Source organism: Candidatus Binatia bacterium (genome assembly GCA_029248525.1).
GTDB lineage: Bacteria > Desulfobacterota > Binatia > UBA12015 > UBA12015 > UBA12015.
In genome coordinates, this window is record JAQWJE010000049.1 from 575519 (window position 1) to 690861 (window position 115343).

The 115343-nt window shown below is 59.7% G+C and carries 108 protein-coding genes (2 of these 108 running past the window's edge); 73 read left to right on the forward strand and 35 right to left on the reverse strand.

Annotated features, from left to right (window positions below; translation table 11 throughout):
- Together P8K07_15045 and P8K07_15050 are read right to left on the reverse strand one after the other, a co-directional pair.
- Positions 1–737: the 5' portion of a UDP-N-acetylmuramate dehydrogenase gene (locus tag P8K07_15045; GenBank protein ID MDG1959838.1), read on the reverse strand. The gene continues 376 nt to the left of window position 1, outside the view; only the first 737 of its 1113 coding nucleotides appear in the window; its start codon is at positions 735–737; its stop codon lies off the left edge, out of view.
- Positions 734–1945: an acyltransferase gene (locus P8K07_15050; protein MDG1959839.1), complete on the reverse strand. Its 1212-nt coding sequence runs from the start codon at positions 1943–1945 to the stop codon at positions 734–736. Before P8K07_15050 ends, P8K07_15045 begins: the two co-directional genes overlap by 4 nt.
- 233 nt (positions 1946–2178) lie before the next feature.
- Between P8K07_15050 and ppdK the strand changes: the two genes are divergently transcribed.
- From ppdK to P8K07_15120, 14 genes are all read left to right on the forward strand, one after another.
- Entirely contained in the window at positions 2179–5022 is a 2844-nt protein-coding gene (gene ppdK / locus P8K07_15055) for a pyruvate, phosphate dikinase (protein ID MDG1959840.1), read from the forward strand.
- Positions 5023–5181: 159 nt separating this feature from the next.
- Positions 5182–6057 carry a shikimate dehydrogenase gene (gene aroE, locus P8K07_15060; protein MDG1959841.1) on the forward strand — a complete coding sequence of 292 codons (876 nt, stop codon included), beginning with the start codon at positions 5182–5184 and terminating at the stop codon, positions 6055–6057.
- The gene (locus tag P8K07_15065) at positions 6054–7814 is read left to right on the forward strand and encodes an ABC-ATPase domain-containing protein (protein ID MDG1959842.1); all 1761 of its coding nucleotides are present in this window, start codon (positions 6054–6056) and stop codon (positions 7812–7814) included. The genes aroE and P8K07_15065 overlap by 4 nt, the downstream gene beginning before the upstream one ends.
- A gap of 165 nt (positions 7815–7979) precedes the next feature.
- Positions 7980–9716: a type IV-A pilus assembly ATPase PilB gene (gene pilB / locus P8K07_15070; GenBank protein ID MDG1959843.1), complete on the forward strand. Its 1737-nt coding sequence runs from the start codon at positions 7980–7982 to the stop codon at positions 9714–9716.
- Positions 9717–9854: 138 nt separating this feature from the next.
- Positions 9855–10970, forward strand: coding sequence for a type IV pilus twitching motility protein PilT (locus P8K07_15075; protein MDG1959844.1), 1116 nt, complete (start codon positions 9855–9857; stop codon positions 10968–10970).
- Positions 10971–10978: 8 nt separating this feature from the next.
- Positions 10979–12202: a type II secretion system F family protein gene (locus P8K07_15080; GenBank protein ID MDG1959845.1), complete on the forward strand. Its 1224-nt coding sequence runs from the start codon at positions 10979–10981 to the stop codon at positions 12200–12202.
- Positions 12203–12216: 14 nt separating this feature from the next.
- On the forward strand, positions 12217–13917 hold the full coding sequence (locus P8K07_15085) for a sigma 54-interacting transcriptional regulator (GenBank protein ID MDG1959846.1): 1701 nt from the start codon (positions 12217–12219) through the stop codon (positions 13915–13917).
- Positions 13918–14244: 327 nt separating this feature from the next.
- Entirely contained in the window at positions 14245–14631 is a 387-nt protein-coding gene (locus P8K07_15090; GenBank protein MDG1959847.1) for a prepilin-type N-terminal cleavage/methylation domain-containing protein, read from the forward strand.
- 126 nt (positions 14632–14757) lie between these two features.
- The gene (locus P8K07_15095) at positions 14758–15558 is read left to right on the forward strand and encodes a prepilin peptidase (GenBank protein ID MDG1959848.1); all 801 of its coding nucleotides are present in this window, start codon (positions 14758–14760) and stop codon (positions 15556–15558) included.
- An 80-nt stretch (positions 15559–15638) separates the two neighbouring features.
- Positions 15639–16286 carry a tetratricopeptide repeat protein gene (locus P8K07_15100; GenBank protein MDG1959849.1) on the forward strand — a complete coding sequence of 216 codons (648 nt, stop codon included), beginning with the start codon at positions 15639–15641 and terminating at the stop codon, positions 16284–16286.
- An 86-nt stretch (positions 16287–16372) separates the two neighbouring features.
- On the forward strand, positions 16373–16810 hold the full coding sequence (locus tag P8K07_15105) for a hypothetical protein (protein ID MDG1959850.1): 438 nt from the start codon (positions 16373–16375) through the stop codon (positions 16808–16810).
- Entirely contained in the window at positions 16807–17199 is a 393-nt protein-coding gene (locus P8K07_15110) for a hypothetical protein (GenBank protein MDG1959851.1), read from the forward strand. The genes P8K07_15105 and P8K07_15110 overlap by 4 nt, the downstream gene beginning before the upstream one ends.
- The gene (locus P8K07_15115; protein ID MDG1959852.1) at positions 17196–17825 is read left to right on the forward strand and encodes a type II secretion system protein; all 630 of its coding nucleotides are present in this window, start codon (positions 17196–17198) and stop codon (positions 17823–17825) included. Before P8K07_15110 ends, P8K07_15115 begins: the two co-directional genes overlap by 4 nt.
- The gene (locus tag P8K07_15120; protein MDG1959853.1) at positions 17822–18835 is read left to right on the forward strand and encodes a hypothetical protein; all 1014 of its coding nucleotides are present in this window, start codon (positions 17822–17824) and stop codon (positions 18833–18835) included. Before P8K07_15115 ends, P8K07_15120 begins: the two co-directional genes overlap by 4 nt.
- 2 nt (positions 18836–18837) lie before the next feature.
- Here the strand turns inward: P8K07_15120 and P8K07_15125 are convergent, their stop codons facing one another.
- Entirely contained in the window at positions 18838–19602 is a 765-nt protein-coding gene (locus P8K07_15125; GenBank protein ID MDG1959854.1) for a phytanoyl-CoA dioxygenase family protein, read from the reverse strand.
- Between the two features lie 254 nt (positions 19603–19856).
- Between P8K07_15125 and P8K07_15130 the strand changes: the two genes are divergently transcribed.
- From P8K07_15130 to P8K07_15155, 6 genes are read left to right on the forward strand one after another with little or no spacing between them, the layout of a single operon-like run.
- Complete coding sequence (locus P8K07_15130; GenBank protein MDG1959855.1) at positions 19857–20438, forward strand: GspH/FimT family pseudopilin; 582 nt, start codon at positions 19857–19859, stop codon at positions 20436–20438.
- Entirely contained in the window at positions 20435–20809 is a 375-nt protein-coding gene (locus P8K07_15135) for a prepilin-type N-terminal cleavage/methylation domain-containing protein (protein ID MDG1959856.1), read from the forward strand. Before P8K07_15130 ends, P8K07_15135 begins: the two co-directional genes overlap by 4 nt.
- Complete coding sequence (locus P8K07_15140; protein ID MDG1959857.1) at positions 20806–21603, forward strand: prepilin-type N-terminal cleavage/methylation domain-containing protein; 798 nt, start codon at positions 20806–20808, stop codon at positions 21601–21603. The genes P8K07_15135 and P8K07_15140 overlap by 4 nt, the downstream gene beginning before the upstream one ends.
- 5 nt (positions 21604–21608) lie before the next feature.
- Positions 21609–22097, forward strand: a complete 489-nt coding sequence (locus tag P8K07_15145) for a hypothetical protein (GenBank protein ID MDG1959858.1) — start codon at positions 21609–21611, stop codon at positions 22095–22097.
- A gap of 7 nt (positions 22098–22104) precedes the next feature.
- Positions 22105–25410: a PilC/PilY family type IV pilus protein gene (locus P8K07_15150; protein MDG1959859.1), complete on the forward strand. Its 3306-nt coding sequence runs from the start codon at positions 22105–22107 to the stop codon at positions 25408–25410.
- Between the two features lie 4 nt (positions 25411–25414).
- The gene (locus P8K07_15155; protein MDG1959860.1) at positions 25415–25720 is read left to right on the forward strand and encodes a hypothetical protein; all 306 of its coding nucleotides are present in this window, start codon (positions 25415–25417) and stop codon (positions 25718–25720) included.
- A 196-nt stretch (positions 25721–25916) separates the two neighbouring features.
- Here the strand turns inward: P8K07_15155 and P8K07_15160 are convergent, their stop codons facing one another.
- Genes P8K07_15160 through P8K07_15170 form a run of 3 tightly spaced genes read right to left on the reverse strand, consistent with a single transcriptional unit; the run spans position 25917 to position 27902 of the window.
- Positions 25917–26951: an MBL fold metallo-hydrolase gene (locus P8K07_15160; protein ID MDG1959861.1), complete on the reverse strand. Its 1035-nt coding sequence runs from the start codon at positions 26949–26951 to the stop codon at positions 25917–25919.
- A complete protein-coding gene (locus P8K07_15165; protein MDG1959862.1) occupies positions 26948–27160 on the reverse strand; it encodes a dodecin family protein in 213 nt (70 codons plus the stop codon). The genes P8K07_15160 and P8K07_15165 overlap by 4 nt, the downstream gene beginning before the upstream one ends.
- Before the next feature lie 22 nt (positions 27161–27182).
- Positions 27183–27902 carry a hypothetical protein gene (locus tag P8K07_15170; protein MDG1959863.1) on the reverse strand — a complete coding sequence of 240 codons (720 nt, stop codon included), beginning with the start codon at positions 27900–27902 and terminating at the stop codon, positions 27183–27185.
- Positions 27903–27993: 91 nt separating this feature from the next.
- Here P8K07_15170 and P8K07_15175 point away from each other — a divergent pair, with 91 nt between their 5' ends.
- From P8K07_15175 to P8K07_15195, 5 genes are all read left to right on the forward strand, one after another.
- A complete protein-coding gene (locus P8K07_15175; protein MDG1959864.1) occupies positions 27994–28806 on the forward strand; it encodes an IclR family transcriptional regulator in 813 nt (270 codons plus the stop codon).
- A 68-nt stretch (positions 28807–28874) separates the two neighbouring features.
- Positions 28875–29243, forward strand: coding sequence for a nuclear transport factor 2 family protein (locus P8K07_15180; protein MDG1959865.1), 369 nt, complete (start codon positions 28875–28877; stop codon positions 29241–29243).
- 73 nt (positions 29244–29316) lie between these two features.
- On the forward strand, positions 29317–30246 hold the full coding sequence (locus P8K07_15185; protein ID MDG1959866.1) for a cyclase family protein: 930 nt from the start codon (positions 29317–29319) through the stop codon (positions 30244–30246).
- A gap of 15 nt (positions 30247–30261) precedes the next feature.
- Positions 30262–31425, forward strand: coding sequence for an acyl-CoA dehydrogenase family protein (locus P8K07_15190; GenBank protein MDG1959867.1), 1164 nt, complete (start codon positions 30262–30264; stop codon positions 31423–31425).
- A 13-nt stretch (positions 31426–31438) separates the two neighbouring features.
- Positions 31439–32488, forward strand: coding sequence for a MaoC family dehydratase (locus P8K07_15195; GenBank protein MDG1959868.1), 1050 nt, complete (start codon positions 31439–31441; stop codon positions 32486–32488).
- Positions 32489–32525: 37 nt separating this feature from the next.
- On the opposite strand, the gene P8K07_15200 is transcribed toward P8K07_15195, so the two are convergent.
- Positions 32526–33026: a hypothetical protein gene (locus P8K07_15200; GenBank protein MDG1959869.1), complete on the reverse strand. Its 501-nt coding sequence runs from the start codon at positions 33024–33026 to the stop codon at positions 32526–32528.
- A 57-nt stretch (positions 33027–33083) separates the two neighbouring features.
- Here P8K07_15200 and metF point away from each other — a divergent pair, with 57 nt between their 5' ends.
- Positions 33084–34019 (forward strand): methylenetetrahydrofolate reductase [NAD(P)H], encoded by a 936-nt coding sequence (metF, locus tag P8K07_15205; GenBank protein MDG1959870.1) that lies wholly within the window; start codon positions 33084–33086, stop codon positions 34017–34019.
- Positions 34020–34025: 6 nt separating this feature from the next.
- Here metF and P8K07_15210 read toward each other — a convergent pair whose 3' ends face one another.
- Positions 34026–36122, reverse strand: coding sequence for a hydantoinase/oxoprolinase family protein (locus tag P8K07_15210; protein ID MDG1959871.1), 2097 nt, complete (start codon positions 36120–36122; stop codon positions 34026–34028).
- Positions 36119–37906 carry a hydantoinase B/oxoprolinase family protein gene (locus P8K07_15215; GenBank protein MDG1959872.1) on the reverse strand — a complete coding sequence of 596 codons (1788 nt, stop codon included), beginning with the start codon at positions 37904–37906 and terminating at the stop codon, positions 36119–36121. Before P8K07_15215 ends, P8K07_15210 begins: the two co-directional genes overlap by 4 nt.
- Before the next feature lie 126 nt (positions 37907–38032).
- Between P8K07_15215 and P8K07_15220 the strand changes: the two genes are divergently transcribed.
- Complete coding sequence (locus P8K07_15220) at positions 38033–38794, forward strand: SDR family NAD(P)-dependent oxidoreductase (protein MDG1959873.1); 762 nt, start codon at positions 38033–38035, stop codon at positions 38792–38794.
- 1 nt (position 38795) lies between these two features.
- Positions 38796–39920, forward strand: a complete 1125-nt coding sequence (locus P8K07_15225) for an LLM class flavin-dependent oxidoreductase (protein MDG1959874.1) — start codon at positions 38796–38798, stop codon at positions 39918–39920.
- A gap of 22 nt (positions 39921–39942) precedes the next feature.
- On the opposite strand, the gene P8K07_15230 is transcribed toward P8K07_15225, so the two are convergent.
- The gene (locus P8K07_15230; protein MDG1959875.1) at positions 39943–41349 is read right to left on the reverse strand and encodes an amidase; all 1407 of its coding nucleotides are present in this window, start codon (positions 41347–41349) and stop codon (positions 39943–39945) included.
- A gap of 143 nt (positions 41350–41492) precedes the next feature.
- Between P8K07_15230 and P8K07_15235 the strand changes: the two genes are divergently transcribed.
- From P8K07_15235 to P8K07_15245, 3 genes are read left to right on the forward strand one after another with little or no spacing between them, the layout of a single operon-like run.
- Positions 41493–42329, forward strand: a complete 837-nt coding sequence (locus tag P8K07_15235; protein MDG1959876.1) for a cytochrome c — start codon at positions 41493–41495, stop codon at positions 42327–42329.
- Positions 42329–43420: a GTP cyclohydrolase II gene (locus P8K07_15240; protein ID MDG1959877.1), complete on the forward strand. Its 1092-nt coding sequence runs from the start codon at positions 42329–42331 to the stop codon at positions 43418–43420. The genes P8K07_15235 and P8K07_15240 overlap by 1 nt, the downstream gene beginning before the upstream one ends.
- Positions 43417–45246: a creatininase family protein gene (locus P8K07_15245; GenBank protein MDG1959878.1), complete on the forward strand. Its 1830-nt coding sequence runs from the start codon at positions 43417–43419 to the stop codon at positions 45244–45246. Before P8K07_15240 ends, P8K07_15245 begins: the two co-directional genes overlap by 4 nt.
- Here P8K07_15245 and P8K07_15250 read toward each other — a convergent pair.
- Complete coding sequence (locus P8K07_15250) at positions 45195–45917, reverse strand: hypothetical protein (protein ID MDG1959879.1); 723 nt, start codon at positions 45915–45917, stop codon at positions 45195–45197. The two genes, P8K07_15245 and P8K07_15250, sit on opposite strands and share 52 nt — an antisense overlap.
- A 24-nt stretch (positions 45918–45941) precedes the next feature.
- Here P8K07_15250 and P8K07_15255 point away from each other — a divergent pair, with 24 nt between their 5' ends.
- On the forward strand, positions 45942–46910 hold the full coding sequence (locus tag P8K07_15255) for a cytochrome c (protein MDG1959880.1): 969 nt from the start codon (positions 45942–45944) through the stop codon (positions 46908–46910).
- 10 nt (positions 46911–46920) lie between these two features.
- Positions 46921–48123 carry an MFS transporter gene (locus P8K07_15260; GenBank protein ID MDG1959881.1) on the forward strand — a complete coding sequence of 401 codons (1203 nt, stop codon included), beginning with the start codon at positions 46921–46923 and terminating at the stop codon, positions 48121–48123.
- Positions 48124–48224: 101 nt separating this feature from the next.
- Here the strand turns inward: P8K07_15260 and mug are convergent, their stop codons facing one another.
- Both mug and P8K07_15270 read right to left on the reverse strand, forming a co-directional pair.
- A complete protein-coding gene (gene mug / locus P8K07_15265; GenBank protein ID MDG1959882.1) occupies positions 48225–48899 on the reverse strand; it encodes a G/U mismatch-specific DNA glycosylase in 675 nt (224 codons plus the stop codon).
- 9 nt (positions 48900–48908) lie between these two features.
- The gene (locus P8K07_15270; GenBank protein MDG1959883.1) at positions 48909–50123 is read right to left on the reverse strand and encodes an amidohydrolase family protein; all 1215 of its coding nucleotides are present in this window, start codon (positions 50121–50123) and stop codon (positions 48909–48911) included.
- Between the two features lie 78 nt (positions 50124–50201).
- On the opposite strand from P8K07_15270, the gene P8K07_15275 reads away from it, so the two are divergent.
- A complete protein-coding gene (locus P8K07_15275; protein ID MDG1959884.1) occupies positions 50202–51005 on the forward strand; it encodes a TatD family hydrolase in 804 nt (267 codons plus the stop codon).
- Between the two features lie 29 nt (positions 51006–51034).
- Here P8K07_15275 and P8K07_15280 read toward each other — a convergent pair whose 3' ends face one another.
- Positions 51035–51514: a nuclear transport factor 2 family protein gene (locus tag P8K07_15280; protein MDG1959885.1), complete on the reverse strand. Its 480-nt coding sequence runs from the start codon at positions 51512–51514 to the stop codon at positions 51035–51037.
- 118 nt (positions 51515–51632) lie between these two features.
- Here P8K07_15280 and P8K07_15285 point away from each other — a divergent pair, with 118 nt between their 5' ends.
- Together P8K07_15285 and P8K07_15290 are read left to right on the forward strand one after the other, a co-directional pair.
- Complete coding sequence (locus P8K07_15285; protein MDG1959886.1) at positions 51633–52385, forward strand: hotdog domain-containing protein; 753 nt, start codon at positions 51633–51635, stop codon at positions 52383–52385.
- 203 nt (positions 52386–52588) lie between these two features.
- Positions 52589–53563 carry a transglycosylase SLT domain-containing protein gene (locus P8K07_15290; GenBank protein ID MDG1959887.1) on the forward strand — a complete coding sequence of 325 codons (975 nt, stop codon included), beginning with the start codon at positions 52589–52591 and terminating at the stop codon, positions 53561–53563.
- On the opposite strand, the gene P8K07_15295 is transcribed toward P8K07_15290, so the two are convergent.
- Together P8K07_15295 and P8K07_15300 are read right to left on the reverse strand one after the other, a co-directional pair.
- Positions 53488–54345, reverse strand: a complete 858-nt coding sequence (locus P8K07_15295; protein MDG1959888.1) for a prolipoprotein diacylglyceryl transferase — start codon at positions 54343–54345, stop codon at positions 53488–53490. The two genes, P8K07_15290 and P8K07_15295, sit on opposite strands and share 76 nt — an antisense overlap.
- Positions 54345–55562: a hypothetical protein gene (locus tag P8K07_15300; protein ID MDG1959889.1), complete on the reverse strand. Its 1218-nt coding sequence runs from the start codon at positions 55560–55562 to the stop codon at positions 54345–54347. Before P8K07_15300 ends, P8K07_15295 begins: the two co-directional genes overlap by 1 nt.
- Positions 55563–56200: 638 nt before the next feature.
- Here P8K07_15300 and kdsB point away from each other — a divergent pair.
- From kdsB to P8K07_15370, 14 genes are all read left to right on the forward strand, one after another.
- Positions 56201–56938, forward strand: coding sequence for a 3-deoxy-manno-octulosonate cytidylyltransferase (gene kdsB, locus P8K07_15305; protein ID MDG1959890.1), 738 nt, complete (start codon positions 56201–56203; stop codon positions 56936–56938).
- 28 nt (positions 56939–56966) lie between these two features.
- Positions 56967–58643 carry a CTP synthase gene (locus P8K07_15310; GenBank protein MDG1959891.1) on the forward strand — a complete coding sequence of 559 codons (1677 nt, stop codon included), beginning with the start codon at positions 56967–56969 and terminating at the stop codon, positions 58641–58643.
- A 62-nt stretch (positions 58644–58705) separates the two neighbouring features.
- The gene (kdsA, locus tag P8K07_15315; protein ID MDG1959892.1) at positions 58706–59518 is read left to right on the forward strand and encodes a 3-deoxy-8-phosphooctulonate synthase; all 813 of its coding nucleotides are present in this window, start codon (positions 58706–58708) and stop codon (positions 59516–59518) included.
- Positions 59515–60501, forward strand: a complete 987-nt coding sequence (locus P8K07_15320; protein ID MDG1959893.1) for a KpsF/GutQ family sugar-phosphate isomerase — start codon at positions 59515–59517, stop codon at positions 60499–60501. The genes kdsA and P8K07_15320 overlap by 4 nt, the downstream gene beginning before the upstream one ends.
- A complete protein-coding gene (locus P8K07_15325; protein MDG1959894.1) occupies positions 60501–61448 on the forward strand; it encodes a lysophospholipid acyltransferase family protein in 948 nt (315 codons plus the stop codon). Before P8K07_15320 ends, P8K07_15325 begins: the two co-directional genes overlap by 1 nt.
- A 13-nt stretch (positions 61449–61461) precedes the next feature.
- Positions 61462–62601 (forward strand): LptA/OstA family protein, encoded by a 1140-nt coding sequence (locus tag P8K07_15330; GenBank protein ID MDG1959895.1) that lies wholly within the window; start codon positions 61462–61464, stop codon positions 62599–62601.
- Positions 62598–63356, forward strand: a complete 759-nt coding sequence (lptB, locus tag P8K07_15335; protein ID MDG1959896.1) for an LPS export ABC transporter ATP-binding protein — start codon at positions 62598–62600, stop codon at positions 63354–63356. The genes P8K07_15330 and lptB overlap by 4 nt, the downstream gene beginning before the upstream one ends.
- A gap of 6 nt (positions 63357–63362) precedes the next feature.
- A complete protein-coding gene (rpoN, locus tag P8K07_15340) occupies positions 63363–64877 on the forward strand; it encodes an RNA polymerase factor sigma-54 (GenBank protein MDG1959897.1) in 1515 nt (504 codons plus the stop codon).
- Complete coding sequence (gene raiA, locus P8K07_15345) at positions 64874–65215, forward strand: ribosome-associated translation inhibitor RaiA (GenBank protein ID MDG1959898.1); 342 nt, start codon at positions 64874–64876, stop codon at positions 65213–65215. The genes rpoN and raiA overlap by 4 nt, the downstream gene beginning before the upstream one ends.
- Before the next feature lie 24 nt (positions 65216–65239).
- Positions 65240–65698, forward strand: a complete 459-nt coding sequence (locus P8K07_15350; GenBank protein MDG1959899.1) for a PTS sugar transporter subunit IIA — start codon at positions 65240–65242, stop codon at positions 65696–65698.
- A 4-nt stretch (positions 65699–65702) separates the two neighbouring features.
- Positions 65703–66647 (forward strand): HPr(Ser) kinase/phosphatase, encoded by a 945-nt coding sequence (gene hprK, locus P8K07_15355; GenBank protein MDG1959900.1) that lies wholly within the window; start codon positions 65703–65705, stop codon positions 66645–66647.
- Positions 66644–67510 (forward strand): RNase adapter RapZ, encoded by an 867-nt coding sequence (rapZ, locus tag P8K07_15360; protein ID MDG1959901.1) that lies wholly within the window; start codon positions 66644–66646, stop codon positions 67508–67510. Before hprK ends, rapZ begins: the two co-directional genes overlap by 4 nt.
- Before the next feature lie 16 nt (positions 67511–67526).
- A complete protein-coding gene (locus P8K07_15365) occupies positions 67527–67982 on the forward strand; it encodes a PTS sugar transporter subunit IIA (protein MDG1959902.1) in 456 nt (151 codons plus the stop codon).
- Positions 67976–68245 (forward strand): HPr family phosphocarrier protein, encoded by a 270-nt coding sequence (locus tag P8K07_15370; protein MDG1959903.1) that lies wholly within the window; start codon positions 67976–67978, stop codon positions 68243–68245. The genes P8K07_15365 and P8K07_15370 overlap by 7 nt, the downstream gene beginning before the upstream one ends.
- 70 nt (positions 68246–68315) lie before the next feature.
- Here the strand turns inward: P8K07_15370 and hemW are convergent, their stop codons facing one another.
- From hemW to mltG, 3 genes are read right to left on the reverse strand one after another with little or no spacing between them, the layout of a single operon-like run.
- Complete coding sequence (gene hemW / locus P8K07_15375) at positions 68316–69470, reverse strand: radical SAM family heme chaperone HemW (GenBank protein ID MDG1959904.1); 1155 nt, start codon at positions 69468–69470, stop codon at positions 68316–68318.
- 2 nt (positions 69471–69472) lie between these two features.
- Positions 69473–70096, reverse strand: coding sequence for a transcriptional repressor LexA (lexA, locus tag P8K07_15380; protein ID MDG1959905.1), 624 nt, complete (start codon positions 70094–70096; stop codon positions 69473–69475).
- 54 nt (positions 70097–70150) lie between these two features.
- Positions 70151–71152: an endolytic transglycosylase MltG gene (gene mltG, locus P8K07_15385; GenBank protein MDG1959906.1), complete on the reverse strand. Its 1002-nt coding sequence runs from the start codon at positions 71150–71152 to the stop codon at positions 70151–70153.
- 214 nt (positions 71153–71366) lie between these two features.
- Between mltG and P8K07_15390 the strand changes: the two genes are divergently transcribed.
- The gene (locus P8K07_15390) at positions 71367–72725 is read left to right on the forward strand and encodes a peptidoglycan DD-metalloendopeptidase family protein (protein MDG1959907.1); all 1359 of its coding nucleotides are present in this window, start codon (positions 71367–71369) and stop codon (positions 72723–72725) included.
- Between the two features lie 27 nt (positions 72726–72752).
- Here P8K07_15390 and P8K07_15395 read toward each other — a convergent pair whose 3' ends face one another.
- The 6 genes from P8K07_15395 to alr form a co-directional block, all read right to left on the reverse strand.
- On the reverse strand, positions 72753–74195 hold the full coding sequence (locus P8K07_15395) for a carotenoid oxygenase family protein (protein ID MDG1959908.1): 1443 nt from the start codon (positions 74193–74195) through the stop codon (positions 72753–72755).
- A 17-nt stretch (positions 74196–74212) separates the two neighbouring features.
- Complete coding sequence (locus tag P8K07_15400; protein ID MDG1959909.1) at positions 74213–75442, reverse strand: DUF1015 domain-containing protein; 1230 nt, start codon at positions 75440–75442, stop codon at positions 74213–74215.
- A gap of 114 nt (positions 75443–75556) precedes the next feature.
- Positions 75557–76153, reverse strand: coding sequence for an L-threonylcarbamoyladenylate synthase (locus tag P8K07_15405; GenBank protein ID MDG1959910.1), 597 nt, complete (start codon positions 76151–76153; stop codon positions 75557–75559).
- 12 nt (positions 76154–76165) lie between these two features.
- On the reverse strand, positions 76166–77422 hold the full coding sequence (gene purD, locus P8K07_15410) for a phosphoribosylamine--glycine ligase (GenBank protein MDG1959911.1): 1257 nt from the start codon (positions 77420–77422) through the stop codon (positions 76166–76168).
- 1 nt (position 77423) lies between these two features.
- Positions 77424–78983, reverse strand: coding sequence for a bifunctional phosphoribosylaminoimidazolecarboxamide formyltransferase/IMP cyclohydrolase (purH, locus tag P8K07_15415; GenBank protein ID MDG1959912.1), 1560 nt, complete (start codon positions 78981–78983; stop codon positions 77424–77426).
- Between the two features lie 15 nt (positions 78984–78998).
- The gene (gene alr, locus P8K07_15420) at positions 78999–80144 is read right to left on the reverse strand and encodes an alanine racemase (GenBank protein ID MDG1959913.1); all 1146 of its coding nucleotides are present in this window, start codon (positions 80142–80144) and stop codon (positions 78999–79001) included.
- A 138-nt stretch (positions 80145–80282) separates the two neighbouring features.
- On the opposite strand from alr, the gene thiS reads away from it, so the two are divergent.
- From thiS to thiE, 3 genes are read left to right on the forward strand one after another with little or no spacing between them, the layout of a single operon-like run.
- Entirely contained in the window at positions 80283–80483 is a 201-nt protein-coding gene (gene thiS / locus P8K07_15425) for a sulfur carrier protein ThiS (protein MDG1959914.1), read from the forward strand.
- Entirely contained in the window at positions 80480–81271 is a 792-nt protein-coding gene (locus tag P8K07_15430; protein MDG1959915.1) for a thiazole synthase, read from the forward strand. Before thiS ends, P8K07_15430 begins: the two co-directional genes overlap by 4 nt.
- A 26-nt stretch (positions 81272–81297) precedes the next feature.
- Positions 81298–81930 carry a thiamine phosphate synthase gene (gene thiE, locus P8K07_15435; protein MDG1959916.1) on the forward strand — a complete coding sequence of 211 codons (633 nt, stop codon included), beginning with the start codon at positions 81298–81300 and terminating at the stop codon, positions 81928–81930.
- Here the strand turns inward: thiE and P8K07_15440 are convergent.
- Entirely contained in the window at positions 81914–82513 is a 600-nt protein-coding gene (locus tag P8K07_15440) for a carbonic anhydrase (GenBank protein MDG1959917.1), read from the reverse strand. The two genes, thiE and P8K07_15440, sit on opposite strands and share 17 nt — an antisense overlap.
- A gap of 84 nt (positions 82514–82597) precedes the next feature.
- On the opposite strand from P8K07_15440, the gene P8K07_15445 reads away from it, so the two are divergent.
- From P8K07_15445 to P8K07_15455, 3 genes are all read left to right on the forward strand, one after another.
- Entirely contained in the window at positions 82598–83104 is a 507-nt protein-coding gene (locus tag P8K07_15445; GenBank protein ID MDG1959918.1) for a histidine phosphatase family protein, read from the forward strand.
- Between the two features lie 169 nt (positions 83105–83273).
- Positions 83274–83645, forward strand: coding sequence for a Zn-ribbon domain-containing OB-fold protein (locus P8K07_15450; GenBank protein ID MDG1959919.1), 372 nt, complete (start codon positions 83274–83276; stop codon positions 83643–83645).
- 13 nt (positions 83646–83658) lie between these two features.
- Positions 83659–84798, forward strand: a complete 1140-nt coding sequence (locus P8K07_15455; GenBank protein ID MDG1959920.1) for a thiolase family protein — start codon at positions 83659–83661, stop codon at positions 84796–84798.
- 96 nt (positions 84799–84894) lie between these two features.
- Here P8K07_15455 and P8K07_15460 read toward each other — a convergent pair whose 3' ends face one another.
- Positions 84895–87021: an exonuclease domain-containing protein gene (locus P8K07_15460; protein ID MDG1959921.1), complete on the reverse strand. Its 2127-nt coding sequence runs from the start codon at positions 87019–87021 to the stop codon at positions 84895–84897.
- A 68-nt stretch (positions 87022–87089) separates the two neighbouring features.
- Here P8K07_15460 and P8K07_15465 point away from each other — a divergent pair, with 68 nt between their 5' ends.
- The 9 genes from P8K07_15465 (at position 87090) to P8K07_15505 (ending at position 97318) form a co-directional block, all read left to right on the forward strand.
- The gene (locus tag P8K07_15465; protein MDG1959922.1) at positions 87090–87749 is read left to right on the forward strand and encodes a hypothetical protein; all 660 of its coding nucleotides are present in this window, start codon (positions 87090–87092) and stop codon (positions 87747–87749) included.
- 165 nt (positions 87750–87914) lie between these two features.
- Positions 87915–88265 carry an OB-fold domain-containing protein gene (locus tag P8K07_15470; GenBank protein ID MDG1959923.1) on the forward strand — a complete coding sequence of 117 codons (351 nt, stop codon included), beginning with the start codon at positions 87915–87917 and terminating at the stop codon, positions 88263–88265.
- Positions 88265–89464 carry a thiolase family protein gene (locus tag P8K07_15475; protein ID MDG1959924.1) on the forward strand — a complete coding sequence of 400 codons (1200 nt, stop codon included), beginning with the start codon at positions 88265–88267 and terminating at the stop codon, positions 89462–89464. Before P8K07_15470 ends, P8K07_15475 begins: the two co-directional genes overlap by 1 nt.
- A 44-nt stretch (positions 89465–89508) precedes the next feature.
- On the forward strand, positions 89509–91788 hold the full coding sequence (locus P8K07_15480; protein ID MDG1959925.1) for a CoA transferase: 2280 nt from the start codon (positions 89509–89511) through the stop codon (positions 91786–91788).
- Entirely contained in the window at positions 91785–92888 is a 1104-nt protein-coding gene (purM, locus tag P8K07_15485; GenBank protein ID MDG1959926.1) for a phosphoribosylformylglycinamidine cyclo-ligase, read from the forward strand. Before P8K07_15480 ends, purM begins: the two co-directional genes overlap by 4 nt.
- A 40-nt stretch (positions 92889–92928) precedes the next feature.
- Positions 92929–94293 carry a glutamine synthetase family protein gene (locus tag P8K07_15490; GenBank protein MDG1959927.1) on the forward strand — a complete coding sequence of 455 codons (1365 nt, stop codon included), beginning with the start codon at positions 92929–92931 and terminating at the stop codon, positions 94291–94293.
- 4 nt (positions 94294–94297) lie between these two features.
- Positions 94298–95107, forward strand: a complete 810-nt coding sequence (locus P8K07_15495; protein MDG1959928.1) for a Stf0 family sulfotransferase — start codon at positions 94298–94300, stop codon at positions 95105–95107.
- A 58-nt stretch (positions 95108–95165) separates the two neighbouring features.
- Complete coding sequence (locus tag P8K07_15500; GenBank protein MDG1959929.1) at positions 95166–95939, forward strand: glucose 1-dehydrogenase; 774 nt, start codon at positions 95166–95168, stop codon at positions 95937–95939.
- A 5-nt stretch (positions 95940–95944) separates the two neighbouring features.
- A complete protein-coding gene (locus P8K07_15505; protein MDG1959930.1) occupies positions 95945–97318 on the forward strand; it encodes an aldehyde dehydrogenase family protein in 1374 nt (457 codons plus the stop codon).
- Positions 97319–97356: 38 nt separating this feature from the next.
- On the opposite strand, the gene P8K07_15510 is transcribed toward P8K07_15505, so the two are convergent.
- On the reverse strand, positions 97357–99078 hold the full coding sequence (locus P8K07_15510) for an amidohydrolase family protein (protein ID MDG1959931.1): 1722 nt from the start codon (positions 99076–99078) through the stop codon (positions 97357–97359).
- Positions 99079–99248: 170 nt separating this feature from the next.
- Positions 99249–101168 (reverse strand): sulfatase-like hydrolase/transferase, encoded by a 1920-nt coding sequence (locus P8K07_15515; protein MDG1959932.1) that lies wholly within the window; start codon positions 101166–101168, stop codon positions 99249–99251.
- Between the two features lie 179 nt (positions 101169–101347).
- Here P8K07_15515 and P8K07_15520 point away from each other — a divergent pair, with 179 nt between their 5' ends.
- Positions 101348–102442 (forward strand): Zn-dependent alcohol dehydrogenase, encoded by a 1095-nt coding sequence (locus P8K07_15520; protein MDG1959933.1) that lies wholly within the window; start codon positions 101348–101350, stop codon positions 102440–102442.
- A 26-nt stretch (positions 102443–102468) separates the two neighbouring features.
- Positions 102469–103179: a hypothetical protein gene (locus P8K07_15525; GenBank protein MDG1959934.1), complete on the forward strand. Its 711-nt coding sequence runs from the start codon at positions 102469–102471 to the stop codon at positions 103177–103179.
- 3 nt (positions 103180–103182) lie between these two features.
- On the opposite strand, the gene P8K07_15530 is transcribed toward P8K07_15525, so the two are convergent.
- From P8K07_15530 to P8K07_15550, 5 genes are all read right to left on the reverse strand, one after another.
- A complete protein-coding gene (locus P8K07_15530; protein MDG1959935.1) occupies positions 103183–104823 on the reverse strand; it encodes a hypothetical protein in 1641 nt (546 codons plus the stop codon).
- Positions 104820–106589 carry a glycosyltransferase family 39 protein gene (locus P8K07_15535; protein ID MDG1959936.1) on the reverse strand — a complete coding sequence of 590 codons (1770 nt, stop codon included), beginning with the start codon at positions 106587–106589 and terminating at the stop codon, positions 104820–104822. The genes P8K07_15530 and P8K07_15535 overlap by 4 nt, the downstream gene beginning before the upstream one ends.
- Positions 106590–108686 carry a sulfatase gene (locus P8K07_15540; GenBank protein ID MDG1959937.1) on the reverse strand — a complete coding sequence of 699 codons (2097 nt, stop codon included), beginning with the start codon at positions 108684–108686 and terminating at the stop codon, positions 106590–106592.
- Positions 108687–108725: 39 nt separating this feature from the next.
- Positions 108726–110423 carry a glycosyltransferase family 39 protein gene (locus tag P8K07_15545; protein MDG1959938.1) on the reverse strand — a complete coding sequence of 566 codons (1698 nt, stop codon included), beginning with the start codon at positions 110421–110423 and terminating at the stop codon, positions 108726–108728.
- Between the two features lie 88 nt (positions 110424–110511).
- Entirely contained in the window at positions 110512–111072 is a 561-nt protein-coding gene (locus tag P8K07_15550; GenBank protein ID MDG1959939.1) for an HAD family hydrolase, read from the reverse strand.
- Positions 111073–111129: 57 nt separating this feature from the next.
- Between P8K07_15550 and P8K07_15555 the strand changes: the two genes are divergently transcribed.
- Entirely contained in the window at positions 111130–111747 is a 618-nt protein-coding gene (locus P8K07_15555; GenBank protein ID MDG1959940.1) for a TIGR00730 family Rossman fold protein, read from the forward strand.
- Between the two features lie 53 nt (positions 111748–111800).
- Complete coding sequence (locus tag P8K07_15560; protein MDG1959941.1) at positions 111801–112697, forward strand: isocitrate lyase/PEP mutase family protein; 897 nt, start codon at positions 111801–111803, stop codon at positions 112695–112697.
- Between the two features lie 104 nt (positions 112698–112801).
- Here the strand turns inward: P8K07_15560 and P8K07_15565 are convergent, their stop codons facing one another.
- Positions 112802–114001 (reverse strand): acetyl-CoA C-acyltransferase, encoded by a 1200-nt coding sequence (locus P8K07_15565; protein ID MDG1959942.1) that lies wholly within the window; start codon positions 113999–114001, stop codon positions 112802–112804.
- 144 nt (positions 114002–114145) lie between these two features.
- Between P8K07_15565 and dtd the strand changes: the two genes are divergently transcribed.
- The 3 genes in view from dtd to P8K07_15580 are tightly spaced (at most 30 nt apart) and all read left to right on the forward strand, a layout consistent with a single transcriptional unit that may run on beyond the window.
- Positions 114146–114586: a D-aminoacyl-tRNA deacylase gene (gene dtd / locus P8K07_15570; GenBank protein ID MDG1959943.1), complete on the forward strand. Its 441-nt coding sequence runs from the start codon at positions 114146–114148 to the stop codon at positions 114584–114586.
- Between the two features lie 30 nt (positions 114587–114616).
- The gene (locus tag P8K07_15575) at positions 114617–115105 is read left to right on the forward strand and encodes a dual specificity protein phosphatase family protein (GenBank protein ID MDG1959944.1); all 489 of its coding nucleotides are present in this window, start codon (positions 114617–114619) and stop codon (positions 115103–115105) included.
- Positions 115106–115343 carry the 5' end (the start) of a tRNA-dihydrouridine synthase family protein gene (locus P8K07_15580; GenBank protein ID MDG1959945.1) on the forward strand. The gene runs 833 nt beyond the window's last position, so 238 of the gene's 1071 nt are visible here — the first part of the coding sequence; its start codon is at positions 115106–115108; its stop codon lies beyond the right edge, outside the window.

A 115343-nucleotide genomic window follows, 5' to 3' on the forward strand; every position in this document is an offset into this window, starting at 1 on the left:
GATCCCGCGCTTCGGTGGTTCGGGTCTGTGGGGTCGTAGACCATGGATTTGCTGCGACGCAATTCGAGCACGGCCTCACGGCAGGAGGCCAGCGTGATGGGTCCGCGTGCGCGTACCGCTTGCTCGAGCCCGGGGTAGCGGAGCGCGGGCGCCTGCCGGGATCGCAGGTGTAGAGTGATTCCCGTCACAATCCAACGCTCCGACTCGCGCTTGAGACGGCTGTCGCGGTAGGCGAAGGCGAGTTCGTCGGCAGCGAGAGTGGCGGCATGATGGGTGGTCCGGTCGATCACTTGCACCTGGACCAGAGTCTCGGAAATCTCCTGACCGTAGGCACCGATATTTTGCAGGGGTGCGGCGCCACAGCGTCCCGGTATGCCCGAGAGGCATTCGATTCCGGAGAGTTCCGCGGTCACGGCGGCCGCGACGATATCATCCCAGTTTTCGCCGGCAGCGATGCTCCAGACCTCGCCGTCGGCGACCGGCTCTCGTCGAATCCCCCGAGTGCCGATACGCAAGACCAGGCCTGCAAGACCGGCATCGGCGACCACGATATTCGAGCCGCCACCGACCGTTGTCAACCGTTGCTTGTTCTGGTCAGCCCAGGCGAGAGCCGCCGGAATTTCTTCGTCGCGCATCGCCTCGAAAAAATAAGTGGCGGGTCCGCCCAGTTCCAAAGTGGTGCAGTCGCGCAAGGGGATCCCCCGGCGCACGGAAATCGGTTGCGGGTGCAAGCTCATGACTCCTGCCGACGTCGAGCCCAGGCGATCGCGGGGAGCTCGACGTATCGCCGCGACAGCGCCCCTAGTAAAGCCGATCCGGGTATCACGAGAAGGACCATCTTCAGAAACGAAGCATCTCCCTGGCCACCCGCCCAGCCAAGCGTCTCTCCAAAGAGCAGGATCAGCGGGAAATGCCAGAGAAAGATTCCGTAGCTCACGTCGCCGAGCCATCGCGCGAGCGGGTTGGCCATCAACCATTGCCCGCGCGGGCTGGCCACGGCACTGAGGGTCATCAGGGTCGCAAATGCGGCTGCGGGGATAATATCGTCGAGGTATCTTGCGTAGAAAGTCTCGGGGTTTCCGTTCTCCGAGCTTCCGTAGGCCACGATCGACAAGATCAGAGCGGTGACACTGACGATCTGTGCCAAGCCGACAGGCGGCAGGCTCTCCGCGCTGCGGCGGCGCCATAGATAGGCAAAGACCAGTGCGCCGGTCATGCCGAAGGCGAAGTGTGCGGCATACCCGGGGAACTGAGCAGCGAGGCGAGCGCCGCCGCCCGAGCCGATCTGAAATCCCAGCAGCGCTCCGAGGGACGGGAGGAGATGGCCGCTCATGCGTGTGGCGAGGGCTATCGCGATGCCGAGGACGAGCCCGAGCCGCGGTCGGCGATAATAGAAGCCCGCGATAAGAGGGAGTGCGGCGTAGAACAGAACCTCGATGGAAAGCGACCACAGGGCCCCATTGACCCCAAAGCCCATGATGGCGTGGCGAAAGCCCAGCTGGCGGATCAGCCAGCTCGGGGTTTCGTGCTGGAGAAACAAGAAGTGAGATAGCAGAACGGCGAGGCCACCGGTCGCCGTCCAGGGCGAAGGGAAGCGCGTCAGAACCGGCGTGAGGAAGGATTGGAAGAGCAGGGCGACGTAGTAGGCGGGCGCGATCCGCGCGAAACGTCGCCGGGCATAGTCACCAAGGCGCCCCATCTGTCCGCTGCGGCGGACTGCGGGTAGAAAAAGGACGAATCCACTGAGAACGAAGAAGAAATCGACGCCGAGCCCCGTTCCGATCAGGAAATCCCGGAAAGCACCGGCGTCGAGTTTTGGGTCGGTCATCAGCCAACAATGGAAAATCGTGACCATCAGGGCTGCCAGCCCGCGAAATCCGTCCAGAACAGGAATATGCCCGGGGATTTCCTCATCCGAGAGCGTATGGGGGTTTTTCGAGGTCATGGACTTTGCCGCCAATTCGCAGGAACCAGAGCTGAAGTCCAGCCAGAAAGATTCCTCTCTGCGCCCGCGACCCCTGCAGGTGGGGACTTCGGGAGCCCGTCTAAATCCGCTCGAGGCCCGGTTTTCCTGCCAGATACCGTGGCGGGTTCGCGGGCGGCTTGGTAGGGAAATGCGCTTACGGTCTGCGCGAAGCGCGCGATCAGGACCGCATCCGAGAAGGGAATCCAGCGAAAATGGCACGTGGCAAAAAAAGCGCTCCGACAGCGGGGCGGGCAAAGCAGAAGAAAGTTACCCGGAAAACGGCACCCAAGCGTGTGGCCAAGAAGGCCTCGGCAAAGAAAGCCTCTGCGAAATCAAGCGCGGCCAAGCCCGTAAAATACGCATATTCCTTCGGCGGTGGGCGAGCCGACGGGAATGCAAAACAAAAGAATCTGCTCGGCGGCAAAGGTGCCAACCTCGCCGAGATGGCTTCCCTCGGGCTGCCGGTGCCTCCCGGCTTTTCGATTTCGACAGAACTCTGCACTTACTATTATGACCACGGCCGGCAGTATCCCGATACTCTAGACGGACAGGTTCGGCGTGCCGTAGCAAAGGTCGAGAAAATCATGGACCAGAAATTCGGGGATGCCTCGAATCCTCTGCTGGTCTCGGTGCGCTCGGGCGCACGCGTCTCGATGCCGGGCATGATGGATACGGTCCTGAACCTCGGGATGAATGATGCCACGGTAGCTGGTCTGGCCGCCGCTTCGGGCAACGAGCGCTTCGCCTGGGACTCCTACCGTCGTTTTGTGCAGATGTATGGCGATGTCGTCCTGGGCATGAAGCCGGAGAATAAATCCGAAACGGATCCGTTCGAGGATCTCATCGAGGCAAAAAAAGAAGCTCGTGGGGTCGAGGGCGATCTCGATCTGACGACCGACGACCTGCGCCAACTCGTGGACGAGTTCAAGGCCATGGTAAAGAGAAGTACCGGCAAGACCTTCCCCGAAGATCCCTGGGAGCAGTTGTGGGGTGCCGTCGGCGCTGTTTTTGGCAGCTGGATGAACGATCGCGCGATTACCTATCGTCGCCTCTATAATATTCCCGCCGATTGGGGAACTGCTGTGAACGTGCAGGCGATGGTTTATGGAAACCTAGGCGACGATTGCGCAACTGGCGTCGCCTTCACCCGCGATCCAGGCAACGGCGAGAAGGCGTTTTACGGAGAATTCCTCGTGAACGCGCAGGGCGAAGATGTCGTCGCGGGAACGCGGACGCCGCAAAAGGCGACCATCGTGGCCTCGCGTATTGTGGCCAAGGCCAGCGGCATGACCGAAGCGAAGCGAAAAAAGACCATGCCTTCGCTCGAAGAAGTGATGCCGAAGGCCTACCGCGAACTGCGCAAGATCTCGACGACCCTGGAGAAGCATTACCGGGATATGCAGGACATCGAGTTCACGATCGAGCGCAATCGCCTCTTCATGCTGCAGACGCGTAACGGAAAGCGGACGGCTGCGGCTGCTCTCAAGATCGCCTGCGATATGGTCAAGGAGAAGCTGATCGACACCAACACCGCCGTGATGCGAGTCGATCCTTCGGCACTGGACTCCCTGCTCCATCCTCAGGTCGACCCCAAGGCGGCCAAGGATGTGCTCGCCAAGGGACTTCCGGCGTCGCCCGGTGCGGCCGCCGGAGAAATCGTCTTCAATGCGGACGATGCGGCCAATGCTGGCAAGGACGGTCGAAAGACCATTCTGGTTCGGGTCGAGACATCCCCCGAAGATATTCATGGCATGCACGCGGCCGAAGGCATTCTCACGGCTCGTGGTGGCGCGACTTCGCACGCTGCTGTCGTGGGCCGGGGCATGGGCAAGCCGTGCGTGGTCGGATGTGCTGCTCTGCGGATCGACTATAATGCGCAGACGGTCACCGTCGGTGACCGGGTGCTGCGCGCAGGCGATGCGATGAGTCTCGATGGCGCGACCGGGGAAATTTTCGTTGGCTTGGTGCCGACGGTGGAGCCGGAACTGTCCGGAGATTTCGGCAAGTTGATGAAGTGGGCGGACAAGGCTCGCACCATGAAGGTGCGCGCGAACGCAGACTCGCCACATGACGCCACGGTGGCTCGCGAATTCGGAGCCGAAGGAATCGGCCTCTGCCGCACCGAGCATATGTTCTTTGATGGTGACCGTATTGATGCGGTCCGCGAGATGATTCTTGCCGAAGATGAGTCCGGTCGCCGCAAGGCTCTGGCGAAAATCCTGCCGATGCAGAAGCAGGACTTTGTCGGCATCTTCAAGGCGATGGCTGGGTTGCCGGTTACCGTGCGTCTCCTCGATCCTCCCCTCCACGAGTTCCTGCCCCATACGGACAAGGAGATCACGGATCTGGCGCATAAAATTGGCGTCAAGCCCAAGCTTCTCAAGGAGAAGCGCGACAGCTTGCACGAGCTCAACCCGATGCTCGGTCATCGTGGCTGTCGACTCGGGGTCACGTTCCCCGAAATCTACGAGATTCAGGTTCGGGCCATTATGGAAGCCGCCTGTGAGCTTTCTCGAAAGAAGGTCAAAGTCATTCCGGAGATCATGATTCCTCTGGTGGGCGTGGACAAGGAGTTGGAGCGCCTGCGCGAACTGGCTGTTCAGGTCGCCGAAGCGGTGAAGAAAGAATACCGCGCACGGGTCTCCTATAGTATCGGTACAATGATCGAGGTGCCTCGCGCTGCAATTACCGCAGACGAGGTGGCCGAGCATGCGGACTTCTATTCGTTCGGCACCAACGATTTGACCCAGATGACGATGGGGCTGTCTCGCGATGATGCGGGTAAATTCCTTCCCTATTATGTCGAGCATGGTGTTCTGGAAACCGATCCCTTTGTGTCACTCGACCAGACGGGCGTTGGATTCCTCGTGGATCATGCCGTCCGCGCAGCGCGAAAGGTCAAGAAGGATCTGAAGTGCGGCATCTGTGGTGAACATGGTGGCGATCCCTCCTCGGTGATCTTCTGCCACAAGGTTGGCCTGGATTACGTTTCCTGCTCTCCGTTCCGAGTGCCGGTCGCTCGGCTTGCGGCCGCGCACGCGGCTCTGGGCGCCTGAGCGATTCAGCTCCGCCGGATCAAAGGTACAAGAAATCCCGATCGGCTCCGTGCCGGTCGGGATTTCTTGTTTGGGCCTCCGAGCGAAAATAACATTGAATATCTGGCCCCGGGGAGACGCTTCGGTGGAAACAATTCTCAACCCGGGTAGACTCGGGGGATGGCAGCCATCCAAGTTCCGATCGACGGTGCGACACGAATCGTGGGCATCATCGGAGATCCTGTCGAACATTCACGATCGCCCGCCATGCATAACGCGGCGTTTCGCGCGCTGGGAATTCCATGGGCCTATATTCCCTTCCCGGTGTACGGACGGAATGTCGGTGCGGCGGTGCGTGGTGTGCGGGCTCTCGGGATTACCGGGATCAACGTCACCATTCCTCACAAGGAAGCGGTTCTCCGTCATCTCGATGAGTTGACCGAGACCGCGCGGGCTTGTCGAGCGGTAAATACGATCATCAATCGGCGCGGCACGCTGGTGGGCGACAATACGGATGCACCCGGTCTGACACGTGATTGGTCCGAAATTGGTTTGTCCGAAAAAGTCGACCTTGGGGTGGTCCTGGGTGCAGGAGGCGCTGCTCGTGCGGCTGCTGTGGCCCTGAGCAAACGGGCAAGGCGGATTGTCATCGCGGCGCGGCGTTCTCCTCGCGCTCGCGCTCTGGCGCGAGACATGAATCGGATTTCTCACGTTCCCGTCACAGGCGTGCAGCTCAGCGAACTGGCGCCGGAGCACCCCGCGTCAGCCGACCATCTGGGCGGCGCGGCGATTGTGGTCAACGCGACTTCCGTCGGGATGAACGGCGAAGATTTCTTCCCGCTGGATATTGCCGCGACGCCGCGAGATTGTCGTTTCTACGATCTGATCTACACCGCGAACCGGACGCCCTTTCTGGCGATGGCAGCGTCAAGCCGTCGGCCCGTCTTCAACGGTTTGGGGATGCTCCTCCATCAGGGTGCGCTTGCTTTCGAGGAATGGACAGGTCAGCCCGCACCTCTGGATGTGATGCGCCGGGCTCTTCGCGCTCGTAAATGAAAAAATTTCAACGCGGCGGAAGACGTCGCGAGCCCCCCCCGCGGCCATCTGACGATCTCGAGCCTTGTTTGCGGGCGCTCGATGGTCGATCCTACGGCGATTACCGTTGTCTCGAGGGCGATCCTTTCTCGCTGGGCTCGTTCACTCTGACATTCGATCGTGTGCAAGCAGACCCCTTTGCGCCACCAAGTCGTCTGAGCGTGGAAATCCCGACGCTCTGGCTGGATTTGCCGGCGGAAACCCGCAGCACCCTCGATCAATGTCGCGCGTCCGGAGATTTCCTGCACCGAGCCTTGCGGGTAAGCATGTGCGCCGGCGCAGGCGCCGGTGGGTCGCGCGCATCAGGTGTCCTCGGGATGGTGGCCGTCGGTCAGGAAGTCCTCGACCGCAGCGCGGTATTGGTCCGCGCCGACGGCAGCTGCCGAATACGACTCACAGCCGGACTCCCGGCCACGGGTCGCCGGATTCGTGGTCGCGCCGCTGTGTCGATGTTTCTCGACAGCTTGCCCCGGATCCTGAACGAAGCCATCAGCACCGAGGCACTGGACCATGCAGCTTTGAGGCATCAGGTTGCGGTTGTCGAAGATCAGGTTTTCCTGCGGCAGGAGTTGCGGAAGCGCGGGTTGGTCGCCTTCCTCGGAGACGGCGCAATTCTGCCGCGAGCGAGCGGTATCGACGATCGTCCACTCGTATCCGGGTTGCCGATTCTGGCGCCGCCGTCTCTAGCCATTGAAATCGAGTTGCCCCACGCCGGTCGAATCCGTGGGATGGGGATTCCGGAGGGCGTCACGCTGATTGTCGGCGGGAGCTATCACGGCAAGTCGACTCTCCTGCAGGCGATGGCGCGCTCGGTTTGGGATCAGATCCCCGGAGACGGCCGCGAAAGGTGCGTGTCACGGAGCGAGACCGTCTGCGTCCGTGCCGAAAATGGTCGATCGATCGCTGGTGTCGATTTACGACCGTTTCTGAGAAATCTTCCGCTTGATCGGCCGACCGAAAACTTCTGTACCGCGGACGCTTCGGGAGCGACTTCGCAGGCGGCAGCGGTTCTTGAGTCTATCGAAGCCGGTGCCACGGCCTTGCTGGTGGATGAGGATACCGCAGCCACCAATTTCATGATCCGAGACGCGCGAATGCGCCGCCTGGTGCCGTCGAGCGAGGAGCCGATTACCCCCTACCTCGACCGTGTGCGCCAGTTGGCTGAAGAGAAAAAAGTTTCTTCGGTTCTCGTCGTGGGCGGGGCGGGGGATTATCTGGATGTGGCCGATACGGTGATTCGCATGGCGAGCTATGCGCCCTGCGAGGTGACGGAGGAGGCCCACCGCATTGCCGGTGAGCTGCCCGCGAGCATATCCGAGGGACCGCAAGCGCCGGGCGAGTGGCCCCTTGCGGCGCTTCGCTATCCGCAGCCGCGCTCGTTTGTCGCATCGGGTCGGGGTCGATCGGCGCGCGTCCGGCGAGGGGATGGCTACCGGCTTGCCTTCGGGGATCAGACGCTTGATCTTTCGGCAGCCGAACAATTGGTCGACCCGGGACAGGTGGCGCTGATCGGCGATCTGCTTCTGTATCTGGGTCGCGAGCTCTGTGACGGCACGGTCACGCTTACCGATCTTCTCGCTTCGGTCGGAGAGGATCTTCGGTGCCGTGGCGTCGGTGCTCTGGCCGCGCCCGGGTTTGGCGACCGGGCCGCTGTCCGTCCGCTCGATCTGGCCTTTGCCATCAATCGGCTGCGTTCTCTCGTGTGCAGCAGGGCCTGAAAATACTGGTTCCGCAGGACTTTCAGACGAATTGCGTCATCGGCCATGGAAGCATGACTATGCGGGGCAGTAGAGCAAAGCCTATAAATATCGCGTTTGCGCTAAGGGTCGTGCGCAAAGCGCCGATAGGTCTATCGAGGTCAATTTGTGGGCAGCGTAGAATCATTGGTCAAGCGGGGTGGCGGTACCGAGCGTAATGCGCAGGTTCCGACCAGCCGTGTCGGGGAGCTTCTCCTGCGACAGGGTCTGATTGCCGAGGGCGACCTTCGCCTGGCGCAATCTCGTTTGCGTGAAGCTGGTGGTGCACTGACGACTCATATTGTGCGCCAATGTGAGATCACGGAGGCGGATCTCCTGACGGCCTTGCAGGAAGAATATCATCTTCCGGTCGTCGATCCCGGATCGCTGGAACTTGCGGATGAGTTGGTGGATGTTTTGCCCGCAGTAATCGCGATCAAATTTCAGGTTGTCCCGGTTAATTTGAGCCGAACGACGCTGACGCTGGCGATGGCCGACCCCTCCAACCTGGCTGCCATCAATGAAGTCAAATTTCTCACCGGATTCGATGTCCGTGCAGCCATTGCGAGTCCGACATCGGTCGAGAAATGTATCGAGCGCCACTACGAGCAGAACGTCAATTATGGCGACGTTCTCTCCGAACTTGGTGATGAGGATATGGAAGTCGTTCGAGCGGACGAAGACTTCGACCTCAAACAGTTGGAAAAAGCCACGGAAGAGGCGCCGGTCGTCAAGCTGGTCAACGCGCTTTTAGCCGATGCGATCAAGAAAAGAGCTTCGGATATTCACATCGAGCCGTACGAGAAATCTCTGCGCGTTCGCTTTCGTGTGGATGGCGTTCTGCAAGAGATCATGCAGCCGCCGCTGAAATTGAAGAACGCGATTACCTCTCGGATCAAGGTGATGGCCTCTCTCGATATTGCGGAGCGCCGGTTGCCGCAGGACGGACGTATCAAGGTGAAATTGGCGCAGGGGCGTGAGATCGATCTACGTGTCTCGACCTTGCCGACCCTTTTCGGTGAAAAAGTGGTTCTGCGAATCCTCGACAAGAATGGCGTGCAACTCGACCTGGAAAAGCTCGGATTCACAGGCCAATCGTTGGCGCATTTTCAGGAGGCGATCGCCCAGCCCTACGGGATGATTCTCGTTACGGGCCCGACAGGGTCGGGCAAGACCACGACTCTGTACTCGGCGCTTGCGCAATTGAATGATGCGGGCACCAATATCTCGACAGCCGAGGATCCCGTCGAATATAATCTGCCCGGCATCAATCAGATGCAGACCCACGAGGATATCGGTCTGAATTTTGCGGCCGCGCTGCGATCGTTTCTTCGTCAGGATCCCGATGTGATCATGGTGGGTGAGATCCGCGATTTTGAAACCGCCGAAATTTCGGTGAAAGCTGCACTGACCGGGCATCTTGTCTTTTCGACAGTGCATACCAACGATGCGCCTTCGACGGTCAATCGTCTGCTGAATATGGGCATCGAACCGTTCCTGATCGCTTCTTCGGTGAATTTGATCATGGCGCAACGTCTGGCTCGAAGTGTTTGTCCAAAATGCCGCGAGCCCTATGAATTACCGATGCAGGCGTTGATTGACCTTGGCGTCCCTGCCGAGGAAGCCGCCCCTGTCCAGACATGGAAAGGGAAAGGCTGCTCGCATTGCGGGGATACAGGTTATCGCGGGCGCACCGCGCTCTACGAAGTGATGCGGGTCACCGATGAGCTCCGGGAGTTGGTGCTTGCCGGAGCGACAGCCACCGAACTCAAGCAACAGGCCGTTCAGGATGGAATGGTCACCCTGCGGCAGGCGGGGATCACGAAAATCTCCGCCGGGGAGACCACGGTGGAAGAGGTCATGCGCGTCACTATGGCCGACTGATCGAGGTTGCTCCATTCAAGAAACCATCAGCGGCTACCGAAGGATCAGACAGAAATTGGGTCGAGTTGAGGGATGCATGAGTGCTGCTCAATGCAGGGTTGGCACGAACAAGCGGACGATTCGGGGAGGGATTTCAAAATGCAGATGCAGGATTTTTTCGAAGCGATGGCCGATCAGGGAGCTTCCGATTTGCACCTCACGGAGGGGGCCGCGCCCACCATCCGCATTCACGGAGAGATGACACCCCTGGAACATCCGCGACTCAATTCCACCGAGACCCGGCAGCTCTGTTACAGCGTCCTCTCGGAGGAGCAGAAAAAGCAATTCGAGGAAGAATCCGAGTTGGATTTCTCGTTCGGCGTGCAGGGAATCTCGCGTTTTCGCGGCAACCTCTTTGTGCAGAAGGGCGCGGTCGGTGCTGTCTTCCGCGCCATCCCCCACGAGGTGCCGCCGATCGCAGATCTAGGTCTACCTCGAACTGTCGAAGATTTGATCAAGCTCCCCCGGGGCCTGGTTCTGGTGACCGGCCCTACAGGGAGCGGCAAGTCCACGACGATGGCCTCGATGGTTGATCAAATCAACGAAACCCGCGCCGAACATATCATGACCGTCGAAGATCCAATCGAGTTCATTCATCCTCATAAGCGCTGCGTGGTTAACCAGCGAGAAGTTTTTGCAGATACGCAAAGTTTTGGTCAGGCCTTGAAGCATATTCTGCGTCAGGATCCGGATGTGGTTCTGGTTGGTGAGTTGCGGGATCTGGAAACAATCGAAGCCGCTTTGACGATTGCGGAGACCGGACATCTGGTCTTTGCGACCCTCCATACGAATTCGGCAGTGCAGACAATCAACCGTGTGATCGATGTCTTTCCGGCGCACCAGCAATCGCAGGTCCGAGCCCAGCTTTCCCTGGTTCTCGAAGCGGTCATTTCACAGACATTATTGCCCCGTGCGGACAAGGATGGCCGCGTCATGGCCTGCGAATTGATGATCCCGAATGCAGCAATACGGAATTTGATCCGCGAAGAGAAAGTCCACCAACTCTACTCGCAGATGCAGGTGGGCCAGGACAAAAACGGTATGGTGACGTTGTCCCAGTCCCTCCTGGACCTGCACAGTCGCGGAATGATCTCACGTGAAGCTGCTTTGCTCGCAGCGACCGAATCCGAGGAACTGGAACGCATGATGGGCGCGTCGCCCACCGACCGTCAGAAGGGTGGCGGGGTTTCCCCGCGCATCACTTTGGCACGCTGAGGTTTCTGATGCCTGTTTTTGCATACGAAGGCCGGACGGCCAGTGGCAAGATTCTGCGCGGCGATATGGAAGCCGACTCCCGGGAGGCGGTGATTTCCCGACTGCGCTCCCAACGCATTCAACCGATTACCAAGAAGATCAAGGAAAAGGGCAAAGGCCTTTCTCGCGAAATTAATCTTCCAACGATTGGAAACCCGGTCTCGCAGCAGGAAGTGGTGGTTTTCACCCGTCAGCTGACCACAATGGTCGAGTCGGGGATGCCGCTTGTCCAGACGCTCGACATTCTCGGGTTGCAGAGCGAGAACAAGCATTTCAAGAAAGAAATTCTCGCGGTCAAGGAATCTGTCGAATCCGGAGCGACATTCTCCGAAGCATTGCACCGCTTTCCCGGCACCTGGGACGAGCTCTATACGAATATGGTTCAGGCGGGCGAGATTGGCGGGATCCTCGATACGATTCTGTCCCGGCTCTCTGTCTATATGGAGAAATCGCTCTCTCTCAAGCGTAAAATCAAAGGAGCGATGATCTATCCGGTCACCATTCTATCGGTCGCCGTTGCTGTGACCATGGTGCTTCTGGTGTTCGTGATCCCGGTTTTCGGGGAACTCTTCGGTAGTTTCGGGCAGGCGCTTCCCTTGCCGACGCAGTTGGTCATCAACCTCTCGGATTTTGTGATTCAGTACGTGCATTGGATGCTTCTGAGTTTCGCGTTGGTGGTCTTCGGTATACGGCAGGCGGCCCGGACGGAACAGGGACGAACGATTCTGGATCGTCTGCTGTTGAAAATGCCGGTGCTCGGTTCGTTGTTGCTCAAGGCCTCGGTAGCCCGATTTTCGAGAACTCTCGGAACGCTGGTCTCCTCGGGCGTCCCGATTCTGGATGCGCTGACGATCACGGCGAAAACCGCTGGCAACAAGGTGGTTGAAAAAGCCGGCTTTTCCGTTCGGGAAAGTATTAGCCAGGGGCATACCATGCTCGAGCCCTTGCTGGCCTCGGGCGTTTTTCCCCCGATGGTCTGTCAGATGATCGGTGCCGGTGAGATGACCGGGTCGATCGATCAGATGCTGCAGAAAGTCGCTGATTTCTACGAAGAGGAAGTCGATAACGCGGTGGCCAACCTGACGGCATTGATGGAGCCTCTGGTGATCGTGGTACTGGGTGTGATCATCGGCGGATTGGTGGTCTCGATGTATCTTCCGATCTTTCAGATGGGCTCGGTCCTCGGCGCCTGATGGACCGAGAGGGGATGACGGCGGCATCGCCCGCTCGCGGGATGCGTATCCTGCTCCTCGCTCGACTCCTGATTGTCGCTACCTTTGTCGTCGCTATTCTGAGCTGGCTCTTTGCCACTAGTGCGGTGTTCTTCGCCGGTGAGTTCCGCCCGGGAATGATCCGCGCGATCGCGGTGGACGGGTTGGCGCTGGCGGCCCTGGCAGTTGCTTCCGGGTGGTTGGCCCAAAAGCTCGAAGGTGCCCAGCAGGAACTTTTCCGCACGAATGCGGCCATGGATCGTTTGAGTGCGGTGCATGCCGCCTTGGCGACTGGTCTCGAGTGCGGCGTAGTTGTTCTGGATGGAGTTGGTCAGATCCGGTCGGCCAATCCGGCCGCACAAAGGATTCTCGGTTGTCCGACACAGGAACTGCTGGGTCGCCGACTGACTTCGTTGGTCCCGCTCCTGCTGCGAGGGCAGCCGGATGCCGGCGGGTTTCAGGACTGCGAGCAGCGATTGCCTTCGGGGCAATCGCGCAAGCTGCACATCCGCCGTGTGCCGCTCGACAATTCGGCAATTCGCTCTGGCGGCGAGGTTGTCGTTCTGCAGGAACTTTCAGCCGAGCCGATTGTTGCAGGGGCAGCCGCGCTGTCGCTACCTTTGTCCGAAAATAACCTGCAGGCCCAAAAGGATTTTCTGGTCGGCGACGGGAGCGGGATGCAGGAGGTGCGACGGTTGATCGGTAAAGTCGCGGCGGCACCGGCTACCGTGTTGATCACTGGGGAGAGCGGCACGGGCAAGGAGCTGGTGGCTCAGGCGATTCATGCCGCGAGTGAACGAGCCTCCGGCCCCTTTGTCGTGGTGAATTGTGGAGCGATTCCCGAAGGCTTGATGGAGAGCGAATTGTTTGGCCATATCCGGGGTGCCTTCACGGGAGCGGAGAGCCACCGGACGGGCCTGTTTCGGCAGGCGCAGGGCGGGACCCTGTTTCTCGACGAGGTTGGGGAATTGACACAAGCGCTTCAGGTGCGACTGCTGCGTGTCCTGCAGGAAAAGGTGGTGACACCGGTCGGCGGCAAAAATCCTGTATCGCTGGATGTGCGCGTGTTGGCGGCAACGAATCGATCGCTCGAGGCTGAAGTTCGCGCAGAGAGATTTCGGCAGGACCTCTTTTACAGACTCGCTGTGATCACGATTGAAATTCCGCCGCTGCGCGAAAGGATGGAGGATCTGCCGGCGCTTCTCGAACATTTCCTGCAGCAAGCAGTGCTACGTCACCGCCGAGCCATTCGTGGAATCGATCGGGAGGCGATGCAATGCCTGCAGGGGGGCCGCTACCCGGGGAACGTGCGGGAACTGAAAAATATCGTCGAATACGCGGTGACTCTCGCCGAGTCGGAGGAGTTGACGCGAGAGGACCTTCCCGAGGCGTTGCGCAAAATAGCAGGAACCCCGGACCCCGAAGAAATTGCCCCGCACGCAACCCTGGTAGCCGAGGTTCCGGTCGGAGGCGGAGATCAGACGCGACAGGATTTGCTCGATTTTGCGTCCCGGATCTCCGAGAGTTTGGATGAACGACTGGCACGGACCGAACGAGATCTGATTCTCGAGGCGCTGGATCGCGCGTCTGGAGTCAAAAAGCACGCGGCCGCGCTGCTTGGCGTGAATTATCGGTCCTTGCGTCACCGCCTCCAGAAGCACGGAATTGCGGGCCGCTCGGGCCGGGCGCGCTTTTGAGAATGGCGCGGCTCTCCCGCCGCGATTGTTGCCGCCCCAGCATGCGCACGTTTTGTCAGCGGTGTTCGGATTTTGCCACCGCGTGTACGAAAACGTCGAAATCCTGCCGCTCGGGCAGCGTCAGAAACATGACGTTTCGGACAAATCCCGTCCATGGAAGTAAATAAGTCAATAATAACAAGGACTTACCTGAATTACTCCACGGGCGCTCCACGTGGCACCGACCTTGCAACGGGAGGGATTGGAAGCCGCGCGCCGATTCGCGTCGGCAAAATAGACCGCGGTGGTAGCGCAACGGCGCTCGGTACCGACACTGGAGGATGGCAAATGGAAATGATCAAGAATCTGAAGGAGCGAGACGAAAAGGGCTTTACCCTGATTGAATTGCTCGTCGTTGTAGCAATCATCGGAATTTTGGCGGCGATCGCGATTCCGCAGTTCTCGGCCTACCGGGAGCAGGGTTTCGACGCTCAGGCCTCTTCGCATCTGCGTAATATTGCGCTGGCACAGGAAGCCTATTTCGCGCAGGAAGCCACCTATGCAGCGGATGTCGCGTCACTGGCCCCGGCCGTGCAGACGGATTCGGATATTCCGGTCACCGTGGCTCTCAAGACCGGTGGTTTCACGTTGCAGGCGGCCCACGCCAGCGGCGGTAAAACTTTCAACTGGGACTCCACGCTGGGTGGTTTGCAAGCCGATAGCGGCGGCGAATAGATTTCATCTCAGCGAGCTTTCGAGAAATGGCGCCACTCCTCCGGGGGTGGCGCCATTCTTGTTTCAGGCTCTTTTTCAGAGGCCGCTCCGAGGGATCGCTGGCCAGTAGGGGCGGGGAATGCGACCATGACATCCGTGGATTTGGAAACTTTCATGCTTCTTCTGGTCTTGGTGACGGGGGCGATGGTTGGCAGTTTTTTGAATGTCGTCATCCATCGTGTCCCCCGTGGGGAAAGCGTTGTTACCCCGCGATCACGTTGCCCGAGCTGTCAGCACGAAATTTCCTGGTGGGAAAATATTCCTGTGGTCTCGTGGCTTCTGCTCCGAGGGCGTTGCCGGGGCTGTGGGGAAGCAATTTCTTTCCGCTACGTTCTGGTGGAGATCCTGGCTGCCCTTCTCGCGGGCCTGTTGTTTTTCAGATTTGGCCCGACGGTAATTTTTCTATTCTTTACGTATTTTGCCCTCAATCTGCTCGCGCTGACCTATATTGACCTCGACCATCAATTATTGCCTGACCGCTTGACCTTGAGTGGCTTGGGGGTCGGGTTGCTGGGAGCGCCGTTCGTTTTACCCGGGGAGCCCGGCCCGGCATTTCTTTTCGCCCTGCAGGGGGCGCTGGTGGGCGGAGGACTGCTTTACGGGGTTGCCTGGGCCTACGAGAAAATGACCGGGCGACAGGGCATGGGCGGCGGCGATATCAAATTTCTCGCCATGATCGGGGCTTTTCTCGGCTGGGAGGGCGCGCTGCTTTCGCTCTTTCTCGGGTCGCTGGCGGGGTCGCTGATCGGCTTGGCGCTCATGCTCGGCCGCGGCGCGAATCGTCGATTGGCATTGCCGTTTGGTCCTTTTCTGGCGATTGGTGCTCTGGTCACCCTCCTGTGGGGGCCGCAGATCCTGCACTGGTATTTCGGCTCGCTGCGGCTCTGATTTTTGTTGGCGAACGTTTTTTTCGCCGGCATACTGGGAAGAGCACCGGCAGCCAGGCGCGCAAAAGGGAGAACAACGCCATGACTCATGAAAATTGGACCACGCAAGCGAAAAGCAGCATGCGAATTGCGTGCGCGACCCTCGGAGTACTCGGATTGATTTCGACGGGATGGTTGACGGCAGCGAACGCGGCCATGTCGGTTGTGGGCTCGAGTTATGGCCGTGATTGCTATCTCAGCGCCTCGATGGGAGGCGATAGTCAGCAAGAGATTCATAAATGTCGGATGGCCCTGACCTTGGAACGTTTGGGGGATCGCGACCGCGCGGCGACTCTGGTCAACCTGGGAATCATTCTGACCCATGCGGCGCGCCACGATGAAGCGATCAGTTCATTTGATTCTGCGGAGAAGATCAATCCGGGCCTCACCGAGGCGATGATCAATCGGGGGAACAGCTATATCCACCAGCGAGAATTCATGCTTGCGATTGCGGAGTATGATCGCAGCCTGAAGCTGGGCACACGTCGGCGCGCGGAGGCTTTTGCGAACCGCGGTCTCGCCCACGAATACGTGGCGGACTATCCGCGAGCAGCAAGCGATTATGCGTGTGCGCTCGCTCATCGCGAGGGCTTTCCCAAAGTCGACCGTGGTCTGACTCGCGTGCGTACCAAAGGGGTCGAGATTCCGGAATGTCCCGTCGAGTTAATCGTGAGCTACGATACAGACTGAGGGCTCCGGACGGGCGTCTTGCGCTCCGGCACACGATGATCGCCTCCGGGATTGTTACTCGATTCCGCCAGGTTTAATTCTGCCGAATGCCTCTTTGCAGAAACGTTCGTCGGTGGCCCGGAGATCGTGGTTTCACGGTTCCCGAATTATGTCTGGTTTTGACTTTGATGGGGATCCTCGGAGGCATCGGGTTGTTTTCCCTCCGATCGCAGTTGGATGGTGCGCGTTTGACCGAGGGGGCGGCGCGCATTGCGGCGACGCTTTTTGAGTCGCGGGCGGGCGCCATCCATGAGGGACGCATCTGGCGGGTCGAGGTGTATCGGAATGCTCTTCGGCTGCATGCGGGCGGGCGAAATTTTGGCGGAGTTCCGATGCCCGAGGGGGTGCGGCTTACGTTGAACTCGAATGGGGATGTTCGTTTCTACCCGGATGGGCATGCCGAAAACGGAACCTTTCGTCTGGCCAATCCGTTCGGGGAAAAAACGGTAGTCCTCAACCAGCGCGGTCGTGTGCGGTTGCCATGATGCCGGGGAAGGAGAATCGACAGTTTCGTCGCGGCATTGCTGATTCCGGGTTCGGCCTGATCGAAGTGCTGGCCGCCCTTTGCCTGATCCTTGCGGCGAGCATGGTCAGCTTGTCCGCGGGTTCGGCGAGTTGGCGCGCTTTTCGTACCGCTCGTCTCGAGGCGGAGGGGCTGGCGGCCGGTCGCGACAAAATAGAGGAATTGATCGCTCTGCTCCCTGCGCGCAGGGTGGGCGGACACGATCAATGGGGCCATGGAACGGCCCAGTTTACCCGGACCTGGCAAGTCCGGCCCTGGGTTGGATACCCGGGTTTGCAGAGACTGGAGGTACGAACGAGCTGGTTGGATGAGGATCTTGTGATCCTCGATCTTGCAGCGGTGGCACGATGAATCCTGCACCTGTCTCTGGTCCGGGTTCTGGCGCCGGTTTTTCTTTGGTCGAACTTCTGGTTTCGATGGGATTGGGGACCATGGTTCTGGCGACCGGGGTGGCTCTGGTTTTGGGACATGCCCGGTGGACCTTCCAGTTGCGTCAGGAGGCACACGCGCTCGCCGGTTTGCACTGGGCGATCGAGCAGACGGCCGCAGATCTTTACAGTACAGGGGTCGACCCACAGGGCATCCACCCGCTTGATCCCCTCGAAATCAGTCGGCATGCATTCTCGCGGGCCGCCGACCTTGACGGTGACGGGCGTGTGGACACTCGCTCGGCCGAGTCTGTGTCCGTCCTTCTTTCTCCGCAGGGTGATCTGATCCGGCAGGTTGGTCGGCAGCGGATGGCTCTTCTGTCGGGCGTGGCGCCCGGGGGATTCTCCCTGCAAACTTTCGATCGCTTCGGTGAACGCACGGAGCCAGCGGCATCCGCCGGGCCAAGGGGTTCCCTGATGCCTCCATCGAATGCTGATGCGGAGGTTGCTCGAGTGCTCTTTCAGATGGATACCTTGCGTGGAGGCCGTTTGACCTCGAGCGTGGCACTGCGTTGGGTGGCCCGACGCGAGAACGCAACCCTTCCATGAACAACGAAAGGGGATCCATTTTGCTCGCGGCCCTGAGCTTGGTGCTGTTGGTCGGCGTGAGCGCCGGGAGCGTTTGGTTCTGGCTCCGCGCAGACTTGCGCTCGATCGGTCAGGGACGTGCGACTCTTCAGGCCCTCTACACCGCGGAGGCCGGACTTCTCGGTGCAGCGAACAGTCTGTCGCCGCGCCTGGAACCCTTACCCTCCGACGCGGAGCTGATGCTTTTAGCGGAAGCGAGATTGGTGGAATTCCCCGGCCCACCGCATGGCTTTCGCCTATCCTCGTGGCGATCCGACCGCTCGGCCGACGGATCGAGAGAAGTATCCGTCGTGGCCGAGTCCGAGGCTGCGGGGGGCGCGGGGCGAGCTCTCGAAGGTGTTCTGGTTCGTGCTCGCGAGCCCTATGCGCCGGCGAGTCTGCTGATCGTTACGGGTGAGCTCCGTGTGTTCCCGGGCGAGGCCCCTGAATTCTCCGCGACCGGCGATCCGGTGATCGAAGTCCTCGGGGACAGCGATGTGGCGCCGCTCGCCGCCGGGGACCATGAAGCGGCGCGTGCACTGGAACTCCTGGAGCGGCGCGGTTCGTTTGCCCTTCGAGGGGAGGGCGGGGTCATAACGGCTCGACCGATACCGGTAGATCTTTTTCTCGCGGAAGGGCAACGAGAGGCCGTCTCGGCGGGCAGCCGTGGGTTCCGATCCTCACCGAGCGAGGTGCTCTACCTGCAGGAAGGGATCGTGAAAGATTTTCAGGGTGATGGTCTTCTCGTCGTGGTCGGTGATCTTCGGCTGGAAGGGGTGGTCGATTTTGCCGGTGTCATTCTTGTTGGGGGTACGCTCGAGCTGTCGACCTCGGAATGCAGCATCAGAGGATTTGTTCAGGTGCATGCGCTGCATGCCTCCTCCCCCTGCACGTTTCGTCGAGACTCCGCTGCGGTAGCCGGGGCTGATGCGCTTCAGGCATTGCCGCGAGAGGCACGCTTGCGTGCCGCTATCGCCGCCGTCCGGCGCTGAGTTCAGCCTGCGTTATGAGAATTGCGACCCAGGTCGAACGGTTTCTCAACGAGGAGCGTTTCCAGGACTTTCCCGTCCCTGGCGACCCACGGTCGGTCTTCATAAGTGGTTCCATCTTCGGCATTCGTGGCGTCAGCCTTCGCATACTGGATCACCCATGCGCGCCTTTCACGATCCGTCGAATGGTTGCCGACGGTTTTGTGTACAAGCAGGGATGAGAAAATCAGAAGATCACCGGCTTGAGCATTCAAGGCGATTGCACCGGAGGCTTCCACCTCCGGGATCACCCAGTGGACATCGCGTAGTTCATGCGATTGCTGACCGTGGCGATGGGAGCCGGGGATGACCAGGAGACCGCCGTTGTTCAAATCGGAGTCGTCCAGGGCCAGCCAGAACGTGAGATATTCCGGTACTTGGCCGCGTTGGTAGCCGTTGTCCTGGTGCCAATCGATATGGCTCCCGGAGCCCGGCGATTTATTGATCCCCTGATCCCACCAAAAGCGGATATCGGGCCCCAGACGATCAATGGCGAGCCCCACCAAATCGGGATGAGTGAGGATTTTTCGAAGCGGATCGCTGCGGAAATTGAGCATCGCGCGATAGGGAAATTTTCCATCGACCTCATTGCCCAAAGTCTGTTTTTCCGGGCGCACGAGAATATCGTACTCGTGGCGGATGATTTCGAGATGCTCGTCGTCGAGAACCTGTCCCAGGTTCACGAAGCCGACTTCGTCCAGGGCGTGTTGTTGCTTCGGGGAGAGGCTCATATAGCGGCAACATCCTGCGGCTCCGGCCCGGCGTCAAGGGGGCGGCACGGTACGCCAAGGCGTTTGGGCAGGGATTTGCGCTGACGGAAATGTACGGACCGTTCAAATATCGTCAAAATATCGACGCTTGGCGTGCTTGGGCAAACTCGAGGATTGACATCAAGCTACTGAAATTACTGAATAATATAAAATTCCGCCCACGACCGCCTCCGAGGAACGAAGATTGCAATGACAAGGGCTGGAGGATTGTGATTGTGGCAGCGAAAAACCAGAAAAAGCAGCAAGCCCGCGGCGGCCTTCTCCGCAATGAGGGGGGATTGAGCTTGATGGAGGTGATGGTCGCGACCGGAATGATCATGATCCTCGCGGGAATCGCTGCTCCCCAATACTCGCAAATTGCTCGCCAGATGCGAGCCAGCGCGGCGGCCTCTCAGCTCCTTGGTAATCTTGCTTACGCTCGCGCGCAGAGTATTCGCACCGGCGTCCGTCACTATGTTTCGACAACGGGAGAGGCGGGAGTTTCCTATCGGGTCCAACGTGTGGGTACGAATAATATGATCGTGCCGGAAGAGGATCCCGTCCTCCGTGCGATCGATCTGCGCGAATCGATGCCCGGTGTGGAATTCGATCTGAACGGAGCGGAGACCGGTCCTTACGGAAATGCAGTCGAGGTTGCAGCTCCAGCGGCGCCGATCGTATTCACGGCGCGCGGAATGCCGTTGGATACCGGAGCTTATTATGTCCGGACATCCGAAGGCTCTGTTGCCTACGCGGTGTCGGTAACAGGAGCGGGTCGAGCACGTCTTTGGCGGCAGACCGAGGCTGGCTGGCAATGAAGCGGCTCGGATCGGAAGATGGATTCACTATCATCGAAACGCTCGTTGCGATGGTTCTGATTGCGATTGCCTTTCTCGGGCTCGCAGGTGTTCATACGGTTTCGGCGAAGGCACAGTCTCTCGGGAACAATTTGGGCTTGGCGACTCATCTGGCTGACCAGCACATCGAGGAATCCTTGCGCACATCTTTTGATTCCATTGTGACCACCTGGGAACTCGAGGAACGCGAGGGTGTTTCCTTCACGGTGGTGCGGATTGTTTCGGAGATTGGCGTCGCCAAAAAAGTGGAGGTGCTGGTTCTCTGGAACGAGCGGCTTGGCCTGCGTTCGATTACTCTTTCCTCGCTGGTAAGTCAGGTGACCAACGCATGAAGTCTTCAGCGCAGCTGCGATCGCAAAAAGGCTTTTCATTGATCGAGATGCTTGTCGCGATCACGATCGGAGGTTCGATTCTCGGCAGTATGGTTGGGGCCATGACGGCGCAGAGCCGCAGTGCCTCCTACCAGCAGGGCCTTGCCGATGCGCAATTGACCAGCCGCGCGATTGGATACCTCTTTCAGCAAGATTTGCGGATGGCGGGATATGGAATGCTGGGCGTTGGTGCCGAAACCGGCCTTTCGCCGGTTTCCTACGCCACACAGACCGGGCGACAGGAGCTGACGCTGCGGGGAGCCTTTGGCGATGTGCGCAGCGTACTTGTGGAAACGGCCGGAGCCGGCAGCGCATCAATTCAGGTTGCTGCGGGTTCCAATTTTGTGGTGGGCGAAGTGGTTCTGATCGATAGCGGACTGAGTTCGGAGACCGGAACGATCGCCGGGCTGCAGACCATCGACGGTGCTCTGCAGATTCAGCTCGAAGGTTCTCTGGCACACCAATATCCGATGGGGACCAAGGTCACTGAAATCGAGGAGATCATCTGGCTTCTCGAAGATGGCATTTTTCGTCGAAACGGCTCCGTGATGGGCGACAATATGCGAGAATTGCAGCTCGAGTTCATTGACCAGGACGGGGATATTTCGTCCTCGCCGTCGGATGATCTGCGTGCCGTGAAGATTGTTCTGCGGACAGCACAGGCGACCGGACTCCCGGATGACCCGGAAGCCTCTTCCACAATGCAGACTGAAGTTAATGTTCGTAATTTGGCGTTTCGTTTCCAAATGGGGTGATGGAAATGGTGAGACTTCGCGATGAACAGGGGATAGTGATGCTGGCCGCATTGGGGATGGTTGCCATTCTGGCGGGCATTTCGCTGGCGGTGGCCAGTAGTGGGCAAATGTCGACCATCGGGGGATCGCTCAGCGTGGAGTCGGTGCGCGCCTTCTACGCCGCTGACGGCGGGGTCTTTTATGCCTTGGGCGAGGCCGAGAATTTCGATCCAGACATTGCTCGAACGACCGATCTCAGTCAGATACCGGTGGCTCTGGATGCCGAAGTTGCGTCGGCTTTTGTTGGCTATGAATCACTGCCGGGGAATTTGATGATCCGGACAACGGATGGTCGACTGCGCCCCGCTCAATTCGGTCAGGGTGCAGGGCTGGGGAAAATGTTCATGTTTCAGATCGATTCACGGAAAGTCTCGGGCCAATCAGGTCTGGCGTCGCGGAGTCATGTGCGAATGACCGCTGCGCGTCCCGGACCATGTATGGAATGTGGAGGCTGATCCGGTGGTGCCCGAGCTTGAATTTGGGGGACGGCCGCGGCTCTCGGTGAGTTTGCATCAATGGCGACGAATCTTGCTCGCAGGTTTTCTGCTGACATTTCTCTCGACTGGTTCGGCCCTCGCCTTGGACACGGATATATTCACAGGCGCGAAAGTGGACCCGAATGTCCTGATCGTTTTCGATAATTCGGGAAGCATGGGGAATGTCGCCTACAATGTCTATCCCGGTGGTGAATATACGGGCGACTATGAACCTGGTCTCGTCTACTCTCGATGCCGCTCCAAAAATGGTGTGGCGGGAGGCAATGTGCGCTCGGACTGCAGTTGCCGTCGAACACAATCTACCTACGAGGTTGATGAAAGTAGTTGTGCGGGTTCCATGGTCGACTTGATTCCGGGACCCGGGGGCGACGATATTGATGATCGCGAGTCGCGACGTCGGCTTGGAAGCCGGTTGAATTTTGAAACCAACCCGCCGCGGAATTGCAGTTTGCCCCCTCTCGAAGCCTGCTCGAGTGACACCGATTGTCCAGGCGAAGACAATACTTGCGTCGAGCAGAATAAAATGGCGATCGCCAAGGGGGTGATGGTCGCTGCTTTGAATAATAGCGCCCATGAAGATGTCCGGTTTGGGATGACCGTGTTCAACCCGGCTTCACTGAACTACAGTACGCTCGATTATTTCAATGAGGGATCGGTTACCTCATGGCACAATAATAACGACGCGTTTGTATTTCCCGTGCAGGACATGGATGCCGCCGCGCGTGGCGAGCTGACCGCAATTATTCAGGGGCTGCAGGCCGAAGGTGGTACACCGACGACGCACCGATTGATCGATGCCTGGGAGTACTTCAACGGCCAGATCGCGGCGAGCGGTTTTTCGACATCGCCGGTCGAAGAGACTTGCCAGCGGAACTATGTGCTGATGGTCACCGATGGCGTGCCCGAGGTTGAGGGCGACGAACTGGAATGGACACAGTCAGAGTGTCGCTTTGATCGGTTGGAAAATTTTGTCGGAAGTCCGGGCGATTTGAATGGTGATGGCAAGGAGGATCCGGCGAGCCCGGCATACCTCGCCAATACGGGCGAAATGTTCAACTGCGGCTCGGATTATCTCGACGACGCGATGCTGAAGATTCGAGGGGAATATCCGTTGGGGAACACGGAAAACCAGCCCCTCTCCCTTTTCGCAATTTCGTTCGGGTTTGATTATTGCGAGGAGCCTGCCGAAGGCGATCTGTCACCGGGTGCGGGGTCTTTGCTCTGGCGCGCCTCGGAGAAGTACGGTGGTGGAGAATGCCTCTCGGCAGCGGATCCCGAGGATCTCGATGATGCTTTGCGGGAAGCCATCAATCTGATCAAGAATGATGCGCAGGCTTTTGTCGCGCCGGTGGTTCCCGTGAGCCAGACCAACCGAACAGAGTCGGGTGATCGTCTCTATGTGGCGCTCTTCAGCCCGCGCGAGGGCGGGACTGAATGGCCGGGCAACCTGAAGAAGTACGGGTTGAACAAGGATGAGGGCGCTATCTGTAACGCATCCACGCCTGAGTGTACGCTCGGCGGCAGCGGTGCCGCCACGCTTGAGGATGGCACGCTTCTCGCAACGGCTGAGTCGTTCTGGGATGCCGCGAGCGGGGGGCCATCGGGTAACTCGGTGACCTCCGGCGGCGTGGGCGGGCTTCTTCTCCAGAGAGATGTTCTCTCGCGAGAGATTTACACCTATACCGAAACGGCGACAGGCAACCTGGGCGGCGTGGACCTGACCGCGGACGCGCAGGCCTTCTCGCGTGAAAACGAAGCTCTGACGCCCGGGCTTTTGGGACTCTCCTCGACAGATACGGATACGCGCAATCAGCTGATTGATTATGTTTACGGTCTGGATTCGTTCGATACCAACGATGATGGGGTCGTCACGGAGAAACGTGGCTGGATTCTAGGGGATATTATCCACTCCATTCCCCTGATCATTCGCTACGAAGAAACCGACGAGGATGCGCTGATTCTCGTCGGGGCCAACGACGGACTTCTGCATGCTTTTGATGATGAGACAGGGGAGGAGCTATGGGCATTCCTCCCCCCCGACGTTCTTTCCAATTTGCCAGAGCTTCAACCAGACGAAGGGGGTGAGCATCCCTACTTCGCCGATGCTTCGCCCAAGATCTGGGAAGATGACGGAAAAAAAATCGTCGTTTTTGGTCTGGGCCGAGGGGGGCGAGCGTACTACGGCCTGGATGTGACCAGCCGAGTTGCTCCGAAGCTGCTGTGGCGGATCAATTCGACAACTTCCGCCTATACGGAATTGGGCTATTCTCACTCGACGCCGGTGTTGACTCGCTTCGGTCCGGCCGGAGGCGCTCCTGTTGCCGTGGTGGGTGGAGGATATGATTTCTATTTTGATGCTGCCGATGCGGATACGCCGAACCCGAGCGGCCACGGGCGCGCTCTCTATGCAATCGATTTGCATACGGGCGATCGTTTAGGTTTTGCGCAGGTGCCCGGGATGGATTTTGCAATTCCCAGCGATCCTCTCCTCTTTGATATCAATGGCGATGGTCAATTTGATCGGGGCTATATCGGTGATCTGGGCGGTAACCTGTGGCGAATTCGCGACGATTTTCAGGTGGACCGAATCTTCGCTACCCCGACGGGTCAGCGTATTTTCTATCGTCCCGATGCTGTGGTGAATTCTGGTTCGGTGATGGTTTATTTCGGCACCGGAGATCGATCGAACCCCTTGTCGACAGATATTGTCGATCGATTTTATGCGGTCCGGGATACGGGGCTTGATAATCTGGCCGAGAGCTCTCTGGTCGATGTGACGCAGAATATACCGGCCCCGGGTAGCCCACAGGAAGAGGCTCTTGCGAATTCGATCGCAGCCAAGGATGGGTGGTTTATTCGGCTCGAGGGTGAAGGCGAAAAAATCCTTGCTTCGCCCACCGTATTTTTCAACGTGGGCTTTGCGACCTTCACACCCTCGGCGGCCTCGTGTGCTGCGGGTGGCGATGCACGGATCTACCTTCTGAATCCGCTGAACGGAGCTCCGACTCTCGATCTCGCCGGAACGAGCGGCGGTAGCTTGGGCGACGGCAGCGGCACAGGTTCGGGGCCTGATGGTGATCTGGTAGCGGGGGATCGTTGGGTGATGGTCGGCCAGAGTATCCCGACTTCGCTGAAGGTCACTTTCGGTGACGATGAAACCAAGGCTTTTTTCGGAGTGACCAAGGGTGGTGGCATCGCGCTGCAGCCATTGGCTCTGCCACAGATTGCCGGCAATGTGATTCCCGTGGATTGGCGGCAAGTCTATGAATAATCGGATGAGAGTTTCGCGTCCCAGCCGCGTCCGTCTTCTCGGATGCGCCCTGGGTTTGTGCTTGTTGGGAGCGGCCTACGATGTCGCGGCCCAGGAAGCCCCCCGATTGGTGGAGGGCAAAGTGACCTATATCGAGGCCAGCGCGGTCGAGGTCGACGGTGTTCGCGGGTTGATCGTTCCCCAGTCCTCAGTGATCTCCAGCGGCCGAGAAGTGGGGATCGGTGGAGTCCGGCGGGGGATGCCGGCTCGGCTCGAGCTTGATGCGTCCGGACGGGTCTTGGAGCTCCGGCTGTCCGGAGTTGTCGAGTGATCGAAAATGCTTGAATGATTTCTGGCGAGTTTCGTCCCAGAGAATGGATGCGTTTTCGGAGACTGAGACGCCCATGGACTCCGACAGGCTGAACGCAGCTACAGCGGCATAGTGGTATGTCGCTGAACACCTACGGTTCCGGGTGTCGGGGTTTCCTCCTCCACCTCGGTACCCGGACCGCAGGTTGCCTGCCGGATCAGGAGTTCTGGATGCCCTTGCGGGATTCAAAATAGATCACCTGATCCCTCTCGATCGTGCGTAAATCCTGTCGCGCTTCGAGCAGGTTGAGGTGAGCGATCGTTTCCATCACCGCAGCCCCTCGGTTGAACCGCTGTTCTTCGGGGTCTCCCTCGAAGACCCATTTAAAGGCATGCTGGGCCACCTCGTAGGCGCTGGCCGGTTTCTTCTGCAGATAGTCCAGCATCTCCCGCATCCGATGCTCATGATGGGCGATCAGCTGCCGGGCGCGGCGGCTATGGTCAGGATAGATTCCCCCATGGGCCGGAGCGACAAAGCGAATGCCTTCGAGCGCTGCGATCTTCTCCTGCGAGGCAATGAAGTCGCCGAGAGGGTTCTGGGGTCCCCCCGCAAAGACGCCAATATGCGGGGTGATTTTAGGCAAAAGGTGATCCCCCACGAAAAGAGCACCCGTGTGGTGCTCGAGAAAGCAGCAATGTCCGGCGGTATGGCCAGGCGTATGGATCACCTCGAATTCGCGATTGCCCAGCTGGAGTCGCTCGCCATCGACAAGTTCGTGGTCCGTTTGCGGAGCCGGCCGGAAACCATCTGCCCAGACGTTGGCCGGCTTGGGGGCCTCCTTGACCTCGGGGGGAATCGGGATGCCGTGGCGTCGGACATGATCAACCATGGTGGACCCCGACATTTCGCTCATCCACGCAATGGTTTCGCGCTCCTTGGGGTGGAGGTAGATCCTCGTGCCGAAGTCCTCGACGAGGGCTGCCGAAGCACCAAAATGATCGGGGTGGTGATGCGTGGCGAGCAGATATTTCAACGAACCCGGAGCAACGCCGATCCTGTCCAGCGCCGAACGGAAAGCCTCTCGGCTGGGGGGTCGAGCTGTCCCGGTATCGATCAGGGCCCACTCCCCGTTCCCCAGATCGACCAGGTAGACATTAATGATTGTCGGTTTCGCCGGGAGGGGCAGGAAGACTTCATGAATTCCCTGACCCAGATCGACCGTCTTCCCTCCTTCGGGTCCTTGAATACTCACTCGTGAATCCGATTCTCGATCTCGAAGGTGACCTTGCAGCGAACACGCCATCCCTGAACTCGTCCTTCTTCCACAAGGGCTGTCGTTTTCACCAGTTCGACCTCGCTGATGCTCGACAGGGTCACGGAAGCTCGTGAGATCGCGAGTTCGACAGCATCCTCGATCGAATTCGAGGAGGTACCAATCAGTTCTACGACTTTTTCTACCACGGCGTGATTTCCTTCCGTTGGGCTAGCGAGCAAGAATCTCGACGGCGCATCCCGAGCAGCTTTTCTGCAAGGCCTCAGCGAATTTTTTGACACTTTCCTGCTCCCGCGTCGAACCGGAGGCGTCTGCGAGCTTTCGTGCTTCGGCAACCATGGATGCGGCTTGAACGGTATTTTCGTCGATATTGTAGGCTTCCGCCAGTTCGAGTCGTTTTCCGATGGATTGTGGGTCGAGTTCCAGAGCGCGTCTGAGCAAGCGAATGCCCTCCGGCACATTGCCGCCGAGCAGGAAGGGGAGCTTGACCAACATGCCTCCGCGTGACCCGAGAGCATCGGCATGGTCGGGGTTCAATTCCAATACGAGGTCGAGCTCCCGCTGCAACGAAGGCAATTGCACAGCTCCGAGGGCCAATCCCTGCATTTGGGCGAGCCGCCCGCGTGCGGCGAAGTGCAGGAAATGAGCGTCTGCGCTCTCGGGGAGAAGCTCGACCGCTCGCTCCGAATGACGCTCCGCAGCAAGATACGCTTCACGTTGCTTGGCAGAGGTCTCGGCATTCTCGGCCTCGTCCAGCCGCTGGCTTGCCAGGCTCAGTTGACGATCGCCTTCGGTTTGGTGGCCCTCAGGAGTCTGCGGGGTCGTTGGTGGCGTCTTCGGCTCGGCCACGGCGATTTCTGCCCCGAGCGAGAGCAGAGCTGCGATGGCCACAGTGCCGACCCTCAGGCCAGCATTTTTCAAAGGGTTCATTTTCCTCGTTGACTGCATTTCGACCACGCGAGTAGCATCGGGAATCGACCAGCGGGAATCTACCTCCGGTCACGACGACGTTCGGATCCATATGAAACTTCACGCTCCATCAAATCGCAATACCTCTCTGGAAAAAGCGAGCAGGATACTCTTCGCTTTCGATGAAGAGACCTCACAACTCGGCGTCATGGATATCGCCCGCCGAGTGGGGTTGAACAAAAGCACGGTGAGCCGATTCGTCTCCAGTCTGACCGACCTTGGGCTTTTGGAGCGGGTGGAAGGGGGTCGCAAGGTCCGGCTTTCGCTCCGGCTCTACGAGATCGGGATGCTCGCGGTCCGCCACCGACCGATCCTGGGTATCGTCGGATCGACTTTGACGCGCACCGCGGCGCGCGCCGGTGAAACCTGTGCTGTCAGCGTGTTGATTGGTGATGAGATTGTCTTCCTCGAGCGAGCAGGTGGCGGTCGCGAGTCGGTTCGACTGGAGTTGGGGCGTCGTTTCCCTGCAGCTACTTCGTCAGCCGGACAAGTGCTTCTGGCCGGGGCGGATCTGGATGATGCAGGGCCCGTGGTTTCGACGTTCGAGTTTGCGCAAGCGGAAAATGAGGACGATCGTGCCCTGAAAGCAATCCGTAGTATTGGATATGCGACTGAAGTGGGACAGATGATTGATGGCGTCAGTTCGGTCGCGGCTCCAATCCTGGATCGATCGGGTTCGCCGGTCGCGGCGCTGGCGGTTCTGACCAACCGCGGGCACGCTGGGGAGCCGATTCCCGCAAAGCTGGTCGAGACGGTCACTTCGGCCGCCGCCGAGGTGTCCGGAAAATTGGGATACTATCGCGCAAGGAAGGGCGAGAGGAGGAACGAGCGTCAGCCTCGATCGCTTCGCGCGGAGGCCGGCTGAAGGCTCGCTTCGCCACGACTTGAGGATCTGATCCCGCTACCATCACCTTGTCATCCAATCTCGAAAATATGGTGCGGAAGTTTTACTCGGACTGGTCGGTCGTTTCCCCCGCCAGAATCGCCGAGTATTTCACCGAGGAGGCTATCTTCAGGACTCCCCTGCAGGTCCACCCCGTCGCGGGCCCCGCGGCGATCGCCGGAAACATCGAGATTTTCCGTGCTCGTTTTGAGGACGTGGATGTTGAAGTCCTCACGATCATGTCGTCCGGGCAAACAGTGCTCTGTGAGCACCTCTGGCACTATTACCTTACGCGCGGCGCGGAATTTCAGGTCGCCGCGCAGGACAGGTTTACTTTTGAAGAAGAGCGAATCTCGTCGTGGCGTAGCTATTTTGACCCTCTGACTCTGACAGCGAAGGTGGATCTCGGGGAGAGTTGAGGGCCGCTTGCCTTGACGGATTGTTCTTCTGCTCATACGCCAAGGCAGGACCGATTATTGAGGAGGCGAGAGCATGGGATTTCCCGAGTGGTTTCAAGAACTGGCAAAGAAGGTTTCCAACAAGGGCCGATGGGGTGATGCGGACGAACTCGGGACATTGAATTTGATTACCCCCGAAGCAACCTTGCGGGGGGTGGCCACCGTCAAGCGAGGTGAGTCTTTTTCTCTGGCGATTCCGCTGGACCGTGAAGGCCCGCAAACGGGACGAATCCCCAACCGAATCAACCCCCTGCATACGATGACCGGGATCAATACGCCGTTTACCGGGGACCCCGACAAGACATGTCTTTCGGACGATGTGATTTCGATGGGGACGCAGGCTGCCACGCATTGGGATGCTCTTGCCCACGCGAGTTACGCTGGCACGATGTACAACGATCATCCTTCTGCGATGATTCGCGCGGAAACCGGAGCCATGGTTTGCGGTATCGAAAAGGTGAAGACTCTGGTGACGCGAGGCGTCCTGTTGGACCTTGCGCGCTTCAAGGGACGGGAAAGACTCGAGCCGGGCTTGGTCATTACCCCGGAGCTTCTCGAAGATTGTCTGCAGTCGACCGGTCTCACTCTGGAACCTGGCGATGTGTTGCTCGTACGAACCGGGCATATCACCAATTTGGCGATCGGCGATCGCGATGCCTACCGTGTCCCGGCCCCCGGCTTCGGGGTTCAATCGACACTCTGGTTCAAGGAGAAAAATCTCGCTGCGGTGGCGAATGATACGATTGCTTTCGAGGTCTGGCCGGGAGAGGACCCCGCGACGCTCTTCCCGGTCCATATGCTGAATCTGGTCGACGCGGGGCTGACGCAGGGCCAAAACTGGCAACTGGAGCAACTTGCCGAGGATTGCGCGAGCGATGGGGTGTATGAGTTTTTGCTGAGCGCCACGCCCGAGCCGATCGTGGGTGGCACCGGTGCACCGGTGAATCCGGTCGCGACAAAATAAGCATCGAGCATTCGGTTGGATCTGACCTATACGGCAGCGGAGGAGGTCTTTCGCGGCCAGCTTCGTGAATTCCTCGCCCGGAATGTTCCGGGGGAGGAGCCGCCGGATGATCCGGATGCGGAGTTTGGCTGGCTGCGGTTGTTCCAGAGGCGAATGTTCGCCGGTGGGTGGTGCGGCATTCATTGGCCCAAGGCTTTTGGTGGGCGCGATGCCACCCCGACAGAGCAGGCAATTTTTGTCGAGGAGATGGCGCGCGCGCGTGCCCCGCAGCTGGTGAACCGGGTTGGCATCAATAATGTCGGCCCGACGATCATGCACTACGGAACGGAGGCTCAAAGGCAGCGTTGGCTTCCCGGAATTCTGTCCGCAGATGAGATTTGGTGCCAGTTGTACTCGGAACCGGATGCGGGATCGGATCTGGCGTCACTGCGCACTGCAGCGATCGCAGATGGGGATGGATGGCGTGTTTCGGGTCAGAAAGTTTGGACGTCATATGCGCAGCATGCGCAATGGGGGATACTTCTGGCGCGCACCGACGCCGCAGCACCGCCTCATCGGGGAATTTCTTACTTCGTTGTGGAGATGAATCAGCCCGGGGTTGAGGTCCGTCCCCTCCGCCAACTCGATGGAAGTGTCGATTTCAATGAGGTTTTTCTCGAAGATGTCCGGATACCGTCGGATCATTTGATTGGGAACCGTGATGAGGGTTGGAAAATTTCCACCCTGACTCTGGCACATGAGCGCGGGACGAATTTCGCTTTCAAGGAGCAGGCTTTGGCGAAGATTGCGCTTCAGGAAATCCTCGAGGAAGCAGGCCGGCGGGGCCGACTGGCTGACCCCGTGTTCCGGCAGGCGGCGGCGCGACTTCATACGGAAGTCGAAATCATGCGACTGCTGAATTTGGGGACTCTGACCAGAATCGGACGCGGGGAGGTCCCGGGCGCGGAAACTTCGATCGTCAAGGAGCATTGGTCACGTCTGGTGCAAGACCTCGGTGATCTCTCCCTGCAAGTGCTCGGTGCTGCGGGCCAATTGCGGCAGACCACCGACCATTCACCTGGGGGTGGGAGATTCGTGCAGCGTATGCTTTTCTCCCGCGCGGCATCAATTGCCGGTGGAACAAGCGAGATTCAGAAGAATATCATAGCGCAGCGGCTGCTGGGATTGCCGCGCACCTGAGGAGAACCACGAGATGGCACACGATCTGGGCAAAGGTTGGCTGGGGAACTTTTTTGAGGACTTCGAGCTGGGAAAAGAGCAGGTCTGTGCGCCACCGCGCGTCATCGGGGCGCCGGAGACCGCCCTTCATATCGGCACGACCAACGATCGGCAGGCTCGCTTCTGCGGCGGCGAAGGACGGATGCATCCATTGGTTGTCTTCCATACTGTCATCGGCCAGACGGTCCGAAATATTTCGCTGAACTCTCCGGCCAACCTCGGCTATTCGAAGATGATCTGGCATGCACCGGTTTTCGCGGGCGATGAAATCACCACAACGATCAAGATCGTCGGGCTCAAGGAGAATTCCAACGGCAAGACGGGAAATTGTTTTGTCGAGACGACGGGCCGGAACCAGTCCGGCGAAATAGTTCTGCAATATACGCGATGGGTAATGGTCCGAAAGCGCGACCACGATACCGCAACGCCTTATCTGGAGAACCCGGTAACGCCGAGTCTCGCAAGTCAGGTCGAAGTAGCCGAATTGCCCGCCTGGTCCGGCGACCTCAGCCGCTCCGAGAAGACCGGCGGGGCTTATTTCTTCGAAGACTATGAGCCTGGCGAACGAATCTTTCACCACGACGGCATGACGGTGAATCATACCGACCATATGCAGTATACGCGCCTGTGGCAGAACTCGGCCAAGGTTCATTTCGACGAAATTTTGACCGATGGAAAGCCATTGGTGTACGGAGGTTTCCCGTTTTCGATCGCATACGCCCAGAGTCTGAACGGCCTGGAGAATCGCTCGGGGATGGTGGCCATGAACTCCGGAGCCCACGCGAACCCTTGCTATAGCGGTACAACGATCTATTCCTTCACGGAAGTGCTCGAAGCGCATGATCTCGTAGACCAACCTTATGGTGCCTTGCGCTTACGTTTGGTCGGGGTGAAGGATTTGAATCCTGCGGATCACAAGGACTTCGATATCGGGGAAGATAACGGCAAGGGTCGGATCAAATATGACCCTCGAGTTCTTTTGTGCATGGATATCTGGGAGTTGATGCCAAAACGAGCGAGCTGATCCGAACTCGGTAGGGGTTGCGCTTGCCGAGGCCGGATCAAGGATTGGATGACTCCAGTCGCAGAAGCCCTGCGAGAGGTTCAATGCCGACGATGCGCCATCGCCCACCAGGGCCCGGTGCCAACGTGAGGTCAACTGGCAGGCCTTTTGGCGTCAAAGTGAGCCGGGCAAATGGCCCATCGCGTCTCATCCCCCACCAGGCATGAGCAAATTCGCTCGGGGTAATCGAGGCTGGCTCGACAGGATCGTCGAAGATTGTCCGTATGCGGCCGCCCTCGAGCAGGGTCAGGGCGATGGCGCCAATGCCGAAACCTTCGCTGGTCTGCAGATCGCCCCGGGCGATTTCGTTCAGGCCCCGCTGAGCGACGGCTGTAAAATCGATCAATCTCGAGATTTCGGTCGTATTGCGAGTATCGATGGCCTGGGTCAGCCGAACCAATGTCCAGGTCGGGGTCAGTGGCAGGGCTGCGGCGCCAAGGCCCAGCAGAACTGAAAGAAGGACGCCGCAAGCGGTGCCGAGCCAAAAACCGCGCTTCATGGGACGAACTATTCAGGATTCGAGGTCCTTCGTCCAACTCTCCATCCGGTTTTCCGGATGGAGAGAGTTGGAACCATCGAGGCAAAGCGATTGCGCAAGGGCGGTGGTCTTCTCTACGGTGGGGGTGTGCGCATCGATCAGATACTCGCCCGACCAGATCCCGTGTTCTCTTTTGAGTTTTTTCCGCCCAAGACAGATGCGGGCCGAGAAGCGCTTGTGGGCACGATCGATGAGCTGAAACCGCTCGACCCAGCCTACGTTTCCGTGACCTATGGCGCGATGGGATCCAACCGCGGTCAGGTCATCGAGATCGTCAGTGAGATCAAGAACCGGATCGGGATCGAGGCGATGGCTCACCTCACCTGTGTCGGCCATACCCGCGAGGAGCTTTCATCCGTTCTTGACGATTTGGCGTCTGTGGGGATCGAAAATGTTTTGGCGTTGCGCGGGGATCCCCCACCGGGAACGGACTTTCAGGCCACGCGAGGTGGCTTTGCACATGCCGCGGATCTGGTGGCATTGATTCGAAAGCGGGGAGGGTTCTGCATTGGCGGCGCGGCTTATCCGGAAGTCCATCCCGACGCCCCGGACGCGGAGACGGACCTTGGCCATCTCCGAGCCAAAGTGGGGGCGGGCACTGATTTTTTGGTGAGCCAACTTTTTTTCGACAATCAGGATTACTTTTCTTTCCTGACACAAGTTCGTCAGGCTGGAATCGAAGTCCCTGTTCTCCCCGGGATTATGCCGGTGACGAACCTCGGCCAGGTGAAACGGTTCACCGATATGTGTGGCGCGGCTTTGCCGGCAGATTTGCTTCGGGCGCTGGAGGAGGCCGGCGATGACGAGGCTGCCGTTCTGGAGATCGGCGTCGAGCACGCGTTGCAGCAATGCCGCGATCTACTCAAGGGGGGCGCCCCGGGAGTTCATTTTTATACCTTGAATAAAAGTGCCTCGACACGCGAGATCTTGACGCGATTACGTGCCGACGACTGAGGGGCGCTATTCGATGTGGTAAATCCCGTTAGCGTCGAGTCGAGCGGTCTGGCCCCGGTAGATCACCACGGTTGTGAGGCGTTCCTCGATGATCGCCGGCCCCGCAATCTTTTGCCGGGCCTTCAGACTTTCTCCGTCGTAGATGGGTGTCGAGACCCAACGCCCCTCGAGGAAGGTCCGGCGCTTTTCCTTTGCGCGGGCGGGTTTTCCGGAACCGGGCAAGCGGGTCAGGCGAGGCTTTTCGCTCCCGGCCCGGGCCTCCACCCCGATCGCCCGAAGGATCGGTCCCTGATCACGCGATGCGTAAGTATGCAGCTTTTCGTGCAAGGCGTGAAAGTCCTCGACCAGAGATTTGAGAGCGGCTCGGTTGAAGGTACCGTTGCCGCGAAGAGGAACTTTCAGGTCGAAAGTCTGCCCGGGGTAGCAGATATGAGCCACGCGATCGAAGTCGGCCTTGGCTGTCGAGAAGCCGGCCGATCGAAGGGCAGCCTTGGATTCGGCCTGCATTTCCCGGAACAATCGTTGTAGTTCGCGGCAATCGGCACGGGCCATCGGGGTGATGCAGGACCGGAGTTCGATGATCTTGGGGTCGGTGAGGAGAAGACCCAGAGCCGAAAAGGTTGGTGCACTTTTAGGTATCAGGATTTTTCGAATTCCGAGTTCTCGAGCCTGCATACCAGCGTGCAGTGCGCCGTTGCCTCCGAAAGCCACCAGCGGCAGCTTGCGTGCGTCGACGCCCTGACTCGCCGAGACGCGCTGAATGGCGTTCGCCATATTCGCATTGACGAGACGGAAGATCCCGAGAGCGGCTTCTTCGACCGAAGCCAAGCCAAGCGGTTTTCGGATTTGCTCGTCGATGGCCTTGCGTGCACCTTCCACATCCAGAGAGAGTTCGCCCCCGTAGAAGAAGTCCGGGTTGAGGTAGCCCAAGACCGCATTGGCGTCCGTCACCGTCGGCCGATCGCCCCCGCGGCGATAGCAAATCGGTCCTGGTTCCGCGCCAGCGCTTTCCGGTCCGACATGCAGAGCTCCTGCGACCACGCTGGCAATCGATCCACCTCCGGCGCCTACCGACTGGACGTCCACCATGGGCAACCCGATGAGATAGCGATGATGCCAGTTCCACGAAGATTCAACAGCGGGCTGTCCGTCGCGGACCAGACAGACGTCGTAGCTGGTGCCACCCATATCGACCGAGATGAAGTCCCGGATATTCGCGGTTGCAGCCATATGGCAGGCGGCGATCACGCCGCCTGCGGGACCGGAGCCAAGCACGCTGACCGCGCGATCGGCGACCCAGTCGGCTGTCATCAAGCCGCCATTTGATTGGATCATCAACAGTTGGTGGGGAAAGCCCTGTTCGGCCAGTTCCTGCTGCAGGTTCCCGAGGTACCTTCGTATTACAGGGGATACAAAGGCATTGACGAGGGTGGTGGAGGTCCTCTCGAATTCGGGCGCTTTGGCCAGCACCTCGTGCGAGAGGGAAATGTCGACGCCCGGCAATTCCTCGCGCGCAATCTCCCGGACCCGGCTTTCGTGGGTTCCATCGAGAAAGGAGAAGAGGAAGACGACGGCGAGCGATTCGACCTCCTGCTTTTTCATCCGACGCATGGCCCGCCGAACGGCGGTCTCGTCGAGCGCGTCCACGATGGCTCCTTTGTGGTCGAGGCGCTCGGGAACTCCGTAGCGCTCTCGGCGTCGCGCGATCGGCGTGGGCGGGGGTAGTCCCGGGTCCCAGATGTTTTCCTTGAATCCGCGCCGAAGCTCGATTTCATCACGGTGGCCTTCGCTGGTAATCAGACCCGTTCGCGCACCATTCATCTGGATCAAGGTATTGTCGGCGGTGGTGGTGCCGTGCACGATACGGTCCGTCTGGCACAGGAGATCGGGCAAGGAGATCCCCTCGTGTTCTGCGAGCCGACGGAGTCCTTCCATGACGCCCCGGCTTTGGTCCTGCGGTGTCGTGGCGGTTTTGTCGATGTGAATAGACTGGTCCGGTCGTACGAGAACCAGATCGGTAAAGGTGCCCCCCACATCCACGCCGATTCGGTAGCCGGCTGCGCCTGCTCGCTTCTTTTTCTGGTTGCTCCGGGGGGTGCTCATGCGACACCCGCCTGTTTGGCATGCATGGCTTTGCGTAACTCTGCGGTTTTCGTTCGATCGATTTTCAGCGTGAGATTTTCGAGAGAGCCGCGCAAGACGACGCCGTAGTCCTTGCGCGCGGCCCGAACCGAGACGTATTCGTCGAGCACATCCTCCAGTACTTTTTCAGGTGGTCGCGCCAGCGGGTCGCCCCATCCTCCTCCGCCGCCATAATAATATTCGTAACACTCGCCAGGCTGGTGGGGCACCTGCTCGGACAGGATCCCGACCTCTTGTCCTTCGCCGCGTCGGACGACTTTTGTGAGCAGGTGGTTGGCGGCTCCGTCGTGTCCTCCGGCGATTCCCGGCATGGGGTACTTTCGTCCAACGACGTAGGTGTAGACAGTTGCGGGGACGAGAACCTGTTTGCGATAAAGGCTGCCGCAGCCGCCACGGAATTCGCCGGGGCCACCGGAATCCGTGAGATAGTCTCGCCAGAGTTGTCGTGAGGGGAAAATGGATTCGTTGATTTCGGCCGTCGCGCGGATGAGGTTTCCAAAGCTGACATTCATCGCGCCCCAACCGTCCTGTCCCTCACAGGCCCCGCAGTAGGCTGCAAATGTATCGACAGAATGGTCGATAAAAGTCTCGCCTGTATCCGGATGTTCTCCGAAGATCACCGTAGGCATCCCCATTTTATAGACCTGCGGGCAGGCTTTGGCCGGCACGGCTTGCGCCAAAGCTTTCGCGATCGCTTCACCGACCTCGGTTCCCGGATGATGTGTGCCGGCGGCTACGGAACGACCCTCTTTGGGGTTGAGGCAGCAATCTTCCGGGACGATCAAATCAATGGAATCAAAAAAACCCTCGTTCTTCGGAATATCTGCCGGCATCATGGACGCCAGTTGGGCGACGACGTAGCCTCGCGTATTGCCAAAGGTGGAGTAGGCCTGAATTTCCGGCCGGTCATCCGAACCCGTGAAGTCGATCGTGATCGAAGACCCGCGAATCGTGATCTTGCAGTGGACGTGAATGTCGGGGTTGCCTTTGGGGTCGTGGTCCACCCACGTATCGGATTCGTAGACGCCATCGGGCCAGCTGGCGACTTCGGCTCGGAATCTTTTTTTGGCGTAAGCAACCATGGCATCCACGGATTGCCTGACGGTAAAGTTGCCGTAACGTTCGCAAAGCTCCCCGAGGCGACGGGCCCCAATTTGTGCCGCACCGATTTGAGCGCGAATATCACCGGAAAAAGTCGGCGTCCGATTGTTGGTCTCGAGCATATAGAGGATGTCCTTGCGCTCGACTCCGCGATCGATGACTTTGATCGCCGGGAATCGGACACCCTCGGCCCAGATGTCGAGGGCATCCACGTTGTAGCCACCAGGCGCGCCGCCTCCGGTGTCCGCATGGTGGCATTGGATCGAGGCGATCAGAACTAACTCACCCTTGTGGAAGACGGGGGCATAAATGTTGTAGTCAGGGAGATGGCCGCCACCGTGATAGGGATCATTGCTCAGCAGCACGTCGCCTTCGTGGAGCCCTTCCTCGGCAAAGAAATCGAGCGCGAATTTTACCGGCAGCGTGCTCGAGAGCATGAATTGAGGAATGCCGACCGAGAGTGCGGCAAGGCAGCCCCGCGCATCCAGAATTGTCGCATTTCTTTCGTTGGATTGATTGAGAATCGGCGTTGTGGCTGTGAGCGATACGTGGGTGGCCATTTCGAAGGCGACGGTTTCCATGAACCCCCGAATGATTTGGGTGGTGACAGGGTCCACATCTGCGGTTTTGCCTCGGCGCGTCATGGTTGTCTCTCCTCGGTATTCAATCGATTGACCGGTTTGAGACTTCCCCTGACCTGTGCAGGTTGTCAACGATGAAGCGACAATCGCTGTTGCGGCGTGGATCGGTTTGGTGGAGGAGGGCATAGAATGAAGAGATTGACGGGGAAAAATGCGTTGGTGACCGGGGGGGCGCAGGGCATCGGGAAATCGATCGCACTCGCTTTTGCTCGTGAGGGCGCGTCGGTCGCGGTGGCGGATCTGGTACCCGAGGGCGCGGCAAGTACCGCGGCGGCGCTCGAAGACCTGGGCGGCCGAGGACTCTCTCTTCCGGGTGATGTCGGACGAGTCGAGGATTGCGAGGCCATGGTCTCTGATACAGTTGAGGCTTTTGGCGGGCTGGATATTGTGGTCAACGCGGCAGCCTGGGCCGAGGTCGGGCCGACCGTCGCGGATGCTTCCGAAGAGCTTTATGCGCGGACGATGGACGTCTGTCTGGGGAGTGTGTTTCGGATTTGCCGAGCCGCCTATCCGCACTTGAAGGCGAGCGAATCTGCTTCGGTGATCAACTTCGCTTCGAGTGCCGGTAGTGAGGGAATGGCCGGCAACGCGGTTTATGCTGCAGCGAAAGAAGGAATCCGGGGACTGAGCCGATCGCTGGCGCTCGAGTGGGGACGCGACGGTATTCGAGTGAATATGATCCGCCCGATCGCGTTGTCTCCAAGTATGGCGGGGTGGGCGGAGGCCTATCCGAAGGTAGCGGCGGCGCAGGCGGCGATGATCCCCCTGCGACGCTTCGGAGATTGTGATGCTGATATTGCGCCAGTCGCGGTATTTCTCGCGAGTGAAGAAGCGCGCTATTTGACGGCGGTGACGCTCCCGGTAGACGGTGGCGGCGGTAAGGAGCGATAAGATGCGGGGAGTAACGGTTGGCTATCAGGACGGATGTCTGGCGCCATTTTTTGTCTCAAATTTTTCCGTCCAGCAGGCGGCCCAGATGGGTGCCGACACGATCTGGTTTCCGGACCATTTTATGGGATTCGCCCCCAAATGGCTTTGGACGCCGGAGCATACCGCTGCTGCCGGTGTGATTCACTCCGGAGACGCGCTTTTTGATCCGGTCCCTGTGATGGCCCATATTGCGGCCAAATTCCCGGCGATGCAGATCGGAACATCGGTCACTGAACCAATCCGACGGCATCCGGTTTCGCTGGCCCAGACCTTCGTCACTCTCGACCATCTCTCGGAAGGACGCACCATTCTGGGGATTGGCAACGGCCTGCGCGAGAATACCGAACCGTATGGTCTCCCCTCCCGGATGCGAGTGGCCCGATTGGAAGAGGCTCTCGAGGTCTTGCAACTACTTTTTGCGAGCGAGGGAAAGCCGCTCGAGTATTCGGGTCGCTACTATCAACTCGATGGAGCGGTTTTTGATTTGCCGCTTTGGGAGGGTCGTCCGCCCCCGGTCTATATCGGCTCCCACGCACCCCGCATGCTGGGGCTCACAGGGCGATACGGCGATGGCTGGTTGCCCGGTCAGCCAGTGGATGCCGAGGAGTATGCGCGGCGTCTACAGGTGATCCACGCAGCAGGTGAGGATGCGGGCCGCTCGATGAAACACTTCATGGCGACTCAGACCATGCTTCTGGTTCTGGGTGATGACCGAGGTCCCGTGATCGAGCAGGCGATGCAAAGTCTCTACGTTGCCTACAATACACTGGGCCTCGCGGGCGCCGTATGGCGCAAGCACGGACTGGACCATCCGATGGGCGACGATTTCGCCGGACAAATCGAGTTGGTCCCGGCCGCGACTCCTCGTGAGTTGGTCGAGACAGCGATGGAGCGTATGACGCCGGAATTGCTTCTGGAGCAATATTATTTCGGTTCTCCGGATCAGATTGCCGATGCCGTCGCCCCGCTCGTGGACGCCGGTTGTCGCCATTTCGTGCTGGCGAATATGGGAGGGAATTTCACCGGCCGTGGTTCTGCCGATTTTGCTTCGATGGCCACCTTGACCGAGCGTCTCAAAAATATGTGATTCGTTGCCTGCGGAAAACAGCTCAGATGTCAGGCCAATGATGGGCCCATGGACGCGCCTGCTCGAAGGCATAACTTGCCTGCAGGACCAGATCGTCACGGTGTCGCGGTCCGACAATTTGCAGACCGACAGGAAGCCCCAGATCGGACAAGCCGGCTCGGACGGTAGCTGCCGGATGCCAGGAGAGATTGAACGGCATGGTGAAGCTGCCAACGTTGGCAGCGGGCTGTTTGCGACCCTCGGTCTCTCTCCATAGCGGTCCGCGTGCAGGAGGCGGATCATAGGGGACGGTCGGTGTCAGGAGGAGATCGAAACGTTCGAAGATATCGCCACACCAGCGATTCAGCTCTTCCCGGCGCAGACGCATCTCGCTCCAGGCCTTGGGCGTCATGCCCGCACCGGTCTTTACGCCCTGAATGAAGTTTCGACCAAAGTCCTGTTCATGATCTGCCAGCAGCGGTTCGAGTCGACCGAGCAACTCAAAGGCACCGCTGAAGCCCCAATCCAGTCCTGGCTCGGGGGGGCCGTCGATGATCGACTCGACATCATGGCCGAGTTCGGCGAAGGCCTGCGCGGCTTCGGCGGCGACGCGGGCAACGTCGGACTGGACGACGGCGTAGCCCAGATCCGGTGAGTAACCGATCCGTAGTTTGGGCGGAAGGTCGCGTAAAATGTCGCGGTAGGAGTGGGCGGGGCGCGGCAGGGAGTTGGGGTCGGCGGGGTGGACGCCGGCGGCGATATCGAGGTGAAGCGCGGCATCTTCGACGGTGCGAGTCAGTGGGCCATGCACAGCCGTATCGCCCATGATCCAATGGCGCTCCGGGCCGTTGGGGATTCTTCCGTAGCTGACCTTCAAGCCAAAGCATCCGGTAAACGATGCAGGGATTCGGATCGACCCCCCGCCATCGCTGCCGGTGGCCAGAGGAAGGACACCACCGGCAATTGCGGCCGACGAACCGCCGCTGGAACCGCCCGGTGTCCAATCCAGATCCCAGGGATTGTGAGAGGCGCCGAAAAGAAGGTTTTTCGTGATCGCTGTATGGCCGAATTCCGGAGCGTTGGTTTTCCCCACAACGATCGCCCCGGCAGTCTTGAGTCGGTCGACCTGGACGGAGTCCTGTTCGGCGAAATCATCACGAAATGGAATCGATCCATTTGTCGACCGGAACCCGAGTGCATCTTCAAGTTCCTTGACCCCCAGAGGGATTCCCTCCAGAAGGCGTCCCTTGCCTCGGGCCAATCGGTCATCGGCGTTGGCGGCCTCGGCGAGCAGGATATCCGGATCCCCCACCTGACAGAAGGCTCGCAGGGTATCCTGTGTTTCTTCGATACGTTTCAGCGTCACTTTCATCAGTTCGACCGCCGAGATCTCGCGGGAAGCGATGAGTTGTGTGAGATCCGTCAGTGATTTGTGCAGAACATCGTGCATATGACCCTCCGGTCGCCGTCCTAGCACGGGTTGTCCCGCAAGCGGAAAGGCTGGCAAGGGGATGGGGGGAAACATGCAGATGCAAAGGAAGATTTGCGGACTGGATGACGGATGAGGTCGTTCACGCTACGACAAGAATGCTGATGAAGAAAATCGCATGCCTGATGCTGGCGCTGGCAATTCCGTTGACAGCAGAGGCACTTCCCGATGATTCTCTGAATTTCCGCCGCGGAGGCGAAACGATCGTCTCGTTTTCGCGAGATGAAATTGTCTCTCGTTGTGGTCGCGAGCAGATCACCGTGGCGGATCCATATTACGAGAAGCAGAAGACGTTCTACGCTACGTCGCTTTCTTGTGTTCTGGAGGAGGGGTTTGGCACTGCTCCGGAAGCGTGGGGTGACCGGGAGATTATTTTCCGGGCATTGGACGGTTATGCGCGATCGGCAACGGCCGAGACTCTTCGACGAGAGGGGGGCTTTCTCGCTCTGGCCGATGCGGGTCTGGCGGTTTGGCCCGAAGTCGCCTGGGCGCCTATCGGTCGCGAGAAAACCGATCCCGGACCTTTTTATGTGATCTGGAACCAATCCGGTCAGCAGGACCCTCACCTTTACCCGTGGCCCTACCAACTGTCGGTGATCGAGATGAAGTCCGTCGTCGATGCCTACCCGCATACGGTTCCGAACGGCCTCGAGGCCAACCATCCGGCACAGCGCGGGCATGAGATTTTTCTTCGAGATTGTCTGACCTGCCACGCGATCAATGGCGATGGCGGTGTGGTCGGGCCCGAATTGAATCTACCGCAAAGCATTGTCGAGTATCGCGATGTCGAACAGCTCAAGGTTTTCGTTCGGAACCCGCAAGAATTTCGTTACACCAAGATGCCGGCCAACCCTCATCTTACGGATGCGGATCTCTCGGATCTGATCTCGTATTTTCAGGCCATGAAGGAACGTAAAAACGATCCGAAGGATCGCTCCTGATGCCCGTCAGGAACCTGCCGGTGGTTTCCGGCCAGCTTCTGGTTCTCGGAGAGCGATCCCTGGCGACGCGATACGGAACTTTCGACCTCCTGATCGCCAGGAGTCTTCAGGACCAGAAACACGTTCTCGCATTATCGCGGGGTGATGTGAGCGGCGAGGAGCCCGTCCTCGCGCGAGTCCATTCCTCCTGCGTTACCAGTGAAAGCTATGGTGGCCGGGATTGCGATTGTGTGGAGCAATTGGACCTCGCTCTCGAGGCGGTTGCCAAACGCGGTCGTGGCGTCGTCTTCTATCTGATGCAGGAAGGGCGCGGGGCCGGCTTTCTGGCAAAGGCCCGTGACCGCATGATCGTGCAAGCCAGCGGGAATCGTACAGATACTTTTGAAGCCTATCAGGCGATGGGATTGGCCCATGATCTGCGCAGCTATGAGGAAGTGGGCTGGATGGCCGAGCTTCTCGGACTGGCGGCACCTCTGGAATTGTTGACCAACAACCCCGAGAAAGCTCGCGGCGTCGCCTCTTCCTCGGGGCGCCCGGTCGCTCGGACACAGTCGCTGGATGGCGAGGCTTCTCCCTGGAATCGTGATTATCTTGCTTCGAAGTCGAGGTCCGGGCACGGCCTGGAAGATCCCGTTGGGCTCGATGGCGCGGTATTGCCGGAGCGGGTGGAGGCCTTTGATCCCTATTGCCTCCCCGGGCAGAGTCGCTTTGTCCGAGTCGCATCCTACCTCCTGCCAGTTCGTGAGGCCGAGGTGAGTACCGTTCACTGGTTTCGCCTTTACGCCTACCTGGATCTCGAGGAGCGTTCGGCCAAAGTCCTGCTCGCCTGGCGCGAAGGGGCAAACGCGAAGCCGTTGCTCCATGTGCAGCCGGAACCCCTTCTGCAACGGTTTCCCGAGAAGGCCATCGCGACGGATTCGTGGGAAGCCACGCGGGCCGGCATCACGAGCACAGATTCCGCGCTGGTGGGTTTTGTTCCGGCCCGGGGATTTTTGACGACATTGGAGGAGGTTCCGGGAGATCGCGTCCTGATCGAGGAACTCATGCAGCTCCATCTGTCGCATCCAATGCGTTCGTCAGGACCCGGATGAACAAACCTCTGGCGGATCCGGCCGGACTGGCAACGGCTCTCGCCGAACTGCCCGGCGCGTTGCGGGAGGCAGCAGCACTTTCAATGCCTGTGGCGGATTTGCGTAGCCTGGCGTTGGTCAGTCGCCGCATTCTTTGTAGTGGTTTGGGCAGTTCCTCGGCGCATGCTCGACTGCTTGCCGCGCAGTTGATGTCGGCGGGCGTGGCTGCCTATGCCTGCCCTCTTGGTGGGGAGGCTCCCGGGCCGGGCGATACGGTGGTGGTTTTCTCGCAGGGACTTTCAGCTTCGGTGCGTCGGGTGATCGGCGCTCTTTCGCCAGAAGTCGGGATTGTCCTGGTCACTTCAGTGGACCCCGACGATCCGGAGAGCGGTTCGCCGAACCGCCGGGATTGGTTGGCTGCAGCCGAGGATAATGGGCTGTGTCGTGTTCCGATGATGGGGGCTATGGAGTACGGGAGTCTTGTCCGGATTACGGGGCCGGTGACCGGTTATTTAACGGCGCTGCGTCTCGCCAATGCCCTCGGCGCTTCGTTTTCGATTCCCCTGGACGAGATTCTTGCGGAGGTCGTCGCGTGTCTGGATCCGAAGCGGGAGGGGCCGGGAGGCGAAATTTTTGATCAGGAACTCTCCTTGTTGGGGACAGGGATTCATGACGCCTGTCTCGGGAATCTTGCGCTCAAGGTCCAGGAAGGGCTGCTGCAGCCTGCACCGCCAATTCTGAGTGTGGACGAAGTCGCTCACGGCCCGTTTCAGGAAGCATATCCTCGACCACGGCAATGGGTCGTCTTTACCCAGCCGACGTCGGGCCAGGAGTTGGAAGGCTTGCGGCGCCTTCGGGAAATGATCCCCACCTACCAATCGGTTTGCGAGGTTCATTCGGGTCTGGATTTCCCCTGCTCGATTTTTTCGCACGAGGTTCTCTGGACGCGAGCCGTGCTGGCCCATCGCAAGGTGCGGGGGGTGTCGACGGATACCTGGCCGGGTCAGGGCGAGGACGGACCCCTATATGACTGGGGCGAGACGGCAGCACCGCCTGCGCCGAGGCAGCTGGCTCTTCCCGGATTGGACCGTTGGGCAAGCCCTGAAGTTGCCCGGCGGTTGGCTGACCATCCGACAGCGATAATCCTACCGCTCGGCTCGACGGAACAACATGGTGCTCATCTCCCGCTGGGAACGGATACGCGGATCGCAGAGGCTTTGGGCGAAAGACTGTGTCGTCGGCTGCCCGGCTCCTTCTGCCTGCCGACGGTTCCTTTCGGGATCGCCAGTGAGCATCTTTCTTTTGCCGGAACAATTTCGATCGGGGAAGAAAACTTTATCCGGTTTCTGGCGGATATCCTGAGCTCTCTGGCAGTGCATGCCCCCGCCGAAATCATGATTTTCTCTGCTCATGGCGGGAATGAAGCCTTTCTTGTCCGGAATCGGGAACGGCTTGAGGGTGCTGCCGCACCCGCTCGATTGTTGTTGGCCTCGATCCCGGAGCAGGTCTCGCAGCGGTTGGTTTCATTGGCGGATCAATCCGGGATTTCGGAAAGCGAGGCCGGCTGGCATGCGGGAGAGCTGGAGACTTCCATGATGCTCGAACTCGATGCCGCATCGGTTCGGACAGACCAAATGGCGCCGGGGCATCTGGACCTTGTTCCGCCCGCGGAAAAACTCTTTTACCCGAATCTGGCCGACCGTGTTCCCTCGGGTGTGGTCGGCGATCCCCGCAGGGCTGCGGGGATCCGAGCCGAGAGCTACCTTTCGGGTTGGGTCGAGGAACTCCTGAAATTCTATCGATCGCGTGCCAGTGTCCACCATACGAAGGGCACGAAAAACGCGTAGTAGAGCTGATTGGGAATCACACGAACCGCCCAGCCGAAGTCCATACCGAAGCCCATGATCAAGATATCTGCGGTCGCCCAGAGCAGATAATACCCGGCGACAAATGCAAGAATAACGCGCAGTCTCTGCTGGTCGCCGGAGCCGGAGGCATGGGATCGGAGCCAGACGTTTCGCAGATAGAGCGCGACCGCGAAGAAGGATGTTTCGTAGATGAGCCACAGCATTTGCTCGGGCAGTTCCGGCCGCCATTGCCGCAATCCCGTATCGGCTCCGTAGGCGACCACCGGGACCAGCAGGGTCCACAGAATTGCTCGTCGCAGGGCGCGCCCGAAACTATCGGCAGGCCGGCCAATGCGGAAGACCAATTGAAAGACGCGAAGATCGCCCAGCAAGACAAAGGAGAGCATGACGCCAGTGCCGATATCGGTTCCCTGCCAGCCCAGCCAGCGACTCAGAGGCCCGGTGGCAAAGGAGTCCGCCAATGTCTCCACGGTCCAGAAAAGCATCCAGCCGCCGAGGAACGCGGTCATCGGCTGCGTGCTGGCGCGTCGATCTCTCTCGGTTGTGGAGAACAGCAGGTAGGCTAGGAAGGCCAGAGGTAGAACCCATAGGGCCCAAGTCCCCTGCCACTCCGATTTGTAGATGTTCTGGAAAAATGGGCTATCGTTCATGCTGGAGCACCTGTGTTGAAAAAAATGGGAACGAATGACTCGATTGAAGACGCCAGGCCGGCGCCGAAGCATTTGAAGGGCTTGCCAGAACAGGTACCCGCTTCTTTGGGGGCTTGCCAGTTGGCCTGTCTGTTCTTTTTTCTTCTGCTCGCGTCCTGCAGCTCGCCGCCCTCGTCAGAGACGTCCTTCGCTGGCGGCAACGCGACTCGGGGCGAGAAAGTGGCAGCACTCGCGGGGGGGTGCGGTTGCCATACGGAGAAAGCAGGTTCCCAGCTTGCGGGTGGCAAGGCATTGATAACCCCTGCCGGGACGTTCTTTTCGACCAATATCACCAGCGATCCGACGCATGGCATCGGTGCCTGGAGCGATCGAGAGGTTGAGCAGGCGATTCGTGCGGGGATTCTGCCGGACGGCTCGATCGAGTCCCCCGCCATGCCGTACTACCGCTATGCAGGGATGTCTGATCAGGACGTGCGCGACCTGATTGCATGGTTGCGCACGGTCGCTCCTGCCGACCGGAAGAACCAACCCGCGGAATCTCCGATTCCGGCACAGCGGTTGGTTTGGAGGATTTGGCAGGCCATTTTTGCGCCGTCGGTCGAGGCTCCGCTGGACGTTCCGCCCGGGCATCCCGACCGGGGGCGTTATTTGACCGAGCATGTCGCGATCTGTGGGGATTGTCATACGCCGCGGACGATTTTCGGTACCTCAAATACAGGGCTCTATATGGCTGGCGGCGATGATGTGGGCGAGACAGTGCCGAATATCACGCCGGACAAGCAAACGGGGATCGGCGATTGGGATCTCGAGGATATTGTTGCTTCGCTCGAAATGGGAATGCTCCCGAATATGGATAGCGTGCAAGGTCTGATGGAAGACGTGGTGGATGGCGTCGCCGGGGGGCCTGGATATGGCGCGGCAGATCCCGAGGATCTGCAAGCGATTGCTGCGTATATTCAGTCCATTCCCGCAATCGCCCACACGCCGGAGTAGGCCGGCCCTTATGATGAATTCTCGAAGCCGCCTGTTTGCGGCGCTGCAGGACCGCGACTACCGAATGTTCTTCGGGGCCTTTCTCGTCAATCAGACGGGATTCTGGATTTCCCATATTTCTCTCCAGGCGCTGATTGCGGAAAAGAGCGACGGAGACCCCTTTATGGTGGGTCTGCTCTTCTTCTGCCTCTTCGTCCCCGCCTTCTTTCTGGCGCCGATCGCGGGCGTCGCCGCTGACAGATTCAACCGAAAGACAATCATGATTGCAGGTTACTCTGCGATCGCTCTGCTCACAGGGATCCTCGCCGGTGCGGTATATGCCGAGATCGCAAGCGAACCCCTGATCCTGGGGATCGCCGGGCTGATGGGCGTCTGCTTTGCGATGGGTGGGCCCGCGGGCTCTGCGGTGGCGGCCAATGCGGTTGACCGGGAGGCGCTTCCCAGTGCGATCTCCCTTCAGGCGGCAGCGAATAATATCACGCGAGTTGCGGGCCCGATCTTCGCGGCACCCTTTTTGGCTTCCGGGCAATTTGAAGTTTCCTTTGCGGCGTTTTCGATCCTCTCGTTACTCTCGATCGGATTTCTGCTTCGCATGAATTTGCGTCCCTACACCGTCGAGGCTGATAGCGGTGGCCTGTGGTCTCGCCTTGGCAGCGGTTTGACGCATGCGCGCGAAAGAAAGCCCGCGGTCGCAGCGCTGCTCACGGCGGCGGTCCTGGCAGGGTTTGGGGTCGCTCATATTGCTCTCTTGCCGAGCTATGCCTTGCGGGTTCTCGGAGACGAAGCTTACTACGCATGGATTATCGTGGCGCAGGGCCTCGGTGCCTTCGCCGGAGCGATGGCCAGTGGCCGGGACCCGCATCCCTCTGTTCGGCGTGCCGGATTTCTGCTCGTGGCCTATGCTTGCGCGCTGTTTCTTTTGGTCCTTGCGCCGGTTCTCTGGGTCGTGCTCGCGGCCGAGTTTATCTCGGGCTTTTTCTATTTCGCGATCATGACCAGCATGCAGACGCTGCTCCAGCAGATCGTCGACGAGGCGAAAAGAGGCCGCGTCATGAGCCTTTTTCAGGTGGCCTGGGCCGGGATGTCGCCCTTCGGAGCTCTGTTTCTGGGAACTCTCGGCAGTGCCTTCGGCTTGTTGCCAGCGATCTTTTTCGCCTCATGCGTTTGTCTGGGATACGGGTTCTGGCTTGTTTTCCGACATCGGGAGGCCTGAAAACATTGAAGAAAAATAGATTTTCCACCTAAAATTCGGTTTCCGGTCGATTTCTCTTCCCGGGACGGCTCAGGTTCGTCTATGATCCCGGTACGCGGTTATCAGTCCTCCTCCTGTAAACCGCATTTTCCATACATTTTACCTTTTTTCTGGACCGGTTTTGCCGGTTTTTCGACGGATTCGCTCCTGCTGCGCTGTTCCTCCTCTACGGCGACAGCAGGGGCGATGGCGTCGGCCAGTCCCGCGTCAGCCAATTCTGAGTAGAGTCGGATCAGTTCGGGAAGTTGGTAATGGGCGTTCAATCCACTGGGATTTGGTAGAACCCAAACTCTGGCCCCGACGAGGGCGTTCTCCTGTCGGCCAAGAGGCACCTTCGCTTCTCCGGATGCGAGACGGTAGGCTCCGATGCCGAGGAACGCGATATTTTCGGGCCGGTACCGCCGGATTTTCTTCTGCAGGTTCTCCCAGCCTGATGCGAATTCGTCCGGGGAAAGTTCAGCTGCGGCGCGGGTCGCGCGGTCGACAAGATTGGTGATTCCGAGCCCGAAGCCGGGCAGGAGACCATCTTCCTCAGGGTCGAGAAGCCGCGGCGTCAGCTTCGCTCCGGCAAGCGTCTTCCAAAATCGATTCCCCGGTCGGGCAAAATGATGTCCGACAGCAGCCGTCATCAAACTTGGATTGATGCCGCAAAACAGAACTCGCAAATCCTTGCGGATGATATCTCGACAATATTTGTTGGCGGCGTCGGCGAGGACCTCCGCAGAAGGTTGATCCATTCGGAAATATCAGGGCAGTCGTTGAGGTGGCAGCGGATGTCGATAAAGACTCGCGGCGTTTTCATGGGCGATCATGCGAATCTCGCGATCCGGGAGCGGTGCCAGCAGCTTGTGCATGACTTCCTGGGTGTCGGGCCACGTCCCGTCACCGTGTGGGTAGTCCGACTCGAAAAGAATATTCTCGACTCCGATGGTCTCTTTCGTGCAGAGAGTGGATGGATCATCGATCATGCAGAACCAGAAATTACGTCGAAGTGTGTCCGACGGGCTCAGATCGCCTGGCCAATTAGATCCGTAGCCCGAGCGCGCCATGATATTGTCGACCCGATCGATCAACCCCGCGACCCAGCCGATGCCGCCCTCGGACATGGCGATCTTGAGCTCCGGATAGCGCGCAGGCCAGCCGCTCCAGAGCCATTCCGCGCAGGAGGTCACAGCCATCGGGTTGAACAGGGTCGCGCCGAGTTCCAGCATCGGAGCGCCGGCAGGCATGGCGGCGAAACCGGAGGAGCCTACGTGCAGGTTCATGACGGTTTCCGTCTCGGCACAAGCTCGAATCAGCGGTTCCCAGTGGGGATCGAAGATGGCGGGATAGCCATGCCTGTGAGGTTGTTCGGGAAGAGTCACGGCCGTGAACCCGCGGGCCGCATTGCGACGAATCTCTGCAGCACCTTTTTCCGGATCGGCGAGGTAGGTGATCCCCAGCGGGACGATTCTCTCGGGGTAGGGGCTGTACCACTCCTCGAATAGCCAATCGTTCCACGCGCGAACGCAGGCGAGGCCCAGATCGGGGTCCTTGGTTTCGGAGAAGAGAGTGCCGCCGAATCCAGTCACGCCCGAAGGAAAGTTTACCGAGGCGTGGATTCCGCCGATATCCATATCCGCAATTCGCGCATCGATATCCCAGCAGCCGCGACGAATTTCGTCGAATCGGGAAGGCTCGACCCGGTGATCCTCACGTGGCCGACCGGCCACGGCCATGAAACCGACCTGGAAATAGGGCTGATCCTCGATCATCCAGACCTCGTGACCTTCAGCGGTTTCAATCACGCGGGGAGCGGCTTGTCGGAATTTTTCCGGCAATCGTCCTTCGAAGGTGTTTTTGGGTTCCATCAGATGGTCGTCGACCGAAATGAGTGTGTAATGAACCGGACGAGGCTCCGGGTCGGGCGGGAGCGGTTTGCTCACCGGTCGTTTGATGCCGAGTTTGACGGGTTGAACCATGTGCTTATCCCTTCCCCGCGAGGAGACACAGTGCAAGCTCCGGGTTGAAGGAAGTCTCGGAATCAGCAAAATTTCGGTATGGGCCTCGCTGACGTACACGCACATCTGACGCATCCGGAATTACGGGGCGATCTGGACACCATTTTGGCCAAGGCGGAATCCGTGGGGGTTTCGACGATTTTGGTCAACGGTTTGAACCCGCGAGACAACGAAGCCGCTCGGGAACTTGCGAAAACCTATCCGCAGATAAAGGCAGCGTTCGGATTCTATCCGATAGATGCGGTGTTGCCGGAAATGCGGGCTCTGGGCACGGACTACCCCCGGGAGGGAGAAGAATGCACGGCTGCCGACGGGCTGCAGTGGTTGCAGGCGCACGCAGCTGAAGCGTTTGCGATCGGGGAGATCGGCTTGGATGGCTATTGGGTGCCCGAGGCGCTCTGGGAGTCTCAGGAGACGGTCTTTCGCCAGGCCGTGGAGATTGCGATGGAGCATGACAAGGCGATCATTATCCACACACGCAAGCGCGAGCGTCGTGCCTTTGAAATCCTGAAGGAGATGGGCGCTGAGCGCGTCGATTGGCATTGCTTTGGGGGGAAAGTGAAGCTTGCCCGCCAAATTGCCGAGCACGGACATTGGTTGTCGATCCCGGCGAATGCGCGTCGGTCGGAGAGTTTCACGCGGATGCTGGAAACCCTGCCGCGGGAGAAGATTCTGCTCGAAACGGATTGTCCCTATCTCTCACCCGATCGCACGCGGCGGAGTGGCCCCGCGGATATCGCTGGTACAGCGAGCTATGCCGGCGAGTTGTGGGAGACATCGGTCGAAGACGTGATCTCCCGCCTGACCGAAAACTTTGAGCAACTTTTCGGTCAGACACCCTGACGCAGTGGCCTATCGGTCATGGGCGACGCCTAGCCATGAACCATCTTCACTTGCTCGGGCGTCTTGAATTTGCCGCCGGCCTTGATCCACGCGCGGGTCACCTCCGGGGCATCCTTGGCGGGGTTGTAGACATCTTCCTCGGACTGCCACAGGCCATTGCCCCCGTAGACCAGCCTTGACCAGTTCGGAAAGCGGAAAGGTGTGCCGTCAGCCTGAAAGGGCTCGGGGTATGCGTTGTAGACTTCCCAGATCACGGCACCACGCTCCTCGTCGATGACGGACCAGCCTTCCGGGAACGTCATGGTCGGAAAGGGAGCCATTACGCCGCAGATCCATTTGCGGATGGTCTCGCGTCCATTCATTTCGCCATAGGCGTGCTCAACGTAGTGGGCGTCTTCGGTGAAGAGATCGGCCCAGATATTCCAATCCCCTGTCTTCGAGGCGATGTCCCGCGCCCGCCGATAGTTTTGAAAGGCCTCAAGAATTTCTTCGCGTGTGTATTTACCCATGATTTTCCTCTTGTCGCGTCATCGCTGCCCGGAATGCTTTTTCGTCTCGATGGTTGTGGCCTGTCGCTTGCGCTTCGTCAATCTCGTTACTCAGCTCTGGGCACGCTATAGGAATTCCATGGTGGATTTGAAGTCCGAAGAGTTCCGCGCGCTCTGGGAGCCCCGTGATAATCCGGCAACGGGTGTTTGGCGGGTTCGACGACGTCTGGCGGCTGCGATGCGATTGGTGATCGAGCGTCTGACGACCAGTGATGCCCCCGAAGAAGAATTGGCTGTGGTAGCGGCCCGCCTGGAGGACTATGCCGATCGATTGGCCGACCATCCCCAGCGTGATCGTTATGACGGCTTTGCCGAGGCGGCGGTTGCAGATCCTGCGGCTGCCAAAAAGTCCATGGGTGGAGCGCATTTTGATTTCTCGCCACTCATCGGCCAATCGAATCCGCTCGCTCCTCCGATCGTAATCACGTCGGATGAGCAAGGCGTTCGAGGAGAGGCGACTTTCGGGTCTGCCTATGAGGGACCTCCGGGCTGTGTGCACGGGGGATGTATTGCGGCCGCCTTTGATGAAGTTCTTGGTTACACCCAAACGTTTACAGGGCAGCCGGGCATGACCGGAACATTGGAGACCCTCTATCGGTCGCCGACACCGCTCCACACCCCTCTGGTCTTTCGCAGCCATGTCGAGTCCATCGAGGGACGCAAGGTCATTTGTCGAGGGACTCTGCACGAAGGAGATCGCCTTTGCGCGGAGGCGAAGGCCATCTTTATTTCGCTTCGTGAGGGCAAGATGGCGGGGCTGGTGGACAAGCGCGCCATGCGGACACGTGCAGGAACGGCCGCGCAGTCGGAGCCCTCGGACAAGGATTCCTAGAGTCGCCACGCGCACGGGAGTTGCTGGCCGGGCAGGCGCGGGGTAGCACGGCTCTCGGGGCGGGCGATCTGGCAACGGGGGGGACAGTCGTGGCGGGTGGGAAGAGCACTGCGGGAAAACGCGCGAAGCCCCGGAAGGCTCCTGCCCGCAAGAAGCGCGCCCCGCGTCGGGGTAAGGCGAAAGGACGGAAGTCCGGAGGAGGATTGGGCCCCCGGATCTACCGGGCCGCGGAAATTCTTGTCGGGGGGAGTTTGGTTGCCGCCGCGAGCTTGGCGGTTCTGGCGCGTCAGGCCGGATCGGTATCGCCGCTAGCTCTTTTGGCAAGCTTGGCAGGGATCACGGTCCTCGGCACCGTACTCGTGCTGGTTCTGGAGAAGCTCCGCCGCCTGGCTCCCGGGCGTTGGCGAGATTGTCTGAATCTGGCCGCATTGCTGGGCCTTGGCGGCCTTGTTTGGGCTGCGCCGCCGACTTTGGCTTTGGATGCCTTGCGCGAAGTTCTCGCCGGAGAGCGAATGACGCAGGTGCGGGTTGTCCGCCACCAAGTTTTCGCTGCCTACCGCCGAATGGATCTGGTCGGACAGGAAATGATTCTCGAGCGGTCGCGAGTCTTTGAACCAACTGTTCGGGAAGCCGCGACCGCCTTTGGCGAAGATCCGGAGATTCTGATGGGCGTGGCCGCCACCGAGTCGAGTTTCCATCCGCGCCCCAGTCGTGACGGTGGGCGAGGGCTGTTCCAGATTACGTCTGTGCCGGTGGACGCCAGAGTTCTGGCACGGGAGAAGTTGCAGGTGGCTCGACTGGATCCTTTGAACCAGAGGCACAACGCCTATCTCGCAGCAGCCACTCTGGCGAAGTACCGGGAGCAGATGAATGGGGATCTTTTCTTGACGCTTCTGGCGTATAATATCGGGCCGCATAACGGCGGCCTGAAGTTCATCATGGAGAAGTACGGAGCAAGCAATTTCGCTCAGGCGCAGCCGTACCTGAAAGAATTACCCAGAGACTACCCGATCCGGGTGCTCGCGGCGGCGCTGGCCTATCGAGTTTGGGGTAAACTTGGCTCGCTTCCTCGTTATGAGGAGGGTTCTCGTGCTCAGGAGGTTCAGGCGTTGGGAATTCCTGGACTCGATGAGCCTTCGTTGCTGGACGCCTGGGTGTCGGGGGCTCCTCCTCGTTGACGGTGCTGCTGCCAGAAAATTCCGACGAGCGACCCGAAGAGCAATGACCGGTCGATCTGCTGCTGGAGAGGAATCTCCACCAGCAAGATGGTTTCCCGAAAGGATTCGACGGCCAGTCGGCCGCCGCAGAATATCGCCACAAAAAGCAGAAAAGATACTCCGTCCTTTGCGCCTCGTTGAAGCGCGTATCGGGCGACCGTCGTTGCGAGGAGACCAACGGCGACCAGATAGAAAGGGAGAGGGTGGACCGGGAGGCTTGAGGTCGCGTCTTCGGGCACGAGTCCGCGTGCGAAATGGTTCCACCACGCGGGACGCCCTTGCGCATATTCGAGGCAAAAAAAGGTGTCGCAAAGGGAACCGAAACAACAACCGGCGATCAGGCAGCCCAAGCGTCCGATCGCCATGGCGATCCCGGACAAAGGCGCTACCCGGTCCAGAATGGACCATCCATCGAGGCGGTGTTGGCAAAGCCTCGGCAGGATCATTCCCAAAAACACCGCGGCCAGGACCAGACCTCCGGCGATGCGTTGTCCCGACTGGTTGAGCGCCATGAATCCGCGCTGCCCGGTCAGGATTTCCGGAAGTTGGCTCATTTGTCCGAAAAAGGGGTGCAGCTTGGCTCCCGCAAGGGCCAGAAGGACTGCCAAGCTCGGCCCGGCCCAGAGCAGTGGATGGGATGGGCGGCCCAGCTCCCGACATCTCGCGTGAAGGAGGAGGGCGCCGCCGATCGCAAAGAATACGGCGGCGCTCCCCCAGGCAATCGCGTAGGGGCTGGTGCCCATCAGAAGATACTCAAAAAATCGATTCCAAAGTCGATATCGACGTCAACGTCGACGTCCACATCGATGAGGACGTCGGCCATATCTCGATCGCGGCTCCTGTAGGTGGCCAGAAACATCGCACCCGGCCGCATGGCCGATGTCACCCCGAGGACGAAAGGAAACTCTGCGGATCGTCCGAGGAGAGGGGCATTCACGTAGATGGTTGGCGCCTGTTGGATTAGCCATCCGAGACGGCAACTGGACGCATGAGGGCCGTTGCACGCGGTGTTGGCCGTATAAGCGACGACGGCGTCGTCTGGTCGTAATTCGAGCCAAAAATTGGGCGTGTCCTGATCCACGTCGAGAATGGTTTCAAATCCATCGCCATCGTCGGGCCCGTCGGCGATGGAGGCATGCATCCATTGCGCATTGCGGACGCGTGTTTCGATGAACGCAGTCCGTCCTTCCTGGCCATTCCATTCAACGCGGAAGGAGCCGAGTTCGGGGGGCTCGGTAAAGCGGCTCCAGAGGCCTGTGCGCTCGTCGCGAGTGCGGACCCGGAGGTCCGTAAGCATGCCATATTCGGATCCGCTGCCGGGGCGGCTGGTGATCAGCTGCGTCGAGAGCGAACTGTCGAGTTCGGAGAGGGAAAACCCGCCTCGATCATCGGCGCGAGTCTCGCCAAGATAGAGCCAATCACAATTGTTGATGCACTTGGTGGGGAGTGGTTTATGAGGTTTTTCGAGACTGCTCCGTTTTGAAAAAAAGCGCTGGCGCGCAAAGACCTGAACCGCGCCGAGAGGCTTTGCGCAACGGCCGCTGACCATCGCCAGATCGTTTCCTTTCATGCGAGCCGTTTCGATGATCGGAACCCCGCCGTAGGCGCATCCGCAGAGTGCAGATGCCTCGTTGGGGACGGCTGCCTGCAGTCCGATCAGGAGTGCCAGAATGGCGAGGACTCCGAGGCACTTTTTCTTGCCGGGGATATTCCGTATGCTGCCGGGCTGATTTTTCCATCGTGATCCCGCTTTGGGCTCTGACCTGGATCGCGTTCTTCCGCCGGAGCGAGCCATCGTCGTAATCGTAAACGAGTCATATTCCGACTCGCCGACGGGATCGCCTCCAAGGTTTGGGGAGTGATTCGGGGAGTGATTCGGGGAGTGATTCGGGCGGTGATTCGGGCGGTGATTCGGGCAGTCGCTTTGGCGGTGCTGCATGGGTTTTTCGGTTTCGAGCATTGAAATCCTCCTGGTTGGGGCACCCCCTACGGAGTGCAGACTTTTCGGCAGCGCAGCAGCAAAATGCGGCAGGGCCCGGAACAGAAGAATCCGGGACCTCGGATCCCGTAAGCCGGATATCCGCAGGCCACGCACCCGCAGGCCACGCACCCGCAGGCCACGCACCCGCAGGCCACGAGTCGGCGGGCCAGGATTTTGTGCACTCGAAGTTCGAGTGGATCGATCCGGGTGGGGCCTAGCGGATTCCGGGCGGAGCCCGGTGTTGTATCCGTGGTGCATGGCTCGGGTAGATGCAGGACTCGTGCCGTCGGGGGGCCGTGCTCGCGGGCGGCAAGTCGGGGTCCTGAGCCGATGATGAATGGGCTTGTTTCAACGTGGAGCGAAAGGTTGCAGGGGAAGGTCGCTCAAGCTGCCGCCAGAAAAACCTCCCGAAATTCAGTTCTATGCGGAATCGCTGGCCGGGTCCGTTGACACAACCCTCGGTTGGACTACAACAGCGTTCCGTGGTCCGTTTTTGTTTCCCCTGAGAGGGAGGTGGTTCCACGGACGTCTTTCGGCAGAGATCTGCGATGCGCGGATCGGGGCAGGAAGTCTCCGCGGGTTCGCCGGAAACAGGGCAGAACCCGGAAGACTCTCTATTGTCAGCGACTGTCATCATACCTGCCCGTCTGGGATCGACGCGATTGCCTCGGAAGGCTCTCGCGGAGATCGTGGGGATCCCGATGGTGGTCCGCGTCTGGCAGCAGGCCATCAAATCTCGCGGGGTCGGGGAAGTGATTGTGGCGACCGACGACGAAGAGATCCGTGGGGTGGTCGCCCAGGCCGGTGGCCGGGCCGTATTGACAAATCCCGCCCATACCTCGGGGACAGACCGGGTTGCGGAGGTAGCGGCGACCCTTCGATCGGATGTGATCGTCAATGTTCAGGGTGATCTCCCGTTACTGGATCCGTCCTGGGTCGAGGCGGCGCTGGATGCCTTGGAGCAAGGCGGCCGATCGGACACGGCACCGGCCGTGATGTCCACTCTGGCGACGTCTATGGCGGCGGGAGACGAGGAGCGGCCGCAGGTGGTCAAGGTCGTCTCGGACTGTGAAGGGAATGCGCTGTATTTCTCCCGTCAGCCAATTCCTTCGGGTGAAGTTGCGTGTCGCAAGCACATAGGCCTTTACGCCTATCGACGCGAATTCCTTCAGGAATTTGCCTCACTGGCGCCAACGCCTTTGGAGCAGTCGGAAAAGTTGGAGCAGTTGCGCGTCCTGGAACACGGGCGAAAAATACGAGTCGCGATTGTCGATTCTGTCGAATCGATGGTTGAGGTAGATACACAAGAAGATCTGGATCGGGTACGCATACTCCTGGGTTCCAGTGGTGGATGACCCGGACGCGGGCGGAAACGAGACATCGATGGCAGATCGCGGACAAAAAAGGCAGACGAAATTCATCTTCATCACCGGGGGCGTTGTCTCTTCTCTCGGAAAGGGGTTGGCGTCGGCTTCGATCGGTGCCCTCCTCGAGGCCCGCGGACTGCGGGTCACCGTGATCAAGATGGACCCCTATATCAACGTGGACCCCGGTACGATGAGTCCGTTTCAGCACGGGGAAGTTTTCGTCACCGACGATGGTTGCGAGACCGATCTCGACCTCGGCCATTACGAGCGGTACATCACAACCCGCATGGGCGCTGTGAATAATTTCACCAGCGGCCGCATCTACTCCTCGGTCATCGAAAAAGAGCGCCGCGGGGAGTACCTCGGCGGAACGGTGCAGGTGATCCCCCATGTGACCGACGAGATCAAGCGTCGGCTGGAAGTGGGCGCCAAGGGCTACGATATCGCGATCTGCGAGATCGGCGGCACCGTCGGTGATATCGAGAGCCTTCCCTTTCTCGAGGCGATTCGACAATTCCGTTGGGACAAGGGCAAGGAAGAGACCCTGTATGTCCATTTGACCCTCGTCCCCTTCCTTCCCTCGGCGGGGGAGGTCAAGACCAAGCCTACGCAGCATAGCGTCAAGGAATTGACGGGATTGGGTATCCAGCCCGACCTTCTTCTTTGCCGCACAAGCGTCGAGATCGATCCCGGCATCAAGCGCAAAATCGCTCACTTCTGCAATGTTGAGGAAAAAGCCGTGATCATGGCGCAGGATGTGAAATCGATTTACGAGGTGCCGCTGCGTTTCCATGAGGAAGGCCTCGATGAGCGCATCGTCGAAAAACTCAATATCTGGACCGCTGCGCCGAATCTGAAGCCATGGCAGAAGCTGGTCGCAACGGTGAAGGGTGCTGACCAAGCCGTGAAGATCGCGATGGTCGGCAAGTACACGGATCTGACCGATTCCTACAAAAGCCTGAACGAGGCTTTGGTTCACGGCGGGATCGCCAACGAATGCGGGGTCGAGATTTCGCATATCGATTCCGAGCAACTCGACCCGAATGCTATCGAGAGTGCTCTTGAGGGTACGGATGCGGTGATGGTGCCGATGGGCTTCGGACCGCGCGGTACGGAAGGCAAGATTGCCACTGTCCAGTACGCGCGCGAACGCGGCATCCCATTTTTCGGGATTTGTTTCGGTATGCAGATGGCGGTGATCGAATTCGCGCGGAATGTCTGCGGACTGGAAGGGGCGAATTCGATCGAAGTCGCGGAGGAGACGGCGCACCCGGTGGTCCATCTCATGGATGAGCAGAAGGATGTCGCTGAAAAAGGCGGGACGATGCGTTTGGGAGCATATCCCTGCGCGCTGAAACCTGGATCGCTGGCCGCCCGAACCTACGGTCGCAAGAAGGTCAGCGAGCGTCATCGGCATCGCTATGAGTTCAACAACGCTTATCGAGAGCAGTTGGAAACAGCCGGTTTGGTATTTTCCGGATTGTCTCCGGATGGTCACCTCGTCGAGGCCGTCGAAATTCCGGATCATCCCTGGTTTTTCGCCAGTCAATTCCACCCTGAATTCAAGTCCCGTCCCCTCGACCCCCACCCCTTGTTCAAGAGCTTCATCCGGGCGGCGATCGACTACAAGACGCGTGCGCCGGGCCATCAGCCTCTCCTGCTCAATAGTGTGGCTGCCGGTAAATCGAACTGAGCCGAATGGCTAGTTGATCGGGCGCCGCTTCTGCTAGGGTTGGTTTCGTGGAATCGCAGCAGATCAAGATCGCCGACATCGCTTTCGGGGGAGGGGCCCCGCTGGGCCTGATTGCGGGGCCCTGTGTCATTGAAAGTCTCGATTCTTCGCTTCGCCATGCCTCGGCGATCCGGAAAATCGCCGAGAAGGTCGGCGTGGGCGTCATTTTCAAGTCCTCCTGGGACAAGGCGAATCGGACTTCGGGAAACTCGTTTCGTGGACCAGGTCGAGAGGAAGGCTTGCGGATTCTCGAGGAGGTGGGCAGGGAGACCGGTTTGCCGATCCTGACCGATGTGCACAGGGAAGAAGACGTCACCGCTGTGGCGCAGGTCGCTGATATTCTGCAGACGCCAGCCTTTCTCTGTCGCCAAACCGATTTCATTCTCGCGGTTGCCGCTTCGGGAAAACCGGCCAATCTGAAAAAGGGCCAATTCCTCTCGCCATGGGAAATGAAACATGTGGTCGACAAGGCACGCACGGTGCCGGGGGCCGAGATCCTCGTCACCGAAAGAGGGGCGAGCTTTGGGTACCAGAATCTCGTCTCGGATATGCGGTCGCTGGTGGTTCTCGGGGAAATCGGTGTTCCCGTGATCTTCGATGCGACCCATAGCGTCCAGTTACCCGGTGGCGCGGGCGGTGCTTCCGGTGGCCAACGTGAGTTCGTGCCGGCTCTGGCCCGCGCGGCTGTGGCGGTGGGCATCGATGGACTCTTTCTCGAGGTGCATGAAAATCCCGCGGAAGCGCTCTCCGATGGAGCGACCTGTTGGCCGCTCGATCAATTAGCCGCCTTGCTCGAAAAGTTGCGCGCCATCGAAGAAGCGGTTCGTGACCGATGACCGCCAAGTTGACCGATAAAGCGCAAGCCGATCTCGATTCGGCGCGCCGCGTCCTCACGATCGAGATCAGCGCGTTGGAGGAGGTCTCTCGTCGATTGGGTGAAGAATTCGCTCAGGCCGTGGAAATATTGGCTTCGATCGAGGGCAAGGTTGTCGTCACGGGTCTCGGAAAGTCCGGACTGATCTGTCGCAAGATGGCAGCCACGCTCGCCTCGACGGGGACGCCAGCGCTCTTCCTGCATGCGGCCGAAGGGCTGCACGGCGATATCGGGATGCTGGCGCGGGGAGATGCGTTGATTGCTGTTTCCAATAGTGGGAGTACGGAAGAAGTGGTTGGCCTGGTCGCGCCTGCGCGGCGATTGGGTTTGCCGGTGATTGCCCTTACCGGCGAGACGGATGCCCCCTTGAGCCGTGCGGCGGATGTATGTTTATCCATTGCGGTTGCGGAGGAGGCTTGTCCTCTGGGGCTCGCGCCGACCGCAAGTACAACGGTTACTTTGGCGATCGGCGACGCGCTGGCGATTGCATTGCTGGAGCGTGGCGGTTTTGCGGCAAACGATTTTGGAACCTTGCACCCGGGTGGAGCTCTGGGCAGGCGGTTGCGCAAGGTGGACGACCTGATGCATCGCGAGGCCCAACTTCCATCTGTCTCCGTGGATGCACCCATGCGAGAGGTCTTTGGTGAAATGACCACGAAAAAACTCGGAGTCACCTGCGTGGTGGATGTGTCCGGATGTCTCGTCGGGATTATTACCGATGGTGATTTGCGTCGGGCGGCCGAGGTGCATGGAGATTTGCGAGGACTTGCTGCATCCGATGTGATGACCTCCGACCCCAAGACGATCCCCGCAGGAGCGGTCGCTGAACAGGCGGTCGCAGTGATGGAAGATCTCGCGATCACGGCGCTGTTCATTGTCGATGAACAGGGACACCCCTGCGGCGCCATCAAGTTGTTGGACCTTCTGCGCGCAGGCGTTGTTTGATGCCGCGACTGCTCCGGGGCGCTCGCCGGCAGCGATACCGCGCCCGTCGCGACCGTTTTTTTGTGGCGTGCATTCGAGGGTTTCGGCGAGGGCTTGGTTGGATCGGATTGCGCCGGGCCTCGATGCTCGGTTCCAGCCTCGGGGGTTTCACGCGATGGCTTTTACGCGGTCCCCGCGCGGTTGCGCGCGGCCAATTGGCGATGGCCTTGCCCGAACTTGCCCCTGCCGAGCATGACCGCATCATCGCCGACATGTTCCGTGGCCTGGGGCGTTCGATGGCCGAAATTATTCTGATGGATGAAATCGCGGCGGATATCGACCACTGGGTGGAGTCGGAGGGATTGGATATCCTCGACCAGGCTCTGGCGAAGGGCCGCGGGGTCATCGTGGTGACCGGTCATGTGGGGAATTGGGAATTGCTGGCCGCTTTTCTGGGCCTCAAGAACTACCCCGTGACCGCGATTGCGACTCCGGTGAAAGGAGAAGCTCTGAATCAGGAGAATATCGATCTTCGCCGGAGGGTCGGTGTAGAGACGGTTCCCAGAGATGGCGCGGGTTCGGCCAAGGCGATTTTGCGGACCCTTCGCGCCGGTCGGATTCTGGGGATTCTGATGGATCAGGATACTCGGGGGAAGGGGGTGGTCGTTCCGTTTTTCGGTCGGCCGGCATTTACGCCCGTCGGCCCCGCCGCGCTCGCGTGGCGAACGGGGGCGGCTGTCGTCGGCATCTTTATCCATCGGGGTCCGCAGGGAAGGCACCGCGTGCGGGTTCGCGAATTGCCGCTGCCAGACCGCGGCAGTGAAAGTGGGGAAGCGCGCGCCGCCTGGCAGGAGGAGGCGACCGCGAGGTTCAATCTCGCGATTGAGGACGAGATTCGAGAACGACCCGACGAGTGGGTCTGGTGGCATGAGCGATGGCGTCGGGGGAAGCTGGATCCGGTTTCATGAGGAGTGTTCAGCAATGAATCGCCGTGCGCGCTTGCGTGTCTTTCTGGTCGTCGTTCTTTGCGTAAGTCTCGGGGCGTTGACTTTTTTTCTGGGCCGCTCGCTTTTGGAGCAGCAGGCCGACGTTGTGAGTTCGTCCGTGCCGGAAATGGCCGATAATATCGAGCAGCGCATTCAAGGATTTCATCGGGTGAACGTGCGTGATGGTGCCAAGGTATGGGATCTGAGTGCACGTGAGGCGCGTATCCAAAAAGGACAGGGCCGGATTCTTGTCGATGAGCCCAGTCTGGAATTACACGATGCGGACTTCGCTCAGGTCAACATTCGGAGCGGCCGGGGCCAGGTGGATTTGAAAGACGGTGATCTGGACCGCGTAGAACTCGATCGGGGGCTGGTTGTGGAGTTCGACGGCTATCGCCTCGAGAGCACCCGTGGCACGTACCTGGGCGAGAGTCGTCACATCGTACTCGCCGATGGTGGCTCGGTCGATAGCGCCGTGGTCGACCTTTCCGGCGAATTTATGCTCCTCGATCTCGAGCAAAGTATTGTTGGCGTCGTTGGCAAGGTAGTGACCGAATTTCATCCGGCGGCCTCGCCTGCGGAATCGGATCCCCCGATGGACGGGCCGGAGGTTGCCGGTCCGTTTGGTGCCGACCTTCTACCCGGTATTTCCTTCAGTGACGCCTCGTCGGATGTGACCATCCGTGCCAAGGAGCTGCAGTTCGATATGAAGGCATCGCGAATTGTCTATCGCGGAAATGTTGAAGTCGAGCAGGGTGACTTTGGCACGCGCTCCGATGAGCTCGAGATTGTCTACGCGGGAGATCCGCAAAGCGGGGAGGCCGTCGCGCTCGACCGCGTTGTCGCTCGCGGTGGCGTCGTGGTTCGACAGAATGATCGGACCGCATGGGGTGATATCGCTGAGTTTCAACAACGGGAGAGAAAAATTCTCCTTTCCGGGAATGCTCGCTTGCAGGAGGGCGATAGCGAAGTCCGGGGCGAGAAACTGACGGTTTTTCTGGACGAAGGCGCCAGCATCATCGAATCCGAGCCGGGCAGGCGGGTTTCGGCGGTTCTTTTCGAGGACGATTTCGGGGCGCAGGAAGAAAGCGATAAGGAAGCCGGTGAATCTGTGCTACCTCAAAAACGACCATGAGCGACACTGGCAGAGCAACGGAAGTGGGCGACGCGCCGCAACTTGCGGCGCGTCATCTCCGAAAAGCCTATGGCTCCCGCGAGGTTCTGCGCGATGTCTCGATCGAGATCACGCCCGGCGAGGTTGTAGGCCTGCTTGGGCCCAACGGTGCCGGCAAGACGACTACTTTTTATTGCGTGGTCGGATTGACCCGACCGGACGAGGGCTCTGTCGCGCTCGGGGCCGAGGACCTCACGGGATTGCCCATGTTTCAGCGCGCGCGCCATGGCATCAGTTATCTGCCTCAGGAAGCATCTGTCTTTCGGGGGCTGACAGTTTCCGAGAATATTCAGGCAGTTCTGGAAACTTTGCCTCTTTCTCGGAGCGATCGCCGCCAGCGGCTGCAGGAGCTTCTCGAGGAACTCTCCATCAGCCATCTCGCAGACACCAAGTCGAGTGCGCTATCGGGGGGGGAACGCCGGCGTCTGGAGATCACACGAGCTTTGGTGATATCGCCTTCCTTCATCCTGCTCGATGAGCCCTTTGCGGGTATCGATCCAATTGCCGTGATCGATATTCAGAAAATTATCGGTCAACTGAAGGCTCGCGGTATCGGTGTGCTATTGACCGATCACAACGTTCGGGAGACTCTGGGCATCTGCGATAGAGCATATATTCTCAATGACGGTACGATCCTCGAAGAGGGGAGCCCTGAAAAAATCGCGAACAGCACCCGCGCGAAAGAAATTTATCTGGGGCACGAATTCCAATTATAAGACTCCATGGCTTACGAGCAGAAAATTTCCATCTCCGGACGACTCCAGCAATCGCTGGTGATCACGCCCCAGCTCAAGCATGCCATCAAGATTCTCCAGCTTTCTCGTGCGGACCTCGAAACTTTGGTCACCGAAGAGATGGAGCAAAACCCGACGATTGAGGAACTCGGCGTCGGTCAGGAAGACTTCGAGGCTGAACAGGATTCCCGCACGCCGGATGAACGGGTCGGGGAGCTGGCTGATCCGGTCACCAACCCGGAGGCTGCCAAGGCTGAAACGCCCGAGCAGGAGCTCTCCCCTGAAGAGTCCCAACTCGGCGATATCAATTGGGAGGAGTACCTTTCCGACTACGCGACCAACGCCACGCAAGGGTCGATGAGCGGAGGGGGTGGTGATTGGGACGAGAACCGTTCCGGCATCGAGAACACTCTGGCACGAGCCTCCTCTTTGGCGGATCATCTGACCTGGCAGGTTCGCATGGGCGGCTTCAACGAATCCGACCAAGCGATAGCCGATGTCCTGATCGGCAACGTGGATGAGCAGGGGTATCTGCGGTTGTCGGTCGATGAGGCTGCTTTCGAGGCCGGCGTGGACACCACCGATGTGGAGTCGGTACTGGGGAGGTTGCAGGAATTCGATCCTGCAGGTGTTTTCGCTCGAAACCTCAGTGAATGTTTGTCCATCCAGCTGCGCGAGGCGGAATTGCCGGCGGACATCCGCAAGAATGCTCTCGCGGTCGTGGATGGTCATCTCGAATTGCTCGAAGCAAAGCGCATCGACAAGCTGGCTCGAGAGTTATCTCTCAGCAAAGACGAAGTCGGCGAGGCTGTCGAGGTCATTGCCAAACTCGAACCCAAGCCCGGGCGAGATTTTGTTTCGGAAGAACCGCGTTACGTGACACCCGATGTCTACGTCTACAAAATGGACGATGAATGGGTCATTCAGCTCAATGACGACGGGCTGCCCAGGCTGCGCGTAAGCAATAGCTACCGACAATTGCTCACCGGAGCCGATAGTGGGGCCGAGGCCAAATCCTATATCCGAGAAAAACTTTCTGCAGCGCAGTGGTTGATCAAGAGCATCGACCAGCGACAAAGCACCTTGAAGCGAGTCACAGCATCGATCGTCGGGTTCCAGAGAGATTTTCTCGAAGAGGGAGTCCGAGCTCTTCGTCCGCTCGTATTGAAGGATGTGGCCGCGGATATCGGGATGCATGAGTCGACAGTGAGTCGAGCCACCTCCAATAAATACGTCCACACTCCTCAGGGTACCCTGGAGCTTAAATACTTCTTTACCTCGAGTATTAAATCCGCGGGTGGTGGCGAAGGCGTCTCGGCCGAATCTGTCAAGGAGAAGATTCGCAAGATCGTTGAAACAGAAGATCCCAGACGCCCCCACAGCGACCAGCATATTGCGTCGAGTCTGGCTGTGGAGGGTGTTGATATTGCGCGCCGCACGGTTGCCAAATATCGGGAGCTCATGGGAATTCTTCCCTCGTCCAAACGGAGGCATATGAAATGAACAGCAACGAAGTCCCTGTCAGTATTACGTTTCGTCACCTGGATTCGACCGATGCCATTCGCGAACATCTGGAAAAAAAATTATCGCACGTGCTGGAGCATATCCCTGCGGCAACCGATGTTCACGTGATTCTAGGCGCCGAGATCCACCACCATCGAAAGACTTGCGAGATTGTTGTGCACGCAAGCCACACGCAATTGACGGCTCATGATGAGGAACAGGATCTATATGCCGCGATTGATCGCGCCACAGCGAAGCTGGATGCTCAGGCGCGAAAATTGAAGGGTCGTGTCGTCAAGGAAGCACGACGCAGCAGCAGTTCGCGCAAGGCGAGCTGAGTACAACTCCTTTAGAGCCTCCACATGACAGTCTCTGATTTACTGGCCGAGGAGAGAATTCTTCCGGATCTTGTTGGGGCCAACAAGACAGAAGTCCTGGTCGAATTGTCGAGGTTGATGGTGCCCTCTCTCCCGGAGGTGAAGGAGGAGACGATTCTGAAGGTTATTCAGGAGCGGGAGGACCTGAACAGCACTGCGATCGGTAGCGGGGTAGCTCTGCCGCACGGTCGTTTGCCGGGGCTGGCGGAGGTTATGGTCGGCTTCGCCCGAACGCGCACGGGTGTGGATTTCGAGTCACTCGATGGCGGCGCTACACATTTATTTTTCGTGCTTCTGGCCCCGGACGATTCGGCGGCGAAGCATTTGAAAGCGTTGGCGAGTATCTCACGATTGTTGATGGATGACGAATTTCGATCCGATCTCCTTCTCGCTCCGGAGTGCGAAATTCTGAACCTGATTCGTACGCGGGACGGAGAGGCTTGAATTGATGAAGGTTTCGGTGCGAGAACTCGCGGAGCTCCGCCCGCAACTCAAGGCCCGCCTGCTCGCGGGCGGGCAGGGTATGGATCGATTGATCCAGGCTCCGCGCATCCAGAAGCCGGCACTGGCGCTGGCAGGCTATCTGGACCAGCTCCATCCGGGCCGAGTGCAATTGCTCGGAAACGCCGAGATCGGATATTTGCGACGGCTCGAGAAAAAGGCAGCGGAAGAAGCTGTCGAAGCTCTGTGTGAGTCGGAAATCTCCTGCATCGTTGTCTGCAACAAGAACCTCGTCCCGGAGTCTCTCCGTCGCGGTTGCTCGAAGCACGATGTCCCTCTGTTTTTATCAGAGCGTCGGACGGCGACGGTCATCCGCTCGATCCATTCATGGCTAGAGGATCGCTTTGCCCCGCAAACAACAGTGCACGGCGTTTTGCTGCGGGTGACTGGATTGGGGATTCTGCTCACGGGCAAAAGCGGGATCGGCAAGAGCGAGGCCGCGCTCGCCCTGCTCAATCGTGGCCACCGTCTGGTCGCAGACGATGTGGTGCTCCTGCGCGAGGCACCTCCGGGCGTCCTGAAGGGTCATGCCCCCGAGGAATTGCGGCACCATATAGAGATCCGTGGTCTGGGCGTATTGAACGTCGCCGAGCTCTTCGGGACGCTGGCGACCCGGGAGGAGACTCCCGTAGACCTGGCCATCGAGTTCACCGACTCCGCGGGTCTGTCGGAGTCTGACCGGCTCGGCATTGAGGATCGAACGGTCAATTTCCTCGGCGTCGAAATTCCCTTTTTACAGATACAGTTGCGGCCTGGTCGTGACATCGCCACTCTGGTGGAAGTGGCGGCACGGAATCAGCATCTCAAGTCCAGAGGAATCCATGGAGCCCGACGATTCGTCGCGGCGATGGATCGGAACTTGCGCCGAGCGGCGGGGCGGAAAAGCGAATGAAGGGCCAATTACGGATAGCTCTGGTCACCGGGCTCTCGGGCTCGGGTAAAAGTACCGCGATCAACGCACTGGAGGACCTCGGGTACTATTGTATTGATAATCTCCCGCCGGAGCTCATCGCGAGGTTTGCCGAGCTTTGTGAAGGCAGCGAGGAGATTTCGAAGATCGCGCTGGGTGTGGATTCACGGGGACGTGAATTTCTTGAAGAGCTGCAACCAGCGCTGGATGCGCTTGAGGCCGGTGGCTACCGAGCCGAGGTCCTTTACCTCGAAGCCGGTGATGATGTTCTGGTGAGGCGCTTCAGTGAAACGAGGCGTCCCCATCCGCTGGCCGACGGTAGTGACGTCAAGGCCGGGATTCGACGGGAGCGTGAGTTGCTCGCACCGTTGCGAGGTCGGGCCAGCCGAGTTTTGGACACGGGAGCATTGACCGGACACGAATTACGTCGGTCGGTCCGCGAGCTTTATGGTGACGAGGTCGTTGCGGGAGCGCTGCAGTTGAACCTTCTCTCGTTCGGGTTCAAATACGGTGTGCCGGCGGACGCCGATATCGTATGGGATGTGCGCTTTCTGCCGAACCCCTTTTATGTTCCGGAGCTTCGTGAAAAGACCGGCCTGAACAAGGATGTATCCGACTACGTTCTCGCAAGTGAGGGAGCAATTCGCTTTGCGCAATTGGCTTGGGAGTATCTTGAATTTACGCTGCCCCTATATGAACGTGAAGGAAAGAGTTATCTCACCGTGGCAATCGGGTGCACGGGTGGCCATCATCGATCGGTGACTTTGGTCGAGAAACTTGGCAAGATGTTGGAAGCCGAGGAAATCGGAGCGGTGCTGCGTCATCGTGATGTGCAACGTCAATGAGATTGCGAGCAGAACCATGAGCATGTTCAAAACCGAAAGTCAGGAAGCGTTGGTCGGCGTGGTGGTCGTGGGGCATGGACGCCTTGCTCTGGAAATGGTGGAGACCCTGTCGTCGGTGGTCGGCCCGTTGGCCGGGGTGCAAGCCGTGGTCTACCAGATGGATGCCGATCCCGAAGAGATCCAGAAATCTCTCCGGACTGCCGTCGATAAGGTGGATACCGGAGCTGGTGCGATTATCTTTACGGATATGTTGGGAGATACAGCCTGTAACGCCAGCATGCATGTTGCTGCGGACCGGCAACATGTCGAGGTGCTGGCCGGGGTGAATATGCCGATGTTGATCAAGTTGACGACCGCAAGGATGGAGATGCGGTCCGCTCCAGATTTGGCCGGCTTCATCCGCCGCTACGGCCAGGATCATATTTTCTGGCCGACCGGAGACCGCTCCCTTCAGGCAGGGGCCGGGTGTTGACGCGTTCTTATGACATTGTGAACCGACTCGGGCTTCATGCGCGCGCGGCGGCACAACTGGTGCAGTTGGCCTCTGGTTTCGCCGCGGAATTGAGCCTTCGCAAAGACGACCAGAGCGTGAACGGCAAGAGCATCATGGGCGTCATGATGCTTGCCGCTGGGCAGGGGTCGGTGGTTGAAGCGACCGCCGAGGGCGAAGACGCCAGCGAAATGCTCGATGCTCTGGGGATCCTGATCGAAGCTAAATTCAACGAGGACCGCTGAGACTCTCGGGATACTCCTGCTGTTCTTCGGACCGCTTCCGAAGGCTGCTCGCGTCGAGGGCTTGTCGTTCTCAGAAGAAGGAGGCGAAGATATCGTCTGCGGCGAGCAGCCCCTGCGGTGTCAGCCGCAGCCAATCATCGGACCACTCCAGCATACCCTGCTCGCATAATTCAGGAATGTGCGGGTAGGCCTCGAGCGTGGGTTCGCCATAGCGGGACTGGAAGTTCCGCGTATCGAGACCGCGGCCTTCGCGGAGAGCGAGCCAGCATACCTCGCCCATGGCCTGCTGCCGGGTCAGTTCCTCGGATTCGTCCTCGGCCAGTCCGGTGCCCTCAACCGATTCCATATATTCGGCGGGCTCGCGCAGGTTCATCCATCGACGACCAAAGGAGTTTTCCGCAGCCTTTCCGGGACGGTAGGAATGGGCCCCGGCGCCGAGTCCGATATAAGGATTGCCGCGCCAATAGGCCTGATTGTGGCGCGCTTCGAAACCCGGCCGGGCGAAATTCGAGATCTCGTAGGCCATGAGTCCGGCTGGCGGGAGGACCTTCCGAATTGTTTCAAACATCTCGGCTTCTTCTTCGTTGCCGAGTCTTTGGACGCGACCACGTTCGAGGTCGCGCGTCAGGGGGGTCCCGGGCTCATAGGTGAGAGAATAGGCAGAGATATGGTCGGGACCGAAGCTCAGGGCCTCGTCGAGGTCGGCCTGCAGTTCTGCGGCGGTTTGCCCCGGAATCGCATGGATGAGGTCGAGAGAGAGATTCGTGAAGGAGGCGCTCCGAGCGTCGCGAAGTGCGGTCCGGGAGTCGTCGACTGAATGCTGTCGACCAAGAGCCCGAAGCAGGTGCGGGGTGAAGGTCTGTACGCCGAGAGAGAGCCGATTGATCCCGGCTTGCCGAAAGCCTCGGAGCCTGTCGAGGTCGATGCTGCCCGGATTCGTCTCGAGAGTAATCTCGGCATTCTCGACAACGGATCCTGTTTCTCGAATACCATCCAGCAGCATGGATATTGTTTGCGGCGCAAAGAGGGAGGGTGTTCCGCCGCCCATGAAGATCGTGCCCACCGAGCTTCCGGCAAACGGACTCTGTTGCATTCGTTGGCGCAGCTCTGCCAGCAGCGCCTTTGCATAACGTTCTTCCGGCCACTTTCGAGCAGCCCGGGTGTTGAAATCGCAATAAGGGCAGAGCTCCAGACACCAGGGGATGTGGAGATAGATCGAAATCACGCTCAATAACGACGCATCAAACCGACGATCACGCCCCGGATTTCCAGATCACCTTCATGGCAGAGAATCGGCGGGACCTGATCGTTGGCAGGCTGCAGTCGGACGCGCCCACCTTTTTCGCGGAAGAAGCGTTTGATCGTGGCTTCTCCGTTGAGCACGGCAACAACCGTTTGGCCGTTGTCGGCCAGGGCGCGGCTTTCCACGACCACGAGATCCCCGTCGAGAATGCCATCATCTCGCATGGATTCGCCGGCAACCTGAAGAACAAAGCTCTCGGCTTTTCGGACGAGCTCTTCGGGGACCGAAACGAATTCGTCATGAAGTTCGGCGGCGATCGGTTTCCCGGCGGCGGCGAGGCCAAGCAAGGGTAATTCCACACTCTCGGAATGCCGTTGTTGTGGTACGATTTCGACGGCGCGGCTCTGTCCGGGGCGCCGGCGAATCATCCCTTTGCCTTCCAGATTGCTCAGGTGCTTGTGGACGGTGGCCAGCGAGGTCAGGCCGAAGTTCTCCCCGATTTCTTCGAGAGTCGGCGCGTAGCCGTATTCGCGAATATAATTGGTGAGGAAATCCAGCAGCTCTTTCTGGCGCCGGGTCATTGTTTTCGAAGATGCCTGCTCAAGCATGGGCGAACAATAGGCGAAAATCTGTCTCGGAGCAACCAGGGCGGCGAAATCGGTTCAGCGGTTTTGACGAATGGCTCGCCGATGTTCCCGGTAGCTGCGGCTGAAGACGTGTGTCCGGTCGTTCCTGGCGACAAAATAGAGGACTTTCGAGTCATCTGCCGGTCGCACGGCGGCGATCAGGGCGGCTTGGCCGGGATTGGCGATCGGCCCCGGCGGTAGTCCCTTGATTTTGTAGGTATTATAAGGGCTTTCGCGATCGAGATGGCTCGGTCGCACACGTCCGGTGTTCCCCGGCAAATCGTAGACGGCGGTCGGGTCTGACTGCAGTCTCATCCCCCGCCGCAACCGGTTGCGAAAGACGGCGGAAATCAATGCACGTTCGCTGGCGACGGCGGCCTCCTTTTCGATCAGCGAGGCCAGGGTGACGATTTCCAGAGGGTCGAGGCCGAGTTCGCGGCCTTCTTCCTGCATGCCGGGCGTAAATATTGTGAAGAATCGTTCGGTCATATGGCGAAGGATTTCTGCGGGCGGTGCGCCGGCGGCGAAGGCGTATGTGTCCGGGAAGAGAAACCCCTCCAGAGTCGGAGCGGGGACGCCCAGATTGGCAGCGAAGGTGGGGTCCCGACCGAGTTTCAGAAAACGCTCGGCATCGCCCAGCCCACCACTCGCCAAAGCGTCTGCCGTCTCCTGCAGGGTCAAGCCTTCGGGGATCACCACGAAGTCCAGCTTTTGTGGTCCACTGACCAGAGCTTCGAGAAGTTCTCCCGTCGTCGCATTCCCCTGGAATTCGTAGTTCCCGCTGCGGATGTTCCTGTCGATGCCGCGCCAGCGCGCCAGCAGAACGAAGAGGCGTGGTTCGCGAAGCAGATTCGCCGACTTAAGGGTTTCCCCTAGCGTCGATAGCGACATCCCGGTTTTCACCGACACGACGACCGCAGGATTTTGCACGGGACCTCTCGCCTCGAGGCTTTGGCGCAAGGCGACACTCATGCTGATCGCGCCGATCAACGCGATCAGCAGCAGGGCGCCAAGAATCTTTTGCAGCGAGAGTGTCATTTGCTTTTCAAACGTAAGGTCTTCGATGTTGTTTCGAAAGGCCACCAAGATTGGCAACAAGTTGACAATTGTGGAAACAATTGCGAACTGAAGTTGTCGTTTGGGGGGATTCGAGCTGCATTTACCGAAGGAATTCGACGCAGCGGTGAGGGGTGGTGGTCGACGCCGTCTTCTGCCGATATGCGTAACTGCCTTGTTGTTGGGAGGAGCTATCGTGATCGGGGATCCGGTCTCGGTTGCTCGCCAGGATGCCCACGCGGGCAATGCGGCGGGGGAGGGGCGTTTTATCCTTCCTCCGGTGCCTCTGGAGAATCCTTTCGCGCCGCGTGCGGGTACCTGCGCACCGACGCAAAAGCAGAAGTTCCTCCGAACCGGAAAGCCGGCTTCGGTCAGGCCGGCGATCGCCGGTGTACGTGGGGGCGACCTGCAGCCGGCCATTCGTGCGCGCATCGAGAAAACGCAGACCGTCCGAAGCGGGGATACCTTCACCGCTCTGATGCGCCGGATGGGTGTTCGCTCGGCGGAGTCGCTGCGCTGGTATCGAGCTGCCAAACCGGTTTTTGATCTGTCCCGACTTCGCCCGGGTCGGGAGATGACCATCTTCTTCGATCCCGACGAGCAGTCGCTCGAAGAGATTCATTACGAAGTCGACCAGTTCGAGCTTGTCGTAGTCGAGCGCGCTCCGGACGGTTCCCTCGAGTCGCGACTCTCCGAAGCACCGGCCATGGTGGAGATCCGTGGCGCCGGTGGTTCGATCGGCTCCAGCATCACCGCCGATTGCATGGCGGCGGATGTCCCGCAGCCGGTCGTGCAGAAACTCAGTGATATTTTCGCATGGGAAATCGATTTTCGTCGCCTGCAGCGTGGGGACCAGTTCCGGGTTCTCTACGAGGTGAAGCGAAGTCTCGATGGCAAGATCACTCGAACAGGTAATGTGATTGCCGCCGAAGTCGTCACGGGGAACAAGACCCATATCGCGCTCCGACATGAGGACGATCGGGGTCGGGCCGGCTATTTTGATCTGGAAGGGCGACCCGTGGCGATGTCTGCCGTTCGTTATCCTGTCGAATTCACGCGGATCTCATCGAAGTTCAGTCGTTCGCGCAAACATCCAGTCTTCGGGCGACGACGTCCCCACCTGGGGGTTGATTTTGCGGCGCCCCGAGGAACTCCCGTCCGCGCGATTGCCGGCGGCCGTATTGTTTACGCTGGCCGTAAGGGACAACTCGGACGGGCTGTACGAATCGATCACGAAACGCCATCCCGCTACGATTCGATTTACGGCCATCTGCACCGAATTGCCAAGGGCGTCAAGCGCGGCGGTTGGGTGCAAAAAGGTCAGGTGATCGGCACCGTGGGCAGCACAGGCGCTGCGACGGGACCCCATCTTCATTTCTCGCTGGTCGAGGGGAAGACATACGTAGATCCCCTCAAGGCACTTCCGGCGGCAGCCGCTTCTACACTCAAACGCCCTGGCCCCGACTTTCATGAGCGCAAGGGCGAGATCGTTCAGGCCATGGCGGGCCTTGCGGCCGAAGGCCCCGTGCGCCTGACTCTGCTCGACGATATTTGATCGCGACCAGAGCCTCTGGCTCTCGCGTCAGGACCAGGGTCGAAAGAGGGCGTGGAAGCCGTGCGGAACTCGGTGCGGGAGGCGCGCTGTTGCGATCGGTCCGTCCTCGACGTGCAACGCATCGAGGAGCAACAATTCAGAGATATCTTCTTCTCCGCGCCAGGCCAGCGTCAGCACATAGCCGTCTCCTTCGCCGGACGGGTTCGCTCGTGGCACAAAGACGGGTTCTCCCAAAAGATCGGTTGATGGCAAAGAGAATGTTTTGACGTCACCGCGCAGGCGATCACTATGCGCTACAGCGTTGTTGGAGAAACCGGGGGGGTGTTCTCCCACCGCTCCGGCGAACCAGCCATGCCGGTAGGGGCCACAGGCGAAACTTTCATCGATGCGCGGAAACTCTCCGCGGACAGGGGCGATTTCCTCGCTGCGGAGTTGGCCCGAGACGAGGTCGAGGTCCCAATGGTGCAGGCTGGCTTCGGCTGATGCACGAGCCGGCAATGAGCCGTCGGCAAATGGGAAGAGCGGAGGTGCCTCGAATTGCAGAACGTCTGCCTGTATTCTCTTGCCGGACTCTCCGGGCACGTCCCATGCGTTCATATAATGAAAGACGAAGGCCGGGTCGGCTTCGATCCAGCGAACTTCTTCGCTCCGACTTCCGCGAGGCAGCACGGCTAGCCAGGAGTTTTTCTCGGGCTCCCAGGCGAAAGCAGACTGCTTGTTCAGGGCTCGTTCAATCGAGAAGGTCAGCGGAAATACCGGAACAACGATAAACTCACGGGTGACGATCATGTCGTGAACCATCGCGGCAAAAGGTGCGCGGAACTTTCGTTGGTAGATCAGCCGCCCATCCGGGGCGATCTCTCCGCACGAAATCGTATCGCTGCCGACGCCATCGGCCATGTATCCGAAGAAAACCAGATTGCCGGTCGCCGGATCGATATGAGGGTGTGCGCTGAAGGGACCACCGTGGGCCCCTCCGAAATCGTTGACCTCGAGCGTTGCAAGACTGAGCGGGTCAAAGGCCAGAGGCGCATGACCCTCTTCCAGAGCGTAGAGTGCTCCGTGATGCCAGGTCATCGCCGTATTGGCCACGCCATTGGATGTTCGATCCGCGAAGCTGGGGTCGTCGTTGGTCGGGTCGAAGGGATTGATCAGGGCACGGTTTGCCGCCGCTTCGGCGCGCCGTTTTTCCGTTTGCAGGTAGCGGTTGCGGTAAGCCACGTTCCCGCCGTCAATATGGAAGGCATGCACCATGCCGTCGCCAGCAAACCAGTGGTAGAAACCGCCCCGCGGGGGGAAAGCCGGATTGGGTCCGATTCGGTAGAAGCTGCCTCGGACTTCCTCTGGCCAGCGACCAGTTGTTTCGAGGGTGGCGTGGTCGAGCTCGGCATGGAGTGGCGCGAAATTGCTCCGCAGATTCGGATGGTTGGGGAACCCTTCGGGAACACCCCCGGGATAAGCTGAGACCATGCTCATTCTCCTTATGACTAGTCGATAGGATTGTATGCGATTCCACTTGGAACTTTGGGATAAAAATAGGTGGACTTCTGCGGCATGGTCAATGCGGCTCGCGAGATGCTCAAAACGTCTTCGACGCTGGGCGGGGGAAGCAGAATTGCGATCTCGGCTTTGCCTGAGTTTACCGCATCGATCGTTTCGGTTTCATCGTGAGTATAGATGAACTGATCGTTGGGGATCTCCGGCATCAGGACGTTGTGCAGGAAAGTAACGTCGAGAATCGCCAGCTCCGGGGCAATCGCCGCAAGCTCTTTCCGCGCCCCCTCTCCGGGTTCGAGCAATAAAGCTCGGCCGTCGGGCAGCAGGGCGCCAAGGCGTGGCTGGCGTTCCCCTTCCTGAGGCGCGTCGAGTGCTTGCCAGAGTGCCTGACCATCCTTCATTTCGGTTATCGAGCAAAGCGTCTTGCAGCGATCGACAAAGGTTTCGAGTTGGGGGGCCGTCTTCGGAATGCGGTGGGTAGGGAGCACCGCAAGGCCCGCATCACGCGTCGAACAGAGATGGCAAAGGAGAAAATCGAAATCCTGCGCCCCCTCCCCGGGGGCTTCGGCCCGACGTTCGTCGCGATAGCCGAGAGCGGTTTCGTAGCGATGGTGACCGTCCGCGATGAAAACCTGTTGCGCTGCCATGCGTTCTTCGAGCTGTTGGAGGACCTTGGGATCCGTGATCTTCCAGATGCGCTGTTGCACGCCCTTGTCATCTTCGAAGTCGGCAATTGAAATCGCGTCGCTGGCCAATTCGTCCAACCCGAGCGGCGCATCGACGAATCCGAAGATCGGACTGAGGTTGGTGCGGCAAGCGCGAATCAGGCGCAGGCGGTCTTCCTTGGGCCCCGTCAGGGTTCGTTCGTGCGGCAGGACGATATTATCCTCGAATTTTTCGAGTTGCAGCGTGGTGAGCAAGCCCCAGCGTTGGTAGTCGCGGCCCCCTGCGGAGAATCCCTGGCAGGAGAGAAACATGGAAGCCTCCTCTTCTCGCGCGATCAGACCACGAGTCTTCCAGTCCGCGAGCAGGTCGGCCGCCGCGGTATATTTCTCTTCACCGCGGGGCAGAATGACGTGGATCGCTCCAGCCTCGCGCCGCGCGGCCAGCGACTCGCGCTCCTCGGGACTGATCACATCGTAGGGTGGGGCGATCAGCTCGGCGAGTGGTCCTGCGGTATCGGTGTAACGGAAAGGTCGGAAAGGTCGAATGACAGCCACGAATTCCTCCAGCGATGACGCCTCACGCGCCCAAAAGGGTCCCGAAAAAGAACCATTGCTCTTCTAGCGAAAGAGGAGATTCGATCCAGTCACCCGGACAGCTTTTCTGGCGGCCTAATCGAGCTTCTGGCGCAGGGATTCCTCGGAAATGGTTCCACTGCGAAGGATTTTCAGGGGTGGGCCGGGAATGACGACCGTCGAGGCCTCCCCGTCACGGGGACCATCATCGAGGTATACGGCAACATCCTTGTCAAAATAGGCGCGAGCGCCGCGAGCTCCCGGTGCGGGGGGCAGCCCGGTGGGATTCGCGCTGGGGGCGCAGATGGGGCGGCCCAGCTCGCGAGAAAGTCGCGCGGCGACAGGATCGCTGCTGACCCGGAGGCCGATGGTTTGATCTCCCACGATCGCTTCGGGCAGGTTTTCCCGGGCGGGAAGCACCAGAGTGAGGGGCCCTGGCCAGTAGCTCTCGGCGAGTCGAGTTGCTGCGGGGGAGAAATCGGAAGTCAGTTGGTCGGCCATGGAAGTTTCCCCGAGAATCACGGCCAGGGGCTTTCCGGCCGGTCGCTTTTTGGCGTCACATAAGCGCGCCACCGCTTCCGGGTTGAGCGCATCACAGCCGATGCCGTAGAGAGTTTCGGTCGGAAAGACGATCAATTCGCCGTTGCGAAGGGCTTCCAGGGCCTGTTGGATTTGTTCGTCGGTCGCGCTCATGGAGATTTCTCCTCAAAGGGCTCGATGGCCAATATCGCGCCGGAACTGAAGGCCCGGCCAGGAAATCTTGTCGCACGCTTCGTAGGCTCTTGCGACCGCTTCGCCGATGGAGTCCCCCAGGGCCGTGACTCCGAGCACGCGGCCGCCCGCGGTTTCCACGGTGCCGTCCGGTCCGTCCTTGGTCCCTGCGTGAAAAACAAAGGAATCTTCAACCTCTGCGGCTTGTTCGAGCCCGTGAATCGTATCGCCTTTGGTGGGGGTCCCCGGGTAGCCAGCCGCGGCGATGACCACGCAGGCTGCGGGCCGGGGGTCCCATTCAATCGAAATTTGGTCGAGATGCCCGTCGATCACAGCATCGATGAGGTCGATCAGATCGGTACGCAGACGCATCATCAAAGGTTGGCACTCGGGATCCCCGAACCGAACGTTGAACTCAAGGACTCGGATTCTTCCCTCATGGATCATCAATCCGGCGTAGAGAACGCCTTTGAAGATAATCCCGCGGGCACGCAGTGCCGCGACTACGGGTTCGCAGACCTCGCGCGTTGCCTTTTCGAAGATTTCTTCGGTGACTATCGGTGCGGGGGAGTATGCGCCCATGCCACCCGTATTGGGGCCTGTGTCGCCTTCACCGATCCGTTTATGATCTTGCGAGGAAGCGAGAGGGAGGACGTTCTTGCCATCGACCAGAGCGATGAAGGAGGCTTCTTCTCCGAGGAGCATTTCCTCGATCACCACCCGCGCTCCGGCATCGCCAAAGGCATTATCGACCATGGCTTCGTCTACGGCCTGATGGGCTTCATCCGTGGTGGCGCAGACGGTGACGCCTTTGCCGGCAGCCAGTCCATCGGCCTTGACCACGATCGGAGCGCCTCGTTCCTTGATATAGGCGTGTGCTGCGGCTGCATCGACAAAGGTCCCGTGTGCAGCGGTGTCGACGCCCGCTTCCAGCAGAATTTCCTTGGTAAAGGCTTTGCTTTCCTCCAGCCGCGCTCCCTCGCGTCCGGGGCCGAAGATCCGCAGCCCGCGGGACTCGAAAAGGTCCACGATGCCTTCGGTCAGAGGTGCTTCAGGGCCCACAACGGTCAGGTCGACCCCTTCTTTTTCCGCAAATGCCGCGAGCTCCTCGGCATCCAGACCTCCGGGCACGTTGCCCGTTGTCCCACCATTTCCGGGGCGACACAAAACCTGAGTCACCCTCGGGGATTGGCTGATCTTCCAGGCCAGAGCATGCTCACGGCCGCCGCCGCCGATAATGAGTACCTTCATTTCAGTGCCGGAAATGCCGGGCGCCGGTAAGCACCATGCTGACGTCGCGCTGGTCGGCGAGTTCGATTGCGGCATCATCCCGCACGCTGCCGCCTGGCTGCACGACTGAGGTGGCCCCCGCATCGAGAGCCAGGGCCACTCCGTCCGGGAAAGGGAAGAATGCGTCGCTGGCGATTGTGCTACCGGCGAGCGAAAGTCCTTGCCGTTGGGCGGATTCGATCGCGATGCGCACGGCATCTACCCGAGACGTCTGTCCGCCGCCGACGCCCAGAGTTCGATCGGCGGTACAGAAAACGATCGCATTGGACTTGATATGCTTCACGACGCGCCAGCCAAAGTCCATCGCCTGAAGTTCGGTTGCGGAAGGCGCCTTGCGCGTCGCTACATTTGAGGTGTGGACGTCTTCCACGCTCTGGTCTCGTTCCTGCACCAACCAGCCTCCGAAGACCCGACGAATATCCGCCTCGTCGGTAGGCGTCGCGGCGACATTCCAACGCATCAAGCGACGGTTTTTCTTTTTCTGCAAAAGAGAAAGTGCTTCTTCGGTGAAATCGGGAGCGATGAGGACCTCGGTGAAAATTTCATCGACGGTCTCGGCCAGTTGCAGATCCCACGTCTGGTTGCAGATCAGAATACCGCCAAATGGAGATTCCGGATCTGTGGCAAAAGCTTTTTCATAAGCCTCTCTGGGGTTGGCGCCGGCACCGACGCCACATGGAGTATTGTGCTTGAGGATCGCGACGACCGCACGTTTCTCCTGTTGGAAATCGCTCATCAATCGCAAGGCCGCGTCGATGTCCACGATATTATTATAGGAGAGTTCCTTGCCGTGTAGTTGCTCGAGAAGTTCGCTGAGGTTCCCGTAAAGAGCTGCTTTCTGTGCAGGGTTTTCGCCGTAGCGCAGGTTGGCCTCGCGGGTCAGCGGGAGATGCAGCGTTTCTCCGAAGGGCTCGTCGGCGCTGGTCTGCAGGTTGCCCAGATAATCGGCAATCATGCCATCGTACGCCGCGGTCGCTGCGTAGACCTTGCGGGCCAGGGTGGCTCGCGTTTCGTGGGTGGTCGCGCCTCCGCTCGCTTTCATCTCATCGAGAACGACGGCGTAGTCTGCGGGATCAACCAGGACGGTTACCGCCTCATGGTTTTTGGCCGCCGAACGGAGCATCGAGGGACCGCCGATATCGATATTTTCGATGGCTTCCTCAAGAGTGCAGCCGCGAGCGGTGACCTCTGCGAAGGGGTAGAGATTGACGCAGACGAGATCGATCGGAGGAATATCGTGCTCGGCCATGGCAGCCTGATGGCTGTCCAGATCACGCCGTCCGAGAAGGCCCCCGTGGATTTTGGGGTGGAGCGTTTTGACCCGCCCATCCATCATTTCGGGGAAGCCGGTATGCTCCGAAACTTCTTTGACTTCCAGTCCGGCCTCCCGCAGCATTTTCGCGGTACCGCCGGTCGAGAGCAGTTCCACGTTATGGGCGGCGAGGCCCTGAGCCAATTCCAGGACACCATTTTTGTCGCTTACGGAGAGCAGGGCTCTCCGGATCGGGGCGTTCGAACTCATCTGCCTTGTCTCTCCTCAACCAAAGGGTTCAATATAGGTGCGTGGGACGGTGTTCCCGACGCGGGTCAATAACTCGTAGCCAATCGTACCGGCACGCTCGGCAAGTTCCATTACATCGGGAGCACCTTCCGCGGTGCCACCCCATAAAGTGACTTCATCTCCCGGTTTGACGCTGCCGGCAGCTGTCACATCGATCATTGTCTGGTCCATCGAGATGGTGCCCACGACGGGTGCCAGGCGACCGCGGATCATCGTATACCCGCGGTTGGAAAGAGAGCGCAGGTAGCCCTGGCCGTAGCCGATGGGGAGGACCGCGATCCGGCTGTCGCGCGGGGCACGCCAGGTGTGCCCGTAGCCAATCCCGTCGCCGGCGGTGACTTTGCGTACCTGTGCGACACGGGTGATCACTTCCATCACGGGCTTGAGAGACGCACGCGACGCATAGCCGGGGTGGGGCAGTCCGCCGTAGAGGGCGATTCCCGTCCGGACCATATCGAGATGGGTACCGTTCTCGGCAAACAGGCCGGCGCTTCCCGCGAGATGCCGCATCGGCAGGGGAATGCCGAGCCTGGAAAGATTTTCGCAGGCGGCCAGAAGTTCGACCTTCTGGGCCTCGTGACTCTCGTGTCCCGGGCTGTCACCGTGGGCAAGGTGGGAATAGGCTCCTGCGACCACAAGACCGCTGCCGTCGAGGAGTTTGGGCAGGCCGGCGAGTTCAGCCGGAGAAAAACCGATGCGGCGCATGCCGGTGTCAATTTTCAGGTGGACCGGCAAGCGTTGGTCCTTGTCGACGACTTCGCGCAGGGTTCGAGCGGCATCCACGGAGCCCAGAGTCGCGGTCAGCCCGAGGCGAATCGCTTCGGAGGTCTCGGCGGCTGTGAGGTCTCCAAAAACAAGAATCTTGCTCGGAATCCCTGCGTCGCGCAGCTGAGAGGCTTCCTCAACCGAGGCGACGGCAAGTACCTCGACGCCGCAGCGGACGAGGTGCCGAGCGACGGGCACGGCCCCGTGGCCGTAGGCATCGGCTTTGACCACGGCGCAGAGCTGCACGCCCGGCCCCGTGATGCGTCGGATTTCAGCTGTATTGTGGGAGAGGGCTGCCAGATCGATTCTCGCGACCGCGCGTCGGTTTCCCAACCCTTTTGCGGTGCGATCTGCCATCGCGAGACCTGAAGACGCCTGAGCCACGTGCAAAACTACTCACCCAGACGCCCCTTGTAAAGATGGACAGACGGCCTTCGTTGGAGGAATTTGGGTCGGGAAGTTGCACTTTTTTGCGAGACTCCTAGGCTTCTCTACGTGGAGCTCCAATTAAACGGCGAGAGTCGAACCTTCCCGGAAGGGATTTCGCTGGTCGACCTGATTGTGCACCTGGATCTTGCCGACCGCCGCGTTGCGGTGGAATGTAACCGTGAAATCATACCTCGAGATCGCCATGCGGAGCATATTCTTGTCGCAGGCGATATTGTCGAGGTTGTACAATTTGTGGGTGGGGGATGAATTCGGAAGACCAAATCGAGGATCCGCTGGTCATTGGTGATCGGACTTTTTCTTCACGTCTGATTGTGGGCACCGGCAAATACAAGGATTTTACCGAGACCCGGCAGGCGATTGAGGCCAGCGGGGCCGAAATGGTCACCGTCGCGGTGCGGCGCGTAAACATCACGGATCCGGGCAAGGAGAACCTTCTCGATTACCTCCCTCTGGATCGATACACCATCCTGCCCAACACGGCGGGTTGTTTTACCGCGGACGAGGCCATCCGTACCGCGATGCTGGCTCGCGAGGCGGGTGTCGGTAATCTCGTGAAGGTCGAGGTCCTGGGCGACGAAAAGACGCTCTTCCCGGATGTGCCCGCGACTCTGGAGGCCTCAGAGAAACTGGTTCAGGAAGGTTTCGTTGTGTTGCCGTATATCACGGATGATCCAATCACCTGTCGCAAGCTGGAAGATATGGGCTGTGCCGCGGTGATGCCTCTGGCGGCACCCATCGGTTCGGGTCTGGGGATTCGAAATCCATACAACCTGCGGATCATTGTGGAGCATGCATCGGTTCCCGTCATCGTCGATGCGGGCGTTGGCTGCGCTTCGGATACCGCCAAGGTTTTCGAGTTGGGCTGTGATGCCGTGTTGATGAATACGGCGATCGCGGGCGCAGACGACCCGGTTGGCATGGCTCGGGCGATGAAGTTGGCGGTCGAGGCGGGACGAGCCTCGCATCGAGCGGGTCGTATTCCGCGGAAGCTGTATGCCACGGCTTCCAGTCCCATCGAGGGGATGCTCGACTGAGTGGCTCCCGCCAAGCTTCGGGTGTGATGTTGGTCACGGACCGGCGGCGGTTCCCGACACCAAAGCCGGATGAGGGCATCGCTCGCGCCGAAGCGGAAGTGATCGAAGAGATCCTCGGCAGGGGGGTCGGAATCGTGCAATTGCGGGAGAAGGATCTCGATGGGGCAGCGCTCCTGCGCCGGGCATTGCGGTTGCGCCAGATATGCGATGCGCATGGAGCTCGTTTGGTCGTGAACGGACGCGTGGATGTGGCGGTGGCGGCCTCGGCTGATGGCGTACATTTGCCGGTGGGAGGCGTCTCCGTGCCGGACGCCCGACGGCTTCTGCCGCGCGGGGCTCTGGTCGGATGTTCCGTCCATCACCAGGAGGAACTCTCTCGCGTGGGAGACGCAGATTACGTGATTTTCGGCCCGATCTTCGAGACGCCGAGCAAGCCCGGGTACGGACCGGCACGGGGACCGGCCGGGCTGCGGGCGATGGTGGCCAGCGCGGCGATGCCTGTTTTGGCGATCGGCGGCATCGGGCCCGAGAACGCAGCCTGCGTATGGGAAGCGGGGGCGGCCGGGATCGCGATGATGGGTGCGCCTCTGGCCAACCCGGCCTGCCTTGACTCGCTCGAGTTCCGCAAGCGCCGTTCGCTTTTCAATCGAGAGGCTTGAAATCAACCTGACCTGTAGCCGGGTCGTAGAGGGCCGCGGCGATTCGCACCACGCCTCGCCTGGATGCTTCCGCGAGGACAGGACTCTGGTCCACGAGCGCCTGACAGGTTCCGGCGATATTTGCGCGGATCGCCGTTTTTGAATCCTCGATGCCTTTGACTCGCGGTCGAATCGCGCGGACGATTTCGCCGAGATGTCCCGGCGGTGTTTCCGAACCTTGCGCAGCGGCGACTGCGGCACACGAGACGTGCCCCATAACGACGAGCAGAGGAACGTGGAGCTCCAGCACGGCGAGTTCCAGACTACCCAGAGTTGATGAGGACTCGCCGACGTTTCCGCCCTCGCGGATAACGAAGAGCGCACCGAGAAGCTCGTCGAAGACAATTTCGGGAGCGACGCGCGAGTCGGCGCAGGTAAGCACCGCGGCAAAGGGGCTCTGACCGGATGCATTGCGTGCGCGCATCGTTTCAAGATCGGCGGCACTCACAGCTCGTCGCGCACCTGTGGCGAAACGTTGGTTGCCGTCGACCAGCATTTGCAGAGCTGCGGTCGCATTGGGCGGCTTCGGATCAGATTTGGACATAAGGATCGCCGGAGCGTGCCATGAGCGAAAGAGACACTCAACTCTTTCCGCTGTCTTTGTCATGTGAATATGCGATGAGGGGGCATGGCCGAGAGACAGATATATTTGGTTCGTCACGGGGTGGCTGAAGATATCAGCTCGACGGGAGCAGACTTCGACCGCGCGCTGACCTCGGGCGGGGTTCGCAAGATGCACGCGGCGGCCACGGGACTCCGGACGATCGGGGTGCAGCCCGGGATTCTCGTGGCGAGTCCCTACCGGCGGGCGCAGGAGACCGCCGCGGTGCTGGCCGACGTCCTGGCGCCGGGGCAGCGCGAAACCTGGGATGAATTGGGTTGCGGGGTGGAACCTCGGGCTGTGCTCGCCAAGATCGTCGGACTGGACCCTCGCGCGGACCTGATGCTGGTCGGCCATGAGCCCGATATGGGGGTTCTGCTCTCGCTTTTCCTCACCGGGAATACGGACGGCTTCTGGACACATTTCCGCAAGGGTGCCGTTGCCTGTATTTCCGGCGCGAATTTGCCCCCACAGGGGCGGGCCCGGCTGGAATGGTTCGAGCGCGCGACGGTTTTGGGTCGGGTCGGGGACTGATCGCTCCGGGTCCCGGCAAGGACTCGGCAATTTGCAGAGCGCGTGGAACAATGCGATTCAAGCGGGTGTCACGGCACTTCCGTCGTGGCGAGCCACAACAATGAGGTAGGCGATGTCGGAAGAACAGAAGGGGCCACTGCCGGTCGTAAAGTTTCTAAAAATTCCTTCGATGGGAGAACCCTACCTTGAGGGCCATCGTTGCGGCAATTGCGGGGCGATCTACCTTGGCGAGCGCCGGGTATGCGGCAAATGCGGGACACGTGACGAGATGGAAGCATTCCCGTTGGCCAAAACCGGAAAGCTCTACAGCTACTCGATTGTCTACCGCTCGTTTCCGGGGATCGAGACGCCCTATATTTCGGCAATCGTCGACCTCGATGGCGGTGGGACCGTCAAGGGGAATCTGATTGATGTCGAACCGGACCCGGCCAAGGTCGAATTCGACATGCCGGTCGAGGTTGTCTTTGCCGATGCGTTGGGTCGCAAGGATAAAGAAGGCAACAGCTATTTAAGCTACTTCTTCCGCCCTCTGGCGGCCTGAAGAGGAGAGAACCATGAGTGACGTCTATATTCTCGGAATCGATATGATTCGTTTTGGCCGTTTCCCCGATCGGGATGTGGCGGATATTGCGGCCGAATCCGCATTGGGAGCTCTCGATGATGCTGGCGTGAGTATTCATGACATCGAGGCCATGTGGTCGGGTAACCTGATGCAGGCGAATGCGATGGTCGGCCAGCGCGTCCTGCAGGAAATCGGGCAGACCGGGATTCCGGTCGTAAACTGCGCGAATGCTTGTGCCACGGGAGCGACCGCGTTCCGGGATGCATGGCTGTCGGTCAAAGCCGGAGTCTACGATCTGGTTCTGGCGGTTGGCGTGGAGCAGATGGGTCGGGGCCTTCTCGGCGGCGGTGGTGGCGGCGGTGGGATTCCCAAGGAAGGACTTCTGGGGTCCGGGACGATGCCCGCTATTTTTGCAGAAGCGGGGATGGAGCACGCTCGCAAATATGGAACGACATTCGAACAATTCGCCAAGGTTTCAGTGAAAAATCATCATCATTCCACGATGAATCCAAAGGCGATGTATCAGAAGGAAACGCCGCTCGATGAGGTGATGGGCGCGGAGATGATCTCCTACCCCAATACCAAATTGATGTGTTCCGTGAATGTGGATGGATCGGCTGCTGCAGTGATTGCTTCGGAGAAAAAAGCCAAGGAGCTTGGCCTGGGCCGTGCCGTGAAGGTGCGAGCATCGGTGATGACCAGCGATCCGTTTACCGATCGTGATCTGACCATGCCGGATGTGAATACCTGCACACGAAACGCCGCCGCCGCCGCATACAAGATGGCGGGATGCGGCCCTGAGGACATCAACCTGGTCGAGTTGCACGATTGCTTCGCGACAGCGGAAATCCTCCACTATGAGAACCTGGGTCTTTGCAAGGATGGTGAAGCCGGACGCCTGATCGATGAAGGCGAGACGGCCCATGGCGGCCGCGTTCCGGTAAATATGTCAGGGGGACTGCTCTCGAAGGGCCACCCTCTCGGCGCTACCGGGATCGCCAATATCTATGAGGTCTCGACCCACCTTCGCGGCGAGGCCGGTAAGCGTCAGGTCGAGGGCGCCCGAATGGGTATGACCCATGTGATCGGCCTGGGTTCGGCCTGCGCCATTCATATTCTGGAAAAGACCTGAGCTGGCTATGCCCTGAGCCTTCCGGGAAGGGCGTGCGGGGTTCAGACAAATCCAGGCTGAAGATCGAGGGCGCGGGAAATATCCCGCGCCCTTTTTTCAGGCCTCTCGGATCGTTCTGGCCAGATCCGGGTCGAGCAGGCTCAACGCCAGATCCGGGAGTCGCGCGGCGCGGAGGAGTCCGTCTTCGAGTTCCGCCAGACCTTGCGCGGAGAGGGCGGCGCGCCTGAGCACCGGACCCGGAGTGCGTCCTTCCAGCACATCCTTGTCGGCGCTGCCGACGATCCAGCCGAGAAAACGTCCGTGAAGTTCGGTGATTTCGTCGCGGATCTTTCCGGACAACATCTGCCGGGCACAGGTTTCGGCGAGGCGCTGCGGGGTCGAGAGTTCCTCGACCCGGTGAACGATTGCCAGCAGTCGCGCGGTAGCGGCAATGACGGTTTCGCCCTCGGCCTCGAGGTCGATGGTCTCGGCCTTGCGACTGCTGGGTTGGGCCGCCTTGAGAAGCGTCGCCAGAATGGCCGGAGATTCTGCGCCGCAGTCGCGCACTTTTTGCATCAGGTCGGTTGCCAGATCCTCATCGCCGACGACCAGACGCGCATCGAAAAAGCTGCCGATGGCCTTGGGATGCGGGGCCTGATTCCCGAGTGCCCAACGGTCTACCGCGGCGAGCCAACCGGCATAGCTGCGCCGCCAGGTTGCATGCCTTGCTCCGAGCGAGGGGTGGATGTCGGGGATGCCGATCTCGTCGAGGACATCGGATAAATGCCGCCCCAGACGCTCAAACCAGCCGTCTATCGATTCCTCGTTTTCATTACCTTCGTAGACGATTGCGTGATGACGCTCGGGCGCGAGAAGACCTTCGCCTCGTCCGCCGGCACCGAGGGAGAGAACGGCCCATGGGACGGGCGCGCGTTCCAGTCCCTCGGCAGCCATTCGCTGTTCGGCAAAGCGGGCTGCGCGCGCCAGAACCTCGCGCATTTCTATGTCGACGACCGCGATGGTCTCGTGCGGGTCGACGCCATCCTGCACCAGGCGACGGACCAGTTCGGGCAGGCCGCGCCGCACATCACCCAAGGCGCGGGGGGTGCTGGCTTCGGCAAGGTTCTCTCCGAGCGCCACCGCGTCGGTGCCGGGATCACCGAGAAGATCTCGTTGTTGCAAGAGGCCTACGGTTCGACCGGCGGCATCGACCGCGAGCAGGCGTCGGACGCCCAACCCGCGCATTCGGGCGACCGCACGGTAGAGAAAAGCTTCGGTCGAAATCGAGGCGACCGGGGAGGTCATGATCTCTTCGATGCGTCGGTCGAGAGCTGCGGCACCTTCTCGTGCGAGCAGGGCGATGACGTCGCGTTCGGTGACAATGCCGTCGGCCCGGCCCCGTTCGTCGTCGCCGGCGATCGCCGCGCCTAAATGAGACTCATCCATCTGGCGGATGGCATCCGCCAGCGTTTGTCGGGGCAGGAGCAGTCCCACACTGGGTGCCATCGCATCTCGCACGCGGTGGCGGTAGAGAAAACGATCGAGCCGGGCGAGCGGTGCTCGATCGCGTCCGCTTTGCCATGGATCGGGTGGCGGCAGGGCGGTTCTGTCATACCAGCCCTCGTCTCCTTGACGGTTTCGAATCCGCATTTGTCCGCCCATGCGAGTTTCGGCATCCGCGATGGTGCGGATGCCCGCGTTCTCCAGCTCCGGAAGCAGATGGCGGAAGATCTCGCCGGTCATCAGAGCGTCACCAAGAGCCTGATGTCGATCGACCAGCGGTATCTCGAAGCGGGCGGCGAGAGCATCGAGAGTGGATTCGGCGTCGGATCCGTCCAGCGCGGCGGCGAGCAGTTTTGTGTCCAGGCAGCGGGGCGGCCGCCATTCGATGCCGGAGTTGCGCATCTCCCGGACCAGAATGGCCAGATCGAATCCGATACTTTGACCCACGATAATATCATCCCCGATCCATTCGAGGAATTCGTCTCGAATTTCCTCGAATGAGGGAGCCCCACGGACCATCGCATCGGTGATTCCATGTATGGCCGTGGCAGCCTCGACAATTGGCTGCCGGGGGTCGATCCGCACCGAAAAAGTTTCGCTTTCGAGGCACTTTCCCTCTTGAAAGCGGGTCGCGCCGATCTGGATCAGGCGGTCGTGCGTCACGTCGAGCCCGGTCGTTTCCGTATCGAGGATCACGGCATGGATTTCCCGCAGGGGCGTGAGTCGACTGGCGCGTGGCATAGAGCGATGAGTTCCTTTTCTGTCCCGGATCTTGCCTCTTCACCGGCAAGTTTGCGAGAACTCTACCTATGGGGAGCGATTGGTGGAAGCGTTTGCCGGCCGAAGAGCGCCGGGAGTACGAGCGAAGCAATGCCATCACGGAGGTTCCCCTGCCTCCACACGAGGGCTACTCGAGGGTGATTACGACTTTGAGTGAAGCTCTCGGGGCTGGGGATGCCGAGGAGGTGCAGCGTGTTTCGAACGTTCTGGTGCGCGGAATTTGCCGCGCCTTGAAGACGGGCCGAGCGGTGGTGCGCATTGCCAGCGGGCGCCCGCATAATGACCGTGGCGAGCTGCATGGACTTTATGAGCCCTGCGAGGAGGGTGGCGTGGCTCATATCACGGTCTGGATGCGAACCGCGAAGCGAGGCGAGGTGGTGGCGCCAAGGACCTTCCTCCGGACACTTCTGCATGAGGTTGGGCATCATCTCGATATGGAGCTTTTCGATCTGCCTCAGTCCCATCACTCGCGAGGGTTTTATCGACGAGAATCGAGCCTCTATCGGATCATCACGCAGGATACGGCGTTGGCAGTGCAGCGCGGCCGTCGCCGATCCACCAATCGCCCGCGAGCAGCGCCTGAGACGCTCGTCTCCGAGCCTGCCGTCTCGGCCACCGACGGGATGGCCATGCTCAAGGCGGTTGCTGACGAGATCCGGGAAAGGCGGCGGAAGCGATCCGATTCCTAGGGTCTTTGACGATCGGCTTCGAGGCTGCGAGGCTGGGTGCGTGATGGCAGCCACCTGCGTGGAGTTCGGGAGTTTTCTATGACCGCAACCTCGGTGCCCTTTCGTGTGCTGCCGGAACTAAGTGATCGGACGGCCTCCTTCTGGCAAGGAGGAGAGCAGGGCGAGTTGAGATTTCACCGCTGCGGACCCTGCGGCATGCGGCTGCATCCCCCCGTTCCGGTCTGTCCCTCGTGCGGATCGCATGAGGTCAACCCCGAGGCGGTCTCGGGTCGCGCAACGATTCTGACCTTCACCACCAACTATCAGGCCTGGATGCCCGGCCCGGACCTTCCCTACGTCGTCGCAATTATCGCAATTGACGAAGACCCGCGGGTGCGACTGACGACGAATATCGTCGGATGCCGCCCGGAGGATGTCCGCATCGGCATGCCGGTACAGGTCGTCTTCGAGCATCACCCGGATCCGGACGGCGATATCTGGATTCCGCTTTTTATGCCGGCTGAGGAGCTTGTCTGATGGGGGCGGCTTCCGAGCGATTGGAGAAACGATCCTGCATTACGGGTATTGGTCAATCCGAAATTGGCCGCCGCTTGTTCCGCGATCCGCTCGAATTGACCATCGATGCCTGTCGGGCAGCTATCGCGGATGCCGGATTGCAGCCCTCGGATATCGACGGTCTGTCGACGTATCCCGGAATGCTCGACGGTGGGCCCGGATTCAATGGAGCCAACGCAACCGAGGTTCAGGATGCGATGCGCTTGGAACTTGACTGGTTTGATTCGGGTGTCGAAACGTCCGGGCAATTGGGCTCGGTGATCAAGGCATGCCTCGCGGTGGGTGCGGGGTTGGCGAATCACGTTCTCTGCTTCCGAAGTGTCTGGGAGGGATCCGCACAGAAGGGCGGTGGCCGAGCCCCCATTGGTGGAGGCAGTGCGGCTTTTCGTGCTTCCGGATCTCTGCAGTGGACTCTTCCGTTTGCCGCACCGTCGGCGGCAATCTGGATTGCCATGTTTGCCGCACGCCATTTTCACGAGTTCGGCACAACGCGCGAGCAGTTGGCCGCGATCGCGATCAATGGTCGGCGCAACGCGGCGCGCAACCCACAGGCGATTTATCGCGAACCGCTTTCACTGGACGATTATATGGCTGCGCGCATGATCTCGTGGCCCTTCTGTCTTCTGGATTGCGACGTGCCCTGCGACGGCGCGACCGCGTTTATTGTGTCGCGGGACGAGCGGGCCAGTGATTTGCGGCATCCTCCAGTGCGGGTGGAGGCCGTTGGCACCGCTTTGCACGGGCGACCATCGTGGGATCAGTTTGATGATTTGACGACGATGGCGAACCGCGATGCGGCGGCGCACCTTTGGTCAAGGACGGATCTGAAGCCGTCGGATGTGGATATCGCCCAAATCTATGATGGCTTCAGCTTTCTTGCATTGTCGTGGCTGGAGGCTCTAGGTTTTTGCGAGGTCGGCGAAGGTGGACCTTTCCTTGCCGGCGGGGAACGCATTGCGCCAACCGGAGAATTGCCCATGAATACCCATGGCGGTCAACTTTCGGCCGGGCGCCTGCATGGATACGGCTTTCTCCACGAGGCCGTGGTGCAGTTGCGCGGCGACGGCGGGGCGCGTCAGGTTGCCGGCGATCCCCGAGTGGCGGTCGCAGCCGCAGGGGGCGGAAACACCTGTGGGTGTCTGCTGGTCTCTCGGGATTGATCTTTTTAGCTGCGCTTTCGTCTCACTTGGTTTAGAAAAGCGTCATGGCCCTCTCCGGAATTCGTGTGCTCGATTTGGGTGGACCGTCCGGGCGCTACCTGGGTCGGTTGCTGGCGGGTCTGGGCGCGGAGGTCCTGCGCCCCTCGACGCTGATCGCGGCTACGGAGGCCTCGTTGGGGATCGCGGGGCGGCTTTATTACGAAAGCGGCAAGAAGGAGGTTCGCGAGGATGAAGACTTCTGGCTCTCCGGGGACGAAGCTCCAGCAGATATTCTGATCGAGGAGGGGCTCGACCTCGAGGCTTCTCAAGCCCTGGCCGAGCGATGGCCGCGAGCCATCATTCTCCACTGCACCCCATTTGGTGCCTCGGGGCCGCGTCAGGATTGGGTGGGCTCCGATCTGGTCTGCGCTTCACGCGCGGGAATGGTTTTTGTGAATGGCCATCCGGGAAGCGCGCCCCTGCAGCCCTTCGGGCTTCAAGCCTACCACGCAGCCGGTATCTGGGGCGTCCTCGCGAGTCTCCTGGCGCTTTCTGCGCGCCGACACACGGGCCGCGGCGACTGGATCGACCTTTCGGTGCAGGCGGCTGCAGCCGCAGCCGTGGAGCATGTGACCGGATTGCGCCGGCAGGGTCGGGCTATTCCACGCCGGCAGGGGACCCTGCATTGGAGTCGCGTATTTCGCGGCGGACCCGCCGAGGATGGCTGGATTCTGCAGACAACCGCAGGCGATTGGCAAACTCTCGCGCTCTGGGTCCATGAAGAGTCCAATCAACCCGAGCTGCTTGAAGCCGATTTGGAAGAGATCGATATCCGCCGGGAGCGATGTGACGAAATCTTCGATCGCCTGGACCAATGGGCGGCGCATAAATCCGCCGGTCAAATTGAACAAGAGGGGCAGTTGCGTCGGTTGACCTTCGCGGAAATTCGCAAGCCCGAGCGTTTGGCGGATGATCCCCAGTTGGCGGCACGAGGATTCCCCGGGGATCGTGTCGGGGATCTGGCCTTGCCCGGCCCTCCGCTGGTTTTCTCCCGGACGCCCTACCGAAGCAAGGTTGCTTCGCGCGCGGCGGCACCCTGGTCGTCAGCTTCGTGCGATTTGCCGGCTGCGGGACCGTGCGAACTTCCGCTTGCCGGTTGCGTGGTTCTCGACTTCACGTGGGTGGTGGCGGGTCCGGTGACAACGCGCATTCTGGCCGATCATGGGGCGACGGTGATCAAGGTCGAACATTTACAGTCAGCGGATTTTGGGACTCGTCGAGGGGGTCTGACCGGCAACCTGAACCGTGGCAAGCAGAGCCTCGGGCTGAATATGAATTTGCCCCGGGGGCAGGAGATCGCCCGTCGTCTTGCGGCTCGAGCGGATTTGGTCATCGATAATTTCTCCGCGCGCGTGATGCAGAACTGGGGTCTGGATTATCCGTCTCTTTGTCAGTTGCGCTCGGATATCATTCAGGTCCGGCTATCCGGCTTCGGCTTGAGTGGACCGGAACGTGATCGTGTCAGTTACGGGCCTACCTTGCAGGCGATGGCGGGATTACCGCATTTGATGCGACACCCGGATGGTCCCCCCGCCGGTTGGGGCTATTCATGGTCGGATATGGTCGGTGGGCTGATGGGGGCTGTGGGAAGTCTGGCTGCACTCGAGTGCCGAGCTTCGACCGGAATGGGCCAATTGGTCGATGTCGGCCAGTACGGAAATTTGATCAGCTTGCTCGGCCCGGGGGTCTGTGAGCTGCTCGCCGGGCATCCGCTCGCCCCCCCGGGCAATCAAAGTCAGGAGGGTGCGGCCTGGCCGCATGGGGTCTACCGTGCCCGCGATGAGGCGCGCGCTGATGGTGGAGCCGCGGATCGTTGGCTTGCGATTGCCATTCTCACGGATGGGCATTGGGACCGGTTCGCGCGGATTCTGGAGAGCGACGGGCTTCGCTGGGCATCAGCCGACGAGCTACGGTCTCTGGCGGGGCGCCTTGAGGCGGGGTCCGCCCTCGGGGATCGCGTAGCTGCATGGGTCGCGTCGCAGCTGGCGACCGCGGTGGAAGACCGTTTGCAGGGAGCCGGTATCCCGGCGGCATTGGTTGCCGATGCCGATGATCTCCAGTCGGACGAGCAGCTCCTTGCAAGGGGCTATTTCCCGAGGATAGATACTCCCGAAGGAGAAACCGAGATCTTTGACGCGATTCCCTTTCTCGCAAAGCGGACCTCGGGCGCCGTGCGGCAGCCGGGCCCGTTGCGGGGGGAGCAGGGAGAGATGGTTCTCGCAGAAATTTTACAGATGAGCACCGAAGAGATCGAGAGCCTGCGTGCAGAGGGGGTCATGGCTTGAGCAACGAAGTCAGAAGTTATGCTCAGGCGGGTGTGGATGTTGCAGCGCTCGCTGGCGGTCTGGGTAACCTGGTGGGACGCTTGGCCGAGACCAGCAGTTTTCCTCGTCGTGGCAAGCCGGTATTACCCAACGGTCTCTTTGCCAATGTTCTGGACCTCGGGACCGGTCAGGGCCTGGCCATCGGCACCGGGGGGGTCGGAACCAAGTTGTTGGTCGCGCACGCACTGCAGAAGTACGACACGGTTGGCATCGACCTGATCGCGACCAATGTGAACGATCTCCTCTGCGTCGGTGCAGAACCCATTGCGATGGTGGATTCGGTCGCGGTGCCGGATGCGGATGCCGACCTCCTGGAGCAGTTGGCGATTGGACTTGTCGAGGGCGCACGTCAGGCACGGATCAGTGTTCCCGGTGGCGAGATTGCTCAAGTGCGCGAGTTACTCGCGACGCACCCCCCGGATGGTCGGGCCGGAGTTGATCTGGTCGGAACAGCTGTGGGCATCGTGCCAATGGACCGTTTGGTTGTGGGCGAGGATGTTCAACCGGGAGACCTGGTAATCGGTCTGCCCTCCTCCGGCCTTCATGCCAATGGATATACACTGGCACGTAAGGTTCTTGCGACCGGCTATGGCGCTGAGGACTATGCGGAGCGACCCGACGAACTCGGCGGCTCGTCCATTGGCGAAGAATTACTCACGCCGGCCCGGGTCTATGTCCGTGAGGTGATGAGCGTGCTGGACGCAGGGGTGCCGATCAAGGCCATGGCGCATATTGCCGGCGATGGTTTGCTGAACCTCCTTCGGATCCAAAGCGAGGCTGTTGGTTTTGTGCTCGAGAGTCTTCCGGATCCCCCCGCCGTGATGCAACTGGTCGCGAGTCGCGGTGGCTTGGCTCCGGCGGAGATGTATCTCACCTTCAATATGGGTATCGGCTTCACCTTTGTGGTCAGCGAGGCGCAAGCGGGTCGCACGGTCGAGATTCTTCGGGAGGCTGGGTCAGAGCCCATGGTTCTCGGTCGGGCGGTTCGTGACGATTGCAGCGGTTTATCACTGCCGCAGCACCATCTGGTCGGATCCGGTAAGGAGTTTCGAGCGGTCTGAATCAAGGGCCAGCCGAGGCCGAAATACGCAGGGAGAAAAGATGGAACTGTCAGAACTCGAAAAGCTCGTACAAGCCGGAGAAGTCGATACGGTCATCGTGGGATTTACGGATCTATACGGACGTCTCATGGGCAAGCGTTGCGATGCGGAGTTTTTTCTCGAAGAGGTCGCCCGAGACGGGACGCATGGGTGCGACTATCTACTGACGGCGGACATGGAGATGGAGCCGGTCCCCGGGTACAAGATCGCTAATTGGGAGAGTGGGTACGGCGATTTCCACTTATCCCCTGATTTCTCGACGATGCGTCTGGCTTCGTGGCTTTCGCGCACGGCGTTGATTTTATGCGATGTGCAGGCTGATGGGGATCACGCATTGGTCGCACAAGCACCGCGATCGATTCTCCGCCGGCAACTGGCCGCGGCTCAGGAACTCGGTTTTGATGTCATGGCGGCGTCCGAACTGGAGTATTATATCTTCGAAAACAGCTACCGAGCCGCCATGGAGAAAAACTTTCAGGACCTGAAGCCCGCGGGTTGGTACCTCGAGGACTACCATACGTTTCAAGGTTCTCGGGTGGAGAAACTCAACGCCGCTGCCCGCCGCCACCTCCGACTGTCGGAAGTGCCCGTTGAAACGACCAAGGGCGAGTGGGGGCTGGGCCAGCATGAACTGAATGTTCGTTATGCGGAGGCTCTGGCGATGGCGGATCGCCACGTGATTCTCAAGCAGTGCGTGCGCGAGATCGCGGATCAGCTTGATCCGCCGATGAGTGTCACCTTCATGGCGAAGTTCGCTGAAGATCGGGCAGGTTCGAGCTGTCATATTCATATGAGCCTGTGGAAGGACGGCAAGAACGCCTTTGCCGGAACGGAGTCTTTTGGTCCGGTGCGAGGTTCGAGTACCTTCGGGTCCTTTCTGGCGGGTTGGCAGGCACACGCCCCCGAAATGATGGCGCTTTATGCGCCCACGGTGAACTCCTACAAGCGCTACCAGCCCGGATCCTGGGCGCCGACCCGTCTCGCCTGGAGTCAGGATAACCGCACAGCCGGGTTTCGGGTGGTCGGTCGAGATCAGTCGTTACGCGTCGAGTGCCGGATTCCGGGAGCGGACGTGAATCCCTATCTGGCCTATGCCGCGGCGATTGCCTCCGGCCTGGACGGTGTGCGCCGAGGACTTGTTCCGGAGCCGAATTTTTCCGGGGATGTCTATCAGGCCGACGAACTTCCTGAGGTGCCGATGAGTCTCGGGGAAGCGACAGACCTGTTTGCAGGGAGTGCGTTTGTCCGGGAAGTGCTCGGGGCGGACGTGGTGGACCACTATACGCATTTCTTCCGCGAAGAGCTGCGTGCCCACCATGCAGCGGTAAGCGACTGGGAGCGTCGTCGCTACTTCGAGCGTATCTGAGTTCGTGAACTTCTCTCTACTCGACCCACGCAACGGCGAGGCATTCGATCTGCCTTTGTCGACGGAGGCCCAACGTAATTATGTGGTGGCCTCCACGCCACGGACGGGCAGCACCTTGTTGTGTCGACTCCTGTGGGATCTTGGGCGCGTGGGCGCCCCCAAGGAATATCTCAACCCGATGCAGATGCGCGATTGGGAGATCCGGCTGGGGGAATCTGCCTGGCAGCGATTTATCTGTGGTTGCCTGCGCGGTCCCGCCGTCGGATTGCTCAGGCTCCGTCGTTGGACACCGGAGGAATTACGTCGATATCTGGAACGGATTCGAGAGCGCCGCACGAGTGCGGGAGGTCTGTTCGGGATCAAGCTTCATCGCCATCACTTCGACCAACTTTTTGGACCGGGAAAGGCTGCTTTCGACGAGGTTGTATCGCCTCGCCAATGGATTTTTCTTCGTCGCGAGGATCGTGTCGCGCAAGCTGTGTCCTGGGCGCGCGCGCTGCAGAGCGGTCGCTGGGCGTCCCATCAGAAATTTGGGCTGCCTGTGGTTTATCGTCGCCGTCAAATTCAGCGCCTGATCGAGTTGGTCGATGTGCAGGAAGCGGCGTGGGAGACTTTCTTCAGTGCTCACGAGATCGAACCACTGCGTTTGCGCTATGAGGATCTGAGCGAAGATCGCGAACAGAGTTTAAGGAATGTCCTCGATTTTCTGGGCGTGGAGGGTGCTGCCGAAATTGCTCTGCCCGATCCGGATCTCGAACGACAATCTGATGACATCAACCAACGATGGATCGAGCGCTTTCGAAGCGAGTCCTGAATAAAGCAGAGCCTTCCGGGTGCGGGACGAAACGGGTTTTCTGTGGTATTTGCCGCCCATGCGTTTGGAAAATCGAGTTGCTTTGATTACAGGAGCCGCAGCCGGGATCGGCCGGGAAACGGCATTGCTTTTTGCTCGCGAAGGGGCCCAGGTCGTCTGCGTCGACCTCGATGCCGCGAATGCCGAAAAAACCGTATCCGAGATTGTTACGGGCGGCGGCCAGGCCGTCTCTCATAAGGCGGACGTCTCGCGTGCTGCCGATTGCGAGGCGATGATCGCGCGCGCGGAGTCGGAGTTCGGCAAGTTGCATATCGTCTTCAATAACGCCGGCATCATGGACTCGGCAGATGATAATGCCGAAGTGACGGAAGAAGCGGTTTTTGATCGTACGATGGCGATTAATGTCAAAGGAGTGTTCTTTGGCTGCAAATACGGAATTCCGGCCATCCGTCGATCGGGCGGAGGGTCGATTATCAATACGGCTTCCTTTGTCGCACTTTTGGGTGCGGCGACACCGCAAGTGGCCTATACGGCTTCCAAGGGGGCGGTCCTGGCGATGTCGCGGGAACTATCGGTGATTCATGCTCGCGAGGGAATTCGGGTCAACGCGCTGTGCCCCGGCCCCCTGCGTACCGAATTGCTCATGAAGTTTCTCGATACAGAAGCCAAAAAACAGCGTCGTCTGGTGCATGTTCCGATGGGGCGTTTTGGCGAAGCGGCCGAGATGGCGCAAGCGGCGCTCTATCTCGCGAGCGAAGAGTCCTCTTATGTCACGGGTACGAATTTCATGGTCGACGGCGGCATCACCGCCGCCTATGTGACACCGGAGTGAAATTGATGAGTGATAGGCTTTGCGTTCGAAATCCCTGGAATGACCAACTGGTCGCGGAGTTGCCCTACGATGACGAGGCTTCTCTGGAGAAGAAAGTTTCCGCATCTGCGGCTGCATTCGCGCACTGGCGCAAAGTGCCGCTGGCGGATCGGATCGCTCAAGTCGAAGAGGGATTGGCACGCTTCTCCGCTGCTGGAGACGAGATCGCCTTGAGCATTACCCAGCAAATGGGCAAGCCGCTGGCTCAGTCCGAAGGTGAGCATGCGACCTGTATCGCGCGGGCGAGACAATCGATTATCGATGCTCCTGTAGCTTTGGCAACGGACATTCTCGAAGCACCCGAGGGGTTTGATTATCGGATTGCGCATGACCCATTAGGGGTCGTTTTTGATCTGGCCGCCTGGAATTATCCGCTTCTGATTCCGATCAATGTTATTGCGCCGGCACTGCTCGCCGGCAATACGGTGCTCCTGAAGCATAGCGCGCGAACCCCTCTCTGCGCGCGTGCTTTGGCCGATGCATTTGGGGATCTGGATGTTCCTGATCTGGTGCAGGACCTGGTTCTGCGCCATGACCAGTCGACGAATTTGATCGGGGATCGGCGGATAGCTCACGTAGCCTTTACCGGATCCGTCGAGGGCGGTCGCGAGATCCACCGAGCGGTCGGGGAGCGATTCATTGATGCCGGGCTTGAATTAGGTGGCAAGGACCCTGCCTATATCGCGGAGGATGCAGATCTGTCGCAGGCCATCGCCGGGGTCGTGGATGGGGCTTGCTATAATGCGGGACAGTCCTGCTGCGCGGTGGAGCGGGTCTATGTGCATCGCTCGCGACACGCCGAATTTCTCGAGGGGGCTCAGGCTCTGCTCGACGCCTATCGTGCGGGGGATCCGCTCGATCCGGAAACCACGATCGGCCCCCTCGCCAGTGCCTCAGCGCCCGCGTTTCTTCAGGAGCAAGTCGACGAGGCTGTGTCGCGAGGGGCACGGGTCGTGACCGGGGGGCAGAGTCTTGGGGACCATCCACGATTCTACCCGCCGACGCTTCTCGACGGTGTGCCCAACGATGCTCGCGTCATGCAGGAAGAGAGCTTTGGTCCCTTGCTACCCGTTCTGTCGGTCGATTCGGATCAGGAAGCGCTTGCCTGCATGAACGATAGCGCGTTCGGGCTGACTGCGAGCGTCTGGAGCGCGGATTCCGAGAGGGTCGATGCTTTGGCCGCCGACCTGATCACCGGCACCGTATTTCAGAATCGATGTGACTATCTGGAGCCGGCTCTTCCCTGGACGGGCGTTGGAGATAGCGGCAAAGGGTCGACGCTCTCGAAATATGGTTTTCATGCACTGACACGACGGAAGTCCTTGCACTTCCGCCGGTGAAACTTTGCCGGGAATGGTTTCGGGGCGGCGGGCGGCAACTATAGGGCAGTGCCTGCGGTATCGATTCCCGATCGCATCACCTGTCCCGGCGTGGCGCCGGTAGGCTCCCCGTCGACGAGGATGTCCACCCCGGCAACGATGACGCGGGAGATCCCTTCAGCCTCGGCATAGAGCCTGGCTGCACCGCCAGGCAAGTCCTCTCGTGTATGAACGGGCCCGGCGCCGATTGTGTTTTCGTCGAATATGACGAGGTCAGCATGCCAGCCTTCGGCGATCCTGCCGCGGTCCGTGAAGCCATAGAGTCGCCCGGGAATGTCGGTGAGTTGGTGGACGGCTTCTTCGAGCGAGAGAAGTTTTTTCTCGCGGACCCCGGGCCCCAGAAGCATGGTCGATACCGCAAAGGTGTCGATCATATCCAGATGCGCGCCTGCGTCGGAGGCTCCGATGACGGTGCGTTCGTCCTGCCAGACTTTGGCGCGCAGGTTCCAGCTTTGCTCGTCATCCCCCGGCATATCGGGTTTGAATGAGGTCTTGAGTTTGTCGGCCACCGCGATGTCGAGCATCGCATCGAAGGTCGTCTTGTTCTCTGCCTGCGCGATCTCGGCGACCGTACGGCCCTCATGGGCTTTTGTTGCGCTACTGAAGGCCTCATCGATTCGGTAGATCCCCCAGTTGGCGAAAAACCCCATCGCTCCGGCATCGGGGGAGGCGGCACGTTCGGCGAGGTCGGCGCGGACCGCGGGGTCGGCGAGTTTCTCGATACGCTCGGGCAGGGGGAGTGCGATGATCTCGGCAAAGCCCGGCAGCGCATCGAAGATGAACCCCGAGACAAAGTTGAGCCGGAGGGACATGACCTGAGGGAGCGTCAGGGCGATCACGCGACCCCCACGCTCTGCCGCAAAGTCGGCGGCTCCCAACTGGTGTGCGGGATGATCGGGCTGGTAGGAGTTCACCACCAGCACGTTCCAATTCAATGCGCGCTGGGAGGCGCAGGAGAGGTCGGCCATCATTTCCTGCTCGGCAGGTTGGAAGGGGCCCACCCCGGGCAGGAATTCGAGGCTGGTGCCCTCATGCTCCCGGAGCGCGCCTGCCAATGCGATCAATTCCTCACGGGCAGCATGGCGCGAGGGAACCGGCTGCCCGTCTCCATCATTATGGGTGGGCGCCACGGAGGAGGAGAAGCCGAGCCCGCCGCCGCGCAGGGATTCATGGAGGAGTTCGACCATGGCCGCGATCTCCTGCTCATCGGCTTCATGGCCGACGGCCTTCTCGCCCATGACGACGCGTCGCAAGGCCGAATGTCCGACCATGAAGCCGGCATTGATAGCGAGGTCTTCCTCGAAGCTCTCGAGATACTCGGCAAAGCTCGTCCAATTCCAGGGGACGCCTTGCTGCAGCGACTCCAGCGGCATTCCTTCGACGCGTGCGAGCATGCGGGTAAGGTAGTCCCCGGCATCGGGTGAGAGCGGCGCGATGGAGAATCCGCAGTTCCCACCGACGACTGTGGTCACGCCGTGGTTGGAGGACGGGCTGAGGGTAGGATCCCAGAAAACCTGAGCATCATAATGAGTGTGGATATCGATGAAGCCGGGGGCCACGATCTGGCCGCGGATGTCGAGCACTCGATCGCTGCTTTTGGAAGAAAGATCACCGACAGCTGCGATCCGGCCGTCGCGGAGACCGATATCTGCCTGGTGTCGTGGGCTTCCGGTCCCGTCCACGATAGTTCCATTCCTCAAAAGGGTATCAAAGTCTGCCATGCGCTCTCGGTCCTCGGCTTACCCGCAACTGGCGAGTTCGGTGAATCCCAGCATTAGTCCGTCGAGGCTTGGGTGGTCAAGGTGGTGGCGGTTTCGGAGCAGTTTACCCGTGAAAAAACCTCTACGATTCGTGCTTGTCGCATTCTGGCAGGAGGTGCTCGGAGCCATTGTCAGAGAGGGGCGTTGTGTTTTTCTCCCGCAAGACAATCGTTCCAGCCCTTTTGATCCATGCTCAGGGCCAGCATCTCTTTCATTTTCGGGGCAACGGCGCCACATACCGTATCTGCTTCGTGAAAGAGTTCGTTTCGCTCGCTGGGGTCGCTGTTCAAATCAAAAAGCTCGTGAAAGCCGGCGCAATCACGACGGTAGAGTTTGCAGAGGTGATTGCCGGTGCTGGTCGATGGATCTTCGACCTCGGCAAGCAGATACCATTGCTTCCCCGGATTGGTCGTCTGTCCGGAGCCATGTTTTCGGCCGATCATACATTGCCGGAATATCTGCTTTTCGTTGGGACTGAAGTGGGCAGGGATATCGCAGGGGCGGGGCTCGCGATTTGTGAGCGTGATTCCCTCGTAGCGTGATTTCTGATCCGGGCGTGAGTCCGGGCAACAGTTTACGCAATCGACGCCTGGTGGCGGGCAGGTTTGAGTCGCGGTTCCCGAGACCTCACGCATGGTTGCGAGGAGATCGACAGCGTGCGCGAAGCGACTTTGGCAGCCCGGAAGATTGGGACCGCAATTCTGGCCGGCATTTTGGTTTCGTCCATCGAACATGACAATCGGCGACTGCATGCCGTTAGCCGAGAAATGCTTTTTGCTGTTGTTGGCCGTGTTGAATCCGTTGTCCGTGATCAGCATGATGATCGTGTTTTCAAGTTCTCCGCGCGCTGCCAGCTGAACGTAAAGTTCATCTACCGCGCGGTCGAGAACGCTGATCCAGGATAGATAGGCGACGTTCCGATCGAGTCCGGAAGCCTCTCGGAAACGATCTCCTTCGGCGGCGATATTGGATGCGATCTGTCGATATCCCGGAATCAGTCCTTCACATACGAGATACTCGTCGCCGGTCAACACGCCGTCGTCGTTGCGATCGAGTTCGGGTCGATAATGACAATAGGCGCTGTGGCTTTTGTAGGGCTCTTTCCCGCATTGCACCTCATCCCGCGGGAAAATCGGACAGTATTTTGGCAAACGTATATTCTGGTGAGGTATCGAGGGACCGATCACCAGGAAGAATGGTTGCGCAGTGCAGCTATCGACTCGGGGGGCCATGCGGGAACTGTCCGGGTCGGCCCGTCGTTCTGTGGCCGGGAGAATACACTTGGAGGCGTCGGCACAGGTGGCGCAATCGATAAAGTCCATCGCTCGCTCAAAGGGTATGCCGTCGGCCCCGCGGCGGGGACTGAGGATCTCTCGGTTTCGCGTGGCCGCTTCGGGATTTCCCCTGGGATAATCCCGATCAAAAGGTTTTTTGCGACGGAAGCGTCGATCCACAAATGTTTTCCCGTAGGCCCATTTCCCGCCGGCCATGGTCAGATAGGTGGTCGGGTCTCGAATACCTTGCTCTTCAGAAAACCCGGGTAACCATTCCGGCAGTGTCGGGGTGAGGATCTTGCCGCGAACGGACTGGTAATCGCCATTATGGAGTCCTGTGAGGATGCTGGCCATGGAAGGTTTGCAGACAACGGCCCCCGTGTGGGCTGCCGGGAAATAGGAACCGTCTTCGGCGAGGCGATCGATCGAAGGCGTGAGAATTCGATGGATTGGCGGGGTGCAGTCACCGTCCCTGCAGGGCTGACAACCGGGTTGGTCGACGCCGCAATCCTGTGTGGGACTTGAGGAGACGATGTCCTCGGGGATCACGATTTCGGGATGGTCGTAACCTTCCCTGAAGCGAGTCGGGTCGATCCGGAATTCACCGCGGTTCAAACGTTCGCGGAGATATCGCTGCATGAAGCCATAGTAGGGCCACCCGTGATCATCCGAGATGATCAGAATAATATTCGGGTTCTCTTGCGGCTTGGCGGCCTGCGCCAAGGCGGGGACGCAGAGAAGGCCAAATGCACACAGGATCCAACCAAGACAACGCATCAAGTCACCTTACCGGAAAGCAAAAGGCGCCGTAAAGGCTCTTAGTTTATCTGAAATTACCGCAGGACCTCCAGCGAATATGGCTTTTTTCGTGGGGCTTCGGACTGGCGATCATTCCTTCTGCCGGGTAGCGTCCAACGGGCAGATGGCCTGATTCCGCAGGTCTCGGAGGAGAAATCATGCGTGCAGCCGTATTGGAAGAAGCCGGAAAACCGGTCGAGATTCGTCAGGACGTGGAAATCGCAGCACCCAAGGCCGGGCAGGTCTCGGTGGAAGTTCGCCATTGCGGTCTCTGCCACTCGGATCTCAGCATCATTGACGGCGTGTTTCCCGGAATGATGCCTCTGGTGCTTGGCCACGAAGCTTCGGGCGTCGTTGCGGAAGTGGGCCCCGGGGTGACCTCTCTGGTTCCGGGGGATCACGTCGTTCTGACACCGACGCCGCCCTGCGGCACCTGCTATTTCTGCATTCGGGGTGAGGCCAGCGTTTGCACCAATGCCAACTCGATTATCACCGGCCTGTTGCCCGACGGAACAACGCCGCTCTCCATCAATGGTGAGCCTGTCTATCGTGGGGTCGGTGTCGGTGCGTTTGCGGACCGGGTGGTCACGCAGGAAACCGGTGCGGTGAAGATCGACAAGGATATTCCTCTTGATATTGCCTGCGTGATTGGATGCGCCGTGCAGACGGGCACAGGAGCGGTCCTGAACGCAGCCGGTGTGAAATCCGGGGACACTGTTCTGATCATGGGATTGGGTGGTGTCGGACTATCCGCCGTTCAGGGGGCTCGCGTCGCCGGAGCCTCTCGCATTCTTGTTTCCGATCCGGTGGGGGAGCGGCGCGAGGCGGCTCTCTCCATGGGAGCTACGGACCTGCTCGATCCGATGCAGGACGATGTCGCGGCAGTCGCGCAGGCTGTGAACGGCGTGGGTGTGGACTTCGCTTTCGAGACCGCAGGTAAAAGCGCTCTCCTCGACACCGGTTTGGCTGCGATCCGCAATGGGGGCACTCTGGTCTGCGTCGGAGCACCGCCGCTGGATGAAGCCTTTACTGTTCTTCCTGCCGCGCTCGTGATCACGGGAAAGAAAATCATCTCGACTGTTCTGGGTGATGCGCATTCGCTGCGCGATATCCCTCGCTACCTCGATCTCTGGAAGGCGGGACGCCTCGATCTGGAGGCTTTGATCACCAACAGCCGTCCGATCGAAGAAATCAACCAGGCCTGCGACGACCTGCGGTCGGGCAAGGGTGTGCGAACCGTCCTGAACTTTTAGGGAGATGGTGCGAAAAGGAGATCTCGATGCCGCGACAATCATTTCTGCAGCGAAAATTGACGGCCCGGCGACTCTGGAAGGAGTTCGCCCCATTGGCCAATGAGGTTCTGACGGCGACCGACGCGGAGAATGTGGGTCATTCAGCCGCATGGTTCCAGCAAGTCCTCGCGGAGAAAGCGGGTTCGGGTGATTCCGTGTCCGTTGGTAGGCTTCGGTTTGCGATGGAATTACCCGAAGTGGTGGACCTGATTCGTTACAAGGCTGAGGTTCTCGCACTCCAGCGTTCCCTGGCCGAAGTCGCAGACGCAACCTTCTCGCCTTATGATGCAGTCGCGGCAGCCGTGGTCGATCGCAGCTTTCTGGATGTCTGTCGAATGCTCTTCCCCGAGCATGATGGGATTTGTCTGGGGGATTTGGTGCCCCATATCCGGCGTCCCGTTGTTCGTGAATTCTTCGGACCAGCGGGACCTGCCGCGATGCGCTCTCGTCTGGAGAGCATCCAGTTGGCGGCCGCGGCGCGGACGTCTCGAATGGAAGAAGCCTCCTTTGCCCTCGATCGCGAAGTGAATTTGGCGAATGCCGAAATGTCAGGTGCGACCGGTCCCGGTACCGGCGCCCTGGCCGAGCTCTGGTTCGGCAAGGATGCGACCCTGAATGTCGAGACGCTCTTGCAGGTACCTCAGGTAGAGGCTTTCGCGAGGTTGGCGAAGTGGCGCATCATGATGGCGGCCGCCTGAACATCATTTTTTTCGAGGAGGGTTTTTGGGAATCCCCCAGCGATCGTCCGCCTCGTAGCCAAAGGCCTCGCCAATCGTGCGGTCGATCCGATACTGGTCCTTGTTGAACTTGGTCTTGAGGAAAAACGGAGTGCCCCACGAGTAGATACGCTGATAGCTGAGGGCCAGCGCGATATTGGCCCAGCCGCTCCAGAGGGTGAGCAGGATCAAGAGGGCGCCCAGAGACTTTTTGGCAACGCCTCGCTTGATGTCGGCCAGCGCAAAAAGACCGGCCGCGCAGGCAATGGCTGCTGCCGGAAAGGCATCGTGCAGGAAGCGGTGGGTGACTCCGACTGACATGAGGAAGGGGAATGCTCCCGCAAGAGCTCCCAGCAGAGGCAGGCGCAGGTAGCGCCCCAGACCGCGAGCACCCCGAGCGATGCTGATCGCGCCGATCAAGCCAAGCAGAAGAATGGCGGGCATGGTGGTGGTTGCGCTGGCATAGCGTTCCACGAAATCGGCGTAGGTATTCGGGAATGCGCTTGCGGCAACCCACGCGGGTTGCGGATAGATACGCACCCGTCGAGAAGGGCGTGTGAGGTAGGAAGGAGGTTCCATCTCGGCGGCCGAGATCGGAATCGCACTATGCAGCGTCGGGTAGATCCACGGAAAGGATTCATCGAACATGATATTCCGCGGGTCGAGATAGCTGTAGAGATTGCGGGGGGCGTTGCGAAGATGGAGGAGGCTGCCCCCGACCTTCTCCAGACGGCCCTCATCCTGATAGCTGACATGGTAACGGAGGGGGACACCCTCGAGTGCGTTGCCGAACTTCTGGTAGTTCACGAAACCGAAGCTGGCGACGATCAGTGCGGCCATCGCAATGGCAAGGATTCCGTCGCGTTTGGCATCGGCGCGGCTCGACGCAGCCCACCAGGCACAGATGCGTTGACGTCGGCTCGAACGAGCGGGAGACACGAGGAGCAGAAGGCCCGTGAGCAGAAGGGCAACGACCGTTCCACCACCAACGGACGCTCGGGAAAGGACAGCGAATATTCCCAGAAAGCCGCTGGCGACAAGGGCTGCGGTCCGAGGTTCGCGGAGGTAGGAGGCGAGCGAGATATAGGACCCGAGAGCGGCGAGGCTCCCGAATAGAATCGCCTCATGGTACACGAAGGCGCGTGCGTTGATGAAAGGCAGCGTCGAGCCGAGCCCCATCAGCAAGAGGAAGCCGCCGACCCAGATGGGTCGCAGGTGGAGAGGGTTGCTTTCTTCCTCACGAACGCGCGCCATCCACTGGATCAGGCCCAATAACGAGAAGAGCGTCGCCAGCGTCCCCAGAAAGACAAATGAGCGGCTCCAGCTCCCCGGGGCAGCCTCGCCAAACGCATACGTCACAAAGCGCAGAAGCGCCGGGCCCGGGCCAAAGTACATATAGGCCTTGCCATTGACGAGAAAGGTTTCGACGTGAGTGACTTTCTCCGGCACATCCCAGGTTCCGTTTTCCCAGAGGACCTTGGCTTGCCAGTCGTAAAGGGACCCCTGTGGCTCCCAGGCAAAGAATCCGAAGTGCCCCCAGGTGACCAGCCATGCAGAAGCCCATCCGATGAGGGCGATTGCGAGAAGTGCCCAGGGATTGTGCATCCCGATGCGTTTCGAGTTCATGGTTGGCCCTCGGCGGGCCACTGATTGCGCATCCAGATTTGATAGAACTTGGTTCTCACTTCGAGATGGAAGGACTTCTGCAGCTGTGCGACGACCCAGGGTTCATATGAGGCGAAGTTGCCAGCACCAAATTCGGGGTATCGTCGCCGGCTGAGAATCAGGAATGGGGTCTCGGCATCGTCGATCTGCTGCAGGAATCGCTCTTTGTCTGCCTGTGTGGCCAGCCACCCGGGGCCGACGCCCGTGTCGGTGGTCGGATGCGGGGTTTCGGCGAAAAAATTGATCAACTGCTCTTCAGGCAAGACGGCCACGGCGGTTCCCGGTCTGGTTTGCATGCGCAGAAAGTCGACCGTCCGCTTCATGGGAATTCCAGTTTGGGGTGTCGTGTAGATCGTTCCCCGCGGGAAGCTGAGTGGAAACGTCTTGCTGCGATATTGGGAGGCATGTGCGCTCGCGCCGCATGCAATCCATACCGTCAGGACGAAGGCCATGCCGCGAGACCGCTGCGGTACAGCCGGGTAGAAGAATCTGGTTACCCCGGAGACCAGCCATACGACCAGGAAAGGGGCGAGAACTGCATAATAGGCAGGCCAGGCGACGCGAAATGACCAGCGCAGGGTGACGATAAAGGAGAAAAGACCCACGATCGCGAGGACGCGCCAACGATTCAGGGGCGCCATACGGTCGCGGAGAACCATCGCGACTGCGGTAAGGGAAATCCATGCCAAAGGAGCCCAGCTGAACTGAATCTGTTTGTAGATGTTGACGATCTCGTCGGGGCTAAAATGGCGCGTCGCGAGGTAGGTAATGCCGGCGGCAAGAAGCAGGAGAAAAATTCCGGCAATCGCATCGATGACACCCTGCCGGATCCAACTGACGCCCAGGGCGGCAATGCCGGCGGTCGCCGGAAAAACAACCAGATAGCAAAGAGCGGCATTGGTAACTTCCGGCCACAAGGGCGGGAACAAGTTTCTGGTATAATTATCAAGAGCGTCGGAGAGGGAGCGTACCCGATAGATATTGTCGAAAATCAGAACATCCCACGACACGGTGGTCAGAAGAGCGCCCAGCACGAGTGCTGCCAACAGAGCTCCCGGAAGGCCCACGCGTAAAAGATCTGCTCCTCGACTTCGGATCGCCTCTGACGTGGTTTGTTCCGGGCGGGGCCTGATCAACAGCGTATAGAAGACCACGGTGATGGCCGTTGCCAGACCGTACTCGAGTTTGGAGAGTCCTGTCATGCCGACCAGCAGGCTGGCGGCAAGCAGCTTGTTGGCCCGGGGAGCCTCGATGTCGGATACGATCATCGCGACGACGGCTGTGGCAAACAGGCTGGCGAACGTACCTGCGAAGACGTTCGGGAGTACCCAATTGAAAAGACCCGGCTGAAAAGCGAGCAGGAGCCAGAATGCGATCAGACCGATCGCGGTTTCGGATTCATCGAGGAAGCGACGGGCAATTTTCCATAGCAGCAAGGATTGCAGCATCAGGATCGCCAGGCCGGTCAGATAGACAACGGTCAGGTGCTTGCCGAAGACCGCCAGAAGCGCTGCCATCGTGTAGGGCGCCAGCGGTGTATAGTGCACCTGGACGTCACGATAGAGAATGGCGCCATCGGCCAGGCGTTCGGCGCGGTGGAGCGCCCCGCCCATATCGACCCGCACGTGCCCCCAAGCCGCCCAGGTGAAGGCGGTCGTCACCAGAAAGACGAGCGCCAGAAGGACGGCCGTTTTCCGTTGGGGTAGAGGGGCTCCTATCGTCACCATCTAATCCATGTAGCCAAGTGCGCGCAGCTTGTTCGCCACGCTTTCGTCGAGTGGTTTTGCGGGTGCCTGATCTTGCTCCTCCGACTGCAGCAGCATTCGAGCGGTCATGGCCTCGACTACCCAATCCTTGTAGGTGCGGATCAATTCCTGACTCGCAGCCCGGTCTTCTTCGCTCAACTCCATCGGGTTTTTCTCCTCGGGATCGCTGGCGAGATCGTAGGCTTGTCTCGGCACCTTTTGACTTCCGTTGAAGATGAACTTGCGATCGATGGTGCGCGCGGCCCATTGTTGGCCGTTTTTGCCAAAGTTCTGCGCGTAGACGGCTCGAGGCTCGGCCAGGTCTTCGCCCCGGATAAGTGGTCGCAAAGAAACTCCCTGAGCTTTCGGCTCGGGCGGCAGGCCGGCAAAGTCGAGCAGCGTCGGGAGAATATCGACAAGTGATGCGGGTGCTGCGACGCGAGTCTGCGGCGGGATCTGGCCCGGGTAATGAATACTCATCGGAATATTCAGCACCTCGCTATGCAGAGTTTCCGCGTGGCCGATATGTCCATGCTCGGCGAATTCCTCTCCGTGATCTGAGGTGATGACAATGATCGTATTCTCGAGATCGACAAGTGACTCCAGTGCGGTGAGAAGTGAGCCAACTTCCGCATCCATGTAGAGGACTTCGCCCGCATAGCCTGCCTCGGACCAGAAGGCTTGCCGAGCGAGTTTTTCCTTCGGCAATTTTCCCTTGAGGTTTTTGCGGAAATGGTTGTGTCGCTCGGGGGGCGTGTAGGGAAAATGAACCTGGTAGGTGTGGATGAACAAGAAAAATCGCTCGTCTTCGTGGGCTTTCAGCCACGACAGGGCGTCCGTGAACGTTTTCTCGATGGAGCCCTCCGTTGACCAGACATCGTCGCCCTTTTGCTCCTGGTAGGAATCGAACCCGCGCAGGAATCCGGAGCCCGCATTCAGCATGGCGTTTTCGGTCACGGCCGCCGTGGCATATCCGTGATAGGCCAAGGTTTCCGCCATCGTCGGTATGGCGTTGGGCAATGTCTTTCGCGCATGGATGGTTTCATGCGTGGCGGGGTAGACGCCGGTGAACAGGCTCATATGAGAACCCGTGGTTGAGGGGTAGGTGGTCATCGCATTTTGGAAGACGGCACCGGTTTCGCGAAAGCGATCGAGTTCCGGCGTGAGACGATGGCCTTGTTTTTCGATGCCAACGTAGTCCGAACGCAGGGTATCGAGCGAAATCACGATGATACTCGGTGGGCCCGAATTTTCGACGGGCGCCACAACAATTGGCGCGCCCCAGAGAGGCGCGCTGAAGTTTTCCGTATCACGGCCCCCGACGACCTCGCTGATGAAATGGAAAGAAACTTCCTCGCCCGCGTAGGCTTGCAGGTCCAGTTCATGGTCCTGCCATGTGGTTGCCGTCGCGGGCGACAGTCGCGTATCGAGGAGGGTGTGCTGTCCCGCAGCGTTTTCGACCTTCAGCCACATCCTAACCGGCGCGGCACCGACCGCACTCGCGACTGGAGCGATGCCGACCCCCACCTGCAGAGTTGCCCCGGATGGAATACGCCGCGGTCGCGTGCGGTAGTGACGAAGGTTGGGCGGCAGCGGCCTGGCCCAGATCTGCAGGAGTTCGTCGTCCGTGGCGGCGGATTCGAATTCGTAACTGGCGACATCCTTGCGGACGTATTGGGGAGCGAGCCCTCTCCAGTCCAGATCCGATCTTTTCTTGGTTGTGCGTTCCAGAATGAGGGATTGTTTTTGCAGCGGCTGCGGGATGGGCAGGCTCATCCGGATTTCTCCCTGTTCTTCGGGTGGGAGGGGTCCGGAAAACAAGGCAATTGCCGGCAGGCAGCCCAGCGAGGGGCGAATTTCATTGCCGATCGCGCACGTGAGATCCCCCGCGGCGATCGGACCGGAATGCATCCATTCCATGAGTCTGTAGAGCGGGGCGCGCCGGAGGTTGTCGCCCGCTTCACCCTGCATGGCCACCGAGTCCACCCCGAGCGGCTTGGCGGGTTCGGTCGTGCACGAGCCAAGCGCCAGCAGTGTGCTCAGCAGGGAAGTTGCCGAAATTAGATTCTTCTTGGACATCGGATGTACCTTCGCACTTCCTTGTGGGAAAGGGGAATCCTATTGAGCCTCTGGCGCGTAGGCTTTCACGGGCTTCCAGTTTCGGGGGGGCGGTTGCAGGCCTCGCTTGGCCCTCTCCTCGGCGACGAAGCTCAAAAGCCAGCGGTTTCGAGCCAGAACCAGTGGGCCTTCGGGGGGTTGCTCACCAGCGATTATTTTTTCCGCGACACCACGCATGCGAGTTTCCGCGGTCCATTCATAACCTCCGATAAGCGCCTTGATTTCCTGCTTCTCAGCCTCATCAAATGCCTTGAGGACAGATTCTTCTCGGCCATCTTGCTCGAAGCGAAAGGCGACTCCCCAGGCGATTCCTCGAACCATGATCAGGCGCGGCATCAGTTCCGGCACGACGCGAGTCTCGGCCAATGCCTCGCCGAGATTGCGCTCGTACTTTCGATGCGAGAGAAGCCCCCAGACCTGATAGCCGAAGTCGTTCGAAAAAGGTTTCTTCCGGAGCATTTCGCGAGTCGCGCCCAGTCCGGTCGCCGTGCTCGAGGCGAGGAGAAAGACCGCCACGGCGATCGACACGAGGACCTTATGGGATGGGAAATTGCGGCTTGCCGATTCGGCAACTGGCAGCGAGAGCAGTACCGCGGCCGGAAGAAAGAAACGATACGTCACGGGTCCTTCCTTCAAGGCGATTACAAAGCTGGAGCCGAGAAAGATCGCCAGGAAGATCATGCCATAGAGTGCATAGACCAGTTCTCGCTGGCGGCCTTCGCTCCCGCCACGCAGAAGTCGGTAGACGAAGAGAATGAGGCCGCAGGCAAAAGGAATGCCAAACCCGGCTTGCAGGGCGGGCGCGAGGCCTGCGGACATGGGTTCGATATAGGGCGTCACGAGACCTTCGAGCCAGTCTTGTGCGAAAAGATTGCGCAACTTTTCGCCAGCACTCATCTCGATCCAGGGATCGATCGGTTCCAGATAACCGAACATCTCGAAAATTCGGTCGAGACCGCGGAATCCATACTTGATATTATAGATGAACCACGGGATCAGCCCGACCGCGGCCCCCAAAAGGGCTGCCAGAAATTCACGCCAGCGCGGGAAGCCGTAAAGCAGCAGCCATGCGAGGCCGCAGGCTGCGAGGGTGAGGCCGGCTGTGTAGCAGAACCAGAGGCCCGCTCCTGCCACCAGCCCGAAGGCGAGCCAGGTTCCAGTGGAGCGCCCGGAAGTTGTCTGCAGTCGATGGAAAAGCAGCAGCATGCCGAGTGAGAAGATCAGCGACTCCCCGTGACTGCCCATGACGACGAGACCCCAATAAGCAACCAGCGGTGGCCCGGCGAGATAACCGAGACCCGCAAGCACCGCGGTGCGGTAGCCGAAATGTTTCCGCCCCACGAGGAAAAGAAGTCCGAGGGTGGTCGTCGAGCAGGCGATGGCCGCCATCTTGAACGCGAGGGGGCCGACGCCGAATATATACGTGAACCCGGCCGCCATCAGGGTGAGAAGAAGAGAGCCTCCCTGGTAGTGGTCGGCCTGATAGTCGAGGGTGCCGCGGAGGGGGCCACTCAGAATCTCGTGCACAGCGACCCATCGAAAATCTTCTTCCCAATAGACGGTCGCGGCGAAATTCCCCTCGACCCAGAGAATCCGGGTAAGAAGGAAGACCGTGAGGAGAAGGAATAACGTGATCAGGTCTGTGCGATCGAGAGGGTGCAGGCGGTAAGGGAATATTTGCTTCGGAGGATCAAGCATAAGATCAATCCGACAACCCGAGGCGGTCGGTGGCGGCATTGTCTCGACTTCCGCAGGGCTGCGCAAGGTGTCGAAGCCCCCTCGTCGGTCAGGTTTGTAAAATATGGTTGGCGGCGGCGGTTATATCCTGGACGACGGCATCGTGCGGGACGTTGCCCAGTTTCGCCACCTCCTCCTCCCCGTGCCCAGTCAGAAGAAGGATGCCGCGAGCGCCAGCATTCGCAGCTGTTTCCACGTCTTTTACGTGATCCCCGATCACCCACGACGCCTCGATATCTGCCTGATGGTTGTCTCTGGCATGGAAAAGCGAAGTCGGCAGCGGCTTGCGACAGACGCAGGCTTCGTCGGGGGCATGCGGGCACATATAGGTTTCGACGATTTCCAGACCTGCGTTCTCGAGATCGGAAAGCAGCTGGCCATGGAAAATTTCATAGTCTTCGATGCCGAAAATGCCGCGCCCGAGCCCACTCTGGTTTGTCACGATCGCGAGGCGGAATCCGGCATCTCGGAACCTTTGCAGGGACTCGATCGCCCCGGGAATCAGCGCATAGTCTTCGAGTTTATGCCCATAATAGACTTCCTCGACGAGGGTTCCATCCCGGTCGAGAAAGACAAAGGGATGTTTTGTCGCTTGTTCCGATGGCTGCATGAATGACATCTTTCTGTGGTCAAGTGTGTGGACCTGTTCTACGCGAAGGGGAACGAAATGAAAAAGGCAAAGCTGAATCGCGAGGGACGGAAACTGAGGGTGACTGTCTACGCAGCTTCTTCGCGCCAATCACCGAAATCCTTTCTGGCGGCCGGCCGCGCCGTGGGGCAAGGGCTGGCGGAGAGGGGACATATTCTTGTTTATGGAGGCGCTACAGTCGGCGTGATGGGGGCTTTGGCCGCTGGCGCCCTGGCAGCAGGAGGCCGGGTCGAGGGTGTGATTCTGGACGAGTTTTCCTCGGTGGCGCATCCCGATCTCCACGAGTTGGAAACTGTTGCGACGATGCGGGCACGCAAGGCGGGGCTCGCTGATCGCGGCGATGCTTTTATCGCGCTGCCCGGAGCCCTCGGGACGCTCGAAGAACTCAGTGAGATTTTGGTCGAGCGACAATTGGGATTTCACGCCAAGCCGATTTATTTGCTGAATCCGGACGGTTTCTGGACGCATCTCCTCTCTTTTCTCGATCGACAGGTCGAGGACGGAATCCTGGCTCCCGAGAATCGGGAGATCGCGCAGGTTTTTCCCGACGTCGAGACGCTTTTCGCGGCTTTGGATGCGGAGATGCCGCCTGCCGCGGGAGTCGGGCCGGCACCACCGTCGCCCGCGGCCAGATAAGCTGTCCGGCGCAAGCCTTTGGCGGGCCTGCCCCGGCTTGTTAGTGGCAGGGCATGACGATGCAGCCTACCTCTTCCGAGCCCCGCTCTCCGGCGGCAACCGTGCGGGCCTTGCTGGCCGAGGACCGTCCTCTGGTGATGGGTGGTTTTTATGACGGGGTTTCCGCGCGTCTGGTGAACAAGGCTGGGTTTCCGATCACTTTCATGGGCGGATACGCGGTGGCGGCATCGCTGTTGGGTGAACCGGATATCGGAATCCTCGGCCAGGCGGAGATGGTCGCGACGGTCCAAAGGCTTTGTCCTCATGTTGTGGCTCCGGTTCTGGTGGACGCGGACACCGGCTATGGCGGCACCGCCGAGGCCCGGAAGACCGCAGAACTCTATGCCGCCGCCGGCGCGGCCGGTCTCTTTCTCGAAGATCAGGTCTGGCCGAAACGATGCGGACATATGGCCGGTAAGGAAGTTGTGCCGGCTGACGAATGGCTGGAGAAACTTGCGGCTGTTCTCGAGGTTCGCTCGCAAACCGATCTTTTCGTCGTGGCGAGGACGGATGCGCGGGCACCGGCCGGCTTGCAGGAGGCTCTGGCTCGAGGAAAAGCGGCTCGAGACCTCGGGGTGGATGCGGTCTTTGTGGAAGCGCCGCAATCTGTCGAAGAATTGGACAGGATCGCCGAGGCGATCCCCGGTCCCAAAATTGCCAATATGGTGGAATTCGGCAAGACCCCACTTCTGCCTCCCGACGAACTCCACGCGCGCGGTTTTGATCTGATCGTCTACCCGGTAGCGGCCGTGTTGGCTCAGGCCAAAGCTGTCGAGGGGATCTACGCTACCTTGATGGCCGCGGGGACCACGGAGGGGTCGTCGCAGGAACTTTATAATTTTGGCGAGTTCAACGATTTGATGGGTCTGGCAACGCATCGCAGAGCTGAATCTGAAAGCAGCGATCCCTGATCCTCCGGGCCCCCGGAAACGCAAACGGGGGATTCGCCTGATGGCGAACCCCCCGCACATGGATCTGCTAGCGGCCACTCGAAGGCGGCTGCCGTGGAGCGATTTTAGACGTTAGCCTCGAAGAGGCCTGCGGCGCCCATACCACCACCGACGCACATGGTGACGACGCCCCACTTCTGCTTGCGACGACGCAATTCCAGAAGAAGCGTGCCGACCAGGCGAGAGCCGGTCATGCCATACGGGTGTCCGATGGAGATCGAACCGCCATTGACATTGTATTTCTCGGGATCGATCTCGAGCTTGTCGCGGCAATATGCTGCCTGCGAGGCGAAGGCTTCATTGAGTTCCCAGAGATCGATATCATCGACCTTGAGGCCATTGCGCTCGAGCAATTTGGGAATCGCAAAGACCGGGCCAATGCCCATTTCGTCCGGCTCGCAGCCCGCAAAGACGCAGCCACGGAAAAAGCCGAGGGGTTCAATGCCCAACTGGCCCGCGCGTTCGGCCGACATGATCAGCTGCGCTGCGGCTCCGTCGGAGAACTGAGAGGAGTTGCCGGCCGTGACCGTACCGTTTTCCTTGTCGAAGGCGCCGCCGAGGCCACCGAGAGTTTCCATGGTTGTGCCGGGGCGGTTGCATTCGTCGGTGGTTACCGTGACTTCCTTCTCGGAAACTTCGCCGGTTTCCTTGTCCTTCACCTGGCATGTCGTGGTGACCGGGACGAGTTCTTCGAGCAGGGTACCCGAGTCCTGAAAGGCGGCCGTCCGCATTTGCGACTCATAGGCCAACTTGTCCTGCACCTCACGCGTCACGTTGTAGCGCTTGGCCACATTCTCGGCGGTGATTCCCATGGGCATGTAGATGTCCTGCTTGTTCTCCATCAGCCAGGGGTTGAAGAGGTTCGTGGTGTTCATGTCGTTCTGGATCATGGTGATCGACTCGCAGCCGCCACCGATCACGGCGTTGGCGCCTTCGTTTTCGACCATATGGGCGGCGACTGCCACGGCATTGAGGCCGGAGGAGCAGAAGCGGCTGACCGTGGAGCCGGGAACGTTGAGCGGAAGTCCCGCAAGCACAGCGACGTTTCGGCCAACGTTGAAGCCCTGAGGTCCTTCGGGAAAGCCGGTGCCCACAACGACGTCGTCGATTTCAGCCGGGTCGAGCGCGGTGGTCTTCCCCACAACGTTCTCGATACAACGCGCCATCAGATCGTCGGGTCGGGTCATGTTGAATGAACCCCGGAATGATTTCGCCAGACCCGTTCGGGCTGTCGCTACAATTGCGGCTTCCTGCCGTTTTGCCATCGGAACCTCCATTACGCATGGGGGCGCCGGTTTATCCGGGGCAGACCATGCCAAGTTGATAGGGAAAGTTCGCAATCGAGGCCGCGAGATGCAACGTGGCGCCAGGAGGGTGCAGATCAGACTCGGAAGAGGTAAGCCGCCGGAGTGCGTGCGGTTGTGCAGAGAGTCCGGCAGGCCCGGGTAGAAGTGGCGGGAAGCTGCGTGGGGCAGATCGGCCCGGGGATGTTGATTTTGCTGGGGATTCACCGCGAAGACGGTTCGGCCGAGGTCCGTGTTCTGGCTCGGCGCCTGCTCTCTCTGAAGATTTTCGAGGATGCTTCCGGCGCGATGAATCAGTCCTTGGAAGAACTTCCGGCGGCGGAAGTTCTTTGTGTTTCGCAGTTCACCTTGTGGGGCGATACCCGAAAGGGGCGCAAGCCTTCGTGGAGCCGTGCTGCGCCCGCGCCCAGGGCCGAGCCTCTTTATCTCGAGTTTCTCGAGATACTCCGGGAAGCGGGTGTCGGCGTCGCCAGCGGAATTTTTGGTGCCGATATGGATGTGCATCTGATCAATCATGGCCCGATGACGCTCGTCGTGGAGTCCTGAGCCTGCCGGTTGGCGTGCTAGAAGAAACCAATGCCGGCAGACCTCCAACACCCTTTCCTGCGGCCCGAGGGGCGACCCAGCATCTCGCCCATTCTGGAAGGCGAGCTTTTTGTGGGTTCGTTTCCGACCGCGAACGACGCGGATTGGTTGCGATCCGAGCACGGCGTGGAGGCGGTCCTCTCCTTGCAGGATGACTGGGATCTTCTGGCAAAGAATCTGGTCGAGCGCGATCTCGAAAAGGCTTATGCCTCCGCCGGGATCCGTTTTACCCGCCTGCCGATTATCGATGGCGATCTCCAGGATGTTGCCCGCCGAATGGATGCTGTGATCGGCTGCCTCGAGGAGATGATCGCGGGATCGGGCGCGGTTCTGGTCCACTGCAATGCGGGCTACAATCGGGCGCCGACAGCGGCGATTGGCTATCTGCACCGGTGCCGGGGGATGGCCTTGCGCGAGGCTGAGCTCTTCGTGCGGCGTCGGCGCTCCTGCGCACCCTATACGAGCGTTCTGGAGGCCTGAATGGCGGGTGCGGTTCCCGATTTGCGCGAACAGCGGTGCTCCGAGAGCGCAGCGGCCTTTGCCCGGGGTCATACGATGGATCCTCGGATCGCCTCGCTGGTGCCGGGTTTCGAGGTGCCATTTTTTCAAGCGGGTCTGGCGGGTTACTCCGACCATGCGATGCGGCTGACCGCTCGCCGATTGGGTGCACCCTATTGTGTGACCGAGTCGATGCTGGATCACACCTTGCTGACCAGTC

Coding starts and splice junctions, on each gene's coding strand:
- P8K07_15050 (MDG1959839.1), bottom strand. CDS start 1,945: ATGACCTCGAAAAACCCCCATACGCTCTCGGATGAGGAAATCCCCGGG.
- ppdK (MDG1959840.1), top strand. CDS start 2,179: ATGGCACGTGGCAAAAAAAGCGCTCCGACAGCGGGGCGGGCAAAGCAG.
- aroE (MDG1959841.1), top strand. CDS start 5,182: ATGGCAGCCATCCAAGTTCCGATCGACGGTGCGACACGAATCGTGGGC.
- P8K07_15065 (MDG1959842.1), top strand. CDS start 6,054: ATGAAAAAATTTCAACGCGGCGGAAGACGTCGCGAGCCCCCCCCGCGG.
- P8K07_15075 (MDG1959844.1), top strand. CDS start 9,855: ATGCAGATGCAGGATTTTTTCGAAGCGATGGCCGATCAGGGAGCTTCC.
- P8K07_15080 (MDG1959845.1), top strand. CDS start 10,979: ATGCCTGTTTTTGCATACGAAGGCCGGACGGCCAGTGGCAAGATTCTG.
- P8K07_15085 (MDG1959846.1), top strand. CDS start 12,217: ATGACGGCGGCATCGCCCGCTCGCGGGATGCGTATCCTGCTCCTCGCT.
- P8K07_15090 (MDG1959847.1), top strand. CDS start 14,245: ATGGAAATGATCAAGAATCTGAAGGAGCGAGACGAAAAGGGCTTTACC.
- P8K07_15095 (MDG1959848.1), top strand. CDS start 14,758: ATGACATCCGTGGATTTGGAAACTTTCATGCTTCTTCTGGTCTTGGTG.
- P8K07_15100 (MDG1959849.1), top strand. CDS start 15,639: ATGACTCATGAAAATTGGACCACGCAAGCGAAAAGCAGCATGCGAATT.
- P8K07_15105 (MDG1959850.1), top strand. CDS start 16,373: ATGCCTCTTTGCAGAAACGTTCGTCGGTGGCCCGGAGATCGTGGTTTC.
- P8K07_15110 (MDG1959851.1), top strand. CDS start 16,807: ATGATGCCGGGGAAGGAGAATCGACAGTTTCGTCGCGGCATTGCTGAT.
- P8K07_15115 (MDG1959852.1), top strand. CDS start 17,196: ATGAATCCTGCACCTGTCTCTGGTCCGGGTTCTGGCGCCGGTTTTTCT.
- P8K07_15120 (MDG1959853.1), top strand. CDS start 17,822: ATGAACAACGAAAGGGGATCCATTTTGCTCGCGGCCCTGAGCTTGGTG.
- P8K07_15125 (MDG1959854.1), bottom strand. CDS start 19,602: ATGAGCCTCTCCCCGAAGCAACAACACGCCCTGGACGAAGTCGGCTTC.
- P8K07_15135 (MDG1959856.1), top strand. CDS start 20,435: ATGAAGCGGCTCGGATCGGAAGATGGATTCACTATCATCGAAACGCTC.
- P8K07_15140 (MDG1959857.1), top strand. CDS start 20,806: ATGAAGTCTTCAGCGCAGCTGCGATCGCAAAAAGGCTTTTCATTGATC.
- P8K07_15145 (MDG1959858.1), top strand. CDS start 21,609: ATGGTGAGACTTCGCGATGAACAGGGGATAGTGATGCTGGCCGCATTG.
- P8K07_15155 (MDG1959860.1), top strand. CDS start 25,415: ATGAGAGTTTCGCGTCCCAGCCGCGTCCGTCTTCTCGGATGCGCCCTG.
- P8K07_15170 (MDG1959863.1), bottom strand. CDS start 27,902: ATGAACCCTTTGAAAAATGCTGGCCTGAGGGTCGGCACTGTGGCCATC.
- P8K07_15175 (MDG1959864.1), top strand. CDS start 27,994: ATGAAACTTCACGCTCCATCAAATCGCAATACCTCTCTGGAAAAAGCG.
- P8K07_15180 (MDG1959865.1), top strand. CDS start 28,875: ATGGTGCGGAAGTTTTACTCGGACTGGTCGGTCGTTTCCCCCGCCAGA.
- P8K07_15185 (MDG1959866.1), top strand. CDS start 29,317: ATGGGATTTCCCGAGTGGTTTCAAGAACTGGCAAAGAAGGTTTCCAAC.
- P8K07_15195 (MDG1959868.1), top strand. CDS start 31,439: ATGGCACACGATCTGGGCAAAGGTTGGCTGGGGAACTTTTTTGAGGAC.
- P8K07_15200 (MDG1959869.1), bottom strand. CDS start 33,026: ATGAAGCGCGGTTTTTGGCTCGGCACCGCTTGCGGCGTCCTTCTTTCA.
- metF (MDG1959870.1), top strand. CDS start 33,084: ATGGAGAGAGTTGGAACCATCGAGGCAAAGCGATTGCGCAAGGGCGGT.
- P8K07_15210 (MDG1959871.1), bottom strand. CDS start 36,122: ATGAGCACCCCCCGGAGCAACCAGAAAAAGAAGCGAGCAGGCGCAGCC.
- P8K07_15215 (MDG1959872.1), bottom strand. CDS start 37,906: ATGACGCGCCGAGGCAAAACCGCAGATGTGGACCCTGTCACCACCCAA.
- P8K07_15220 (MDG1959873.1), top strand. CDS start 38,033: ATGAAGAGATTGACGGGGAAAAATGCGTTGGTGACCGGGGGGGCGCAG.
- P8K07_15225 (MDG1959874.1), top strand. CDS start 38,796: ATGCGGGGAGTAACGGTTGGCTATCAGGACGGATGTCTGGCGCCATTT.
- P8K07_15230 (MDG1959875.1), bottom strand. CDS start 41,349: ATGCACGATGTTCTGCACAAATCACTGACGGATCTCACACAACTCATC.
- P8K07_15235 (MDG1959876.1), top strand. CDS start 41,493: ATGAAGAAAATCGCATGCCTGATGCTGGCGCTGGCAATTCCGTTGACA.
- P8K07_15240 (MDG1959877.1), top strand. CDS start 42,329: ATGCCCGTCAGGAACCTGCCGGTGGTTTCCGGCCAGCTTCTGGTTCTC.
- P8K07_15245 (MDG1959878.1), top strand. CDS start 43,417: ATGAACAAACCTCTGGCGGATCCGGCCGGACTGGCAACGGCTCTCGCC.
- P8K07_15250 (MDG1959879.1), bottom strand. CDS start 45,917: ATGAACGATAGCCCATTTTTCCAGAACATCTACAAATCGGAGTGGCAG.
- P8K07_15255 (MDG1959880.1), top strand. CDS start 45,942: ATGGGAACGAATGACTCGATTGAAGACGCCAGGCCGGCGCCGAAGCAT.
- P8K07_15260 (MDG1959881.1), top strand. CDS start 46,921: ATGATGAATTCTCGAAGCCGCCTGTTTGCGGCGCTGCAGGACCGCGAC.
- mug (MDG1959882.1), bottom strand. CDS start 48,899: ATGGATCAACCTTCTGCGGAGGTCCTCGCCGACGCCGCCAACAAATAT.
- P8K07_15270 (MDG1959883.1), bottom strand. CDS start 50,123: ATGGTTCAACCCGTCAAACTCGGCATCAAACGACCGGTGAGCAAACCG.
- P8K07_15275 (MDG1959884.1), top strand. CDS start 50,202: ATGGGCCTCGCTGACGTACACGCACATCTGACGCATCCGGAATTACGG.
- P8K07_15280 (MDG1959885.1), bottom strand. CDS start 51,514: ATGGGTAAATACACACGCGAAGAAATTCTTGAGGCCTTTCAAAACTAT.
- P8K07_15285 (MDG1959886.1), top strand. CDS start 51,633: ATGGTGGATTTGAAGTCCGAAGAGTTCCGCGCGCTCTGGGAGCCCCGT.
- P8K07_15295 (MDG1959888.1), bottom strand. CDS start 54,345: ATGGGCACCAGCCCCTACGCGATTGCCTGGGGGAGCGCCGCCGTATTC.
- P8K07_15300 (MDG1959889.1), bottom strand. CDS start 55,562: ATGCTCGAAACCGAAAAACCCATGCAGCACCGCCAAAGCGACTGCCCG.
- P8K07_15310 (MDG1959891.1), top strand. CDS start 56,967: ATGGCAGATCGCGGACAAAAAAGGCAGACGAAATTCATCTTCATCACC.
- P8K07_15320 (MDG1959893.1), top strand. CDS start 59,515: ATGACCGCCAAGTTGACCGATAAAGCGCAAGCCGATCTCGATTCGGCG.
- P8K07_15325 (MDG1959894.1), top strand. CDS start 60,501: ATGCCGCGACTGCTCCGGGGCGCTCGCCGGCAGCGATACCGCGCCCGT.
- P8K07_15330 (MDG1959895.1), top strand. CDS start 61,462: ATGAATCGCCGTGCGCGCTTGCGTGTCTTTCTGGTCGTCGTTCTTTGC.
- lptB (MDG1959896.1), top strand. CDS start 62,598: ATGAGCGACACTGGCAGAGCAACGGAAGTGGGCGACGCGCCGCAACTT.
- rpoN (MDG1959897.1), top strand. CDS start 63,363: ATGGCTTACGAGCAGAAAATTTCCATCTCCGGACGACTCCAGCAATCG.
- raiA (MDG1959898.1), top strand. CDS start 64,874: ATGAACAGCAACGAAGTCCCTGTCAGTATTACGTTTCGTCACCTGGAT.
- P8K07_15350 (MDG1959899.1), top strand. CDS start 65,240: ATGACAGTCTCTGATTTACTGGCCGAGGAGAGAATTCTTCCGGATCTT.
- hprK (MDG1959900.1), top strand. CDS start 65,703: ATGAAGGTTTCGGTGCGAGAACTCGCGGAGCTCCGCCCGCAACTCAAG.
- rapZ (MDG1959901.1), top strand. CDS start 66,644: ATGAAGGGCCAATTACGGATAGCTCTGGTCACCGGGCTCTCGGGCTCG.
- P8K07_15365 (MDG1959902.1), top strand. CDS start 67,527: ATGAGCATGTTCAAAACCGAAAGTCAGGAAGCGTTGGTCGGCGTGGTG.
- lexA (MDG1959905.1), bottom strand. CDS start 70,096: ATGCTTGAGCAGGCATCTTCGAAAACAATGACCCGGCGCCAGAAAGAG.
- mltG (MDG1959906.1), bottom strand. CDS start 71,152: ATGACACTCTCGCTGCAAAAGATTCTTGGCGCCCTGCTGCTGATCGCG.
- P8K07_15395 (MDG1959908.1), bottom strand. CDS start 74,195: ATGGTCTCAGCTTATCCCGGGGGTGTTCCCGAAGGGTTCCCCAACCAT.
- P8K07_15405 (MDG1959910.1), bottom strand. CDS start 76,153: ATGAGCGCGACCGACGAACAAATCCAACAGGCCCTGGAAGCCCTTCGC.
- purD (MDG1959911.1), bottom strand. CDS start 77,422: ATGAAGGTACTCATTATCGGCGGCGGCGGCCGTGAGCATGCTCTGGCC.
- purH (MDG1959912.1), bottom strand. CDS start 78,983: ATGAGTTCGAACGCCCCGATCCGGAGAGCCCTGCTCTCCGTAAGCGAC.
- alr (MDG1959913.1), bottom strand. CDS start 80,144: ATGGCAGATCGCACCGCAAAAGGGTTGGGAAACCGACGCGCGGTCGCG.
- P8K07_15430 (MDG1959915.1), top strand. CDS start 80,480: ATGAATTCGGAAGACCAAATCGAGGATCCGCTGGTCATTGGTGATCGG.
- thiE (MDG1959916.1), top strand. CDS start 81,298: ATGTTGGTCACGGACCGGCGGCGGTTCCCGACACCAAAGCCGGATGAG.
- P8K07_15440 (MDG1959917.1), bottom strand. CDS start 82,513: ATGTCCAAATCTGATCCGAAGCCGCCCAATGCGACCGCAGCTCTGCAA.
- P8K07_15445 (MDG1959918.1), top strand. CDS start 82,598: ATGGCCGAGAGACAGATATATTTGGTTCGTCACGGGGTGGCTGAAGAT.
- P8K07_15450 (MDG1959919.1), top strand. CDS start 83,274: ATGGGAGAACCCTACCTTGAGGGCCATCGTTGCGGCAATTGCGGGGCG.
- P8K07_15455 (MDG1959920.1), top strand. CDS start 83,659: ATGAGTGACGTCTATATTCTCGGAATCGATATGATTCGTTTTGGCCGT.
- P8K07_15460 (MDG1959921.1), bottom strand. CDS start 87,021: ATGCCACGCGCCAGTCGACTCACGCCCCTGCGGGAAATCCATGCCGTG.
- P8K07_15465 (MDG1959922.1), top strand. CDS start 87,090: ATGGGGAGCGATTGGTGGAAGCGTTTGCCGGCCGAAGAGCGCCGGGAG.
- P8K07_15475 (MDG1959924.1), top strand. CDS start 88,265: ATGGGGGCGGCTTCCGAGCGATTGGAGAAACGATCCTGCATTACGGGT.
- P8K07_15480 (MDG1959925.1), top strand. CDS start 89,509: ATGGCCCTCTCCGGAATTCGTGTGCTCGATTTGGGTGGACCGTCCGGG.
- P8K07_15490 (MDG1959927.1), top strand. CDS start 92,929: ATGGAACTGTCAGAACTCGAAAAGCTCGTACAAGCCGGAGAAGTCGAT.
- P8K07_15500 (MDG1959929.1), top strand. CDS start 95,166: ATGCGTTTGGAAAATCGAGTTGCTTTGATTACAGGAGCCGCAGCCGGG.
- P8K07_15505 (MDG1959930.1), top strand. CDS start 95,945: ATGAGTGATAGGCTTTGCGTTCGAAATCCCTGGAATGACCAACTGGTC.
- P8K07_15510 (MDG1959931.1), bottom strand. CDS start 99,078: ATGGCAGACTTTGATACCCTTTTGAGGAATGGAACTATCGTGGACGGG.
- P8K07_15515 (MDG1959932.1), bottom strand. CDS start 101,168: ATGCGTTGTCTTGGTTGGATCCTGTGTGCATTTGGCCTTCTCTGCGTC.
- P8K07_15520 (MDG1959933.1), top strand. CDS start 101,348: ATGCGTGCAGCCGTATTGGAAGAAGCCGGAAAACCGGTCGAGATTCGT.
- P8K07_15525 (MDG1959934.1), top strand. CDS start 102,469: ATGCCGCGACAATCATTTCTGCAGCGAAAATTGACGGCCCGGCGACTC.
- P8K07_15530 (MDG1959935.1), bottom strand. CDS start 104,823: ATGAACTCGAAACGCATCGGGATGCACAATCCCTGGGCACTTCTCGCA.
- P8K07_15535 (MDG1959936.1), bottom strand. CDS start 106,589: ATGGTGACGATAGGAGCCCCTCTACCCCAACGGAAAACGGCCGTCCTT.
- P8K07_15540 (MDG1959937.1), bottom strand. CDS start 108,686: ATGTCCAAGAAGAATCTAATTTCGGCAACTTCCCTGCTGAGCACACTG.
- P8K07_15545 (MDG1959938.1), bottom strand. CDS start 110,423: ATGCTTGATCCTCCGAAGCAAATATTCCCTTACCGCCTGCACCCTCTC.
- P8K07_15550 (MDG1959939.1), bottom strand. CDS start 111,072: ATGCAGCCATCGGAACAAGCGACAAAACATCCCTTTGTCTTTCTCGAC.
- P8K07_15555 (MDG1959940.1), top strand. CDS start 111,130: ATGAAAAAGGCAAAGCTGAATCGCGAGGGACGGAAACTGAGGGTGACT.
- P8K07_15560 (MDG1959941.1), top strand. CDS start 111,801: ATGACGATGCAGCCTACCTCTTCCGAGCCCCGCTCTCCGGCGGCAACC.
- P8K07_15565 (MDG1959942.1), bottom strand. CDS start 114,001: ATGGCAAAACGGCAGGAAGCCGCAATTGTAGCGACAGCCCGAACGGGT.
- P8K07_15575 (MDG1959944.1), top strand. CDS start 114,617: ATGCCGGCAGACCTCCAACACCCTTTCCTGCGGCCCGAGGGGCGACCC.